Here is a 115,343-nt window from a genome sequence, read left to right as displayed (position 1 = left end):
TATTGCATTCATTTGAGTATTCGCCAAATTTTTCTCATTAAATATTTTTAAAATAAAAAAATTACTATTTGCTATTGGTTCTAGTAAAATCTTATTCCAGTTACTGATAATTTCTTCACCTTCATTTTCCAATAAATCATTGATTTCTTTTTGTACATCTTCTATACTTAATAGGGTCTTACAATTTCCAATAATTGAAGAAGTTGCTATATTTTGTATATTTTCTTCATCAATTTTAACCGGTAAAATCTTCTGTTCATAAGATTCTATATTTTTATCTGAATTCATATTAGAACGTATACCCATTCCTAACAAAACACCGCCCAATATCAGACAAATCATCAAAATCCACCAATATTTTTTTAAATATGTTATAGTTTTCTCTCTTGTTATAATCAATTCTTCTAACATGTTCACCTCTGATACCTATTTAATTATCTCAAAGTTTTTATTAGTTCAATTTCTTTTTGCGTAGTATTTTTTCCAAAATATTTTTGATTTTTTGCTATTTCTCGATTAGTCATAGCATAATTAAATATTTTTGAAAAATTTTGCCGGTCTTTATCATTTGAAATAAAATAAACATTTTTAAAGCCTTCAAATACTTCTTTGCATACGGGTATATCAGATGTTATCAGCGGAATGCCATATGTTGCCAATTCACAAGCCATAACCCCCTGTGCATCTGTTCTTGTCGGCATTAATGCACATTTTGACTGTTCAAGATATCTGAGTATTTCTTCATGTTTTAAATACCTGGGAATAACCTCCAGATTATGTGGCTTTTCATAATGTTCAAAATAATTTCCTTTCCCTATTAAGCACATTTTATATGCTGGATTTTCTTCTGCAATACGGCATATAACATCTACACAATATTTAGATCCATCCAAATTATTCCGGATGCTAATAATATCATATTTTTTCTCTTTTTCCGTATTATATGTAATACGTTCAAATTCCTTTCCTATACAATTGTAAATAATATGATATCTATCCACTAAATACTCTTTATTTACTTTTGTCCACTTTAGAAATTCATCATACATCCAATTACTTACAAATACAAATTGTATCTTCTGGTAATTTTCTTCAAAAAATCTTTTCCACATCTTTAATTTTATAATATCATATATATCTTTTGCTTTTTCTAAAACAAGATTTCTTTTTATATATTTATAAGGTTTCGGATAAACTTTTGCGCATCTAAGAACTTCATGTCCATGAAAAAAAAACATATAATTATCAAATTTTGAACCATACTTTTTTACAAATCTATAATGATGTTTCAAATTACATGCATGAATTATCAAAAGTTTCCCGTACTTTTCTTTTTCTATACATTTCTCATATGTTTTCTCCGTAATCACTTCAATTCCATCTATTATATAATCATGTTGTGCACTAAAATTTAGAACTGTTACATAAATCCCAGCTTCTTTATAAGCCATATTTCTAGCATGTACATAATACAAATTAATTCCACCTTGCAGATCCGGATATGACTCTACTGCTATCAAACTTTTCATTATTATGCTCCTAACTTTTCTACTATTATGTCCGCTATTTGCAAACTTGCTGTACCATCACCATATGGATTTGATGCTTGGCTCATACGATTATATTCATCTTTATTTTCTACTAACATTTTAAAGCTCTCATATATCTTTAATTCTTCTGTTCCTACTAATTTTAATGTACCTGCCTCAATTCCTTCAGGTCTTTCTGTAGTATCTCTCATTACAAGTACTGGTTTTCCCAGAGATGGAGCTTCTTCCTGTATTCCTCCACTATCAGTTAAAATTAAGTAACTTCTTGCTAAAAAATTATGAAAATCAATTACATCCAATGGTTCTATAATATGGATTTTCTCATTATTTCCGAGAATTTTATCAGCAGTTTCTCTCACTACTGGATTCATGTGAATTGGATAAATAACTCTAATATCTGAATATTCATTACAAACCCTTTTTATAGCTCTAAACATATTTTCCATAGGCTGTCCTAAATTCTCACGTCTATGTGCAGTAATCATAATAAGCCTTTTTCCCTCACACCAATCTAATTCCGGATGTCTATAATTTTGCATTACAGTTGTCTTTAATGCATCTATAGCTGTATTACCTGTTACAAAAATAGTCGATATATCCTTTCCTTCTTTTAGTAAATTTTGTTTCGCCATTTCTGTAGGCGCAAAATTTAAACGGCTAATAATACCCACAGCTTCCCTATTAAATTCTTCAGGATATGGCGAATCTATATTATACGTACGTAAACCTGCTTCAACATGTCCTACAGCTATATTTAAGTAAAAACATGCTAATGCTGTCACAAACGTAGTCGATGTATCTCCATGTACTAATACCAAATCTGGTCTTTCTTTCTCCAAAATATTTTTTATTCCATTCAAAATATTAATCGTGACATCAAATAGAGTTTGCCTCTCTTTCATTACAGATAAATCATATTCTGGAATAATCTGAAAAGTATCCATTACCTGATCAAGCATTTGTCTATGTTGACCTGTTACACATACTTTTATATCTAGATTTTTTCTCCTTTTAAGTTCTTTTATTAACGGGCACATTTTTATTGCTTCTGGTCGCGTCCCGAAAACCACCATTATCCTTTTCATATATGCTCCTCTATATGTTTTATCAATTTTTAATTCGTCAAAAAATATCTTTAATTGCTTTAACTTAATTGATTTTCCAAATATTTAAAACTCTCCGATCATATCAATTGTCGAAAAATCATTTAAAGGAAGCCTTACCACATTCCTTTCTTTTTGACTTTTATAAATTGCTAGTACTAATTCTAGTGCATTTCTTCCTGCATATGCATCTACATATGGTACTCTATTATTTTTTATTGCTTCAATCATATCTGCATATAAACTCGTATGGCCATTTCCATACACATTACTCGTCTGCTCTTCTAAACCTTTATTTTCCTGATCTTTAGCTGTCTCGTCAGAAAAATTCCATACATCAATATTATTGGTAGACTTTCCTCCTAATTTTACCGTTCCCTTCTCTCCAAATAAATATAATGTTTCTTCTAAGTTTTGAGGATAAACATTTGTTGTACCTTCCACTGTAGCAACTGCACCATTTTTAAATTTCACTACTGCCATTCCTATATCTTCAGCTTCAAGATAGTTGTGAAACTGCTGTTTTGTAACACCATAAACCGATTCTATATCATCCCCCATCATCCACCGTAAAAGATCAATTCCATGTATGCACTGATTCATTAATGCACCGCCATCCTGTTTCCAGGTTCCTCTCCATGGTGCTTGTGAATAATATTCTTTATTTCTATTCCAACGTACATGGATGGAACCATGGGATAATCTTCCAAATCTCCCCGTATCTAAAGCTTTTCTCATTTCCTGAACAGCAATATTGAAGCGATTCTGATGACATGCTGATACTTTTACACCTTTTTCTTCTGAAAGGCTAATAATTTTATCTGCATCAGATATGCTCATAGCCATAGGTTTCTCAATAATAACATTTACTCCTTGTTGTATACAATATAACGCAATTTCCGCATGAAGACCACTTTCTGTTGCTATCGCAACTAATTCTGGTTTCTTTTCCTCTATCATTTTTTTATAATTTGTATATCGCGCTATACTTTTATTATGCTTCAGCCCGTGCTTATCCAAAACTGCTTCTATATGTTCCGGTATTATATCACACGCAGCTACAAATTCAAGTTTATTATTAAGCGCCGCTTTTATGTGATTAGTTGATATTCTGCCACAGCCTATTAATCCATATCTCATACTACCATCTCCTATAAAATTTCTATGTTATCTCTATCATCTATATTTTTCATTACATTCTTTGTATCAAAAATCGCTTTTGCATTTCTTTGAATCATATCATAATTTACATTGCTATGAGCCGTTGTAATCATTATCAAATCATATGCCGCTACTATTTCTGGAGTCAGCTTTTCTATACCTCTATGCTTTTCTCCTAAATATTTATACTCTTTTATCCATGGATCGTAAAAGTCTACCTTTGCCTTTTCTCTTTTTAGAATTTCAATCACTTTAAGAGCTGGACTTTCTCTGTAATCATCAATATCCTGCTTATATGCTACCCCAAGCACAAGCACTTTTGCTCCGTTCATGGCCTTAGCATAAGAATTAAGCAGCTTGCTCGCTCTTTCTACACAATATTCTGGCATCTTGTCATTAATCATCATAGAACTTTCAATCATAGAAGTATGAAAACCATATTCCCTAGCTTTCCAACTTAAATAATAAGGATCAAGCGGAATACAATGACCTCCAAGGCCCGGTCCTGGATAAAACGCCTGGAATCCATATGGCTTTGTTTTCGCAGCGTCAATCACTTCCCACATACTAATTCCCATTTCTTTACATAACATCGTCAGTTCATTAATAAGCCCTATATTAATATTTCTATACGTATTTTCTAAAATTTTTTCCATTTCGGCAATTGCTGGTGAAGACACCTCATATACTTCTCCATCCAGTACTGCACGGTACATAGCTGCAATTACCTCTGTAGCATCTTTTCCTATTGCCCCAACTACTTTAGGTGTATTTTTTGTTTTATAAATTAAATTTCCTGGATCTACACGTTCTGGTGAAAATCCTAAATAAAAGTCTTCCCCACACTTTAGCCCCGAACCTTTTTCTAAAATTGGTTTAATTAATTCTTCTGTAGTACCTGGATAAGTAGTAGATTCCAATACTACCATCGTTTCCTTAGTTAAGTATTGTGAGATTTCCTCTGCTGATGCCTTCACATAGCTAATATCTGGTTGCTGATGTTTATCTAAAGGAGTCGGAACACAAATAGCAATAAACTCTACATCTTTAACAAAGCTAAAGTCAGTAGTTGCCTGTAACATACCGCTTTTAACTAATTCCTTTAAATCACTATCTACAACATCTCCTATATAATTGTGCCCCTTATTAACAAGATTTACTTTTTCCGTTTGTACATCAAACCCAATTGTTTTAAAACCTGCTTTTGCTTTCTCTACAGCAAGCGGTAATCCAACATATCCTAATCCTACTACTCCTACTGTTATTTTTCTCTCTTTGATTTTATTAAGTAATCTTTCTTTCATAATCTTTCCTTCCTTATCACACACTTTTTTACTATTACATTTTTATGATATTAGCTTTATAAGCCATACACAAACTCAAAAATATACAAGCACTATTTTATACCATCCCTCCTATAATTCTTTCTCAAAATTTTTTCTCTTTAATAACTATATATTTTGAAACTACTGCATTATAGTCCGCTGCCTTTCTTATTTCACATGAAAAAACATCAGAATTATACAGTCCACTCTCTACAAAATACCCTTTGATATTTAATTCTTCAGCGCATTCCATATCTAAAGGGCTATCTCCTATAATGATATCATCCTTATTAACAATATTTTTTAAATATTCTAACTTAGCATTATTGGAAGTCGGTTCTACTACAGTAATACTGTCAAAACAATTCTTTATATTTAAATACCCTATTTCCCATCTAAGATTCTCTGCATTTCTTCTTTGAGAAAGTAATTTTACATGATACCCTTCTTTTTTCAACTTTTCATATGCCAATTTAGGATTATCTATAATTCTGTCTTCTTTTAAATATTCCTTGTTTTCTAGTCTCTCTCTTTTAAACATCACATAATCTTCAATATCTATATCCCTTTGGCAAAGCTCTCTGATAATTTCATGTTCTTTCTTCCCCGTCCGTTTTCTATTCACAAATATCCCATAAGGCAGTCGAAGATTAAAATTATTAAGCATATACTCCTGTATAATTTTAAAATATCGTGGGAAAACATCTACAATAGTTCCATCAAAGTCAACGTAAACTGTCCTATTCTGCATGAACATAAACCTCTTCAAAATATCTTATCATAGTTAAACCTATATTCTTTTCATCTCTTCTCCATTTTGTTATTTTTTCCCCTAAAATTAATCGTACCAGTAGATAAGGTATATCAAACCCACTTGCTACAGTTACAGGTAATCCTCCAGATGCAAAACGTGTATTAAAATCAAAGATTTTAATATTTTTTTCATTATCTATTTTAAACTGAAAATTTACAGGTCCCTTTATACGCCCTGTAGATTCTAACTTTTCAATAATTTTTTTTACACCATCTATCTCCCTGTTTATACTAATAACAGCTCCTCCCCCATTCATTTTCTTTCGTTCTCGTATATTATATCCAATACATTCCCCCTCCCTATCAAATAAACAATCTACCGTATATTCTGTTCCTTCTAAATATTCTACTACAATTGTGTTTTCTACTTTTCTACTATAATATTCAAATTCATCTTGATTTTTTATTATAAATGTTTTTTTACTTCCGGTGTCTTCTTTTGCTTTCAAAACTACTGGATATACTTTTGGTGCCTCCACAATAATTGGAACCGCGATCCCTATTTTATTTAAATATTGATAACACGTCTCTTTATTATGTAATAATTTGTGGGTTTTATTGTCCATAATAAGCAACTTATCTTTATATCTACCTATCTTTTCTTCTTCTTCACAAAAAGTATTCATATCATATGAAGTTATCGGAATAATAACATCTACCTTTTCTAGCTCAATAATTTTATTTATCTTTTCAAAATATTTTACATCATTTACTGCTGGTACAGTATAGAAACTGTCTAGCCAGATTTTAGAAGCAACTAACTCTGACATATCAACCCCTATCAACCTTAAATTTCTATACTTTCTAAGACTTTTCGATAAAAATACCCCCGTAGAACCCCCAACAGATGTAAGAAGTACATTCACTTTTTTCATTTACTTCCTCCTAATTGCTAACAGCCGAATATAATACATGCTCTATTTTCTCTGTCAAGTATTTATAGTCAAATTTTTGAGCCACTGCTTTTGCATTATTACACATTTCAGCATATATATTTGTATCCAAATTACTAAACTCTATCATAACCTTTGCATATTCTTCGGCGCTTTGAAACTCTTTTGCAATTCCTATGTTAAATCTACTAATTAAATCGTATTGCATATATACATTAGATAATACCGGTTTACCACTAGCCATATATTCAAATAATTTATTCCAGCTACATCCATAATTTTTTATATTGGTTGATTTTACATTAACCAAATTGACATCTGATTTAGAAAGTATATAAGGTATATATTTTTTTTCAACCTTTCCTTTAAATACTATATTAAGTCCACAGCGCTTACTTTCCTGTTCTAATGCTTCTTTCTCTGTCCCGTCTCCAAATACTAAAATTTGTAAATTCGCAATTCCTTTTTCTTTAATTACTTTTGCAGCCTCTATTAAACTTTGCAAATTATTAGCCAGTCTGATCGACCCCATATAAACAAACTTAAATTTACTTTTATCATCCAAATCTAAGTCTAAATATTTAAATGTTTTCTTATTCCTTTCAAACTCCTCTATATCCACACCATTATTTATATAATTCACCTTTTTAAGATCTATTTCAGATAGTAATCCTCTTTCAGTAAAATAATTTTTCCATCCCTCCATGGTAAAAATCAATTTATCTGCTTTCTTATATATCCATTTTTCCAACTGATATAAAATCAAAATTATGGGATTATATTCCGATAATTTATTATACTCAACCACTGATTTAGGCCACAAATCCCTCACTTCCACCACTACCGGGATCTTATGTTTTCTTCCGAAAAGCAATGCAAAATACGCCACAAACAAATCCGGTGAAGATGTATAAATCACATCCGGCTTCTGTTTCTTATAAAACAGCTTCATTGTTTTCCATGTTTTAAATGGAAGATCCATCATATTAATGATTCTATCCAGCCCGTTTCCCTTATAGTCTCTGCTGCGCACGAAGGTATACTCCACCCCATCTTCCATTTCTTCTCTGTAAAGGGATTTATCTTTAATCATGTTAATATCTGTATTGTGGATTTTACTGGAAGTAAAAATCTTCACAGTATGTCCTTTTTTTTGAAGATATTTGGAAAAATAATAATGTCTTACTAACCCTCCCATACTCGGTGGTATTGCATAGTGATTAACAATCCATATGTTCATCGAGGTTTCTCCTTCATTACCTGTTACTTCATCACCGCCACTACTGTGGCGATCATTGTCTTTATATCCTGCCAGAAACTGAATTTTTCGATTGCTCTCAGATTATACGCCATTTTTTCCGGCAATATAGTTTCTATATATACCTGATCTGCATTATCTGCCGATTCCAGCAGACGTTCTTCATCTTTATATTCAATGCTCGCCAGAGAGGTCACCCCTGCCGGAAGAAGAAGCGTCGCTTTCATTTCATTTGTATAGTGGACAACATACTTTTCTACCTCTGGCCTGGTACCCACAAAGGTCATATCTCCCGTCAAAATATTCAGAAGCTGCGGCAATTCGTCCAGCCTGCATCCTCTCAGTGCCTTTCCGGCCTTTGTCACCCGCGCATCTCCTTTTGTCGTCACCTGAGTCCCCATCTTATCCGCATGATTTACCATTGTGCGGAACTTAAATATCCGAAAGGTTTTTCCATACTGTGTCACTCTCACCTGTCTGAAAAATACAGGTCCTTTTGAGTCTGCCTTTATCCAGACAGACAGAATAAGCAGTATAGGAGATAATATAATAAGGAGCAGACCTGCGGCTATTATATCAAATATCCGTTTTAGAAGCAAACTTCCTTTATGTTTCTGCAGTATGTTATAGTATTTTTTTACTTCCTCCACCTGCATATCCTCGGGAAGGTTCTCCCATTTTCTCATGTTTTTCTTATTCCTCGCTTAAACATTTTTTAAACACTTCAATTACATACTTCACTTCTTCATTCGTCAGCTTCGTATGAAGCGGCAGCGTTATTTCATTTTCAAACATTGCATATGCGTTTGGGTACTGTCTCATATCAAACCCAAGCTTCTTATATGCAGTCAAAAGAGGAAGCGGTTTATAGTGCACATTCGTTGCCACTCCGGCCTCTGCCATTTTCTTTATAATCTGGTTACACTCTTCCCTGTTTTTCCCATTTAGTCTTACCAGATACAAGTGTCCGCTGGATGCATAATTCTTTCCAAAATGTTTAAGAACTTTCACATCCAAACCTTTTAGTCCTTCATTATACCTCTCTATAATTTCTTTTCTTCTCTTTAGAAGCGCAGGATATCTTCTTAACTGTACAATTCCAAGAGATGCCATAATATCTGTCATATTGCATTTGAAATAGGGTGCCGCAATATCATATTCCCAAGCTCCCAGCTGGGTTTTTGCCAGCGCGTCCTTTGACTGACCATGCAGAGAAAGAAGCATATACTGCTTGTAAATCTCTTCGTTGTCCACACCCTCTATATCTCTCCATACAACTGCTCCGCCCTCCGCAGTTGTCAGGTTTTTTACAGCATGGAAAGAAAAGCTTGTAAAATCTGCAAACTCTCCGCTGTGTCTCCCGTTTTTCACCGCGCCAAACGCATGCGCACTGTCTGCGACTACCGCAACACGTCCTATCTTTTTCTGCAGCTTAGTCTCTCCATGAAATAGTGCTTTTTTACGTTCTACTATCTCAAAAATCCTTTCATAATCGCAGATAACGCCTCCCAGGTCAACCGGAATAATTGCTTTTGTCTTTTCCGTAATTGCTGCTTCCAGCTTCTCATAATCCATTTCGTAAGAATCCGGCTGTACATCCACCAAGACAATCTTTGCTCCCACGTGATGGATCACACTCGCAGATGCTGTGTACGTATAGGCGCTGGTAATCACCTCATCTCCTGGTCCAATTCCAAGTACCCGCAATGTCATTTCGCTGCATGCTGTCGCTGAATTTAAACACACTGCTCTGCTCGTATGGCAATACTGTGCAATCTGCTTTTCAAAAAGCTTTGTCTTAGGTCCTGTTGTTATCCAACCGTTCCTTAAAGTATCTGCTACTTCCGCAATTTCCTCTTCTGTAATATCCGGAGGGGAAAACGCAATATGCATATTTTTCATTTATCTGTCCTCCATCACTGGTTTTTCATGGCTTGCCTTTCCAAGACTTAGAAGCTCTTGATAGGATTCCTCATCCCGTTCTTTATCTTCTGGTTTAATGTGGTATGTCGGCACGATTCTGGATACAATCTCTTTTACATCTCTGCGTTCCTCTGACGCTGCTTCCTCTAGAAGCTTTAATTCGCTCAAAAAGTGTACTTCATTAAACTCCAGAGGCTTACCTACATAAATCAGATTATTCGCGGTTTTTTGAAGCCCCTCTTCTCTTGTCAAAATTTCCTCATATAGCTTTTCGCCCGGTCTTAAGCCCGTATAGACGATATCCATATCTACTCCTAAAGTATACCCAGAAAGACGAATCAGATTCTTTGCAAGGTCTGCAATCTTTACCGGTTCTCCCATGTCCAGGACAAAAATTTCTCCACCTTTGGCAAATGCGCCGGCCTGTAAAACCAAAGATACTGCCTCTGGTATTGTCATAAAATACCGTATAATATCTGGATGTGTAACCGTAATCGGCCCTCCGGCTGCCATCTGTTTTTTAAACAACGGAATAACGCTCCCGTTACTGCCCAGAACATTTCCAAATCGTACCGCTACAAATTCTGTACGAGAATACCTGCTAAAGGTCTGTATAATCATCTCGCAGAGCCGCTTAGATGCCCCCATAATATTCGTAGGATTCACCGCTTTATCTGTTGAAATCAGCACGAACTTTTTTACACCATACTTGTCCGCTGCTCTTGCTGTCTTGTAGGTTCCAAACACATTATTTTTGATCGCTTCATTCGGGCTGTCCTCCATCAGCGGCACATGTTTATGAGCTGCTGCATGGTAAACCACATCCGGACGATACAGCTCCATTACACTTTCAATCCGCTTTGTATTTCTAACAGAACCAATCAAAACCTCCAGCTTTAACGCCGGATACTTTTTCTTTAATTCCTGCTGTATATCGTAGGCATTGTTCTCATAAATATCAAATATAATCAACATTCTCGGATTATGAGCTGCTATCTGCCGGCACAGCTCACTGCCAATAGAGCCACCGCCTCCTGTTACCAGCACAACTTTATTTCGAACATAACCAGAAATACTGTCTATATCAATTTTAATTGTATCTCTTCCAAGCAGATCTTCAATGGAAACCTCCCGCAGCTTCGAGACGCTTACTTCCTCTGTAATTAACTGATATACTCCCGGCAGTACTTTTAATTTACACTCTGTCTCATTACAAATACGCAAAATATCTCTTGTGTCTTTCGCACTTGCCGATGGAATCGCCAATATAATTTCATCGACATTATATTTCCTGGCAAGCTCTTTTATCTTTGTCCTGTCTCCCATTATACGGACGCCGCGGATATATTTTCCTTTCTTAGAAGGATTATCGTCTATCACACAGACTACATTCCGATTTAGATGTCTGCTGGTTTTCATCTCAGTGATAATAATATTCCCAGCCTCTCCGGCTCCGATTACCATTGTGTTTACAGGGCGTTTTCCACTTCTTACTAATCCTCTTTTCAGGACATGTAAAATTCGATAAGAAAATCTTGTAGCCAGCGTTGTCATTGTCAGGAAAAAGAAATAAAAAATGTGAAAGCTTCTCGGTACTGCTAAATACAGAAAGCTCATTCCCATTGCCTGAAATGCTGTCGAAAGCATGCTTGCTCCGACAATCAGCCCTGCCTCATGCATACTTGCATAAGACCAAACTCTATTATAAAGATTTAAAACAAGGAAAATCACAAGAGTTGTTATCACATTGACAGCTACATAGGCCCTCACGCTCGCCATATATTCTGCCGGCACCCATCCATAATACACATTGTCCAGCTTGAACCGGATAATCAATGCAAAGTAAGAATCAAAGATAATTGTAAGAATATCTACAATGAAGAGCAAAATCATTCTTGTCCTTGAAGTCTTTAGACTAAATATATTTTTCATAATAATCCTCTCCGATAATAATGTTACAAATTATTACAACTTTTTTACATACTATAATATCATACCAAATTTCTAAAAATTATACAACGATTATATAGAGAAAAAATGTATAGATATTGTGTCTTTTCGAGAAAATATACAGCAAAAAGCACAAGAAAGACTCCTAAAGTCTTTCCTGTGCTTTTTTTAATTCAGTGCTTCTCCCTCTGTAAGCGTCCCGCCTTCTTCTTCCACCACATTGATCAAATCTATGATGTCATCTACTTGCTCATAATCCGGCTCTACAACGGAAAGAAGCGTATCGTAACCGCTGGAATAGCAGTATCCTTCACTATTATACCCTTGTGCAGCCACTGACTGAATTGTCCATTTTGGATTTTTATTTAATTGATGTTTAATCAATGCGTTAATCTGATTTTGAGACATATTCGTTTCTACGTCCTTGCTTACCTGATTCATAATACTATTTGCTTTCAAAAGCATCGTTGGAGATAAGCATTTCTTCAGCATTGCTGTAATAACAGCCTGCTGGTTCTTTCCTCTCTGGTTATCTCCATCCGGCAGGTTCTGCCGTTCTCTTGAAAATGCAAGTGCCTGCTCACCAGTAAAATGATTCATTCCCTGCTGTACATCCATGACATATTCTGAATCTGGGCTCGTAGTGAAGGCATACTCTGAATAAACATCGATTCCGCCCAACGTATCTACAATATCAATCAAGGAGGTAAAGTTCAGCCTTGCATAATAATTGATGTCCGTCTCATACAACGTTCCTAACGTTTCCATAGATGCATCTACACCATAAATCCCCGCGTGTGTCAGCTTATCCGGCAATCCTTCCGAAATTCCAGGAATCGGAACGTAATAGTCTCTCGGAGTTGTTACAAGCAATATCTGATATGTCGCAGGATTTACAACTGCAATAATATTTACGTCACTCCGGCTCGTCTCTGATACATCTCCATATACGTCAATTCCACTGATATATACTGTAAACGGTTCTTTCGTAATGCTGTCGTCTGAAGCCCCACCGAACTCTAACTGTATCCGAATTTCATGGCTATAGATTACCTTTACACTTTCTTCAAAATCCGGCACTGCTTCCTCCATTAGGCTTGTATATGCCTGGTTATATACAATAGCATCCACTTCTCCGTCACGCAATGCAACCGCCTGTTCCTGAATCGAATCATATTCCTCAGTCACTACATCGGTTCCTAATTCCTGCTGAATATCTGTCACTGCCGCCTGCATGTTATCCGCGCCTTTATTAAACTGTACGCCAAAAATATAATCAGCGGCATCCTCTAACACCTCTGCCGGATCATCTGCTCTGACTGCCACTACCATCTTATCTACCTTATAACCGCCGTTTGTGATTTTTCCAATCATATCATTTGCCTGCGCTACATAGTAAGAGCCCGTCAGCAGAACCAGCGTCATAAAGAGGCTGAATATTTTCCCCGGCACCCCTCGCTTCTTACGCGCCACCTGGGAATTTAAAGTAATACACCACAGCAGAAACAAAAATGCCGCTATTAATGTCAGGTATTTCATAGGAAGCATGCCTAGAAGGTAAAGCACTATCATCAATACAATGCTGGCAACTGTCTGGAGAACAATGCAAAATGTTCCAAACCTGTTCCGCTTTGAACGTCGTGCGTATTTATCTGTATTTCTTTTTCTTCGTGCAGTATTCCCTGCCTGCTTTTTTTGCTTTGCCATTTTAAATTCCTTTTCATCTATTCAATTTCTTACTATTCGGCAAATAATCTGGAAGGATATGCGCCTTTCTCAATCAATTCTCTGACTGCATTTACAACCGTTTCCTTGTCTTCCTTATACGTCACTCCAAACCACTGATCATAAGACTTTAGCACTTTCACTTCCAGCTTTTCTTCTGCTAACAAGCCTCCTACAATTGTAGGAAGCAGATACTCTGCCTTTAAATCTTCTTCCGCCACATTGTCTAAGAAGTCAGAAAACCCTGTTTTCAACACATCAAAAAAATCTACTGTTAATCCCCACATGTTCATAGACACCGGAAGGTTTGCATCCAGCTCAATAACTTCCTTGTCCGTCCGTATTACAGCTCTTTCACCGTCTTTTTCAATATTACTCGTTTCTGTTATATCTGTCAGATATCCGTCTTCTCTGACATGGCAGACGCCTCTTGTCACACCGCCATTGTCACTGAGCGTATTTTTCAGTACAAAGCTAACCATACAAGCCTGTATTTTATCAGCTTCTGCCGGAGTTGTCAAATATCGATACGCTTTCACAAATGCCTCTTTTCCATAATAATCATCTGCATTTATCACTAAAAACGGCGTATTTACCACTTCCCTGCAGCAAAGAATTGCTTGTCCGGTTCCCCATGGCTTTGTCCGGCCGGCGAAGCGTTCTTTATATCTATCTGGAATATCCGTCACTTCCTGATAAGCATAGTCCACTTCCGTTATCTTTTCGATCCTTTCTCCGATGATCGCTTTGAAATCTTTCTCTAAGTCTTTCCGGATAACAAACACAACCTTGTCAAAGCCTGCATTCAATGCATCATAGATAGAATAATCCATAATGATTTCTCCATTGGGCCCAATTGGTTCTAATTGTTTAATCCCACCGCCAAAACGGCTGCCAATTCCCGCCGCCATAATCACTAATGTAGCTCTGCCCATCTTTTTTCTCCTTTTATTCTCCGGACACGCTGTAATCCTTGTCCGTTTTTATTCACCTAAACCATCCTCTACAATGCGTACCATCTCTTCCAGAGCTTCCTCTTCATCTTTTCCCTCACATAAAATCTCGATCTCATCTCCACTCTTTATGCATGCCCCTAATACACTCAGCACGCTTTTCGCATTTGCAGTTACGTCCTCCGACTTATTTATTTTTCGGATGACAATTTTACATCCAAACTGCATTGCTGTTTTACAGAACAATCCCGCCGGTCTTAAGTGCAGACCGGTAGGATTCTTAATCTTTACTTTTCCACTAACCATCCCTGTATACGCCTTTCCTATTCTAACTTTCTTTTTCTTCTAATATAACTTTGATTGCAGGGGTCTCTTTTAAACTTATCCCCTCCGGAACATCTACTGTCACCGGCACTTCATATGTACCGGGGTCTGTGTATTTTTTTAGATCAATAGAAACCGCTTCGGTAATATCCAATGTCTCCAATAATTCTTCCTTTCCTGTAAACTGCAGGGAAATCTCCGCACCAATCTCATAGCTGATCTTCAGCTTGTCTGAAAGGTTGCTGACCTTGATTGATTCTGCCTGCACCTCAACTGTCTTGACTCCTTCCTGCTCTATCAGAATTGTAACAACTACATTATTTGCAGTCTCTTCCGCCAGGCTGACGCCTTCTGGAAGATATGGAAGAATATCAACCGTTCTTTCCTCTTTTTCCTGGAGCCCACTGATGTCTATCTCGGAGTCTGGTATTTCTATTGATTCAATTTCATCCAGTGTCTCTCTATCTCCGCATATTTGAATACTTTCGGGCTCTGCAGTCAGACCTGCATACAGGTACCCCTCCGCCGGACTGCCTGTAACGCCAAATACAAGCGGTACTGTTTTCGTTTCCAGCATTTCTACATATACCGTAATTCCCTGTTCTCCCAGGTTATTCGTCAGTTGTGTCTGGTCTATCGCATTTCCGTTGACATCATACAAGATAAGTTCTGCCTCTACTTCCGTATCCTTAGAAAGTCCAGATACGTCAATTTTAGCGACTGCCTTGCTGATCTGCTGTATCTGAGATTCAGAGCCTCCGATAGAGAGCTTCTCCGGATTTACTGTCATCTCTCCGACGATATAACCGTCCCGCGGTGTTCCCGTAGCGCTGACCGTAAGCGGAAATGTATTCTTTGTCTTTCCTTCTATTTTAATCTTCAGATTCCCTGGGTTTGCCTCTGCCGATTCATATCCCCCAGAAACTCCTTTTACACTCACAGAAATTGGGACAAGATATGTGTTTGTATCCATTGCGCTTAGATCCGCCGTAGCAACAATGTCCTCTTTTGCAATGTCAGCCAGCACAGAACGCTTTGCATAAACTGTCACAGACGTCTTCTGTTCATCTAAGACCTGATATACTTTCCCCTGGTTTGTCACAACCTCTGGATTCGTAATCATCACGTCCACATCAGAGAACGTTGCTTTTGATACAGGATCGTCAATATTTACTACGATCAGCCAGAGCAGGGCAGCGAAAACAAATGCCATAATCTTCAGTCCAAAATTACGTGTCAAACTATACTTCTTCATCTTTCCGCCGTCCTTTCTTCCACAGAGTAAATTTCTTAGATTCAGGACTTCTATTCTGAATCTGGTGCAGCCTTGCAGCCAGATATTCTCTTGTTATGCCTCTTGTCAGATAGCCTCCCATTGCAACAGAAACCTTTCCGGTTTCTTCTGATACGACAATCACCAGAGCATCGCATACCTCGCTCATTCCCAGCGCCGCCCTGTGCCGCGTTCCCAGGTCCTTGCTAATCTGCATATTATCTGAAAGCGGCAGATAACATGTTGCAGAGGTAATTCTATCACCGCGTACAATGACTGCGCCATCGTGAAGCGGTGTATTATGTTCAAAAATATTCAGCAAAACCTGAGAAGAAATTTTACAATCTAATTCTATTCCGGTCATTTCATACTCTGTAAGCCGCGTAGCCTGCTCTACAACTATCAGCGCTCCTGTGCATACGCTGCCCATATCAAAGCAGGCCGTAACAATTCCGTCAATCGTCTCATCTGAAAATCTCTGGTTCTCTTTATTTTTATCAAATGGATTGATATTACTCAGCAGATTTTTTTCTCCCAGCTTTTCCAATGCGCGGCGAAGCTCCGGCTGGAACACCACGACTGCGGCCACAGCAAGTACATTGATTGACTCCCTGGCCAGAAAAAGGATTGTATGCATCTGAAAAATAGCTGCAATCAAAATAAACAGGAAAAGTATAATAATTCCCCGAAGCAGCATCCACGCCTTTGTATTCTTAATCCAGAGCATAATTTCATATACAATCACAGCAACAATGAGGATTTCAATGATGTCTGTCACATGTATATCCGGAAAATACCAGCCGTCTATATAGTTTTTAAAAAATCCGCTAAGCCATAATCTCACTATGTCACCGCCTTATTTCTGTTTTTCTTTATCCAGGCCAAGTTCCTTGCTCAAACTTCTCGTAAGGAGAATTTCATCTGTAGACTTCTCTCTTTCCTCTCTGCTGTTTCCTGCTGTTTTTCTCTGGACAGGTTTCTTTCTAATCCCCTTTGGCATACCCTCTGCCTTATTCTGTATTTCTTCCAGATCGATAGCGACTGTTTCCTGCCCCTGATGCTCTGTTATATGCTTCACGCTTTTCTCCGGCACTGCCACTCCTACTTTCGGCACTGCTTTTACATAATAATAGTATTCATCATCTTCAAATTGTATATGCTCTGTTCTAGAATAATCCACAGAAAAGAAAAGAAATTCCAGCACGAATCCTATCAACACCGCCGCAACGCCGCTGCCAATCAAAATGATATAAGAAATATGCAGTCCAAGTGCAAGATTTCCGGCCATACCAATGATAACTGCAGTGACAGCCCCTGCTGCAGAAGCAATTTTCCATGCGTGATCTACTGCCCTGGTCCTTATCGCATGTACAACCAAAAAACTAATTGCAACTGCCAGCACCATCGTCCACATTTCTTTATTGCCAATCGCCTGTTTCGCAAAAGTCATAAGTCCGCTTATCATCCCCCCTGCATCTGCTCCCTGTAAGGCTGTAGAAGATAGTTTTACCAGATGCACCAGGTAATAGGCAATCACTCCGCATACTGCCGGCACAACAAAGACCGGACCTCCTAAAAGTCCAAATGCCACCGGAACAATGACAGGAAGTTTATAAATACAGGCCAGCAGAGCAATCAAGACTACCCACGCATTTTTCGGTGTAAAACGAAAATAAAAAATATACATCATCAAGAAAATCAACACCGTAAAAGCTGCAATCGGCACAGACAGGACATATAGATGTATGATAACCAGAATGGTCGCCGCAATCACTGTAATCAGAAGCGGCAGAAAAGCACAAACTGCTGCAAGCCCTAATGTACATAGGATGGAAGAAGCGCTCTTCATAAATCCGATATTCGCATTAATTGCTCCAAATAAAAGTATTCCGAATAAAAACTGCAGCGCTTTTATTATATACATAGAATATTTCGCATATATCTGCTGCATCTGTTCTCTTAAAACCAGTAATGTACTCATACCCTACTTTTTCTCCTTCATATACATCTTTCCCAGACGGGATAAATCCCTGTAATACTTCTTCACTCTCTGCTTTGCCTGATTATGTTTTTTCTTGTAAAATCCACTCGCACAGACGCCGTATATGACAATCAGAACAAGGTAAGCGCCGATCGCCACAGCCGCTATGACAAATAACTTTGCAAAATTCAAATCCTCCAGCAAGCTGTCTGAATAGCAAAAAACCACCAGCCCCGCTGCACAGATATACCCGATTGTAACCCATACAAGAGTAATCCATGTATGCAGGCTTGCATAATCTTTTTTATAATAACTGCTGATTTTCAGATCCTCTTCCGCCCGGTTCTTTTCATAGATCGCCGCCCTTGTCATCAGGCGTATCCTGCTTTTGTCCAACATATGTACCTTGCACACCTTTCTATGATTCACTCTATTTTCGCCCTTATTTATATTAACACATCATTTTTAGTATAGCATACACTCAAAGCCCTTGTCCAATGCTTATGGTCAAAAAGTAAACATTTTGGACTCCGGCCTTTTTCAGTATTTTTGCCGCCGTATGTATGGTGTTTCCTGTCGTATAAATATCATCAATAAGCAGGACATTGTTCTTTGGCTTCCATGCTTTTGCCACTCCGAATGCGCCTTGCATATTTTCGCCCCGTTCCTTGTCATCTAATTTTTTTTGCGGCTTTGTCCTTTTTACGCGGAATAATGCCTCTGTATTGACCGGAATTCCTGTCTGTTTTCCCAATTCTCTGCCCAATAACTCGGCCTGGTTAAAGCCTCTCTTTTTTTGCTTCGAGGGATGGAGAGGAATTGGAAGAATTTCTTCTATTTTCCATTTATAAACCTGTCTGCCATACCGCTTAGCCAGCTCTTCCGCAAAAACTTTCGCATACACCCTTTTGTTGTGATATTTAAACTGATAAATTGCATGGCTTACTGGTTCTCTGTGCAGCCACAGGCTTTTTCCCTGTGTGTAAGCTAAACTGTGCTTCCGGCAATCCCGGCAGAACTCTGTTTCCTCTTTTCCCACAGGCTTTCCGCATTTCATACAGCGCGGCTCTTCTATGTATCTTATCTTTTTTCTGCACCCCGGACAGATTCCTTCTTTTTCAATTTTCCCGCAGAACGGGCACACCGGCGGATATAATAAATCTAAAATTCTAAAATACGCTCCGACAGGCTTGTATATCTTCCCTGTTCGTTTTTGTTTTGTATCATCTCTTGAAATGTCGCATCACTCCCTACAATTGTCAGACATTTTTTCGCTCTTGTCACTGCTGTATATAAAAGATTACGGTTATATAAAAGCCGCGGGCCTGAAAGGAGAGGAAGGATCACCGCCGGATATTCACTCCCCTGAGATTTATGCACTGTAATTGCATAAGCAAGCTCTAATTCATCCAGCATGTCAAATGGATATTTGACCTTCCGCCCTTCATCATATTCGACTGTCAATGTCTCATCATAAAAATGAATTTCCTGTACAATCCCCATATCCCCATTAAACACACCCATTCCTTTATCGACCGTAAGTCCAAACTTTGTGCTGACCTCCCATTCCAACTGGTAGTTGTTTTTTATCTGCATGACTTTATCTCCCACACGAAAAATCCTGCCGTTTATTTCTTTTTCTTCCTTCTGCGGCGCTTCTGGATTTAAATATTTTTGAAGAATCGTATTCAGCCGTTCAACTCCAAGCAATCCCTTCCTTGTCGGTGTCATTACTTGAATTTCTGTCGGAAGCGCATCCACGTATTTAGGAAGTTTTTTTTGAATAAGGGTAAGTACTACACTGATAATCACATCTGCGTCCTGTCTTTTTAAAAAGAAAAAGTCTCTGCTCTTATTATTCAGTATGACTGGTTCGCCTGCATTGATTTTATGAGCGTTTACTACAATATCACTTTCACCTGCCTGGCGGAATATTTTTGTCAGGGTTACCACCGGAAAACGTCTTGAAGAAATAATATCCTTGAGCACACTTCCAGGCCCAACCGACGGGAGCTGATTTACATCACCGACAAGTATGAGGCGCGTTCCTGGGATCACCGCAGATAACAGGGCATGCATAAGCGGCAGATCCACCATAGACATTTCATCAATAATAATCACGTCTGCTTCCAATGGGTTCTCCCTATTTCTCATAAACCCGCCTATGTTTCCTTCTTCCTCCGGATTTCCGTTTACTTCCAACAGCCGATGGATTGTCTGCGCCTCATATCCTGTCGCCTCTGTCATTCTTTTTGCTGCACGTCCGGTGGGAGCTGCGAGCAGAATACTCATTCCTTCCTTTTCAAAAAATTGTATCATCGTATTGATCGTTGTTGTTTTTCCAGTGCCCGGACCTCCTGTAAGGACCAAAAGCCCATGCTTGATCGATTCAATTACCGCCTTGTGCTGTAACCTGTCTAAAGAAATTTGTTCCTCCTCTTCTACCTTTTGCAAACGCTTTTCCATCATGTCCTCTGGCATTTTGCAGTCTATATCTAAATCGTGAAGCATTTTTGCCGTATTTAGTTCCATATAATAGTAATGGGCGGGATAAACACAGATTTCTCCTTCAATTTCTTTCATCACGGTTTTGCGCTCTATGCACAGATCCATCACATATTTTTCGATATCTTTGATTTCTACCTCCAGAAGCTCTCCCGCCCTTTTTAGCAGTATTTCCTGCGGAAGATAGATATGCCCTTCCCCTACTGCCTGCTGTAACGTATAAAATAATCCGCTTCGAATCCGGTAGTCTGAATCTGTATGAATCCCAATTCTAGAAGCAATCTCATCCGCCGTTTTAAATCCAATTCCTTCTATATTATCTGCCAGCTGATATGGATTTTCTTCCATTACATGGTATATCTTTTCTCCATAATGCCGATAAATCTTTGCCGCCAGTGTAATCGATATACCATATTTCTGGAGATAAATCATTGCCTGCCGCATGTCCTTTTTTTCTTCTATCTGCTCTGCAATTTCTCTGGCTTTTCTTTCACTGATTCCCTTTACTTCCGCCAGTCGTTCCGGCTCCTGTTCGATGATTCGGAAGGTGTCCTCCTGAAATTTTGCCACAATCCGCGCTGCCAGAGCCGCGCCCACTCCTTTTATAGCTCCGGAGCCTAAGTATCTTTCAATGGATGCCTTGTCCTCTGGCTCTTTTACTTCATGTGAAACTACTTTAAACTGATTTCCGTAAACACTGTGGTTGACATATTCCCCATGTAGTTCCATCAGTTCCCCCTCATTGATAAAATTAAATTCTCCCACACAGGTTATTTCCCCATCTTCATTTTCCAGATTCAGTACGGTATATCCATTTTCTTCGTTGCGGAATACAATATGCTCCACATATCCAGTAACTACTTCCACTCTTTTCTCCTTCTTCCATCCCTATATAGCTAAAACGGAGATGTGTCTCTTTTACACACCCCCGTCCCTGCTCTTTCCTATCTAAAAATCTTTTCTGCCGCTCATAAATTCAACAAACTGACCGGTTCCAATGGCTACCACCTTCATCGGATCTTCTGCTGTCATTGTATTAATCCCTGTTTTTTCTTCTATTAATTCTTCCAAACCACGCAGCATCGCTCCCCCTCCAGTTAAAACAATGCCTCTGTCCAGAATATCCGCTGATAATTCCGGCGGCGTCTGCTCTAATACAGAAATGACTGCTTCTACAATCTGACCGGTTGCCTCACGCAGTGCCTCCTCCGTCTCAGAAGAAGTTACTGTCACCGTCTTTGGCAAGCCTGTCACCAGATTTCTTCCCCTGACTTCCAGTGTCTCCTCTTCCACCAGGGGATAGGTTGTTCCAATTTTGATCTTTATATCTTCGGCTGTTCGCTCGCCAATCAAAAGATTATGTTTCTTCCGCATATATCTGACAATCGCCTCGTCGAAATCATCTCCTGCAACCTTTATTGAAGTATTGACAACCGTACCGCCCAGAGAAATCACTGCAATGTCTGCCGTTCCTCCTCCGATGTCTACAATCATGTTCCCGCAAGGCTTTGCGATGTCTATCCCTGCCCCGATTGCAGCCGCAACCGGCTCTTCAATCAAATGTACTTCTCTTGCTCCTGCCGCAAAAGTAGCCTCTTCCACTGCTTTTTTCTCTACCTCTGTCACACCACTCGGTACACAAATACTGATCCGCGGCTTTTTAAAGGTTCGTTTTCCCAGGGATTTCTGTACAAAATATTTAATCATTTTTTCTGTTACAGTATAATCTGAAATTACTCCCTGGCGAAGCGGGCGAACTGCAACAATATTCCCCGGCGTCCTTCCAAGCATCAGGCGCGCTTCTTCTCCAATTGCTTTAATTACATTTGTATCTCTGTCAAATGCCACTACAGACGGCTCTTTTAACACTACTCCTTTCCCTTTTACATATACGAGCACACTGGCCGTACCTAAATCTATCCCGATATCCACTGACATACTGACTCTCCCTTCTAATTTCTCTATACTCTTCCACTCTTCTCCCCTGTATCTTACTGTCTGGCACAGCAGACTTTTATCCAATCCATATGTGCAGATAAGCTGTGTTTCCCCTGCTCACCTCTTCATCTGCACCAATAGTATAATAAACTTTTCCAGAAATGGAAACCCCTTTTTCATATTTTTAGTTTTTCTTAAGGATTGCGTCAATATACTTACCTGTATAAGATTTTTTGTTCTTCGCCACTTCCTCAGGCGTACCTGTCGCTACAATCGTTCCTCCTTTATCGCCGCCTTCTGGTCCGATATCAATAATATAATCCGCTGTTTTAATGACATCTAAATTATGCTCGATCACTACGACTGTATTTCCATCTCCTGACAGTCTGCGCAGAATTTCTGTCAGCTTATGCACATCTGCAAAATGTAAGCCTGTCGTTGGCTCATCCAGTATATATACTGTTTTTCCTGTACTTCTGCGACTTAATTCTGATGCCAGCTTAATCCGCTGTGCCTCACCTCCGGAAAGCTCTGTGGACGGCTGCCCCAGACGGATATAGGAGAGTCCGACATCATTTAGTGTCTCCATTTTTCTTCGGATACTCGGAACATGTTCAAAAAATTTTAAAGCCTCTTCCACTGTCATATTCAGGACGTCATAAATCGTTTTTCCCTTATATTTTACTTCCAGGGTTTCACGATTATATCGTTTTCCGCCGCATACTTCACATGGTACATATACATCCGGCAAAAAGTGCATCTCAATTTTTATAATTCCGTCGCCGCTGCATGCTTCACAACGTCCACCCTTGACATTGAAACTAAATCTTCCTTTTTTGTATCCCCTGGCTTTCGCATCCGGTGTCGCCGCAAACAGATCCCGGATCAAATCAAACACTCCTGTGTAAGTCGCCGGATTAGAACGGGGGGTTCTGCCTATTGGAGACTGATCGATATCGATCACCTTATCAACCTGTTCTAGTCCCTCAATCCGCTTATGTTTTCCAGGAATTGTCCGGGCACGGTTTAATTCTTTTGCCAGCTTTTTGTATAAAATCTCATTGATGAGGGAGCTCTTTCCAGAGCCTGAGACACCTGTAACACAAGTCATTACTCCTAATGGGATCTTCACATCAATATTTTTTAAATTGTTTTCTTGCGCTCCTACAATTTTCAGAAATCCTGAAGGCTTTTTTCTCTCTCCTGGCACTGGAATTTTAATTTTTCCACTTAAATATGCTCCAGTTATCGAGTTTTTATTGTTCATAATTTCCTGCGCCGTACCGACTGCAACAACCTCACCACCATGCTCTCCGGCTCCTGGTCCAATATCCACCACGCAGTCTGCCGCAAGCATTGTGTCCTCATCATGCTCTACTACGATCAAAGTATTCCCTAAGTCGCGAAGATGCTTTAAAGTAGCGAGCAGTTTATCATTGTCTCTCTGGTGCAATCCGATACTTGGTTCATCCAGAATATACGCCACTCCTACCAAACCTGACCCTATCTGTGTCGCCAGACGGATTCTCTGCGCCTCTCCTCCGGACAGTGAACCTGCTGCTCTGGAAAGAGTCAGGTATTCCAGCCCTACATCCAGCAAGAACTGTGTTCTGGCATCAATTTCTTTTAATATCTGACCTCCAATTAGTTTCTGCGTCTCTGTCAGTTCCAAAGAAGACAAAAATATTTTCAACTTTTCAATCGAAAGAGCCGTTACTTCTGCAATATTTTTATCCCCTACTGTAACTGCCAGTGCGCCCGGCTTTAACCTCTCTCCATTACATGCAGAACAGGGCGTAATATTCATAAATGTCTCATACTCCGCCTTCATAACATCCGAACCCGTCTCACGATACCTGCGTTCTACATTTTTTATCAATCCTTCAAATGCTACATCGTAGACTCCTTCCCCACGCTGTCCTTTATAGTATACCTTTACAGATTTCCCATTTGTCCCATGAATTAATACATCATGTATTTTTTTCGGATATTTCTCAAACGGTGTATCCAAATCAAATTTGTATTCTTTACATAAAGCATCCAGTATTGCTCTCGTAAAGCTGGATTTATCCGTACAGGACTGCCATCCCATAACTGCAATCGCACCCTCATTGATTGACAAAGAAGGATCCGGAATCATCAATTCTTCTGCAAATTCCATCTTATATCCTAATCCATAACACTCCGGACAAGCTCCAAATGGATTATTAAAAGAAAAACTTCTTGGCTCAATCTCCTCAATACTAATTCCACAGTCGGGACAGGAAAAGCTTTGGCTGAAATTCAGCGCTTCTCCTCCTATAACATCTACAACCAGCAGTCCTTCCGCCAGATGCAGTACATTTTCAACAGAGTCCGTCAATCGTTTCTCTATTCCTGACTTTACAATCAGCCGGTCTACAATAATCTCAATATTATGTTTGATATTTTTGTCCAAAGAGATTTCTTCTGACAGTTCATACAGATTCCCATCTACCCGCACGCGTACGTATCCGCTCTTTTTTGCTCTCTCAAATAATTTAGCATGGGTTCCTTTTCTGCCTCTGACAACCGGCGCCAAAAGCTGAATCCTTGTTCCCTCCGGCAATGCCATCACCTGATCTACCATCTGATCCACTGTCTGCTTTTTAATTTCTCTGCCACATTTCGGACAATGCGGTATTCCTATACGCGCATAAAGCAGACGGAAATAATCATAGATCTCCGTCACGGTTCCTACCGTAGAACGTGGATTATGATTCGTCGACTTCTGATCAATGGAAATCGCTGGAGACAAGCCTTCAATACTCTCCACATTCGGTTTCTCCATCTGCCCTAAAAACTGTCTGGCATAGGAGGAAAGCGATTCCATATAACGTCTCTGTCCCTCCGCATAAATTGTGTCAAATGCAAGGGATGATTTTCCCGAGCCGCTTAACCCCGTAAAAACAACTAATTCATTCCTTGGTATGTCCAAATCTATATTTTTTAAATTATTCTCATTTGCACCTCGTATTTTTATATATTTACGTGCATCCATCTTTATTCCCATAGTATGGTAATCCTTTCTAAAATGCTGTCCTCTTTTAAGCCGTCTCACTAATCTTCCAATTCATTCAAGTATTTTTTCAATTCAACGAGCTTATCACGCAGCTCTGCCGCCGTTTCGAAATTCAATTCGGCCGCTGCTTTCTTCATTTGCTTTGTAATATCCGCAATCAACTTTTCCAGTTCTTTTTTACTCATAGATTCCGGATCTTTTTCAATACGCATCTCTTCTGCCGCTACTTTTCTTGAAATACTAATTAAATCTCTTACGGATTTCTGGATTGTCTGCGGTGTAATTCCATGCTCCTCATTATATTTCATCTGAATCTCACGGCGCCGTCTTGTCTCTTCCATTGCAAGGCGCATCGAATCTGTAATTGTATCTGCATACATAATGACATGCCCTTCTGCGTTTCGAGCTGCCCGCCCAATTGTCTGAATCAGAGATGTCTCAGAACGAAGGAACCCCTCTTTGTCTGCATCTAATATTGCAACCAGAGTAATTTCCGGAATATCCAGCCCTTCTCTCAAAAGATTGATTCCCACCAGGACATCAAAAACATCCAGGCGCATATCCCGGATAATCTCCGTCCGTTCCAGCGTATCTACATCTGAATGAAGGTATTTTACCCGGATCCCTACCTCACGCATATAGTCCGTCAAATCTTCCGCCATACGCTTTGTCAGCGTCGTCACCAATACTTTATTCTTTTTAGAAACTTCGCGATTGATTTCTCCAATCAGATCGTCAATCTGCCCTTCTACCGGACGTACCACTACTTCTGGATCCAAAAGTCCTGTAGGCCGGATGACTTGTTCTGTCCGCAGAAGCTCATGTTCTTCCTCATAAGGTCCAGGTGTTGCAGAAACAAACAATACCTGATTGATTTTCGATTCAAATTCCCCAAAGTTTAGCGGCCGGTTGTCTTTTGCTGATGGAAGGCGAAAGCCATAATCTACCAGTGTCGTCTTCCTAGACTGATCTCCCGCATACATCCCTCCAATCTGTGGTATTGTTTTATGGGACTCGTCAATCATGATAATAAAGTCATCTGGAAAATAATCAATCAGAGTATATGGAGCCTGCCCTGGTTTTAATCCAGCAAGATGTCTGGAATAATTTTCTATCCCAGAACAAAATCCAGTCTCTTTCAACATTTCAATATCAAAATTTGTTCTCTCTGCAATCCGCTGCGCCTCCAAAAGCTTGTCCTGGCGTTTAAATTCTTTTACCCGTTCTTCAAGCTCCTCTTCTATATCCTTTACCGCACGCTGTATGTTCTCTTTGTCAACTACATAATGGGACGCTGGAAAAATTGCCACATGCTTGAGTTCATCTTTTATTTCTCCAGTAAGTATATCTATTTCTGTAATTCTGTCAATTTCATCCCCAAACCACTCAATGCGCACAGCCGTATCCATAGAATTTGCTGGAATCACTTCGAGTACGTCGCCACGCACGCGAAACGTTCCACGGTGAAAATCCATCTCATTGCGATCATACTGAATTTCCACCAGCTTTGCCATCACCTCATCTCTGTCGCGCACCATCCCCGGACGCAGGGAAATCACCATGTTCTGATAGTCCACCGGACTTCCCAAGCCATAAATACAGGAGACGCTGGCGACAATTACCACATCCCGTCTCTCCATCAATGCCATTGTGGCAGAGAGCCGCAACTTGTCTATCTCATCGTTGATAGAGGAATCTTTGGCAATGTATGTGTCAGAGGAAGGGACATAGGCTTCCGGCTGATAGTAGTCGTAGTAGGAGACGAAATATTCTACAGAATTATCTGGAAAAAAATCTTTAAACTCGCCGTACAACTGAGCTGCCAATGTTTTATTGTGCGCTATGATAAGAGTTGGTTTATTCAACTGCTGAATGACATTCGCCATGGTAAATGTCTTACCAGAGCCAGTGACGCCAAGCAGTGTCTGGCACTGGTTTCCTTCCTTAAACCCTTTCACCAGTGATTCAATCGCCCGGGGCTGATCTCCGGTAGGCTTATAAGAAGATACTAATTTAAACTTTCTTTCTTCGCTCATATCCGATTCTCCTGTATTATTCGTGTAATACCGTTATTGTACGCCTTTTATATGCGTTTACACGAATCCTGTCCAAATATTCTAACAACATAAATATTCTGATATTATGCATAGTTGGTAATTTTCATTCCAAACAAACGTTCTTTTTTCATTCTATCCCATCTTGTCATATGCGTCAATCCTATTAGAAAATTTTATTAAAATTCTCGTAACTATTCAGCCATGCACAAAGTTAAAAAATCTAAGTTTAAATTTCCTTATCCCATAGAATTAAGCAAAATTTCTTTCCCCTTACATATATCACTCACTGTTCAATCTAAAATCATATGATTCATCTCGCACTTTATCCTGCAGAAATTCTTTATTTATATACTGATTATGAAAAAATTTCAGTTCTGTCAGTTCAGAATATCTTTCATATACATCCTCAATCGTTGCATATCCCGTCAAGTCCTTTAATACCAAAAAGGAAACTTTATTCATCCGAAACATCATTTCTGCATATATATCCTAACATCTTTTATATTCGATCTAAGAATCCACAGACAGAAAAACTGAATGATCTCATTTAGAAATCATCCAGTTTATATAGCAAGCTACTTTATCGTCCCTTGCTCGCAGCCCTTAAGTGTTCCCTTCTTCTGTATACTGCGCTTTCTGTCAATTCCTTATAAAATCTATAATCAATCTTTCCTTCTCATTGTCCTTCTATCGGAAACATTCCTGCAAACATTCCGTATTTTGAGAAAAATTTTTGTATACAAAAGTTTAAAAATTATAAGGAATCCCCTACCATGGTTTTCATAAATTCTTGCCGTTCAAAAAGGATTTGTATTAATTTTTTCTCTTGCTCCCACCCTAATGGCTCAGAATGACAACAGATATTACGCAGTTTACGAAATTCTTCTAACCCCTCAGCATATATCATCCACCATTGTTCATCACAAACTTCCCCTGATAGCAAAACTCTGCGCCCCGCCAGATAAGAACGTATTTTTTCTTGCTCTAATATATAGGTAAATGTACCTGTTGTTACCCTCTCTTCTCGTAAATTACATAATTTTTCCTTATATATCTTTTCCTCCGGAAATAAATTTTTTAATTTATCCAGAAGCATCTCTTTTAACATAGATTCCATCGTCTTGCAAAATAAAATACCTACACAAGAAGCATCCATTTCTTCTACACAATATTGTTCTCTCATTACATCAAAAAATTCATGAAGTAAAATACTGCTGACAAGCCTTTGCCGAATCATTGAGGGAAGTTTCTCCATTTCTTCTTCAGTAAGTCCAAATACTTTCAGCTGTTCTGGTGTAACAGTATGATTTTTCCATATATTATCTATTTCCTGAAAAAAAGGCATCACAAGGCTGTCTTCCAATTTTCCGTCCATTGTCAGAGAATCCGCACCCGGTACTTCTTTCATCAATCGCTCTATTTGTTTTTTGCTTTGTACTGTTTCAGGAACATCCGCTGCCTTTTGCAAGGTTCGCAGAGCATGGCTGTCCAGAATTCCCTTTACTTTCCGGAATAAATCCGAATACTGCCACACCGTATAATCACCGATCACATACAAACGGTATTTGGCCCTGGTCACTGCCACGTTCACAATATTGGTATTTACCCACCTAACTGCGGATAATGCATTTTTATCACATCCAAGCAAAAAAATTACCTGATCCGCTTCTTTCCCCTGAAATGTATGTACAGTTCCAATACACGTCTCTACCCACTCTGCCATACGTTTATCCTCGCTATACTCTCTTTGGGAACGAAGCAGCTTTTTCATGCTATCCCGTACAGTAGTAAATGGAGTGATTACAAAAAGACTTGGCATTTCTTCTGTCAATTGAAAGGCTTTTTGGATAAGCTCCCATGCTTTTTTTCCTTGCGCCTCCACAAAATGGTTCTTACCTGAATTACTTTTTTCACTCCCGCTGACATTAATCCAGCCAGAACTTTCTCTGCAGAAAGAAGCCTCCTTTTCAGGATTTGGTGGAATAGTCTGCTGCTTCATTATATAATTATAAGATAAGGAGTTTGATATCTCAAACATAGGGCTGATACAACGTCGATGCACCACTAACGGACATCCCACCCAGAGATTCTTTTCCTGCTCAATATAGGTTGTACCCACCATATTCAATCGATCTGCAAATCCCTGAACAGAAAGATTTTTCGCTTGGTAATGTCCTGTATATTCATTTTGTATCACTTGTTTAATCAAATCCAATTCATCTGTTACAACTGGTTCCACCTGCTTAGGATCGCCAACTATAATTGCACGGCGGCATCGGAAAAGAGAACCTAACGCCATCTGTGGAGCAGCTTGTCCCGCCTCATCAATAATCAAACATCCGATTTCTCCCATTTTTCGAATCGGTGACAACATAGTTCCTGCTGACGCAAATGTAGTGGATAACACAGGCGTCAACAAAAACACAGTATTTAACAATGCACCAAATGCATTTTCTCTGTCACGCTTTGAAAAAGCTACCACTTTTTTATCATCATCACTTCTAGGTTCTTTCCATAGTAATAATAAATTTTTAAAATTCCACAAACAAGATTTAGAGCCTAATAAAAATGCTTTATGAAGTTGTAACGCCTCATAAAATAATTTTTCTCTTTCCCGATTGTAAACTTCTGTATACCATGGATTAGAAACCTGTGCTGCAGTAGATTTTTCATTATCATTACTATCATACTGCTTGAAAAACTCTTCGTTTAGGACTGTCATGGATGAAGCTCCCTCCTGTGCTGAAGCTTCCTTTAGCTGATTCAAATAAGTATCTGAAAACTTTAATATTTTCTTTCTGCAATTTTCGATCTGTTCGCCCAGTTGACTTATACTACGCAGACAAGTTTGCTGTTCTTCAAAAAGTTGTTTTCTCTCCTTTCCGAAACCTATCATTACACCTTTCTGTTCCTTATACCGCCGATTGTTCTCTTCTAATTTTTGCTGCATCTGTCTGACCTTTGTTTCCTCTGCACAAAGAACCTGTTCTGCTTTTTCTAATACTTGATACTGCTCCTGAATAGTACGGGATAACATCGTTGGGCGACGGAAAATTTCGAGAACAATATCCAGAAAGCGACGGCTATTCTCTAATCCCATAATTTTCTGACGTATATTCTGAATATGATTTCCGGCCTCTTGCCTTGCTTTATCCTGTTGTAATTTGTATTTTTGTTGATCTCTTAATTCCAACTGATAATTTTTCAATACCGATTCTGCTATTTCTATTTTCTGTTCTAACTCCTGTATACTCTTCTGTATTTTTGTTTTATTTTGGATTTCTTGAGCCTGTCTCTCCTCTGCCTTTTGTATTTCATTTATGTACTTTTCCTGATGCCTCATAAAATATTCTCTAGAACTACTGAGCTTTTGAAGCTTCTGTTCCATTCTCTTGACTTTTTGATACTGGTTTTTAAACCGCTGCACTGCATCGGCATACTCTTCTTTTCGCCGCAAAATAACCTCGTTGGAGCCAAAACTTCCTATATATGGTTTTAAAACAGAATTGATATATTGTTTCAAGTTACTGGTTTTTCCAAATGGTGCAGAAATAAGCCCCCAGCAGTTCCATTCCCCATCTCTTCGTTTTGCCAGATCATTTGCCAATTTTGTAAAATATATATCTGGATATTTCCGAATTTCACTCCTCCCTGTTTGTTGATTCCAAACAGAATAGGGTTCCTGTCCTGCTTTATCTATCTCAAATAAATCCTTTACTTCTAAGAGTCCTTCTCTGACGGATTCTTCCACGTTCTTTTTCGGGCTAATTCCTTTTAGCAAGGCTACCCCGTCCGGCAATTCCTTCGTGATATTCTCCACAGCAGCATTATTACAGGAAGCTACCAACATTCCGTAATTTTTCAATTTTTTATCTTGAAAATCATAATATCCCCAACAATAATCCGAGTATCCTCTCTTCCGTTTATCACCATCTTGAAAATGTTGCAAGACAAATGCATCATCAGGATCCTTATACTTTATAAGCAGACTTGCCCTTTCCACTATATTTCCTGCTATGATTTCTTTTAGTAAAGTAGTTTTCCCTGTACCAGGCGGTCCATTAACAGAAAAAACGGGTGGATTCTCTGAAGACGGTTTCCAACTCAAATTCACTGCCAGCTGCTGCATCAGACAAGGCATAAATTTAGACGGCCACTTTCCAAGAGGAGCCTTTTTAACATCTAAATAGTGATGAAAGAAATCTACCAGGTCCTTTCCGTTTTTCTTAATATTATTACGCACGTCAATACGCTTATCAAAATCTAACCAATGTAATCCAGGCATTTCTTCCGCATACAATCCGGTTATGTAATCCAATATCTCCCTTTCCATGGGAATATTGCCAAATGTTTCTCTATCAATTGCTTTTTCTACCATTTGAAGGTCTTTTGCAAAAAAACTATTCGCTAGATCACTGTAGTGAAAAACGTCCATATCCTGCAATTTATCTGCTTCTGACCGATATCTTCGATAAATAACTGCTCCCTCTCGATTCATCTTCTTTTCTTTTGGAATCAGTTTTACTAAATACTCTTTTTCTACTTCATCCATGATCGAATTTAAGAGTTCTCGGGTTAACGGCTTTCCAGCTCGCTTTCCGTCCTCTAATTCCACCAGCCTTTCGCCTAAAAGCCAAACATCTGACTCATATTCTGCAATCGACAAAAATTCAGCCATATTTGCTTTTGTCAACTCCCCAGTATGAGCCAAAAGCCTGCAGATTCCCCATAACAAGGGAGAGATTGTAAAACTGTCTGGAATGTACTTTCCTTGTTCATCACATTTTAACCCAATCAAACATATTTTCCCATGATTTTTCTCCGGTAATTCCAGATCTTCACAGAAAATCTGCTGCAAACAATCCGAAAAAATATGCCTTTCTAACTTCCCCAGACATATGTGAATCTCATCCGACAAAATCTTATGGGATGGATATATGTTCGCATCATTTTGCAATGCCATACAAGGTTCCTCAAAAATCATTATTTCGCCAGACTTCTCCTGGACAGATAGATTATCATACAATGTAATCTGCTTAACACACGTCTCTTCTTTTGCTGCTTTTAAACAAAGCGCTTTCCCCTCTCTGCTCTGCATAGGGAAATCAGGCTGTTCCAAAAATTCTATAAGATACCAGTATTTCACAATCATTGAAGCAAACTCTCGTTTATTCATTTCTCCCTCCTGCCTATCTATATCCGAAATCACCTCAAAATTAGATTTTTTCTACAAATAATTTATAATTCTTTGCTTTAAATCAAAAATATACGACTACCTGCATTCCGCCAGATTCTTACAAAATCATATATAATTTTATTAAATGTTATATTTTCGAGCATATAACTAAAGACATGCATATTTCTATACTATGCTTCCTTACGTATTTCTTTTAAATATCCCCCAATAGGCCTATAGCGACATCTAAATTATTATCACCAACTATATGTCTATCCATGACATTTGCTTATATTTACCAGTTTAGTATAGCACAACATTTCACATTTGCCCAGATATACCGAACAAACATTCTATTCGCATTTATTGAGACTCAACTTATTTATTCTATATTATCCACTTTCACAAAGTAAGTATTTTTATGTGTATTATATATCTCTTTTTGTAATTCATTCTTTATCGCAATTTCAAACAGTAAATGCAAAAAGACAGGTATTATCAAAGAATTTTCTTTCATAGTACCTGTCTTTATCTAAACTTGCATTTACTGCCTATGCTGATAGTCTGCCCTCTCTTTACAAGGACACACACGCCTCAATCCATGATATTTTCGTGATTTGCGGTGTTATCCTCAATCGGCGTACGTCCAGTACGCCTCAATCGTCTGCCTTGTAAAGAGAGGATAAAAGAGCTTTTAAAGACTTTCTAAGCTGGATTACTTAATTTAACCGCCATCCGGAGCTTTGCCGCTGCAGTTCCACCATACGGCAGTAAAGGCCGTTCTTTCTCATCAAATCTGCCGGAGAGCCTTCTTCCGCCACTTGGCCGTCCGCCAACACAACGATTTTATCGGCTACTTCCACCGTACGCATTCGGTGAGCAATAACAAGTACGGTCTTTCCTTCTAGCAGGCGGGAGAGTGCCCCTTGCACCTTCGTTTCATTTTCTACATCCAGGCTGGCCGTCGCTTCGTCAAGGAGAACAATCGGCGCATCCTTCAGTAAGGCTCGGGCGATAGAGATGCGCTGCCGTTCACCTCCGGAGAGCTTTGCTCCGTTCTCTCCAATAGGTGTGTCATATCCCTGCGGCAGACGTTTCACAAATTCATCGCAGTTTGCGGCTTTGGCCGCGGCCCGCACTTCTTCGTCCGTTGCGTTTCGTTTGCCAAGACGAATGTTCTCCATCACTGTATCATCGAATAAAACCACATCTTGAAATACCATTGAATAATCTCGCAGCAGTGCCTCTGGGTCTACGGTAGAAATATCCACACCTCCTACCCGAATCGTACCTTTGGAAATATCCCACAGCCTTGCGGCGAGGCGGGCACAGGTACTTTTGCCTGATCCGGATGGCCCTACCAGCGCCGTCACTTCCCCTTCTTTTGCAGTAAAGCTCACATCATGCAAAACTTCTTTCTCATCATAGGAAAAGTTCACATGCTCAAAGACAATATCATGTCCCTCTGGCTCAAATTTTTCCGCCCCCTCTGCTGTAGGTGTGTCATAAATCTCATTCATACGGTCAGCAGATACCTGGGAGACAAACATTTCTGCAATGAGCGCCAGACTCTGGTCGAAGGGAGCATAAACACGAGTAATGACAAGCAAAAACAAGAACAAAAGCATGAAATCAATACTGCCAGACAGAATCAAATTAGCACCTGCAAGAATGGTTGTTGCCACACCAAGACGCATAATAACGCTGGCAGCATTGACAAAAAGGCCGGTTCCCAATTCCCCCTGAATTGTAACTCGTTCATGTTCGTCGATTTTTTGATTCAGTCCGTTCAAAAACCGTTCCTCCTGATTCGTGGCACGAATCTCCCTGACATTTTCCAATGCTTCCTGAATACCGTCGGATACCCGGACAGCAGCCTTTTTCGTCCGTTCCGCACTGCGGGCAGCTATCTTACGGCTGCCGAACAACAGACCAAAAGCCACCGGTACACCCCATAGGCATGCAAGAGCCAGTCTCCAGTTGTAAACAAGCAGGCACACAGCAATAATTGCTGTAGAGATGTAAGCCCCATACAGATATCCCAGTACATGAGACCAGACATGCTCCATCCGGTTGACATCCCCCATGATTGTCTCGGTCAGGTCTGCCAGATCTCGTTTTCCAAAATATCCCAGTGGCAGCTTACGAAGCCGTTCTGCCAAACTAAGGCGTGTAGTTTTAACCTCATTATATACCAGTCCATAGGTAGCCCTATATTGCTGCAAATGCGTCACGAAGGACAGGAGGACAAAAAGAACCAGCAGTCCGATAATAATCGCTGTACCGGTTAGTTCCTTTCCTGCTGTCAGAGTTCCCACGAATCCGGACATCACCAGATACAGGATACTGACGCCGCCCATAACGATCAGATTGACAATAACTGTCCAGAACGTACCTTTTTTTGTATTCCGAACCCCCTGATCCGTCAGGGCATATTTTCGCTGAAATTTCTCTCCAAACATCTACTCTTCCTCCTTTTCACTGGTGATTTTCCATTGAACCGCCTTGTTATAGTCAGTCCACATCCGCGCATACACGCCTTTGGCGCCAATCAACTCCTCATGAGTACCCTCCTCAGCAACACGCCCTTCCTCCAGGACGATGATCTTATCTGCGCTGACAACAGTAGAAAGACGGTGAGCGATCATAATAACAGTGCGTCCCTTTGTCAGAGTGGCAAAAGCTTTTTGGATTAACACTTCATTCTCCGGATCGGCAAAGGCGGTCGCCTCATCCAAAACCACAATGGGAGCATCCTTCAAAATAGCTCTGGCCAATGCGATACGCTGCTGTTCACCGCCGGAAAGATATGTTCCTTCGGTTCCGATCTGTGTATCAGGTCCATCCGGCAGCTTATCAAGAATATCTCCGCACTGGGCAGCCATCAACGCCTCCATCACCTGTTCCCTTGTCGCTTCTGGACGCGCGGCTCGAACATTTTCCAGAATAGACGCTTTGAACAGGCGGTTATTCTGGAATACAAAGGCTACCTGCTCCATAAGAACATGTGGATCGATCTGCGTAACATTTACCTCTCCAACTTCCACAGCTCCTGCGGTCACATCCCAGAATCGCGGGATCAAACTGGCTGCTGTTGTCTTACCGCCTCCGGAGGGTCCTACCAATGCTACGGTCTGTCCCGGCCGGGCTGTAAACGAAACGTGAGAGAGCGCGGGATTTTTAGCTCCGTTATAGGTAAAGCTCACATCCTTAAATTCCACTTTATTGCTGTGTGGTATCTGTGGATTACCAGGCGTTTTCAGAGTGGGGGCTTCCATCACCTGATTGATCCGCCCCAAAGCTGTACCAGCCAGCATCATACCGGAGGAAGCGAACATAATTTTTGCAAGCGCTGTAGAAATGATGGCTGAAAACACTGCATAAAAAACAAAGTCAGTGGCAAATGCGACAAAATTACCGTCTGTCACTGCACCCGGCGCAAGGAACAGGGCTACCGGTACCAGAAACACAAAAGCGCCTTCGGTAAAGGTTAAGTTAATAGACTGAGGAACCCTGCACACATCCGCCTGATAATGTTCAGCTTTATTGCTGTAATCTTCGATAGCTTCTTGAAATGCTTTGAACGAGTAAACTGTCTGCTGAAAGATTTTCACTACGGGAATCCCTCGTACGTACTCCGTTCCAGCCTTGGTCATACGGTCTTGGGCTGCCTGATATTCCGCCATCAGCTTGGTGTTTTTTCCACCCATCATGGAAAACATCGCAATGACCGAAATCACCGCCGCCAAAAGGCAGGCGGCTCCCATCCGCCAGTCAAAAACAAACATCATCACCAGCATGGCCACAAACAACACAATGGTACCTACAATATCCGCCAGATTGTGGGCAAGCAAGGTTTCGGTGTCGGCTGCCGCCGCATCCAACCGCCCGCGGATCAAGCCTGAAGCATTAGAATCAAAGAAGCCCAGGGGAGCTTTCATTACATGTGCAACCCCCTGCTTACGGATGTTAGAAGCTGTACGGAAAGCTGCCAGATGTGTACACATCAAGCCTGCAAAATACAGGATAATGCCGCCTACTGCAAAAGCAAAGGCTATCCATCCATACTCGGAAACGTTCTGCGCCTGTGTCCATTCCGGTGCTACGGCGATCAGATCCCTGGCCACCAGCCAAATACAGATGTAGGGCGCCATACTAAGAAGCATGGATACTGCGGATAAAGCCAGCCCTAGAAAGGTCAGGCCTCTACGGCTGCCTGCATAACTTAGCAGAACAGACATATCGCTCTTTTTTTCTTGTTTCATTGAATAACCTCCTTTAATAAGAAACATGTTAGTTAGTTATGGCTAACTTATGAATAAAAAAAATAGGATTACTCTGTGGCACTCTGTTTATTCAAGGATGCAGAGTGCCCTTGTATATAGCTGCTGTCCCCTTTTTCGTCATGGCGACATTAGTTTTAGCCATCCAGCAGTATAGAACGCCTGAAGCTGCTCTACATCCCGCATAGCCTGTTCTCTAGGGATATCGTGGATCACGATCTCGAAGATGCCACCTAGCATACCACTGGCAATAATGTGGCACAAAGACCGATTCAGATTGGAAATGTCATGTCCCAGACAGCGAAGCGTTTCCACATATTTAAGGGTACTTTCTACTTCTATTTCAACCATATTATGAACAAAATTCTCATATCCAGTACCTTCTGCTCCACAGAGCAGCAGCTTTACAGGCTCCCGGTGCTTACAAATGTAGTCCACCATCCAATGAATATAAAAATTCGACTCTACCCCCATATGCTCCGGCTGTTTTTCCGCCGGAAGCTTTGAAAAAGAGCCATGAGCCTCCATATATTTACTCATCAGGATGTCGGCATGAGGTTCTACAATAGAAGAGAACAGTGTTTCTTTACTGGAAAAGTAACCATAAAAAGCCCCTGTGGTCACTCCGGCACGTTTTACAATCTGGCGCAGAGAAGCTCCAAGGAAGCCCTTTTCAGAAAACTCCTCCATAGCAGCTTGCAAAATCCTTTCCAATGTGTCTGGTATTTTTTCCTCCATATTGCCTCCACATAACAGCGTTATATAACAACGTTATAATACAACATACTATTTCCTCTGTCAAGCTAAATAATGTTTTTTAACAACACTTACGAATGTCGCTATGTTGTACTTTCTATCCCTGCTCTAACAGAAATACCTGTTTAGAATTCCTTTCTTTCCATAATTTTGACACTTACTCCAAAGGAGATGAACAAGATAATACAGAAAATTACAAACCATATGCCTAGAAATACAGCTATTCCCATAGAAGAAGTTTTATCCAAGACTGCTTCCACATCCATACCTATTTTTTTCAAGCCTTTGACAATCACCCAGCCTGCCAGAAACATTCCGCCCAGTACAATAATCATTGCTATCCGCCCCTTTTCTCCTCCGAATTTCAGTTGAACAGGCACAGTCACCGCTACAATTAACAGTACAAACCCTAAATAAATAATATAGCTCATTATCCAGTCTGTATTTAATTCTGCCGCCCCTGTTACTGCCACGTATACCGCTGCTAAAGCTGTTGTAATACACCAAATCCCTGCTCCTAAAAGAAGTGCGAATACATATTTTTCTGTAACGTAAAGTTTCCTGGAAACAGGCAGTGTAAACAGGAAAGAATATCCATTGTCAAATTCATCATAGCTGATCGTTGTCAGTACAAATAGAGTGGCAATAAAAGTAAGAAAGCTCACCATATAAGAGGGACTCTTCCACAGATAAGTAAACACAGCTCCCATAATCACTATGAGTATTATAAAGGTTTTCTGTAGTTTTGATATACAGAAGTCTTTTAACAGCAATCCTTTCATAATTCTTCTCCCTTCATCATCATCAATACAACCTCGTCAATGTTTGCATTTTCTATCACCATTTTAGGATAATTTTCCACATAATATTGTTTCTGATCGGTCAACAGGCGATATCCAAATGTTTCTTTTCTCCTGCGCAGAATATATTGTGTGTCTAAATTGCGAAACTGTTCTTCATCTACCTTTAAAACTCCATACTGATCGAGCAGAATATCCGTCTCTTCATGCATAACAATCTGCCCGTCCTGTATCAAATACAGATCATCACACAAGCCTTCCAAATCTCCTGAAATATGAGAACTTATCAAGATAGCCCTCTCGGTGTCCTCCTCCATGTATTCTCTTAAAATATCCAGCAGGTCTTCTCTTGCTGCAACGTCCAGCCCAGCCGTCGGTTCGTCTAGTACCAGCATCTTAGCCTTATGTGACAATGCCAGAAGGAGTTTTAGCTTTGCCTTCATTCCTGTAGAAAATGTTTTCACTCTTTTATTCACGGGAAGGTGAAACTGCTCACATTGTTTTAAAAATTTCGTTTTCTCAAACCCAGGATACAAAGCAGACATCACTCTGCTTATATCTTTTATAGACAAATATTCACTAAAGCCGGAATCCGCAAGTACCACCCCAATTTCTGCTTTGTCTCTATTCGTCAGCTTCGCACTGTCTTTTCCAAAAATCTCTACTTTTCCCCCGTCTGTATGTATCAGACCAAGCGCCGCTTTAAAGGCAGTAGATTTTCCTGCGCCATTAGGTCCCACAAGTCCTGTAACAAAGCCTGGTTTTACCTCCAGAGAACACTGCAGCCTAAACTTCTCATATCCTTTCTCTACTCTGTCCATTTTAAGCATAACTTATCCCTCCAATATCAATTCCGTCAGTTCGCGGATTTCTTCCGTCGTCACCCCATACCTTTTTGCTTTTCGGATGACTTCTTCTAATTCTGTCTCAATCTCTTTTCTGTATTCCTCCATCATTCTTTCTTTATTAGCCTTTGCAACGTAGGTGCCTTTTCCATGTACTGTCACAGTAAATCCTTCTTGTTCCAGAAAGTCATACGCCTTTTTCACAGTAAGTGCACTGATTCTTAATTCTTTTGATAAAGTCCGGACAGATGGCAGGTTATCATTTTCTTGTAGTTCTCCGCTTATGATAAGGGCTTTTATTTGTTCTACAATTTGTTCATAGATTGGTACCATCGATGAACTATTTATTATTATTTTCATATGTTCTCTCCTCCATCCACAAACAGTATATAACAGTTTATAACTGTTGTCAACTGTTATATACTGTTTGTTTTAGTTTAAAAATTACGTATGTTCTTGTTTTGCGCGCGTGTGTCTCCCGTTCGACAGGACTTTTCTTTTTAATGGAACAAACCAGGCTTTCGGTATGCAAGTGCGACTGCGGATTTCCGGATATGAAAAAAAGGCATATGTATTTGCGAAATACACGAAAGTGCCGTCCAATCATCTAACTTGACGATTGGACGGCACTCTCTTCTACCCTTTTTCTCACTATTGTTTATTCTGTCTCAGAAAACTGGTCTTTTCCAACTCCGCACAGAGGACATAGAAAATCGTCCGGCACATCCTCCCATTTTGTTCCCGGCTCAATTCCGTTATCCGGATCCCCTGCTGCTTCATCATAAATGTATCCACATACATCACAAATATATTTTTTCATTGTACTACACCTCCATTTTCTTTTTCTGTTCCTCATAATAGCATACTCATCTTCTTTTTTCAATGTATTCCCCTATAGTTTATCCATACTTGTCTAATTCTAATAAAATTTTTCTACAAATCATCCGTCAGTGCTGTGGATTTCGCATATGCGGTAGAACGTGCTTCAAAGAAATCTGTTTTTACCATATTCGCATTGGCATACTGGGATACCCACTTCATGGATTCTGGTTCTTTTTCATATCCCGGATATAACGCTTTATAACCAAGCGACGTCCACCGCAGATTACCAAGATATTGAATATATTCTGTAATCATCTTTTTGTTCAATCCGGGGATCGCATCTCCGATCACATAGTGTCCCCATGCAATCTCCTGGCGCACGCCCTCTTCAAGGAGAGCCTGCAGCCTTGCTTCCATTGCCGCATCAAATAACTCCGGACACTCTTTTTTTAATTCCAGTATAATATTTCTAAAAAGCCACAGATGTGTATTCTCATCCCGGTTAATATAACGGATTTCCTGAGCCGAACCAGGCATTTTACCATTTCTGGACAGATTATAAAAAAACATAAATCCAGAATAAAAATAAATCCCTTCCAGAATATAGTTCGCCATCATCACTTCTAAAAGTGTTCCTGCATCTTTCTTCTTTTGAAATGCGTTATAGCAGTCCCCAATAAATGTATTTCTCTTAAGCAGATGTTCATCTGTCTTCCACTGATATAAAATATCCATCCTCTCCTCCGGAGAACAGATTGTATCCAGCATATAGGAATAGGACTGTGAATGTACACACTCCTGAAAGGTCTGTATATTTAAACACAGGTTCACTTCATTAGCCGTAATATATTCTCCCACACAGGGAAGGTTTGCCGTCTGTATAGAGTCCAGAAAAACCAAAAAGGATAAGATTTTGTCATATGCTTTTTTCTCCGCCTTTTGTAGTTTCAAATAATCTTTCGCATCCTGTGCAAGATTAATTTCCTCCGGAATCCAAAAATTATTCATTGCCTGTCTGTACCAAGCGGATGCCCAGGAATATTTCAGATTATTATAATCGTTTAGATTCGTCGTGTTGCCGCCGATCATGCGTCTTTTCCGAATGTCTGTGTCACCTCTGGGATTAAACAGAGGCTTGCGCGCCAATAGCTTTTCTTTCATATTCTCCTCCTAATAACAAGACAATTCATTCATACATTTCTTTTTCTCCAGAGCTTGCCTGCGCAAGCAATATTCAGGAAGAACAGGATTCACATTCCTCAACCTCCAGGGACTTAGACCGCACATAATAGATTGTCTTGACTTTCCTTTCCCAGGCAAGAAGATACAGATCTAACACCTGCCGCATCGTATACTCATTTGTAATATAGAGATTTACAGACTGTGCCTGGTCTATATGCCTCTGCCTTATACCGCACGCCCGCACTGACCACCTCTGGTCGATCAAATGCGCGTTCTTATAATACCAATACGTTTCCATATTCAGCTCCGGCGCTGTCCGCGGTAGCATCGCCCCTTTTTTCTCCTCCAGAAAAAACTTCTTCATCACCGGATCTACTCCGGCTGTCGTCCCTGAAATAATAGAAGTCGAGCTTGTTGGAGCAACCGCCAGAAGATATGCATTCCTCATTCCCTGTTTCTTTACTTTTTCTCTTAACTTCTGCCATTTTTCAGAATCATATCCCCTCTTTTCAAAGTAAGCCCCTGTTTCCCAGTCTGATCCTTTGAAATACCGGTAGCTTCCTTTCTCTGCCGCATAATCACTGCTTGCTTCTATAGAGGCATAGTTCAGTTCCTCAAACAGACTGTCCACAAACGCAAGGTGTTCTTCTGATTCCCATTTTATCTGATTCTTTGCCAGCATATGATGGTATCCGCTTACCCCAAGCCCTATTGCCCTGTAATTTCTGTTTGTAATTTCCGCATAAGGGAGAGGGTAGAAATTCAGATCGATTACATTGTCCAGCGCTCTTACCGCTGTACGTACTACCTCCCTGGTATATTCTAAATTGTGGATAGGAAGGCGTCCCAGTGTCAGTGAGGCGAGATTGCAGACAACAAAATCTCCTGCCTTCGTTGTCTTCACTACAACCGTATCTCCCTCTTCTGTCTGTATTTTCGAATCCATATCAGAAATACCAGACATATTCTGTGCGATTTCTGTACACAAGTTCGAGCAGTATATCATTCCCCTGTGCGGATTCGGATTGGCGCGGTTTACTGTATCCCGGTTAAATGCAAACGGAGTCCCAGTCTCTGCTGCTGATTTAATAATCAGGCGCACGATATCCTTCAGCCGGATTGTTCTTTTTGTGATCCGCCTATCCTGCACACAATCCCAGTATTTTTCTTCCCATTCTTCCCCATAACAGTCTTCCAGGCAATAGCCTTTTACCAAAAAAATATCATGCGGACACATCAGATACCAGTCCTGTTCCAGATTCTCCTTTGCCAGCCTCCAGAAAAGATCAGGATAGCACACTGCCGGAAATACATCATGGGCTTTTAGTCTCTCATCTCCATTATTTGTCCGGATTTGTAAAAACTCCGGCAGATCCCTGTGCCATGCATCTAAATAGACGGCGGCTGCTCCGGATCGTACTCCAAGCTGATCTACTGCAACTGCTGTGTCATTTACAATACGTATCCACCGTATCACGCCGCCTGCCGCGCCCTCAAAGCCGCGGATAGAACTGCCTGCCGCACGCACCTTGCCAAAGTACAGTCCCATCCCGCCTCCATATTTGCTTACCTGTGCAAAATTATCTATCGAACGGAAGATTCCCTTTAAGCTGTCCGGCACCACATCAATAAAGCAGGAACTAAGCTGCTGGAAAGGCTTTCTCGCGTTTGACAGTGTGGGCGTAGCCATTGTCACCTCCATTTTGGAAAAAATATCATAAAAACGTTTCACCCAACTCATCCGCTTCTTCTTTTCCCTCATGGCAAGATGCAGCGCAATCCCTAAGAACATTTCCTGCGGGCTTTCCAGAGGTACATGCTGGTGTGTCGATACAACATACCTTTTTAAAAGCAGCTCTAGACCGGAAAATGTAAATAATTTATCTCTTTCTTGCACAATATAGGTCTGTGCTGTATGAAGCTCTTCGCTGCTGTATGCCTCCAGAATATAGCTGCCGTAAAGCCCCTGCCGGACGAGATAACAAACTTTTTCATAAAAATTGTGAATACCTCGTTTTGCTTCTTCCTCTTTCAAATTGCAGTAAAACTGAAACGCCAGCAGCCTTCCGGCAATTTTTTCCCACTCCGGCGCCTCCTGACTTGTCAGCTCTGTGGCCGCTTTTATAAGCATCTTCAGGCGTTCTTTTTCTTTCATTCCCGGCTTTAAAAATCCACTGCACCGTTCTTCTAATACATGTAAAGAATATATATCTCCTGGAAAATCTTGCTTGATTCCCTCCATCACTTCTGCAATTCCCTCTATATTTAATTCTCTTCCCCATTCATTTATACAATCTGCCATGGACGTCCTCCTGATTTTTTATTACAGCCTAAAAATAAGATATACAGCGATTATATACTAGAATTAGATTATTTTCAACATGGACATACAATATATTGTGTATTTTTTCTTTTTCCATACAAAATATGACTATTCCGAATAAAAATTCAGCCCTGGAACCATATTTTAAAAATATGGTTCCAAAGCTGATATACTATCCTTCCTCTCATTTTTTTTGTTCTGAATCTTTTCTCTCCTCACGGAGTCCTAGAATTCCTTCTACCAGAATTTTCACGTCATCAAAAATATAATCAAATGCACCTGCCTGGCACATATTGATAAGAATCATTCCAATCGGCACCGCCAGAATCATACCGATTACACTACTGATTCTGTATCCGATATACAGCAAAAATAAGGTGACAAGAGGGTTTAATCCCATACTGTCTCCCACTAGCTTTGGCTGTAGAAGCTGTCTCACAAGCTGGGTAACGACATAGAATATGACCAGTACCACCGTCGATTTATAATCTCCCATAAAGAATTTATACACTGCCCAGGGAATCATCGCTGTTCCCGTTCCAAAAAACGGAAGAAAATCCAGAAATGCAATTAAAAATGCTATGAGCACAAAATAGTTGACCCCCAGAATTGCAAATCCTATCAGCAGTATCACAAAAACTACCGCCATAATCTTAAACTGTGCTTTAAAATAGCCCCCTACAGCATAGCGCAGATTATCCATTACAAGTGACATTCTTTTTGTCACCGATTCAGGAGAAACCTTCTTAAACCATTGAATTACTTCTTCTCTCTGCACAGTAAAAAAATATGCCGACATCACCGCCACAATAAATGCAATCAAATAAGAAGGCACTTTTTTAGCAAAATTTCCTGCCGCTGTCACAGTCGGCTCACTGACCTTAGAGACTAAATTTCCCATATACTGGTCGAGATTCGCTGCCATAGCATTCCAGCCGTTTTGTATCCCTTCCGGCAGCTTTTCAAACACGCCGGACAAGGTACCTCCAATCTGTTTCAACCCACTTTCTAACTGTGCATACATCTCCGGAAAATTTTTGGCCAGATCTCCAATTTCACTTACCAGACGGCTGATACAAAAATACAGGACAAGCACAATTACTGCAAGCACCAATACAACTATAAGGGCGGAGCCTAATTTTTTTACGATCTTTAATCTTCTCTCCAGCCAATTTACAAGCGGCGCCGCGATTGCAGATATAATCCAGCCTATCACAAAAGGCATCAGAAACCCGATTGCTTTTATCCCGATAATTACAAATGCTGCTGTTGCCAGCAGGCTGAAAACCAAGCTTACTGCAACCTGCCAGTACGGGCGTCTACTTTCCATCCATCTCCACCTCTGCCTTACCTAAATATTCTGTCTCGATCAGCTCCCATATTTCTTCCCTTCCCTGTTTCGTCACAGAAGAAAATGGAATCACCTTTGTCCCTGGTATCAGCGAAAGCCCCTCTTTTACCATCCTTATATGTTTCATAACCTGACTCTTTTTCAGTTTGTCCAGCTTTGTAGCTATAATAATCGGAGCAAAGCCCTGCTCTACAATCCACTGGTACATCATTTTGTCGTTTGCGGACGGCTCGTGGCGGATATCAATCAAAAGAAATACCGCCATCAGCTGTTTCGCTTCATGCAGATACCGTTCTATCAGTTTTCCCCACTGCTTTTTCTCTTCCTCAGAAACTTTGGCATATCCATATCCCGGCAAATCCACCAGATATACTTCTTCATTGATATTATAAAAATTAATCGTCTGGGTTTTCCCCGGAGTAGCCGAAGTTCTGGCATAAGACTTCCGGTTCATCAAGGCATTAATAAGAGAAGATTTTCCTACGTTCGACTTTCCCGCGAAGGCTATTTCCGGTTTCTTGTTTTCTGGAAGCTTACTTGTAATTCCACAGACCGTCTCCAGATTTATATTTCTAATTACCATGACATCTCCCTATTCTTTTTTCTCTTTTCCTGCGTGCTCCGCTATAAGCGCCTTATCTAAGACCTCGTCCATATTTTCTACTGGTATAATTTGAAGCCCCCTTGTGATCTCCGCAGACAGCTCCTCTATATCTGCCTTGTTTTCCTTCGGAATGAGAACCGTCTTAATTCCCGCATTTTTTGCCGCCAGTAGTTTTTCTTTCAGTCCTCCGATCGCAAGCACCCTTCCTCTTAAGGTTACTTCTCCTGTCATTGCCAAATCCGCCCACACTTTTCTTCCGGTAATGGCAGAAATCATAGCTGTCGCCATCGTTATCCCTGCAGAAGGGCCATCTTTAGGAACCGCCCCTTCTGGGATATGTACATGAATATCATGCTTCTCAAAGAAATCCTCTGCAATTTCATACCTCCGGCTAACAGAACGGATATAGCTGATTCCTGTCTGCGCAGACTCCTTCATTACGTCCCCCAGCTGCCCTGTCAGCATAATCTCTCCGCTTCCTGGCATTACATTTACTTCGATCTGCAATGTATCCCCGCCTACGCTTGTCCACGCAAGGCCTCTTACAATGCCGATCTCCGGAGCCGGATTTGCCATCTGATAGATATATTTTTCTTTGCCTAAATATTTATGAATATTTTTTTCTGTCACTGCAATTTTTGTTTTCTTTGTTGTCAGAAGCTCCTTCGCTGTCTTCCTGCAAATATTTCCTATTTCTCTCTCCAGCTGTCTTACGCCTGCCTCCTTTGTATAATTTCTCGCTATTTTCCAGATCGCATGTTTGCTGATAGTAAGCTGCTCCGAGGAGAGCCCATGCTTCTTCATCTGTTTTGGAATCAGGTGTTCCACAGCAATATGGAGCTTTTCATTCTCCGTATAACTGCTGATTTCAATCACTTCCATACGATCCAGAAGCGGTCTTGGAATAGTCTGGAGCGTATTAGCAGTAGTGATAAACAATACTTCGGATAAATCCAGCGGAACCTCTAAATAGTGATCCCTGAATTTACTGTTCTGCTCACTGTCCAATACCTCCAAAAGCGCAGAAAAAGTATCGCCTTTATAGTCTGTACTGACCTTATCAATTTCATCCAGAAGCATCAAAGGATTCTTCACTCCCGCCGAACGGATTCCATTGGCAATCCGTCCCGGCATAGCGCCTACATATGTCTTTCTATGTCCACGTATCTCTGCCTCATCCCGTACGCCTCCCAGGGAAATCCTTACGTACGGTTTTTTAAGCGCTCTGGCCAGTGACTTCGCGATAGAAGTCTTTCCGGTTCCCGGAGGGCCCACAAGACAAAGAATCGGGCTTTCTCCCTTTTTCGTCAGCGTCCGGACTGCAAGGAATTCTAAGATTCTTTCTTTTACCTGTTCCAGACCGTAATGCTCCTCCTCTAATACTTTCTCTGCATACGCAATGTCATTTGAGTCTTTTACAGACTTATCCCAAGGCATCTCTAAAATTGTCTCAATGTACGTCCGTATAACTCCGCTTTCGGCAGGGGAATTCAAAGAGCTTTTAAACCTGCTGATTTCTTTGTTCAGTTTTTCTTTTATTTCTTTTGGCGCTTTTAACTTCTGCGCCGCCTGTTCAAATTCCTCTGCATCAGACAGCGTCGTATCATCTCCCAGCTCTTCTCTTATCAGTTTTAACTGTTCTCTTAAGATATATTCTCTTTGATGCTTATCTACACGTTCTTTTACTTTCTGCTGTATCTCTTCTTTTATATCCATGATCTGGACTTCATTTACCAGCTTAAATGCAAGCAGTTCATATCGTTTCCAGAACTCGGTCTCATTTAAAATATCCTGCTGATCCGTATAGTACAGAGGGATATTGGCAGCAATCTCATCAACCAGCTTTTTTAAGTCCTTGATTTCCAGAATCTGAGCTACGGCTTCTTTGGACATCTTCCCGTTTTTAGCCGCATAATCCACAAACATATCTTTCAGTCCCCGAATCAGCGCCTCTCCATTCAAATCCTCCGGCACCGTAATATCTGAATCATCCACTACATCCACCATGGCGCGCAGATAAGGCTCCTCATACTCCATACTGTTTAGAATCCCTCTGGATTCTCCTGCAACCAGCACTCGGACAATGCGCTTCGGCAGTTTGATAATCTGCTTGATCGTTCCTACAGTTCCAACCGGAAACACATCCTCCTGTTTTGGATTATCTGTTTCTATCTCTTTTTGTGCCGTCAGAAATATCTTCTGTTCCTCTACCATTGCCTCCTGAATTGCCGCGACAGATTTCTCTCTGCTTACATCAAAGTGAACCACCATTCCCGGCATAATGACCATACCGCGAAGCGCCACCATAGGAAGGCTTCTTGTTTCCTTCTTCATATGATTTCCTCCTCGATTTCTTTATGTATACCAAAAAGGCAGGCACATGGTTTTTCCCCTGCACCCGCCTGAAATATTAAGCACTCTCAGATGTCAGAAACGACCGGCGTTCTTCTCCGTCACACTCATATAGCGGCGCGCCTGTTCCCTTCACAACTTCCTTTGTTATACGGCAGCCTTTGATTGTATCATCAGACGGTACCTTGAACATTGTATCCATCATAATGCTCTCCATAATTGCCCGCAGTCCTCTGGCACCGGTTTTTCTGGCAAGGGTAGTTTCCGCTATCGCGACCAGTGCATCCTTGTCAAATTCCAATCTTACCCCGTCTAATTCCAATAACTTCTGATACTGCTTTACAATCGCACTCTTTGGCTCTGTCAATATCCGTATCAACGCTTCCTTATCCAACATATCCAAAGACACTGTAACCGGAAGTCTTCCGACCAATTCCGGAATCAATCCAAACTTTACTAAATCCTGCGGCAATGCCTGATGTAAAAGTACGTCAATATTATATTCATGTTTTGACGCAATCTCTGCATTGAATCCAATAGATTTCCGATCCAGCCTTGTTTCTATGATTTTATCGATACCTTCAAAAGCACCTCCACAGATAAACAAAATATTGGTCGTGTCAATCTGAATTAATTCCTGATGGGGATGTTTTCTCCCTCCCTGGGGCGGAACAGATGCAACTGTCCCTTCGATAATTTTTAAAAGTGCCTGCTGCACCCCTTCGCCGGATACATCACGCGTAATAGAGGGATTTTCTGATTTTCTCGTAATCTTGTCTATCTCGTCAATATAGATAATCCCATGCTCTGCCCTTTCAATATCTCCGTCTGCCGCCTGAATAACCTTCAACAGGATATTTTCTACATCTTCACCGACATATCCCGCCTCTGTAAGCGCCGTTGCATCTGCAATTGCAAACGGAACGTTTAAAATCTTCGCAAGTGTCTGTGCGAGCAGTGTTTTTCCACAGCCGGTCGGCCCCAGCATCAAGATATTACTCTTTTGAAGTTCAACTCCTAAATCCTGCTCTGCCATAATCCGTTTATAATGATTATAGACAGCCACTGAAAGCACCTTTTTCGCTTCGTCCTGTCCGATAACATAATCATCTAAAAATGCCTTTATCTCTTCTGGTGTCAGCAGATTAATGTCGTCAAATTCCCGCCGTTCTCCATAATCAAATTCTTCTTCTATGATTTCAGCACAAACATCGATACATTCATCACATATATACGCGCCGTTCGGCCCGGCTATCAGCTTGCGGACTTGTGCCTGTGTTTTATTACAGAAGGAACATCTCACGATGTCATCATTTGGTTTTCCTGCCATATACTCTCACCTCATACCGCCTCTAATGATTGGCGATTACTTCATCTATTAATCCATATTCCTTTGCTTCATCCGCAGACATAAAGTTGTCACGCTCTGTGTCTATCTTGATGACTTCCAGAGGCTGACCGGTATTTGCAGCCAGTATCTCGTTTAACTTCTGACGTGTCCGAAGAATATGTTCTGCGGCAATCTGTATCTCTGTCGCCTGCCCCTGTGCTCCGCCGGACGGCTGGTGAATCATAATCTCCGCATTAGGCAGCGCGAATCGTTTGCCTTTCTTTCCTCCGGAAAGCAAAAAAGCTCCCATGCTCGCAGCCATACCGATACATACTGTGGAGACATCACATTTGATATACTGCATTGTATCGTAAATAGCAAGCCCTGCGGTCACAGAACCACCTGGACTGTTGATATAAAGCTGGATATCCTTGTCTGGATCGTCCGCCTCAAGAAAAAGAAGCTGTGCCACAACTACGCTTGCTGACACGTCATTGACTTCCTCCCCAAGAAAAATGATCCGTTCCTTCAATAATCTGGAATAAATATCGTAAGAGCGTTCTCCACGACTTGTCTGTTCAATGACATAAGGTACTAAACTCATCTGTCTTCCTCCTGACTTCTGTATGAATCTAAATCCTGTACAAATTATCAACCCTATCAAAAAGTGGGAATCTTCTTAAAGCAGAATCGGGATGCCTGTAATCCCAGGCACCCCCTTTCTTTAAAGGTTGTCTTATCCTTCTACCGCTGCTTCTGCAATCAGAGTAACCGCCTCTTGAACCGCAATGTCCTCTTTCATTTGTTTCTTTTCGTTTTCACCCATAAATTCTTTGAGCTTATCCACTTCCATCTGATAAGAGTCAGCCATCTTCTTCAGTTCTTCCTCTAAGCGTTCGTCTGAAACCTCAATGTTCTCTGCAGCAACGACAGCCTCAAGCACCAGTCTTGTCTTAATCCGTTTCTCTGCCTGTGGTTTCATCTCTTCCATCATCTTTTCTTCTGTCATACCAGTAAACTGGAAGTACTGTTCTACAGTCAGACCCTGCTGCATAATACGTCTTGCAAAGTCATCCGCCATCTGTTTGGTCTGCAACTCAATCATTGCTTCCGGAATATCCATCTGCGCATTCTCAATCGCCGCATCTACAGCTTGATTTTCTTTCTTTTCTTTTCCTTCTCTTTCTTTGCGCTCTTTGATTTTCTTCTTCACTTCTGCCTTATAAGCATCCAGTGTTTCACATTCAGAGACATCAGAAGCAAATTCATCATCCAGCTCCGGCAGTTCCTTCACCTTAATCTCTTGCACCGTACACTTAAATACTGCTGCCTTTCCTGCCAGTTCTTTTGCCTGGTAATCCTCTGGGAATGTCACATTGACTTCCATCTCTTTTCCAATCTCAGCGCCAATCAACTGTTCCTCAAATCCTGGAATAAATGCGCCGGAACCAATTGTCAGAGGATACTTCTCACCTTTTCCTCCTTCAAAAGCTTCCCCGTCAACAAATCCTTCAAAATCAAGAAGTACCTGATCTTTATCCTGTACTGCACGATCTGTCACTTCCACTGTTCTGGCATTGCGCTCGCGCTCTTTTTCAATTTCTTCATCTACTTCCTTCTGCGTTACTCTTGTAGACACCTTGTCTACCTTCAGCCCCTTGTACTCTCCCAGAGTCACTTCCGGCTTCACTGCTACTTCCGCAGTAAAAATAAACGGCTCGCCCTTCTTAAGCTGGACAATGTCGATTTTAGGCTGAGATACAAGCTCCAGCTCACACTCATCATATGCTTTTCCATATGCCTCTGAAATCATATGATTTGCCGCCTCGTCATAGAACACTTCTGGCCCATACATTTTTTCGATCATCTGACGTGGTACTTTCCCTTTACGGAATCCCGGCATGCTGATTTTTTTACGCTCCTTTATATATGCCGCCTGAAGTGCTTTTTCTACTTCTTCTGCAGAAACTTCAATCGTTAGTTTCGCCATATTATGCTCTAATTTTTCTACCTGTAAACTCATTTTTTTATTTTCCTCCTTGATTTTATCCAGATATATTCGCAGTCATTGAAACAGTATAGCATAAACAACCGCAAATTTCCAGCGTTTTTTACTTATAAACAATGGCTTTTTTCACTTCCTGCGCCTTTTCCTCTCCATACAAAATCGCAACAAGGCGAAGGCCAAAAGCAATCGCGGTTCCCATTCCCCTTCCTGTAGTGATATTGCCGTCTGTCACTACCGGGTCTTCCACCACTAAAGCCCCTGTTAATTTTCCCTCAAAAGACGGATAGACACATGCCCTTCTTCCTTCCAGAAAACCAAGTTTACCCAGAATGGAAGGTGCCGCACAGATTGCGGCAATAGGAAGCTTTCTCTCATAAAAAGACAAAAGCAGTTTCTGAAGCGCCTCATGTTCCTGCAGGTGAATGGTTCCAGGCATCCCTCCGGGAAGTACCAGCATATATGTATTCTCAAACGCTGTCTCCTCAAATAACACATCTGCGAGAACTTCTATCTGATGTGCTCCGCGGACTGTACGGCTTCCAGTCACCGAAACAGTTTTCACCTCTGCTCCTGCCCGCCGCAGAATATCGACCACCGTAAGCCCCTCTATTTCTTCGAACCCATCCGCGAGAAATACACTGACCTCTTTCATAATCGTTCCTCCTTCATTTTTCTCCAGCTTTCTTACTCTATGCTATCGGAACAGAGGGGACGGTACGCCACCTGTCATACCGTCCCCTCTGCTCCGGCTCTATCTTATTTAGTGTATCAAATGCAGCCTTGAAATGCAACGGTTTCGCCTCTTTCCTTGCCAAAAAAGGCTGTATTATATTATGATAAGGTTGGCAGCCTGCCAGAAAGGAGAATCTCAATGGAAATTGAACGCAAATTTTTAATTGATCCAAATGCGCTTCCCTTCCCTCTTACAGACTATCCATCGCACCGGATCGAGCAAGGATACCTCTGCACAGATCCGGTCGTGCGCATACGAAAGGAAGAAGCCGAATATATTCTCACTTATAAATCGAAGGGGCTTATGATCCGCGAGGAATACAACCTCCCCTTGACGCCAGAAGCTTATCAGCAGCTAAAAGCTAAAATTGATGGAAAGCTGATTCAAAAAAAACGCTACTTTATTCCTGCTGAAAACAATCTTACGATTGAACTAGATGTTTTCGAAGGAAGCCTCTCTCCCTTATGTCTCGCTGAAGTAGAATTTCCAGATACCAAGACAGCCGACGCCTATGTCCCTCCCGCATGGTTTCAGGAGGAAGTAACCTATACTTCCAAATATCACAATAGTAATTTGAGCAAATAGCAACAATATGTGTCTATTCGCATTTTATTTTCATTTTGTCGCATAAATATCCATCCATAGGGAAACTTGTTATAATGATGTGGTACTATGAGATTCCTTATAAATGGAGGTAGCAGTGTGTCAAATATACAGCTTGTAAATAACTTATTGAGACTACGAAAAGCACATAATTATACCCAGCAGCAAATCAGTAAGATGCTGAATATTTCCAGACAGGCTTATTCTAATTACGAAACAAGCAAGCGGACACCGGATTTAGATTCTCTGATACGCCTCTCCCAGATATATCATGTTTCTCTGGATGAGCTGGTCAACCAGTCTTGCTATAAGGACGGCATCATCAACGAACGAAAGGGGCCCTACACTGCTGCTATGGAGATCGAATCTGCAGATACGCTCTATTTGACACAAGAAGAGGTCACTCTCATTGAGCACTATCGTGATGCGTCAGGAGATGACCGCAGACTTGTCAGGAAAGTACTCAATGTAACAGAACAGAACTAAATCAAAAATTTTCTATGCTGTCCGACGGAACCGGACAGCATTTTTACTGTAATATACCTATTACCTCGACTTTTCATCTGAAGGGAATACAATATGCAGCTGCTTTCTTACAGCATCCATTATTTCCATCTCTATACCAGAAACACACAGAGCGCTCTCATCCGGTGTTTTTGCTTCTATCAGATCACACCATCTTTCAATCTCATATATCATATTATTTTCTGACTTTGCAATACAGATTCTTTCCTCCTCTTTCTTTCTGTAAAGAATCCTTAATACTTTCGGATCGACAAGCCGATCGATAATCATAATTCCATCTTCTCCCTGTATTTCGCACTCTGGCATTCCATCTGTAACCTTAGAATAGGAAAGTTCCGCCAACATTCCCTGGTATCCAGCCAGGATCGTCCCTTCTGCATCCACACCATTTTCCAGAAATACTGCATCTGCACAAATTCTTTCCGGCCTTCCAAAGAGCAAAATAAGAGGATGCACACAGTAAACACCGATGTCCATCAGTGCTCCATTAGAAAGCTCCGGTTTGAACGCGTTTTCTATCTTCCCTGCTTTAAACTTATCGTACCTGGAGGAATACTGACAAAAACGAAAGGTCACCCTTCTAATTTTTCCTAATTTATCCAGGTTTTCCTTTACTGCTTTTATTCCAGGGTCATATGCCGGACGCATCGCCTCTAAAAGCACTGCGTGGTTTTCCCTGGCTGCTTTTTCCATCTTCATAAACTCTGCATGATTACTGCAAATCGGCTTCTCACATAAAACATGCTTTTTATGTTCCAGCATAAGAACAGCCTGTTCACAGTGCGCGTAATTTGGGCTTGCTATGTATACCGCGTCAATATCTTTTGCCTCTGCCAGTTCCGTTAAATTCGTATAAACCTTTTCTGCCCCATGTTTTTCTGCAAATTTTCTGCCCGTACTCTCAGAACGAGAGTACGCGGCAGCATATGTAAGACGTTTATCCTGTTTCGCCGCTTCTAAAAATAAATCTACAATAAAGTTCGTACCGATTGTTGCAAAGCGTATCATATCTTATCCTCCAACATTCCTTTATTTTTCTCTTCCAATACTTGAATTGCTTTTAAAAACATCCAGCATACCGGTGTTTTTATGCCGGTTTCCTCTCCCATACGTACCACAGTGCCTGCAAACATTTCGATTTCTGTTTTTCTGTTTCCTTCCAAATCTTGTAAAGTAGAAGGTTTATTGTAATACGGAATTCTTGTCAGCACTCCCTCCTGCCTGCTTAGTTGTTCGTCTGTCAGAACAATTCCTTTTTTCAGAGCAATTTTTTGAACCTCTTTCATAGCCGCCATACGTATTTCATTTGCCGGCCCACTCTTTGTAAATGCGCCAAACGGAATCCCCAGTAATGCACAGGTTAAGTTTTCTCCAATATTGCAGGCAAATTTATACCAGATACCATGCAGCATATCTTCTCGTATTTCAAACGGTATATCACTCTTTTCAAATAATTCATAAACAGCCTGTACCCGCGGTGTATATGGCTGTCTGTTTTCCTTTTCTCCAAAATATACTTTCCCTCCATGGGGATTAAAATCAGCCTTTCCATCTTTCATCACAATGGAAATCCGCATATACGAATACATGACATGTTCCCACCCATAAACTGCCGCAATCTTTTCTTCACTTTCCACTCCGTTCATCACACAGAGTATCTGTGTACCTGCTCCGACAAATTTCCGAATATCCTGTATTGCCTGGCTAAGACTTGTATCTTTGACTGCCATAATAATCAAATCTGCCTTTGTCCCCTCCTGTGGTTCGCAAATCCGAAAGCGGTATGTCTCACGATTGACAGTAATCCCCTGTTCTTCCAGCCTTTCTTTCCTTTTCCCCTCCGCGATCACACAAAACCTTTCTTTCCCCAGATACTGCTCAAGCCTCGGCGCAAAAAAAGAGCCCATCGCTCCCAGCCCAATGAGCGCCACACTTTTTATCTCCATTTTCTTTCCTCCTAGCTGGACTTTTTCCTTATTATACACGAAAATTTCTCTTTCGTATACCTTACCCGGCGAAGTTCACCAGTCCGGAGGGTATCCCTTATCGAGAAAAACACGCTATCCTGTAAAGAATATACTTTCATCTTGGATTTCCTAAAATTTATTTCAAAACCTATTTGCTTTATTCTGTTTTTTTGCTATAATAGCTAGGAAAACTTTACATGGAGACGTATCGAAGTGGTCATAACGAGCCGCACTCGAAATGCGGTTGTCCTTTTTGGGCACGTGGGTTCGAATCCCACCGTCTCCGCTATCGAAAAATCCAGTAGCCATGCGGGTTTCTGGATTTTTCTTTTCACCCAAATCTATTGACGCAAAATATAACATTAGCTATAATACAAAACAGAAATAATGTTATATTTTTGAGGTGACATATACAGATGCTTATTAAACAAATAAGAACCTATTTGAATGTGAGTCAGACCGAGTTTGCAGAGCAGCTGACTGTTACCTTTACAACTGTAAATCGTTGGAAAAACGGACGCGCTGTGCCGAACAAATTGGCGTAGTCCAAAATATATGACTTATATTTATAAGGAAAGATCTGTTTCTGTTTATGATATGACTTTGAAAAAGATTTCTGAGGCAGTAGAAACGGTTCGGTCGGAAACGAATCGTATTCTTCTCTATCACGGATCCAAAGTCGGTATTGAGGGTAAAATCGAATCCAAAAGCAGAAAACAGTGCGACTTCGGAAAGGGCTTCTATATGGGAACCGATCCCGGTCAGGCGCTCACTTTGATTTGTGACTATGAGAAATCTAAGTACTATATTGTTTCCATTGATACAGATACCCTCGCTCAAATCAAAATCCCCGCCGATATCGACTGGGCAATGCTTGTAGCATACCACCGAGGAAGATTGGAAAAAATAAGCGATACTGATTTCTATAACAAGTACCGTGATATGACAGCCGATAAGGATTTAATTATCGGAAATATTGCGAACGACCGTATGTTTTTTGTGATCGACAACTTCTTTGTCGGCAATGTTACCGATATGGCGCTGATCAACAGCCTTTATGCGCTTCAGCTTAGCAAACAGTATGTGGCGCTTTCTCAAAAGGGATGCGATGCAGTTCGTATTGAATCCGAAATCAGTCTTTCTTATCTTGAAAGATTATTTATAAAGAATACCGCCGAACAAAAGGAATCTCCCTTGCCAATGATATTTGCAGGAATTATCGTCGTAAGGGCCTGTTCTTTGATGAGATACTCGATAAGGCGAAGGACGGAGGGCAATAATGGACGAATTACAACTAAAGTTATGTGATATTCAAGGCAGGCTGTTTGAATTATCTGCCGAAAAAAATATAGCAGTGCCGCTTTTGTCAAGACATTTATGCACTCCGATACTGCAAAGGCGCTTGACTCCGAGTATAACCGACTGCAGTGGGCAGGCGAAGAATATCTTCTTGAGGAGGTTGCGTCTGCCGCAGTCGATTTATTGACTACGGCCAATGGAATATACGATAAGGATATTTTGTACTGGATCGGTTATATCTATCGTTATTGGCATTATTACAACGGCGAGGACAGTACAAAAATATATACGCAATCCCCTGTTGAAACAATGAAACGCAATTATATGATCTTTCACACAATGGATCCTGTGCTTGCTATTGAAGATTTAAAAGAGATTCATAATCAACAATGATGGAGGTACAGTATGTCACTTGAAAATAAATTAGGGCTGACCAGTTCTGCCGACCTTGTCCGTGAGGAAGAGCGAATCAGTAAGAAAAAAGCTGCGGAGCTTTTTGAAAACAGAATTCTTGATAAATTAGAAGCCGGGAAGTTTTCTGCTCTCAAGGCAATTCACAAATATCTATTTGACGAAATTTATGACTTTGCCGGAAAAATCAGAACGGTAAACATTGCAAAAGGCAATTTTCGTTTTGCGCCGGTAATGTATTTGGAAGCAGCAGTTGAAAATATTGATAAAATGCCGCAGTCAAACTTTGATGAGATCATAGAAAAGTATGTGGAAATGAATATCGCCCACCCTTTCCGTGAAGGAAACGGACGCAGCACTCGTATTTGGCTGGATTTGATTTTTAAAACTGAACTTCACAAGGTCGTTGACTGGAGTAAGGTAGATAAAGAAGATTATCTTCTCGCTATGGAGCGCAGTCCAATTAAGGATATTGAAATCAAACATCTGCTCAAAAATGCCTTGACCGATGACATCAATAGCCGCGAAGTCTATATGAAAGGCATAGATTACAGTTACTATTATGAGGGGTACACGACCTTTAAGACGGAGGAATTGTAAAAAGATTGGAGAATGACTATGGCAATTAGTAAAAAACTTGAAATGATCTATCACAATGGACAACCGGACGGCATTCGTTCCATTCGTCGGAATCTTTCCACTATGACAACCTATGTCATTCCAAGACCACTACTATCAGAAGCCAAAAATATCTCTGGTATCAACCGTCCGGGGATATACTATCTTATTAACGAAGATGACGGAAATAAAATTGTTCAGCTTTATATTGGGCAAACTCGGAATGGTATTGCTCGACTGGACGACCATAATCGTTCCAAAGATTTTTGGAATAAGGCAATAATGTTTCTTGCCGAAAGTAAAACCTTTACACTGGATATGATCAGCGGTCTTGAAAAATTTGCAATCATAAAAGCACAGGAATCCAAACGGTATAAGGTAGAAAATAATATTGTACCTAAATATGAGATTGACGAGTATGATCTTGCGGCAGTCGAGGAAATCTACGATGAAATTCAGTTTATTATGGCAACACAGGGCTATAAGATGAACGATGCTAAAAGTACTATAAACGAAGTGGATATTCTACATACTACCCGTAACGGAATTACAGCTTTCGGGATATATGACGGTGAAAAATTTGAAGTGCTGGAAGATTCACAAATAAACATAGAAAAACCTGCGCGTTTACAAAGATATAATCGTCAAAGGGCAGAACTTCTATCCCAACAATCTATCGTGGATGTTGACGGTAAATATATTTTGAAAGTAACATTAGATTTTAAAACGCCCAGCGGAGCCAGTGATTTTGTTCTCGGCGGTTCAACAAACGGATGGGTTGAGTGGAAAAATAAAGACGGTAAGACTTTGGATGAGTTGTATAGAAAATAGGAGGATTAGGCTTTATGAAATCTAACTTTGAATTTCTAAATAGATATTGGCCTGTGCTGGCACAATTAGGCGCTAATGCCGAAAACTATTTATATTCAGATCCTAATGCTTGTATCTATAAACTTGGAATGTTTGCAGAACGACTTGTTCAGGAGATATTGGTATTTGAGCATATGGATGAACCGCAAATAGACAATACCCACGCTAACCGTATTCGTTTGCTGAAGCGTGCCGGTCTCCTCCCTCACGAGATTGATAATACTCTCTATGTACTTCGCAAAACCCGAAACTCCGCAGTACATGCGGGAACAGATTCTGTAGACGAAGCGAAAACTCTTCTTTCTATAACATATAATTTAGCGGTTTGGTTTATGGAGATCTACGGTGACTGGGGATATATTGCCGAAGATTTTGTCATGCCCGAAGAAGTACATCAGGCAGATTTAAAATCAGTCATAGAAGATCAGGAAAAAAAGATTGCCGAACTGTCGAAAAAGCTCGCGCAGGTAACAACAGCGGTTTCGGGTACAACGCAGAAAGAGCGTGCAAAGCGAGCCGAAACGGTTTCTTCTATGATGCAGTGGAATGAGGCACAGACACGCTGTCTGATAGATGAACAGCTTCGCAAAGCAGGCTGGGAAGCAGATACCGCCAATCTGCGTTACAGTAAAGGCACTCGTCCTGTGAAAGGCAGAAATATTGCTATCAGCGAATGGCCTACCAACTCTGCTTTTTCCAAAAATGGATATGTGGATTATGCTTTCTTCATTGGAGAAAAACTTGTCGCTTTAATGGATGCGAAAAAGGTTTCGGAAGATGTTGCCTCCACCATTGATGTGCAGGTAAAAGACTATGCAACACACATCAAAAAAGAACATTCAAAGTATATTATGAATTCTTGGGATGACTATCAAGTGCCTTTCCTATTCGCCTCAAACGGCAGAGCTTTTTTGGAACAGCTTCGGACAAAATCCGGCATATGGTTTTTAGATGCACGAAAATCATCCAACCAGTCTTATCCGATCCGAAATTGGTTCAGCCCCAGCGATCTGGAAGAAAAATTGAGTCAGAACATTGATAAGGCAAATGAAAACTTGGCAACTTATAACGACTCTTTTATGGAAAACCCTAATGGTTTGAGTCTGCGTGATTATCAAATCAAAGCGATCAATAAAACAACCGAAGCAATTATCAGCGGAAAACGTACCGCTTTGCTTGCAATGGCAACCGGTACCGGAAAAACCCATACCGTACTTGGTCTGATTTACAAAATGCTTGAATCCAAACGATTTAAGAGAATCCTCTTCCTTGTTGACCGTGTATCCCTCGGGGAACAGGCAATGGATACCTTTAAGGATGTCAAGCTGAAAGCTTTCATGACTTTGGATAAAATTTATGAAATTAAAGATATTAATGACAACGAAATCAATCCAGAAACCAAAGTCAGTGTTTCTACTGTACAGGGACTGTTAAAGCGAACTGTTCTATCTGAAACACCTGATTTAATGCCGGGTGCTTTTGATTTGATTATCGTAGATGAGGCACACAGAGGATATATTCTCGACAGGGAAATGACAGAAGAAGAAATTCTCTACGATAATCAGGCTGATTATATGAGCAAATACAAGCAGGTTATTGAGTATTTTGATGCGGTGAAAGTAGCTTTAACCGCTACCCCTGCCCTGCACACCACTGAAATTTTCGGTGAGCCGATTTTTACATACAGCTATCGTGAAGCTGTTATCGACGGTTGGCTTGTCGATCACGACCCACCTTATATTATTAATACAGATTTTATTGAAAACAAAGCGAGATTTAAAAAGGGCGAAACACTTGCACAATATGACCCCAACACAAATGAGCTGATTAACGGCTCTGAATTACAGGACGAGATGGATTTTGACGTTTCGGAATTCAATAGAAAAATTATCCTCCCCGACCATACACGCAAGGTTTTAGAGGAAATATCTAATTACATAAATCCCGAAAGCAGAGAAAAGACATTGATTTTTGCTGTAAATGATAACCACGCCGATCGAATTGTCGATACTCTTCGTGATATTTATAAGCCATATGGTGTTTCCAATGATGCAATTATGAAAATTACCGGTAAAACCGCCGGCGGCAATAAAAAGAAAATTTTGCAGGTAATCAAACAGTTCAAAAACAATCAGTATCCCAACATTGCCGTTACCGTTGATTTACTGACAACCGGCATTGATGTTCCAGCTATCTGCAACCTTGTATTTATGCGAAAGATCAACAGCCGTATTCTATTTGAACAGATGCTCGGTCGTGCCACACGTCTGTGTCCCGAAATCGGCAAAACGCATTTCAATATTTTCGATGCCGTGCGTGTATATGAGGATTTAGATTCCACTTCCGGAATGAAATCTGTTTCTGTAAAGAAAACAATGCCGGAACTACTCGAAGATCTGTTCCGCAACGGTGAAGAAAATAAACAGCAGATCATAGATCGTATTCTTGCAAGACTTCAGCGCAAAAGCTATGATCTTACACCGGAGCAGAAATACGATATTTCTGAGAGATTAGGCGGTATTGACTTGAAAACCTATGCACACAAGCTGAAATCCTGCACACAAGATAAGTTTATCGAGATCTGCAAAAAAGATAGAGACTTTTTACTGTGGGTAGATTCGCTCAAGGGTAAGAAAAAAGGTTACTTCTATTCTGAAAAAGCAGACATCTTGAAGGAAACTACCCGTGGATATGGCAGTACAAAAAAGCCGGAAGATTATCTGGACGCTTTTACGAAATATATTAATGAAAACAAAGACAAGATTGAAGCAATCCGAATCGCCTGCACCAAACCCAGTGATATGACCAGAGCACAGCTCAGAGAATTGAAACTCGCTTTGGATAATGAAAATTTCACGGAAACCAGCCTGAACGAAGCCGCCAGCGCCGTTACCAATGCACATATTGTGGCAGATATTATTGCCCATGTTCGTAAGGCTGTTCTGAAAACGCCGCTGTTTAACCACGAGGAGCGTATTGAGGCTGCTTTTGCCAAGCTGACTGCTGCACATCGTTTCAACAAAATGCAGCTTGACCTTTTGGAAAAAATCAAAACCTATATGCTGCACGAAAGCATTTTGAATACGGAAACCTTTGAAGCCCCGGTATTTAAAATGGAAGGCGGTTTTGTCCGATTCAACAAGAAATTCGGCGGAACGCTCGTGGAAATCATTCGTGAAATCAACACTTATATTTATGAAGGAGCCGCATAATGAGTACCATCGATATTGTTCAAAAACTATGGAATCTCTGCAATGTTCTGCGTGACGACGGTATTACCTATCACCAGTATGTTACGGAGCTCACCTATATTCTTTTCCTGAAAATGCTGGATGAAACCGGCGAAGAAAACACCCTGAAAGCCGATGTGCTGAAGACATATCAGAATTCTTTGGAGCAGTACGCCCGCAAAAAAGGTAAAGCAGTTGAACAGCTGCCCGAAGAAGAAAAGGAATCCATAAAGCCGCTGCTTTACGACTACTCTTGGGAGCATCTTACCACCTTGGAAGGTATTAAACTGAAAAACTATTATATGGAACTGCTTTCCGAACTAGGCAGCATCGGTATTCCCAAAATCAGCGATATTTACGCAAAAGCTGTATCCAGCATTGAAGAACCGAAAAACTTACAGAAAATCATTTCGGAAATCAACAAACTGGACTGGTTCGAGGCAAAGCAGGAAGGCCTCGGCGACCTTTACGAAGGCTTGCTGCAAAAGAATGCCGACGAGAAGAAATCCGGCGCAGGACAGTATTTTACTCCCCGTGTGCTCATTGATGTGATGACCGTTCTGATTTCTCCGAAACTCGGCGAAAAATGCTTTGACCCTGCCTGCGGTACATTTGGCTTTATGATTTCCGCCTATCAGCACGCTGTTGATGGTGTGAACCTCTACTCTCTTTCCGATCAGGAAACAGCGGCTTTTCAGGAATCTTTCTACGGCGTTGAACTGGTACACGATGCACACCGCTTGGCTCTGATGAACGCCTACCTGCACAATGTTCCGGCGTATATTTTCTGCGAGGACTCCCTGTCACCAAGCGCCAAAAGGCTGAAAGGCTTTGACGTAATCTTGACCAACCCGCCCTTCGGAACCAAAAAAGGCGGCGAGCGTACCTCTCGTGATGATATTTCGTTTCAGACATCCAACAAACAGCTGAATTTCTTGCAGGTGATCTACCGCAGTTTAAAAGCGGACGGAAACGCCCGCTGTGCCGTCGTTTTGCCGGATAATGTGCTGTTTGCCGACGGTGACGGAACAAGTGTTCGCCGAGAACTGATGGATTTTTGCAATCTTCACACGATTCTGCGACTGCCCACCGGTATTTTCTATGCGCAGGGAGTCAAAACCAATGTGCTTTTCTTCACCCGTGGCAAAACCGAAAAAGCCAACACCAAAGAGGTTTGGTTCTATGATCTGCGCACCAATATGCCCTCTTTCGGCAAGACAACGCCGCTGAAAAAAGAGCATTTCACCGATTTTGTAAAAGCCTACACCTCTAAAGACCGCCGCGCTGTGGAGGACGAACGCTTCAGCGTATTTACAAGAGAACAAATCGCCGAAAAGGGCGACACCCTTGACCTTGGACTGGTTCGTGACGATTCCGTTTTTGATTATAACGACCTGCCCGCCCCGACGGACAGCGCCGAGAAAGCCGCCTCCAATCTGGAAGAAGCGGTCAACCTGTTGATGAGCGTGGTGAAAGAACTGCGAGCGCTGGAGGTGCAGGATTAATGGCAAAAGGAAAGAAAAAAGAAAACCTGACACCCGAAGAACGTTTGCAGGCGGCATTGGTGCCGGATTCGGAACAACCATACAAGGTGCCGGAGAATTGGTGTTGGGTAACATTAGATTCAATAAATCAATATCAATCATCAAGTATAGATCCATCAAAACATCCTAATGATTTTTTTGAACTTTATAGCGTGCCAAGCAGTGCAGATGATTATCCCGAAATTACAATGGGCAGTGAAATTGGCTCTACAAAGCAAAGAGTTGAAAAAGGCGATGTACTACTATGTAAAATCAATCCTCGTATTAACCGTGTATGGAAGGTTTCACAATATACAGAAAATGCTTTGCTGGCTTCTTCAGAATGGATAATTATTAGAAATCCCCAAATTTATTCTGATTATCTTATGTATTGCTTTAGAACACCTTATTTTAGAGAATACATGTTATCAAATGTCTCTGGTGTAGGTGGATCCTTAATGAGGGCACAACCTAAATATGTGAAAACCTATCCACTTCCTCTCCCTCCACTACCTGAACAACAGCGGATTGTTGACCGCATAGAAAGCCTGTTTGCCAAGCTGGACGAGGCAAAGCAAAAGGCGCAGTATGCGCTGGACAGCTTTGAAACCCGCAAAGCCGCTATCCTACACAAAGCCTTCACTGGCAAACTCACTGCCCTGTGGAGAAAAGAACATGGCGTGGGGATGGAGAGTTGGGAAGAAACTAGTCTTGGAAAATATATTGATTCACAATACGGATATACAGAAAGTGCATCTCAAGAGCAAATTGGACCCAAATTTCTGCGCATTACAGATATTCAAAACGGAATCGTAAATTGGAATGATGTCCCATTTTGCAAAATAAGTGATAGCGATTTTGATCGATATGCAGTTTCCAAAAATGATATTATGATTGCAAGGACAGGTGCGACTACTGGAAAAAGCTATTTAATTGTAGATGATGTTGAAGCAGTTTTTGCCTCGTATCTAATTCGCATAAAAATAAAGTCAGCAAAATTGTCACCTCAATATCTATACTGTTTTCTACAATCACAAATGTATTGGAGCCAAATTACAGAGTTTAGCGCAGGAATAGCCCAACCCGGTATAAATGCCAAAAAACTTAAAGAAATTATTTTACCCATTCCAGCCGTTCCCGAACAAACCGAAATTGTCCGTATCCTAGACGATCTCCTCGCTAAAGAACAGCAAGCCAAAGAATCCGCCGAAGCAGTGCTGAAGCAAATCGACCTTATCAAAAAATCCATCCTTGCCCGTGCTTTTCGTGGCGAACTTGGCACCAACGACCCTGCCGAGGAAAGTTCTATTGAGCTATTAAAACGAAGTTTTTTGGAAACAATAGAAATTGAAAAAGTTAAACCTAAACAAGTTACTAATCAAAAAGCAAAGGTAATTTTTATGCGTAAAACAATAATGGAAGCACTGTCAAAAGGCATGAGCTTAACTCCTGAAAATCTAAAAAGTGAAACGGGACTTCCGATTGATGATTTCTATGCACAATTGAAAGAACTCATCAATAATGGCAGTGTGGTAGAGAGCAGAGAGAACGGAGAGTCCTATTTGGAGGCCGCAAATGAGAATAGATAAACTGAAAATTAAAGATTTTAAGAATCTGAAAGATTTTCAAATAGATATAGATGAATCACAATTGACCTCTGTATTTATTGGCCGCAACGGTGCCGGCAAATCAAATCTTTTAGAGGCAATTGTCATCATCTTTCGAGATTTGGATCTCGGAGTAGTTACCAAAGATTTTTCTTATGAAATAATTTATAAATGTTCCAGCCATACTGTGGAAATAAAAAATGATGCGACAAAAAGTAAACGAGAGTTTCTTGTAGATGATAAAAAACTCACCAAAACAGCATTCTATAAACAACGTCGGGACTATTTACCGGAACATGTTTTTGCCTATTATTCTGGTCCAAGTAATCGGTTGGAAAAGCATTTTGCCAAACATCAAAGAAATTTTTACGATGCACTGTTAAATGGAGATAACGAGACGCTCCGCCCGCTGTTTTATGCTCGTTTGATTCACAGCAACTTTGTTTTACTGGCATTCTTCTCTTTTTTTGAAGAGAAAAACCAGAGGTTTTTGAAAGAATATTTTGACATAGAAGCTGTCGAATCGGTGCTTTTTGTACTAAAAAAAGCAGAGTGGGTAAAAGGAAAATCTCATCCTAAAGCAGAGTTTTGGGGAGCTCGTGGAGTCGTGCGGGATTTTCTCAACAGTCTGTATGAATATGCTTTGGCTCCTTTAAAAGAAACCGAATCTTTTGAGGAAGGGATAAAAACCGTAAAAAAGGAAGTCACATATCTCTACTTAAAAGATCAAGAAAAACTACAAGCTTTTGCAGAAAAATACGGGAACAATGTTGAATTTTTCAAAAATCTCGAGAGCACATATATTTCTGACCTAATGGAAGAAGTTCGTATTAAAGTCAGGAAAACAGATGGGACGATTATCACATTTAACGAGCTGAGCGAAGGAGAACAACAACTTTTGATGGTACTAGGTTTATTGAAATTTACTCGGTCAAAAGAGTCTTTGTTTTTATTGGATGAACCGGATACCCACTTGAACCCTGCCTGGAAATTCGACTATTTGACACTTATCAAAGATGTTGTCGGTCAAAACGAAAGTAGTCAGGTCATCATTTCAACACACGATCCAATCGTGATTGGCGGACTAAAGAAAGAAGCGGTAACGATCTTTGACCGTACAACTGATGGAGCTACTGTTAGAATACCGGAAGTAGACCCCAAAGGTATGGGGGTGGCCGGCCTGTTGATCAGTGATTTGTTTGGATTACCTACAACACTTGATGCTGAAACGCAAAGCAAATTAGATAGAAAACTACAATTACAATATAAAAAGAATCGTACAGCAGAAGAAAATGAAGAACTTTCTCAATTGGCTCAAGAATTAGAGCAGCTTGGATTTTCGAGAACTACGAGAGATCCTCTGTATGGACAATTTCTTGAACATCTTTATTCTCGGCCGGAGTTTCAAGATAAGCCTATTACAGATGATGATCGAAAGAAAATGACGAAACTGATGGATGATATTTTGGAAGAAATATTGGAGGAGGAAAACAAATGATTTTCATTGATCTATTTAACAATCCTCCTTCGCCGGAACTAATTGCTGAGGGAGAAAAACTTACAAAAGAACTGATGCAGCTTCCGCCGGAACAGCGTAATGATTTTATCGATCGGCATGCAGATTATTGGGGAAAACTAAAAGAACATTATATTAAACTATCACATGGGAAATGTTGGTACACAGAAACTCAAGATATAGCGTCAAACTACCATATGGACCACTTTCGCCCCAAAAAGCAACCAAAAGAATTAAAGAAAAACTGCGGAATTGAAACAGCTACCAGTACGGAGGCATACTGGTGGCTGGCATTTGACTGGAAAAACTATCGTTTAGCCGCACCGGTTCCAAATACAAGTAAGCATTCATATTTTCCTTTGAAAAAGGACACAAAAACGATTGCGCAGGGACAAAATATTGACACTGAATGGTGTGGCTTACTTGATCCGACGGATGAATATGATGTATCATTGATTGCATTTGAAACAGACGGAAAAGTTTATCCTGCTTGTGCTGATATGAATTGTTGGGATGCACAGCGCGTTACTTTATCAAAACGAGTATATAATTTGAATTATCCGTCTTTGGTGGATAAAAGAATTGAGCTCCAACAAATATGTAAGCAGAGAATTCAAAAAATTAAAAATGCGCAGAGAAACTATGCTGAAACACATTCCGCTGAATTTCGTGATATGTTAAAAGACTATGTTCGAGAACTAAAGGCTATGACAAAACCAAACGCAGAATTATCAGCCGTAGCTCGAAATTACATACGAAATGATCCTGAAGAATTTATTCGAAATATTGCAGGTTAATAAAACTCTTATATTATACCAAACTTTATGTTGAACACTTATATCATACGGAAATAGGAATTATCCACGCATTTACTACTTCAGTAACTTTGCTGCTATATTATTCATCTACCGTACCCACTCCATTGGGTTCTCAGCTTTTGCTATTCGGTAACATCTTCCCTTTCAGCATATTCTTTTACCAACCGAAGAAAAAGTGCCTGTGCTTCCCCCTCTACATCAACGAGCTGAGAATAAAGCTTGCCGGAGTGAGTAGATTGTAGCACAGGATTTTATGATGTTGCTTTAAATTGCGCAGATGGCGCTGCCCCCAAACGTCGATTAGGTGTTCCTCATTGGTGGGTAATCTAAGGTTGAACAGACAGTAGTCGCCCTAAATTGTGTATATGCCTCCCATTTATTCAAATATCGTTTTATTCTTAGTAAAACCTCCTTTGATACTGTCATTACACCAAAGGAGGTTTCTCTCAAACCACAGTCTGATAGGGGTGTCCTTTTAATTAACGCCTGCCATATATCGGCATCCCCAAAGATTTGTTCACGCAAGCTTACAGTTTCATCTATAAACACCGTCTATTTGAATAACTTTCTCTGTCAGTTCCAATCAGCATACAATCTGATAGAGTAGATCTTAGCTGGCTTCGGCAAGAAATTCGATACGAAAACGTACAATGGTACTGTGCTTAGGCTTTCTGGAAGATGATACTGTTTTACTCTTTTTTATTCCTACACAAAAAATCAATTTCCTCTCCAAGTTCAAACTGCTGTATCTTATTCTCTTTAATCAATTCTTCCATATCTACATACTGCACTCTCATATTTTTATGAGAAATCCAATAATACCGCAGGGACTCAGCGCACATAACTGCTGTATATACAGTATAATCATAGGGTGTGGTTTTCGTATCATACGGCGTCACTTCTACAGGATCGCCTACTTCTATCAATCCCAGAGGAAATGCCACATGCTGCAGAATATGAAATAAATTTGTAACCCCCTCTTCCTCCGTACTTCCTTTCACATAATATTCTTTCAAAAATGCCAGTCTCACAAATCTCGATACAGAAGACCAATCCCCCGGCATCCCCAGTGCTCCTGTTCCGGAAAAACACTGTTTAATCTCCTCTCCATTTATATAAAGTGTTTCTCTATCCTTTTCTTCTATCTGAGAATAATTCAGCAAATTTGTACGGTGCCATTCATATCCCGGACTATTGGTTAAAATCCCCATTGTATTGCGATATATCTTTATTCCATCTCTATCTGGCTCAATGATCACCGTCTTGCCAGATTTATCCGTAAAAATCCAGTGAACATTAGGCAAAGCTCCCAGAATTCTCTCTCCAATCAAAGCAACCTTTGTCTCTATATGCTGTATCACATCTTCTATGCTGGCACATTCTGCCAAAAAATACATTACGGCAAAGACTGGCTGAAGTGGAATTTTTCCTTTTTTATATTCCCTCTCAAAATGTGCAAACTCACGATAATATAATTGTCCTCCCATCAACCCCTTTTCGTTTATGCCCTCATATAATACAGGCGAATCTTTCAAAAGTAATGTTCCCACTCCTAAAACAGCATGCCGCGATTCTTGTACAGCATTCTCCTTAAGCTCTCCGTCCTTTTCCTCGCAAGTACAAAATCTCGTCTTTTCAGGCAGGTATGTGAGTCTGCTTCCCTGTGCAATTTTGTTAAAATCGTAATTACGTCCCCATAGGTGCTTGCCGTCTTCTGTTTTCCATGCGATAGCGCTGCACCCTGTTTCAAATTCTGTCCTTTCTGGTTTTTCTGGAATTTTCCTATTCTGTCCTTCTATCATACCCTCTGCGATCTCCTTTTCTGCAGCTTTTCTTTGCCCTTGTTCTTACAAACTCAGACTTTTTTGTTATCATATCCAAAAAGGACTTAAATCATGCAAAAAAAGAAAGCAGCTTCTCTGTCCCAATTTTTATTTCCTTTTCTTTCTCTTTTACTGTTGCTACAACAGGAATCTGTGTAAGTTCTTCTATCATCCTCCTGTTGTCCTGGTGCATAACACTACCGTTAAAACGATTCATTATAATTCCCTTAACTTCTATTTTTCTGTCTTTCAAATATGCTGTTGTCAGCGTCGTTACATTGATAGTTCCAAGTCCTGAATCTGCTACAAGAACGACCGGCAGTTTGAACTCTTTGATTAGATCTTCCAAAAGAATTTTCTTGTCTTTCTCCCATAGAATTGGACAGACAATCCCTCCGCTTCCTTCTACTGTCACATATTCACACTGGCTTTTCACACGCATATAATCCGCATATACTTTGTCAAGTCTTACTGGTTTCTTCTCTAGTCTCGATGCCAAATGAGGGGATACTGCCTGTTTATACATATAAGAGACAAGTGTTTCATCATTCTGAGTAATCCCCGAAAATTGTTTTACATATCCGGCATCGCTTTTCTTCACGCTGTCTGTTCCCGAAAGCGCCGCTTTATAATACCCTGCCAAATATCCCTCACGCCGTAGTTTTTTAACAATCAGACCTGTTATATATGTCTTTCCTACATCTGTACCTGTCGCCGTAATAAATACTCCTTTACCCATGTATCCGTTCCGCCTTATATCCTAGTCTATTTATCCGTTCCATATCTGAATCAACCGTGTAACCGGCTGTTGTGAGCATATCTCCCGAAATAACCGCATTTGCCCCGGAACGGAAACACCCCTCCCCTTTGTCCTCTAAAAGACCTCTCCCGCCCGCAAGACGTATTGCTGCCTTCGGCAGAATAAAACGGTACACTGCCACAATCCTTCTCATCTCTTCTGCCGTAAGCCTTTTATTTATCTCATATGGAGTTCCAGGAATCGGATTCAGCATATTAATAGGTACACTTAAAATTTCTAGTTCTTTCAGTATAAATGCCATGTCAATTCTGTCCTCTTCTGTCTCTCCAAGCCCCATAATCCCACCACTGCATACATCTAAACCAGCCTCTTTCGCCGCCTGGATCGCTTTTACCTTATCGTCAAATGTATGTGTTGTACAGACATTTGGGAAAAAACGTCTTGATGTTTCTAGATTATTATGTATACGAGATACTCCCGCTTCTTTCAGTCTGGAAAACTGTTCCCGGCTCAAAAGTCCAAAAGAGGCACATACTGAAATATCGGTATGCTTTTTTATTTCACAGATCGACTCGCACATACGGTCTACTTCTTTATCAGAAAGCTTTCTCCCGGATGTCACAATGGAGTATCGAAGTACTCCTTTTTCTGCATTTTCTACTGCCTGACGCACAATTTCTTTCGAATCCAGTAGTGGGTATTCCTCCGCCTTTGTATGATACCAACAAGACTGTGCACAGTATTTACAATCTTCTGAACATCTGCCACTCTTTCCGTTGACAATCGTACAAATATCAAATCTATTGGAGCAAAAATAGTCCCGCAATTCATCCGCCGCCTTGCACAAAGGAAGAAGCGGTGCCCTATAAAGTGCCAACGCTTCCTGTTTTTTGATATTTTCACCATGTTTTATATTTTCTTTTATTTTCTCAATTTCTATCTGTTCTTCTCTATATAGCACTGTCTTATACTCCTTTTTTAGCTAATGTACTACTCTTTTTCTATCTTTAATGCAAACCGTACACTATACTCTAGTATCCTCCTACTGCTCTTTTAAGGCGCATCCCAGTTCCTGCTGCAACAAGGCAGAGCACAAAATCTCCCGGCATGTCCAATGGAAAGCAAGATAAGATTACAACTCCAAGTGTGGCAGGAGTATCTGCATAAAAATTTAAAATCAGATATTTATATAAAATCCCTATCGTATAAGTAACCGTAAATCCTGCCAAGCATGCAAGAAAATACTGTTTGTATGTACAATCTGTTCTCTCACATATCCACCCTGTCACAAAAGCTGCTATAATGAATCCCAACAGATAGCCAAAACTTGGTCTGACAATATATCCGATTCCCCCTCCTGCAGCAAAAACAGGAAGTCCTATCAGCCCAAGAAATACATAACACCCTACGGATGCAGCACCTCTTTTTCCTCCCAAAACAATTCCTGACAGCAAAACAAAGAAAAACTGTAAAGTAAAATAATCCATATAAGGGACTGGAACCTGAATAAAGGCTCCGATTGCCGTCAATGCAGTAAACATGGCGCACAGCACCATATATTTTGTTGATATTCTCTGTATATGTCTCTCTTCCATATCTTTCTCCTCTCTTTTGTTTATTAAAACTATATCGAACGCCGCCTTAATTGTCAACTATTTTATTATTATAGTTTACAATTTAGGTAACAATTCAGCCATACAGTGTGCGGGAAGCATAAAACATGCCTGCATATTTTTGCGAGCGTACATCTGTATGAGCTTAAACGCCCATCAATGAGTAAAACGGTAGCGGCAGCCACGATAAGCACACAGTGCGGTTTTACGAATGGCGCGGGCTGAACTGTTACCAATATAGTCCCTGTTACTTAAAAAGGCACAATTTTTAAGTAACAGGGACTGTGTAATTCAACTCCTAAATTGACATTCTGGTTTTTCTATTTTAATACGAACACAGTACAATAATCTTCTGAGGTGTTGTCTGAGGTGGAATGCTAAATGTCGTAGTAGTATAATACACAAGCAAGTCTGCGTTTTCTGGGAAACAAGTATATCTCTGCCCGTTTACGGTCACAATATTTGTAAATGGTGTAAGATTGAGTTTCAAAGCATTGTCTTGTGCGGTCAGATTTTCGTCAAAATAATTTAGCATTACATTCTGCTCTCTCCTTAAGGATGTAATCAATTCTGCCTGGTACTGAGGAGGAAAAATTGTCGGTGCAGGCAGGCTGGTATCATAAAACGCCGCTACTTTCATTCCCTTCCTCAATCTTACATTGTCGATCACCTGTGTCTCTGGTGAAATGATAAAATTCACTGTCTCCATATTCGTATCTGTCATCACGGAAACCATTTGGGAGCAGCAATCATTTCCACTCGTAACGCTTTGGATTGTTCCAGTTACTTTCTGGTAATTCTCATATGCCATGGCGCAAAACCTCTTTTTTCTTTATGTTATGCATGGGTGCAAAAAAGCGTGCGGATCGGACTCTGTTTGCAAGAAAAAGAAAACGGTGAGAAAAAGTGCTGCAGCACTTTTTCTCACCGTTTTCTTTTTCTATTCTTCTGTATGAATTGCCTCCACTGGACAATTATCTCTAGCTTCTTTTACTGTCTCTTCTATTTCCTCACTGATAGCACCGACAGCTTGTGCTACCTGCTCCTCGTCCATCTCAAATACTTCTGGACAGACAGAAGTACATAGACCACATCCAATACAATTTTCATCTACATACGCCTTCATATGCTTACTCCTTTTCCATAATTCTATTACAGATAATTATGTGTCAAATCCTTCCAGATTATACGTCAGCGTGTAGACTTATCTTTACATTTTTATAGCTCTATCTCTTTTAGGTATGGATTTTGCGCCTCATAAAACTTTTCAGCCTCCACTGCCTCTGCGATAACAGGATCCAGCGGCATCTTTCCAAGTACTGGAATTTCCAGCTCTGACGCAATTTCATCAATATGGCTTTCTCCAAATACCTTCATTTCTTTTCCGCAGTCTGGACATTTTATATAACTGTAATTCTCCACAATTCCAAGTACCGGAATATTCATCTGTTTCGCCATATTATATGCCTTCTTTACAATCATCTGTACCAGATCCTGCGGAGACGTCACAATCACCACACCGTCCACAGGAAGAGACTGAAATACGGTCAATGGCACATCTCCTGTTCCCGGAGGCATATCTACAAACAGATAGTCCAAATCTCCCCACATTACATCTGACCAGAACTGCTTTACCACTCCTGCAATTACCGGCCCTCTCCAGATTACTGGGGCAGACTCATCCTCCATCAAAAGATTTACAGACATAATCCTTGTCTCGTCCTTTGCAATACATGGTAAAATTCCATCTTCAGTACCGCGCGCCATGCTGTGTACTCCGTACATTTTGGGAATAGACGGTCCCGTAATATCTGCATCTAGGATTCCTACCGTATATCCTTTTTCACGCATCATACGCGCCAGAGACGCTGTCACAAGGGATTTTCCAACTCCACCTTTCCCACTGATAACTCCAATCACCTTTTTTACCTGCGTATACATATTTGCCGGTACACGGAAATCTTCTTTTTTACTTTCACATGTAGACGCATGTTCACATCCCGCGCACGAAGACTCTGAACATCCTCCATTATTTTGTTCTTCTGCCATCATTTCATACCTTCTCTCTGATTTCTTTTCATTTCTTCTTATACCTTATCGGGCGAAGCCCGCCTTCCCGAAGGGAATGTATTGCGGTATACCCTTTGGGGTATACCTTATCGGGCGAAGCCCGCTCTCCCAAAGGGAGTGTATTGCGGTATGCCCTTTTAGGTATATGTTTTTTATACAGATACCTTAGCGTCGGTGTACAATGGGCAACACGTCTCAAATCGCGTAATTCCAGCGATTTTCAGCGTTATCCTCAATCGGCATACTCCAGTACACCTCAATCGTCTGCCTTGAAAAGCACCGAAATTTCTGCGGTTGAGGTCTGAGAGTCGTGAAGAGACAAATTTAAGTCTCTTTTAGGTACTTGAACGACGCGTACAAAGACGTACGCGGAGTGAAAGTAACGACAAAGCGGCTTAAATTTGCCCTTCAGCGACCGTATTGCCCCTTGTACACCGACGCTACGTTTGCCTGAACACGCATGATTCTTGTAAACGTAAGACAATATACAGTATAACATATTTTCTAAAGAATAACACGTTTTTTATTCATGTTGACCTGTGTTTATACCTCCTCGCGCGTAACAATTTTCAGCCATTTATAGCTTCTGTACCGCAGATATGTAATCGGAAATTTCACAATTTCATCACTCATCAAAATCATATACACAACCGGAACAGGAAAATGCAATACAAATGCTGCAATAAAGCCAATCAATATCGAGCATCCCCACATTGTTCCTACATCCAGCACAAGGCCAAAACGAGTATCTCCGCCCGAACGGAAAATACCTACTACCATTGTTGTGTTCCAAGCCTGTCCTACAACGAAATAAGACATCACAAAAAACATAAATTTCAGATATTCTTTTGCTGCCGCTGTCAGTGACAACACCGCTGCTGCAATCGGAGCTGCCGCCAGAATCAAGATTCCCCCCGCAAGTCCCATAAGAACACTAAGCTGAATGAATCTTCTCGCATAGGCTTTTGCATGTTCCATTTTCTTTTCTCCGATTGTCTTTCCCAGATAAATCGCCGCTGCACTGGCAAGCCCAAATGCCACAACCGTTGCAAGCTGCCTGGCCACCTGCGCTACCGAATTCGCCGCCACCGCCGCACTGCCCATATGACCTAAAATAGCGGTATTGGCGGCGGTTCCAAGCCCCCACATGATCTCATTTGCCACCACTGGAAGCGAATATTTCATAAAATCAGAAAACAAAGTTTTATCGGTATGCCAGATATAAGTAACCCTAAGCTTTATCTCTTTGTTAAAGATTTTGGCATACCCTGCCACAAGACATACTTCCAATACTCTCGCACACAGCGTTCCAAGCGCCGCACCTTTTATCCCCATTGCCGGACATCCCAACAAGCCAAAAATAAAGATAGAATTTAACACAACATTACACAAAAGCGAAAGCAAATAGACGACGGTTGCAACAACTACCCGTTCTACACTCCGCATAACATACAAATATCCCTGTGTAATCCCCATCAATACATAAGAGAAAGCAACAATACGCAGATACATAGCTCCCTGCTCTATGACAGTCGGATCATTTGTAAAAATCTGCATCAGTAAATCCGGTATCGAAAGCGCTGCTACGGTAAAAACCGCCGTCACAAGAATTGCCGCCTTCACTGTCATACCCAGAATTTTCTCTATCGCCTTTCTGTCTTTCTTTCCCCAATACTGGGCAGTCAATACAGTTGCTCCCGATGTAAGCCCGAATAAAAACAGTGTCATAATATACTGTATCTGCCCTGCCAGTGAAGCACCTGAAAGCACCTTTTCTCCTACTCTGCCCAGCATAATGACATCTGCCGCTGTCACTCCTACGTTGATCAAATTTTGCAACGCCATTGGAACAACCAGTGCAAAAACATTGCGGTAAAATACCTTCCAGTCTATCCCTAGATAATTTTCCCTCTCTTTTAAAAACATACTTTCCCTCTCATCTGTCTCTTTTCTACATCCGCTATTATATCAGTTTTTTAAAAGAGCTGTAAAGTACACCCAAAAGGGTATACCGTAAATTATTCCCTTCAGGAAGGCGGGCTTCGCCCGATAAGGTATACCCAAAAGGGCATACCGTAATGCATTCCCTTCGGGAAGGCGGGCTTCGCCCGATAAGGTATACCGCCTAATAGTCTAGTATTTTTCCCTCGAAACTGCAAAGGTCACGCACACAAGCGCCGCTGCAAATACTAGCTGTATTCCAATTCCCTGTAGAACTTCTGTTCTGACACTGCCGGCAATCGTGCCAAATTCTCCCAATATTCCATTCACCTTTTCATACCAATATACCGGAAGAAACTGTGCCGCTGTCTTAACCCCTTTATTTAAATACTCAAGAGGTACAAATGCCCCGCACAGAAAACACATTCCAAGCGTAAGCACATTTACCAGGCCACTTAAGGATGTGGAATTTTTGATGCACATACCGCACAGGTAGGCAAGCGCAAGTGCAACCGCCACCAGAGCAAGAGAATTCACAAGAAACCAGGCAAAGCCTTCACTTCTTATAAATGGCTGTCCGTACAACATGATTCCAGCGATTGTCACAATTCCCCACAGTACCAGTGACAGGATTCCTGCTGCCAGAAGACCTTCTGCACTCTGCCTGCGTTTTGGTATAGCGGATGCCTGCATTCTGCGAGGCAGCTCTCCTTTTCGAAATCCCAGCAAAATATAGCCCAGCATATAACAGATGACGCTCAATATAAGGTAGGGCATATACTGATAATAGAATACATGCTCCGGTGTTTTTCCGTCATTTCCACTCAGATCTGCCAGTGTAACATTCGCTTTATCGACCTCATTCATTTTCTCTGCTGTCTCTTCCTCTGTAAAACCTGCTGCCTTATATACTTTTGCATAATTTAAGAAGCTGTCTATCTGCTGGTCGATATAATATCCGGCTGAAGAGTCCGGTACCTTTACGACACGCAGGTTCTCATTTCCAGTAATGCATGTCTTTTCAAACTCTTGTGGTATCCACAGAATATACTCTACATTTCGGTAAAACAAATTTTCCTGCAATACTTCCTTATCATTCTCCAGAGAAAGAATTTCATTTGTCCTGCTCAAGTAGTCTTTCAAACTCTTTGCAAGCTTCCCCTTGTCCTCATCTACAATTCCAATGGGGATACTCTCCGTCCGGTATCCGGACTTGCTTTCTTCCTCTGCCGAACCCTTTACCTTTTGAAAGATACTGGTAACTGCAAAGAAAATGACAAGATACATTACGAACAGCCATAGATTCTTCTTCGCAATTTTCATATATGCCTTAAATACTGTCATAACGTTCCCTCCTCACTAATAAAAATGCTCCCAGCACCATTGCTATACATAAGACACCAAGTAAGACGAGATTCTTTGTATACCGTACCGGATCGTCATATACATTGATGCAGTAAAGTGCATCTGAAATCACCGCTGCCGGATTGATACGGTTGAGAAATGGTACACTGCGCTCCACAGCATCTTTCATTGTCCCGTTAAACAGCCCCGCAAGAAAGCTGCATATCATAGAAACCGCAAGCAGAATTCCAATCTTTACTCCCTCTCTCATCTTCCCGATACTGCTGACAAACAGCCCTAAAGCAACCCCTAACATACTTCCAAGCAAAGCCACCGGAAGCATCTGCAAAAAATCCCCGTTAAATTCCAGCTTTAACACGTATCTTAAATAAAGGAGCAGTACAAGTACATTGAAGAAATGCAAAGCAAAAGATATAACCATTTCTATCAGAATATGCTTCATTTTGTGTACAGGACTTACACATCTTCGCGCTGCCAGTACCGTAAGATTTGCCTGTAGGGACATCGCGGCGCCAAATCCGATAAAACAGCCGTACAGACATGCCATTCCAATCAGCGCATAGAAAAACTGTACCGTTCCATCCATAGTCTTTCCACCTAAAGATACCTGGGAAATCCGTGTGTCAAATTCAGACAGACTCTTTATTGCCGCTTCCATTTTCTCAGGATGCGCCTGGCTTATATTAAGAAGCACCTGTTTCCCATTCTCGTAATTTTCCAGTAATATCTGAAGAATGCTCTGTGAAATACCATTTCGCCCTACTGTCAGAGAAATCTCTTTCCCTGCATAAAAAATACCGTCTACTTTTCTTTCTTCCAGCGCTTTTTTTGCCTCTGTTTCTGACATTTCCTCTATATGAACCAGTCTGTTCTCTGCATCTGCCTCATCACTTACTTCACTCAAAAACGTAAAAAACGCTTCTTTCATCTGTTCTTCTTCTAAATTTTCCCCCTTTTGTTCCACTACAGCTACCGGAATCGTTTCAAAATCAGCATCTTCCATATTCCCAATCGCCAGATACATAAATGTAGCAAGAATCAAAGGAAAGAGAAACGGCCAGAATACAATATCGAATTTCCTAATCTTTGCCTTTCCTATATATTTCATTAAATCCAACATGTTTTCCCCTCCTTTAATCCCGAAGCTGTTTTCCTGTAATTTCCAGGAATACATCATTCAGTGTAGGAAGCTCTGAAAATACCCGTCCAAAGCTAATCTCCCTCTCTTGTAAAAATGTAAGGAGCCGAATCAGATTATGTTTCGCCTTCGTACAGCGCACTGTCAAAATCTGTTCCTTGTACTCCACGTCAAAGACATGTGGAATTTGTTTGATTTCCTGTATTTGTTCCGCCGTCACAAAAACCGCCTCAATCGTCAGTGTCTCGCCTGTCTTTATCATACTTTTCAGTTCCTCTTTCGTTCCTGCCGCAATGCTTCTGCCGTGATCCATAATTGCAATCTTTGTGCAGATCTGCTCTACTTCTTCCATATAGTGGGATGTATAGATGATCGTGGAACCCTGGCGATTCAGCTCTTTTATCCCCTCTAAAATCTTATTTCTGCTCTGCGGATCTACTGCCACTGTCGGTTCGTCCATGATAATAAGGCGGGGCTTGTGTGCAATCCCGCAAGCGATATTCAGTCTCCGAAGCAGACCGCCGGAAAGCTTTTTCGGATAAGTTTTACGGTATTCTTTCATGCCTGCAAACTCAATCGCCTCTTCTACAAGCTGCTTTCTCTTTCCTTTTTCTTTGACATACAAGCCACAAAAATAGTCCACATTGTCATAGACATTCAGCTCCTCAAACACAGCGACGTCCTGAAACACAATTCCTATCTGCTTTTTCACTTTATAATTATCCGGCGCCATTTCTTCTCCAAAGATTTTAATACTTCCTCTGTCATATTTTAAAAGCGACAGCATACAGTTTATCGCTGTGGATTTGCCGCTTCCGTTTGGCCCCAGCAGTCCAAATATCTCTCCTTCTTCTACTTCCAGATTAAAATAGTCCAGAGCAACTAAATTCCCGTACCGTTTTACAAGATTTTTTATTTCAATCATTTTGTCTTTGTCTCCTTCCTTTTGTTGTCTTTAAGTATACATAGAGAATCCTTTTCTTTGTAGTGTAATCTGTCATCCCTTCCATATGATAAATGTCACATATTCCTTTTTTTCTTTGCTCTTCGTTTTCTTTTATACTATAATAGAAACAGAATATAAAAAAAGGAGGGCATATTACATCGTACTATGAAGCATTTCATAAATCTTTGTTTACTGCTGCTGACAGGTATTTTATGCCTTTTCTTTACAAAGGCGGATCTTTCCTATGTATTTTCTTTTTTAATTGCTCTGGTTTTTTGCTGTCTGAGTCGTATCCTCAGGCAGGACCTTTTTCTTTCTATATTATGTGCCTGCGGTTTTCTGGCTGTTTTAGTCTGTCCCGATTTTTTCTGTTTTTATCCTGTTTATTTCTATGTGATTTTCCTAAAAAAGTGGTATATACTTACTGTCATGGGCGGCATTATCTTTTTCCTGTTCACAGTAGAACATCCTTTTGCTTATCCAGTCCCTTTGCTCGTTCTTTTCGGCATCCTTTTATCCTTCTGGCTGCAATATCAGGCTGCCTGCTATGACTCTTTAGAAAAGCGTTTTTTGCATACGCAGGATGACAGCAGAGAGCGAGACATTCTACTGACGGAAAAGAACCGTTCATTGATGGAAAAACAAAATTATGAAATCTATGCCGCGACTTTGCGTGAACGCAACCGGATTGCCAGAGAAATCCATGACAATGTAGGACATCTTCTATCCCGTTCTCTCCTTTTGCTGGGCGCTGTTAAAACTACCAATACCGACGCCCGTTTAAATACCGCTGTCGACTCTCTGGAGGACACGCTGAATTCTGCTATGGATTCCATTCGAAGCAGCGTCCATGATCTCCATGATGAAGCAGTCAATTTGGAAGATGCAATCCAAACTCTGATAAAAGATTTCACCTTCTGTCCTGTCCATTATATCTACGACTGCGGCAGAGAGGTGCCCAGAGAGATAAAATACAGCTTTATCAGCATTACGAAAGAAGCGCTGTCCAACATTATGCGGCACAGCAATGCCACAAGGGCTTCTGTATTAATCCGGGAGCACCCTGCCCTCTATCAGCTTTGCATTGAAGATAACGGCTCTGCATGTACGCTTGAAACTGATGGTATCGGAATTGCCAATATGGAAGAACGGGTACATTCCCTGCACGGTAATCTGCATATACTGACAGACAACGGATTTAAAATATTTATTACAGTTCCAAAGGAGATAACAATATGAAATTGATACTGATTGATGACGACTGCCTCGTTGTAAGTGCTTTACAGATGATTCTTGCTGCTGTACCTGAATTTGAAATAGCAGCGACTGCAAATGACGGACGGGAAGCTCTCCGCCTATACAGAGAACACCATCCAGACGTACTCCTGATGGATATACGCATGAAAGAGGTAAGCGGGCTGGACGCCGCGGCACAGATATTAGATGAATTCCCGGATGCAAAAATCTTGCTTCTGACCACCTTTTCTGATGATGAATATATTGTAAAGGCATTGAAATTAGGGGCGAAGGGATATCTTTTGAAACAAGATTATCAAAATATTGCTCCTGCTATACAGGCAGTCTGTTCAGGCCAGACCGTCTTTGGCGATCAGATTGTATCCCGTCTCCCTGATTTGATACAGAGACAGGCATCTTTCGATTATGCTTCCTGCGATATCAATGAACGTGAATTAGATATTATCCGGCTGATCGCTGAAGGCTTCAGCAATAAAGAGATTGCCTCCCAATTATATTTAAGCGAAGGCACCGTACGCAATTATTTAAGCACCATTCTGGATAAACTAAACTTACGCGACCGTACACAGGTTGCTGTGTTCTATTATCAAAACAGATAAAAAAGCCGCAGCGCCATTTCAATAATGGCCTGCGGCATTTTCATGCTTTTATTCCTCAAATGCTTCTTTTACTTTATCCATAAATCCTTTTTTCTTAGGTTTCTTCTCATTTTTCTCTGATACAGCCTCATTCTGGTGAAGTGTATTTCCTGTCAGTTCATCAAACCTGCGCAATGCTTCTTTTGCCTCCTGGCTTAACTTCTCCGGCGTCTGAATCACTAATGTTACATAATGATCGCCCCTCACCTGCGAATTTCTAAGAGACGGCACCCCTTTTCCTTTCAGGCGTACCTTCGTATCTGTCTTTGTACCAGGTTTCACTGTATAAAGCACGTCACCGTCTACCGTCGGAATCCTCACATCCCCACCTAAAGCTGCCTGTGCGAATGAAATCGGAACTGTGGAGAAAATATGCACATCCTGTCTCTGGAAGATCGGATGTCTGGAAACATTTACTTCCACCAGCAGATCCCCTCTTGGGCCACCGTTTGCGCCTGGCTCTCCTTTGTCGCGGATACGCACACTCTGCCCATTGTCAATTCCTGCCGGAATTGTTACTTTGATCTTTTTCCTGCTGGATGTATAACCTGTTCCCGAACAAGAAGGACATCTCTCCTTGATCACCTTTCCCGAACCGCCGCAGTTTGGACATGTCTGTACATTCTGCACCGTACCAAAGAATGACTGGGAAGTATATACCACCTGGCCTTTTCCTCCGCATTTTGGACATGTTTCCGGCGTTGTCCCTGGTTTTGCTCCGGTTCCATGACACGACTCACATGGATCTTTTAGTATCAAATCCAGCTCTTTCTCACATCCAAAAACAGCTTCCTCAAATGTGATTCGGATACTTTTCCTTATATTTGCTCCTCTCATCGGACCATTGCCCGCCCGGCCGCTTCTTCTGCCGCCGCCAAACAAATCTCCAAAAATATCTCCAAAAATGTCACTGAAATCCGCGCCATTAAAATCAAAACCGCCGAAGCCCCCTGCTCCCCCAGCGCCGCCTTCAAATGCCGCATGCCCGAACTGATCATACTGCCGACGTTTATCAGGGTCACTGAGCACTGCATACGCTTCTGATGCCTCTTTGAATTTCTTCTCCGCCTCGGCATCTCCCGGATTCATATCCGGATGGTACTTTTTTGCTAGAACGCGGTACGCCTTCTTGATCGCAGCATCATCCGCATCACGGCCTACTCCAAGCACCTCGTAATAATCTCTTTTTGACTCTGCCATAATCCTATACTCTACCTTTCACTCTTTCATTCATCTTGTATATACTCAAGAAAGATTCTGCAAAGCTGCACTCTGGCAGCTTGGCAGAATCTTTTAAGGTGCTCTTAGACTTCCTTATAGTCTCCATCTACAACATCATCACCCTGGAAACCATCTGGCGCCGGACCTGCTTCTGGTGTCGGACCACCTGCTGCTCCCGCACCTGCACCAGCTCCCGCCTGTTCATACATCTTTGTGAAAAGTTTCTGTGCACTTTCCATCAATTTCTCTTTCGCAGCTTTGATCTCAGCTACCTGTGCATCTGTTGCCTCCTCTGGAGTGGATTTTGCAAGGACGTCCTTTAATGCCTGGCAATCTGCCTCAACCGCCGCTTTATCATTTGCATCCAGCTTATCGCCTACTTCCTTAAGCGCTTTCTCTGTCTGGAATACCATAGCATCTGCTTCGTTTCTTGTATCTATTGCTTCTTTTCTCTTCTTGTCCTGTGCCTCGAATTCTGCAGCCTCTTTCACTGCCTTGTCGATATCCGCATCGGACATATTGGAACCTGCTGTAATTGTAATATGTTGCTCTTTTCCTGTTCCCAAATCTTTTGCAGACACATTTACAATACCGTTTGCGTCAATGTCAAATGTAACTTCAATCTGCGGGATTCCACGTGGAGCCGGTGGGATTCCATCCAAACGGAACTGTCCAAGAGACTTATTGTCCTTTGCAAACTGTCTCTCACCCTGTACTACATTGATGTCAACGGCCGTTTGATTGTCTGCCGCTGTAGAGAAAATCTGGCTCTTCTTTGTAGGAATCGTTGTATTTCTCTCAATCAGCCTTGTAGCCACTCCGCCCATTGTCTCGATAGACAGTGACAACGGCGTAACATCCAGAAGAAGAATATCCCCTGCACCTGCGTCTCCGGCAAGCTTACCGCCCTGTACAGAAGCTCCCAGTGCAACACACTCATCTGGATTTAAGGATTTACTTGGCTCTTTTCCTGTCAGGCGTTTTACTTCTTCCTGAACAGCAGGAATACGTGTAGATCCACCTACCAGCAATACCTGCCCTAATTCTGACGCTGTCAGACCTGCATCGGAGAGTGCTCTTTTAACCGGCTCTGCTGTCTTGTCTACCAGATCCCTTGTCAGTTCATCAAATTTTGCTCTTGTCAGGTTCATGTCAAAGTGCTTCGGCCCTTCTGCCGTTGCTGTAATAAATGGAAGATTGATATTTGTCGTTGTCGCAGAAGAGAGCTCTTTTTTCGCTTTCTCTGCTGCTTCTTTCAGTCTCTGGAGAGCCATTTTATCTGTAGATAAATCTACTCCCTCTTTTGCCTTAAAGTCAGCGAGCATATAGTCTGTAATCTTCTGGTCAAAATCATCACCGCCAAGCCGGTTATTTCCAGCTGTTGCGAGTACTTCAATAACACCGTCGCCAATCTCGATGATAGATACATCAAATGTACCACCACCTAAATCATATACCATAATCTTCTGTTCTTTTTCATTGTCCAGTCCATAAGCAAGTGCTGCCGCTGTAGGCTCGTTGATGATACGTTTTACGTCTAAGCCCGCGATCTTTCCGGCATCTTTTGTAGCCTGACGCTGTGCGTCATTGAAATACGCCGGAACAGTGATAACCGCTTCTGTTACCTTCTCTCCTAAATACCCTTCTGCATCTGCTTTTAACTTCTGCAAAATCATCGCAGAAATTTCCTGCGGAGAATATTTCTTTCCATCAATATCCTCTTTATGATCGGAACCCATCTCCCTTTTGATAGAAGAAATGGTTCTGCTCGCATTGGTTACTGCCTGGCGCTTCGCCGGCTCACCAACCAGACGTTCTCCATTCTTTGTAAATGCCACAACAGATGGGGTTGTTCTGGCGCCCTCCGTATTCGCAATAACAGTCGGCTGGCCACCTTCCATAACAGCCACACAACTGTTTGTCGTACCTAAGTCAATCCCTATTATTTTTCCCATAGTAAATGTCCTCCTTCATTGATTTGTAATCTTCTTTATTCTAATATTTACAGTTAATTTGCTACTTTTACCATACTGTGCCTTACCACGCTGTCTCTGTATGTGTAACCTTTCTGAAATTCTTCTGCAATAATGTTCTCTCCTAATTCTTCATCCTCCACATGCATCACCGCATTATGGAAATCCGGATTAAACTCTTTGCCAACCGCTTCGATCGGCTTCACTTCCATGGACTCTAAAGTCGTCATCAGCTGCTTATAAATCTTTTCCATTCCTTCTGCAAACGGACTTGCTTTTTCATCCTCCGCCACTGCCGCGAGTCCTCTCTCAAAATTGTCCACTACAGGAAGGATTTTTTCAATCACATCCTTTGCGCCAATCTCATACATCTGAGACTTTTCTTTCTCTGTACGCTTTCTGAAATTATCGAACTCTGCCATCTGACGTGTCAGACGATCGGTAAGCTCTTCAATCTTCTCATCCTTCTTGTCTTTCTTTGGCTTCTTTCCGAACAATTTTTTCTTTTCTGGCTTGTCGTTTTCACAAGCCTCCTCTTCTGGAACCGCCTCTTGGTTTTCTTCCGGCTGTTCTTCTTTTTGTGCTTCTTCTGCAGATGACTTGGGCTCTTTTTCTTTCACATCGTCATCTTGTTTGTTCTGTTCTTCATTCGCCTTTGCTTTTGCCTCTTCTACTGCTTCTTTTACCATATCTTCTTTGCTCATCTTTTCATCCACTAATTTTTCACCTTCCTATTCTTTCGGCTCTTTGCTGTAAATCGCATCCAACTCGCTTTGCAGAGTTTTCAGCGTATTCATAACATGCTCGTAATCCATACGCTTCGGACCGATGATACCGATGGTTCCTTTCATACCTTCCCCCAGTTCATATGTCGCTGTCACGACACTACAGTCCTTCATTGTCTTGACAGGCGCCTCATCTCCAATATAAACCTGAATACCATGATTTTCCTCACTGGCAAGCGTCTCCGTCACCAAATCGGCAAGCTGCTGTTTTTCTTCAAAAGCACTGATAATTTCCTGGGCACTCTGCTTATCACTTAATTCTGGATATTTAAAAATATTCGTAGCCCCGCTGGTATAGATCTCCATGTCGTCTTCCACATGAATAATCTCTGCCACCGCATCCAGCACATCACCAATGACCTGGCTGTGAATTCCTGCCTGCTCTTTTAAGCGGGCAATCAGTCCCAGTGTAATCTGGTCAATCGACATACCGTTAAGTGTTGTATTCAGCAGCATGTTCAGCTTCAGAAGGTTTTCATTACTTAAGCTTTCGCCAACTTCAATAATCTTATTCTTGATTACGTTTCCTCCCATTACAATTACAGCCACAATCTGTTCTTCATCCACCTGGGAAAGCTGGATAAATTTTAATGTATTGCGGTTGTTTACAGGAGCAGATACCAACGTCGCATAATTTGTATTCGCTGCAAGCACCTTCGCCGCCTGCTTCAATACCTGATCGACCTTGTCTGTCTTCTCCAGCATTGTATTTCTCAGCTCCGTAATCTCTTGCTCCTTTTCTTCCATCAGCATATCGACATACAGTCGATACCCTTTGTCAGAAGGAATCCTTCCTGCAGATGTATGGGGCTGGAAGATATACCCCAAATCTTCCAAATCCGCCATCTCATTTCGGATTGTCGCAGAGCTTAAATTCAGCTCTGTATATTTGGAAAGGGTTCGTGAGCCAACCGGTTCTCCCGTTTCAAGATAGTTCCGGATGATTGCTTTTAATATCGTCAGTTTTCTTTCATTCAATCCTTCGCCCGTTACCATCTGTCTCTCCTTTCCTAAAGTTTATTAGCACTCTTTAGTTTTGAGTGCTAACACCTTACGTATACTAAGATAGCACTAGGGTTTACGTTTGTCAACACTGTTTATATTTTTTTTAGGAAATATGTGACAGGTCAGCCTTTCTATGGATCCAGAAATTGCTCGAATACATAGTTACTGACATCTATTCCAAATTCTGTCAGAAAAAGAAAGTCTTTTTTTTCTTCCAGCAGTCCACGCTCTTTTAATTCCTTAATCTGTACTCCATATACATGTTCTAATTCTTTTTGAAATTTCCGTGCAAATTCAGAACGTGAAACTCCTTCCATTTTCCTGAGCCCCAAAAACATAAACTCTTCCATCTGCTCTTGTATATGCAAAGTTTCTCTTCCTACTCTCACGGAAGAATACGAAGCTTTTCTTTTTTCAAATGCATTTAGATATTCTGACAAGCTCGCTGTATTGGCAAACCGCTGTTCATTTATGAGAGAAGCGGCCCCTAATCCAAGCCCTAAATACTCTTTCCGTTCCCAGTATCCTAAATTGTGCCGACAGGCATATCCCTCTTTTGCGTAGTTTGAAATCTCATACCGCACATATCCATACTCTTTTAAAATTTCTTTTGTCTTTTTATAAATCCTGCGGTCTTCCTCCTCACCGGGAAGCGGGGGAATCTCTTTTTTGCCTCCCCTATGTCCGCCCTTTACATACCAGTCATAAAACAAAGTTCCTTCCTCTATCATCAGACTGTACGCTGAAATATGCTCCGGCTCCAGCTGCGCAGTTTTTCTAAGTGTCTGTTCCCAGTCGGCAGCAACCTGCCCTGGAATAGCTGAAATCAAATCCACATTGATGTTTGTAAAACCAGCTTCTCTTGCTTTTGTGTACGTCTCTAGAAAGTCCTCAAACGTATGTATCCGGCCTAAAAGTTTCAATTCTCGATTGTCAGCAGACTGCAATCCGATACTTAGGCGGTTGATACCTGCATTTTTCCATAATTCCAGCTTTTCACACGTTACTGTACCTGGATTTACTTCTATCGTAATCTCTGGTTCTTTTGCAAATTCAAAATTTTCATACAGCGCACGAAAAATCCGTACTGTTTCTGTCCCTGCTAAAATGGACGGAGTTCCTCCGCCCATAAATACTGTCGCTGCTGTATACTCTTGAAACGCTCTACGGCAGCTTTCTATCTCTCTTATCAATGCATTTACATATCTTTTGATTGTCTTATCCTCTGCAGCGTTGGACAGAAAATCACAATATGCACATTTTCTGACACAAAACGGAATATGCAAATACAGTTCTAATTCTTTTTTCATATCAGTCATCATCCAACTTTAAGACACTCATAAATGCTTTCTGCGGAATTTCCACATTTCCTACCTGGCGCATACGCTTCTTTCCTTCTTTTTGTTTCTCCAGAAGCTTTTTCTTACGCGAAATATCTCCTCCATAGCATTTTGCAAGGACATCTTTGCGCATCGCGCGTACAGTCTCACGTGCGATAATTTTACTTCCAATCGCCGCCTGAATCGGGATCTCGAAAAGCTGACGCGGAATCTCCTCCTTTAATTTTTCGCACATTTTTCTGCCCCTCTCATATGCACTTCCGCTAAATACAATAAACGACAGAGCATCTACTTCTTCTTTATTAATAAGAATATCTAACTTCACCAGTTCAGAGCGCTCATATCCCAGCATTTCATAATCAAAAGAAGCGTATCCCCTCGACCTGGACTTCAATGCGTCAAAGAAATCATAAATGATTTCATTTAACGGAAGGTGGTAGTGAAGTACCGCACGCTTTTCTTCGATATATTCCATACCCTGATATACGCCCCGCCGTTCCTGGCACAGATCCATAATCGCGCCGATAAATTCAGATGTAACCATAATCTCGGCTTTTACCATCGGTTCTTCCATATAATCAATCTCGGCGGGATCGGGCAAATTTGTCGGATTTGTCAAATCAATGACCTCTCCATTTGTCTTGTGCACTTTGTATATAACACTCGGTGCCGTCGTTACTAGATCCAGATTATACTCTCTCTCCAGACGTTCCTGAATAATCTCCAGATGCAGAAGTCCTAAAAATCCACAGCGGAACCCGAATCCCAGCGCTACAGAAGTTTCTGCTTCAAATTGCAGAGCCGCGTCATTTAGCTGTAGTTTTTCTAAGGCATCCCGCAGATCGGGATATTTTGCTCCGTCTGCCGGATATAACCCGCAGTAAACCATCGGGTTTACTTTTTTATAACCTGGAAGAGGCTCGGCACATGGCTCTTTCGCATTTGTCACCGTATCTCCTACTCTGGTATCTTTTACATTTTTAAGGCTCGCTGTAATATATCCAACCATCCCGGCGCTTAATTCCTCACATGGAATGAACTGTCCCGCGCCAAAATATCCTACTTCCACCACATCTGCCGTAGCCTTTGTTGCCATCATTTTTATCGGGGTGCCCTTTTTTACAGTGCCTTCTTTGATTCTGCAAAATACAATGACCCCTTTATAGGAATCATACACAGAATCAAAGATCAGAGCCTTAAGAGGCGCCTTCGCATCTCCTTTCGGTGCGGGAATTTTCGTAATGATCTGTTCCAGTACCTCCTCTACATTCATGCCCGTTTTCGCCGATATAAGAGGGGCCTCGTCTGCCTCAATTCCGATAACATCTTCTATCTCCTCTTTTACACGTTCCGGTTCTGCACTTGGTAAATCAACCTTATTAATCACCGGCATCACATCTAAATCGTGATCCAAAGCAAGATATACATTTGCCAGCGTCTGCGCCTCTACCCCCTGCGCTGCATCTACTACCAAAATCGCTCCATCACATGCCGCGAGACTTCGAGACACTTCATAATTAAAGTCTACATGCCCCGGAGTGTCTATCAAATTGAAGATATACTCTTCTCCATCCTTCGCCTTATAAACGGTTCTGACCGCCTGTGCCTTGATCGTAATGCCTCTCTCTCTTTCTAATTCCATATTGTCCAGCACTTGGGACTGCATCTCCCGACTTGTCAAAAGTCCCGTCATCTCAATGATCCGGTCTGCCAGTGTTGATTTTCCATGATCAATATGGGCGATAATACAAAAATTACGTATTTTATTCTGTTCTATCTCTGACACTTTTATGTTCCTCCTGTCCGCTTCCTTGATTTTATCTGCTTTTTCTCCCTAACTTGCGGCTGCATATTTCACCAAAAATAATTCTACCGCCAAATTATCCGTCAAGAGCCCTGTTTTTACTCTCTGTTCAATCTCCGCCGCATCTTCCAGAATCAGACGCAGCTCTCTGCTTTTAAAATAGTTTGCCTGCTCCATATATTTTCCTGCTGCAAATGGGTGTAGTCCTGCCTTTGCTGCAATTTCTTTCCTGCTGTATCCTTTGTGAAGCAAATCTTTTACATGAAATAAAATCCGGTATTGTCTTGTTAAAAGAAAGAAAATCCGCATAGGCGGTTCCTTTAAAGCGAGCAATTCATAATATAAGTCCAGCGCCTTTTTCTGTTTTTTTTCTGCAACTGCATTGACCATATCGAAAATATGGTTCGTAATCTGTGTAACACAGACTGCATCAATATCTTCCTTTGTAATACTTTCCTTCTCTAATGTATAACAAAACAGCTTTTCAAGTTCCCGCTGTATGTTCTCCATATCTGTCCCTATTTTATTTAAAAGATATACAATACAGTTTTCTGAAATCTGTTTGTTCTCTTTGCGCACAATCCCTGCAACCCACCGTTTCAAGGTTGCTTCGTCCTGCGCAGAAAGCTCCACAATGCGTCCTTTTGCTTTCACTGCTTTATATAACTTACTGCGCTTGTCCACTTCATTTTCCACAAATACAAAAAAGGTTGTCTGCGGCATCTCTTTTACATATTCTGCCAGCTCTGCTCCTGCACTCTTAAAAAAGCCGGTATTCTCAAATACCAGCAGACGGCGCTCTGAAAAGAAAGGCAATGTCTCTGCTAAATCAATCACCTCTTTTACATCCACGTTCTTACCTTCATAATACGCATAGTTCATCGTATCTCCTTCGGGGAGCATCGCTTTTGTAAATCGTTCCTTATACTGCCTTTTTAAATATCCTTCTTCTCCATAAAGCAGATAGACCTGTTTAAATTGTCCTGTTTTTAAATCTTCATTCAAACTCTTCATAACTTCTCTATTATATATGAATTTCTTCCTGTTTGACAAGAGTTTTATCCCTCTGCTCACAGAATAAGTGACCGTAAAATTTTCCCCTGCATAAAATGAACTAACCTATTATTTATTTTTTGGAGAGAGTGTAAATGAATTGCTATGGCTGTAATTTTTCAAAAAGAAATCAATCTTGCCCTTCTACAGGAAACGATAGTTTTATCCAATATCCACAAGGGCCAGAAGGGCCTCCCGGACCGCAAGGGCCTATGGGACCTCCCGGACCACGTGGCGAACGCGGTCCCCAAGGAATGAAAGGAGACATGGGCTGTCCCGGACCAGCCGGTCCAAGAGGTATGGCTGGAATCCAAGGGCCACGCGGTCCCCAGGGCGTACGCGGAGACGTCGGTCCAAAAGGAGACATCGGACCTGTGGGGCCACAAGGTGTTCAAGGAAATCCTGGACCTATGGGACCGAAAGGAGATACTGGCCCTGTCGGTCCGAAAGGAGATATTGGGCCGATGGGGCCTGTTGGACCAAAAGGAGAAAAGGGTGACAAAGGAGAGCGCGGAATGCAAGGCGAACAGGGACCTATGGGGGAACAAGGGCCTCAAGGGGAGACCGGACCACAGGGACCACAGGGCAATATGGGTTGTCCCGGACCGCAGGGGGAGCAAGGACCTATGGGTGCTACTGGAACACAAGGCGAAAAGGGTGACCCCGGTGCCACCGGGCCTACTGGTGCTACCGGCGAACAAGGACCTCAAGGGGAAAAGGGCGACACCGGACCTGCCGGTGCTACTGGCGCCACTGGTGCGCAAGGACCTCAAGGGGAAAAAGGCGACACTGGGCCTGCCGGACCTACTGGTGCTACTGGCGCTCAGGGCGCTCAAGGGGAGAAGGGCGACACCGGAGCCACTGGGCCTACTGGTGCTCAAGGATCTCAAGGAGAAAAAGGCGACACTGGGCCTGCCGGACCTACTGGTGCTACTGGCGCTCAAGGGGAGAAAGGCGACACCGGAGCCACCGGGCCTACTGGACCTGCTGGTGCTCAGGGACTTCAAGGAGAAAAAGGCGACACCGGGCCTACTGGCGAGCAAGGACCTAAAGGGGAAAAGGGTGACACTGGCGCCATCGGACTACAGGGAGAAAAAGGCGATATTGGCGCTACTGGTCCTGCCGGTGAACAAGGGCCGCAGGGAGAAAAAGGTGATATTGGGCCTACTGGACCCACCGGACCACTTCCAGCAGTTACTGTAGGAAATGTCACATCTGGTACCGAAGCAAATATAATATCAAATCCGAATGCTGCAGGAATTTCCTTAGATTTTACTCTGCCAATCGGACCTACCGGGCCCACCGGCCCTACCGGTGCAATCGGAACTACAGGACCCACAGGACCAGGGCCCGTTGTCACTGTAAGTGAAAATACACCTGTTTCTTATAAACTTTCCTTCACCAGCAACGGACAGACCACTACGACGCCAAACCTGTTTCCTACCTTTACAACTTATGCCTTAAATATGTCTGCTACCAACAGTAGTTTTAACCTTCCTATAGAAAATCTGATTCTTAATTATCTAAAAACCGGTGGGAACACCATTCAGCTATCCGTACGTGCAAAGGATACTGCGACGCCTGTCACGGCTGATATTATACGGACGACTATTTATGGCCTAGGCAGTCCAGAAGCACAATATTTTGATAATGTTCAAGTTACCGGCCAGATTGTTTTGGATGGAACCATCTATGCAGATTCACAGGAACAATACTGGCTCACAGTCCGGCAGCAGAATCCCGTTTCTTCCTTATGGTCTACCTGTATAGTACGTCTGTTTTCTTCTAAAAATGGCGCCAGAGTTTCCATCTGGCTGCGGTGGATTGAATACAATGTTTCCTACACCGTTCCTACAACTACCTAAAGTTAAATTTCAAATAGATAAAGATAGAAAGGGGCAGAGACAGTTTCCGCAGCTGTCTCTGCCCAAACAAAGTATATTGTACTATTCCTTTTTCAATATATATCCGTTTAACTGCATACTTTTCCCGTCGCTTTTTATAGTGATCGCTCCGTTGTCCTGTGTAGAATATACTTTACAGCCATACTTCTTCAATCTTCTTACTGTCTCTTCATGCGGATGTCCGTATCGATTGTCTATCCCTGCTGAAATCAAAGCAATTGTCGGCCTTATTTCTTCCAGAAATGCTTCCTGGCTGGAGCCTTTTGAACCGTGGTGTGCCACTTTAAGAACATCATATTTCCCTTGTAGTCCTTTTTTAAGAAGTTCTGCTTCACTGTGCGCCTCTATATCTCCAGTCAGCAAACATTGAAACTTCCCATAAGAAATATCTAATACCATAGAAGCTGCATTTCCTGTTTCTCCACTGTATCTGGTTTCCGGATACATACAGGTAATCGTCATTTCTTCCTCCTTCAGGCTGTCCCCCTCTCCCATTAAGACAATCCGCGTTTGATTTTGGACAGCAATATCTGCTGTTTCTTCTATCCTCTCATCCCAAGCACTTTTGGGAGGGAGAACTAGATTTTTTATCCGTATGCCTAACGCTTGATTTGCCAGCAGTTCCTCTATCCCATTCACATGATCCTCATCCCCATGGGAAAGAAAAACATAATCCAATGTGTCTGCCGCCCTGGACAATAAATATGGTTCTATTCTGTACTTTCCTACAGAGGAGACATCACTGCTGCCTCCATCTATCAGATAACATTTTCCTTCCGGCCCTCTTATAAAAATACCGTCTCCCTGTCCAACATCCAAGACCGTCATCTCTATTCCCGTACATATACGATAGCTGCATATACAGATAGAAAGAAAGCCAAAAGCTGCTCCGAGAACCCCCGCCGATGCTGCCAGCGCTCTTCGTCTTCTCTGTCTCTTACATGTATCTGTACTGCTGCTTTTCCCTTGTTCATTCTTACAATAAAACCAGATACAAATACCCAGTATCACACTATAATATAACACTATATACACTTTTTGCGGTCTTCCTGTCACGATACGGTTTCCTGGAAGTCTCTCTGCAAGCGAACATATACGGTCATAAAACCACAGAATTCCTTTGCATATAAACAGCACTTTTTCTCCTGCGCTTTCTGCAAACAAAAGCAGTACAGAGCCTGTCAGCCCGGCCGCCATAAAAAAAGGCATCAAAGGAATCACCAAAACATTCAAAAGCAAAGAATATGTGGGAATTTCAAAGTAAAAGTACATCAGAGGCGCAGTTAAAAACAGATTTACAGCCATACTGGCACAGATTCCCTGTTTCAATTTTACTCTGCATTTCTGTACTATTTTTTGTTTGTGCTCGTTTTCTTTTTCCTCTCTGCGCATCCAGCTTTCTTCTAGGATAGGAGTTAAAAGGACAAGCCCTGCAATCGCCCCGAAAGAGAGCTGAAAAGAGGCATCCATTACAGAAAGAGGAGAGGTTATTGCAAGAACAGCCGCTGTCAAAGAAAGGCTTGTCGCTATGTCATAATTTCTTCCGGTTATCTCTGCCCCCATCCGAATACCAAACATAAGCAAGGCTCTCCGGCTTGAAATTCCTGCTCCGGTCATCACCGTATAAAAAAGGAGCAACAGTACAGCGCTCCCGCCACATATAAAAAAAGGAAATCCAAAGCGCCTCTGTATTTTATACAGTCCCATCCCGATAAAGGACATGTGAAGCCCGGAGATCGCAAGAATATGACCGATTCCATTTTTCCGGAAACTCTCCTTCATTGTTTCGTCAAGCCCGTTCTTTTCCCCAAGTAAAATTGCACTGGTACTGTTTCCATAATACTCTCCCATTATTTGGATCAGCTTATGTTTCCAGCAGTTTTTTATTTCTGTCAGTTTTTCTTTCATCATTTTTGTCTCTGCACTGACAACTTCTATTTCCTCCGCCCATATAAGGGCATGAATTCCCTGGCTGCGGTAATAGAACTCTTGATCAAAATTCCCTGGATTTCTCGCAGATTCAAAAAACGAGACCGTTCCCTCTATAGCTACTTGATTTCCTATTTTCACCTGTTTTCTGGATAGATTTGGTTTGATATAAACCAGAAGTTTAGATTCTTTTAAGATTTGTTTTTGACAGACTATCTGTGCTTCTTTTATATAGAGCGCCTGCACATTCGTTTTTTCTTCTCTCTTATATACCGTTCCGCTTACAGTGATATGCTCTTTTGAAGCAATCGTTTTTTCTATCGCAGAAGGGTTCCAGTCTTTTGTAAGCCGGAACCCTCCGGATAACACTGTCAAAGTTCCCAAAAGGAAAAGAGACAGCATGCACAATGGTCTTTTTCGCATCTGATACTACTGTTGTGTCCACTCCATATCTGGTTTGAGAGGATGCTTTAAGTCCACCTGTTCCATATAGACTGCATTGGATTCTCCGTTCACTGTAATCTGAACCTCCGAAGCGGACGTCCCCTCAACAAGGGAATTTACAATCGAATAGATCGTGACTTCCGGCAGCACATCGTATGTACTGTTTAAGAATTCACTGTCAAAATTTACATAGCAGATTCCGTCTTTGATTGTCACTCCTAACAGATTCGCTGATGGATTGATCGTCGGATAAGCCCCGCTTTTTTTTGGTCCCTGCATCAGCTTTTCTACAATCAACTTTTCCCTCGAAATATTGCTGCTGTATTTCACATCCATTGTCTGTTCCACCAGCTTATCCCCTTTCTCATTGGCAAAATATAAGGTAAGGGACGCGCTTTGATAGGAACTCGGAGAAGAACCGGTATTCTGTACGAAGTCATCTGCATTCATCATTCCGATTTCCTGCCCCTCACTGTCCTTAAGTTCTTCTCCCTCTACGTGGAACCGCACCCCACTGATTCCATCAATCTGCAAAAGAGACTGTACAACAGCCGCCCTCACCAATTTTTCTTCCAATCCGTCTATTTTTAAATAATTTTCGTTAAAATCAACATACAGTATGCTTCCTTTCAGCTCACATGACTGCACCTCTACATCTTTCGGCAGCACCGTCGTATATGCAATTTCCTCTGCCGGCCTTTTTAATTCCTTGAGCACCGCTTGTGCAAGATCCAGCGGCTCCTTCCCTTCCATGCTGTATGCCACCTTGACAAGTCCAGTCCTGTCTTCATCCAGACAATAGATAAAGGAATCTCCCTCTTTTACATCCGTACGTTTATTACAGGCGAAAAGCAACACTGTAAAGCTTACACAGAATAGAATTAAAATCATTCTTTTTTTCTTCACCGTTTCCGCCTCCCTTAAGCTCCTGTATAAATCAGAGGAATCCTCACTGTAAATGTCGTCCCCTCTCCTTCACTGCTGTACACCTTCACAGACCCTCTGTGCATAATCACCGCATTGCGCACAATCGAAAGTCCAAGCCCTGTGCCGCCCATCTCTCTGGAATGGGACTTGTCTACCCGGTAGAAGCGTTCGAAAATATGTTCCTGATCCTCTTTTGGAATCCCAATTCCAGAATCTGCCACCTTTACATAAAAATATTTATGATCCGCGTTCAGGGATACATGAACCCAACCATTTTCATGGTTATATTTCAGTGCATTTTCTACCAGATTGGAAACTGCCAATGACAGCTTCATCTCATCAGCCTCTGCCACGACCGGACGAAAGCTTTCCAGTACCACCTCTACATTTTTCTTCTCTGCGATTGGCTTAAGGCGCTTTAGAATAAGTTCCAGCATCTCATTGATATTCACAGATGCAATATTCAAGGTTGTCCCTTTTTTATCCATCTTTACGAGGGATAAAAGATCGGTGATAATATCATTTTCCCGATCGATTTCCTTTGCAATATCTCCCATAAATTCCTGGTAAAGCTCTACAGGCACTTCTTTTTGTGCCAGCAGAGAATCTGCCAGCACTTTCATAGAAGTAAGCGGTGTTTTTAACTCATGGGAGACATTGGAGACAAATTCCTCTCTGGAATCGTCCAACTGTTTTAGTCTTCCCAGCATTTTATTGAATGCTTCACTTAACAGCCTTGTCTCGGTAAATGTGTTCTCGTGCAGTACATCCTCTCCGTATCCTTCAGATACATTCTCAATTGACTTTGTAATCTTATGCAGAGGACGTACCATTCTGTCCGCTATCAACACCCCAAATGCAGCGACGAAAATCATCACCCCTGCGATAATCACAAGACTGTTTGTTTTTAAGATTTTTAAGTTATTTGTAATGGTATCTGTAGACACGCTTGCCAGCATAACCCCGGTAATCTCTTTTCCTTTGGAATCCATAATCGGAGAGGTCACTTCAATATACTGATTCCTGCTGTCGTAGTCATTGGTGCTGTTTCCCTTCATACACTCCACGACATTTTTCGAAACAATGGTCTTACCCTCATCTAAATCGTATGTATCCTTGATCACCTTCAAATCACGATTGACGATCATGACCCGGCCATTATAAATATTGGTAAGCTGTGTTAAATTGGCATTGATAACTTCGGAAGAAGAATCCTTAAGATAGTTGTAGCTGTTCAGTTGATTGCTTAGAATTGTACATTGATTCTGAATCTGCGCGGTTCGCACAGATATCTCCCTTGCTTCATAGGCCCTGGTAATTCCCAGATACGCACCTGCGCATGGCAACAGTCCTGCGCAGAAAATCACTAAGATAATACGAAACCGCAGATTCTTTATAATTTTATCTTTCAGTTTAAAACGAACTTTACCCCTGGAAATAATAACCCACTCCCCACTTTGTATGTACATATTTCGGCTCGCTTGGCTTAATCTCTATTTTCTCTCTTAAACGCCGTATATGTACATCCACCGTTCTTGCGTCTCCGGGGTAATCATATCCCCATATCAGATTCAGCAGATTTTCCCTGCTGTACACTTTATTTGGATTCATTGCCAGAAGTTCCAATACATCAAATTCTTTTGCCGTCAGATTGATCTCTCTGTCCCCAATGAACACCCTTCTGCTTTCACAGTCAATACGCATAGCCCCTTTGACAATAACCGGACTGTTCGGCATCTCTTTTTTCTTAGATGTACGGCGCATGATCGCCTTAATCCGCGCCTTCACCTCCAGAATATTAAAGGGCTTTGTAATGTAATCGTCTGCCCCGTATTCCAGTCCCAGTATCTTATCCATATCTTCACTCTTCGCAGTCAGCATCACAACCGGCATATCCGAAAATTCGCGGATCTGCTGGCAGACCTGGAAGCCATCCAGCTTGGGAAGCATGACATCTAGAAGAACCAGATCGTATTCACAATTTTTTGCATACTGCAAAGCCTCCTCCCCATCATAGGCACAGTCTACCTCCATACCGTCCTGCTCAAGGCTGAAGCGAATCCCCTTCACAATTAATTTTTCGTCATCCACTACTAAGATTTTCTTACTCATACTCCTCGTCGCCCTATCTCCCTTAACTATACCGTAATCTCATCTTTTATTTTATTAAATACTCCCTCTTTGATTCCCTCAACCTTCATCACGTCCTCGATATTCTGGAAAGCCCCGTTTTCTTCTCTGTATCTTATGATACTCTGTGCCTTCGCATCACCAATTCCGCTTAAAGTTTTAAGTTCCTCCAATCCAGCCGTATTAATATTTATTTTTCCCTGCACACCATTATCCGAACCTCCTGGTTCTTCCACAACCCCGTCCGCAGAGGCTATATCTTCAAACGTTCCATCCGCCAGCTCTTCCTTTGTCGGCACATAGATTCGTTCTCCGTCCACAACTTTACGAGCCTGATTCAAAGCCTCCTGCGCCGCCTCTTCTGTCACGCCGCCGGCACATGCGATTGCTTCATATATACGCGCACTGCTGTCTAATTCATATACTCCTGGAGATATGACTGCTCCACACACATAGACAAATGCCGTATCTTCTTCCTGACCGGCACTTTTCTCTTCTTTCTCGTCCTGTTTGTCTACAGTATCTCCGTCCTTTTCTTCTGCTTTTTCCTCCGAAACTACTTCTGTCTCTAAAGCCGCTTCTTTCAGGGAATCTTGCTGGCTGCTTTTACAGCCGGATAATAAAACACCTGCGAGCACTCCCGTCAGAACCCGCAGAAGAATTGTATGTTTTCGATTGTCTCGCATAATCTTTCCTTTCAGTCTATATAAACTGTCGGAATACCCCTTTATGTCGGACAATCATATTGTAACGAATTCCTGATTAAATTACAATACATAAATTACATTTTTGTTACATCTTTGTTACGCTTAAATTCTCGCCAGCTTATTCCCACTGAAAAATTGTAATTCCTATGAGCGCAAGTACAAGCCCTCCTACTTTTCTTAAATCCAGCGGTTCTTTCTCCATGCCAAACAGCCCGAAAAGCTCAATTACATACGCCACAATAAGCTGTGCAATCACAATCAGAAGCGCTGCTTTTGCGGGGCCCAGCGCGCCCATACTCTGGATGACCGTCCAAGTAATTCCTGCTCCTATGACACCGCCCAAAAGCATATACTTTGGCTCTACTTTTGCAATTGCCAAAACACTGTCTCTCCCATTGAACAGCCACAAAAGAAAACAGACTGCAAAGGCGCTCAACTGCACCCACGCATTGCTTACCCACATACCTGTCGTTTTTGTCACCTGCGTATTAAATACCCCCTGTACACTCATCAACGCTCCTGAAAGAAGTGCGATCAAAAAACCAGCCATTAGGTGATACCTCCTTATACTTTCTAAGTTCTTCGGATAGTATTTCCCAATGTCTGGCATTTTATCCTCGTCAAAAGAACGGTCTTTCGTCCGAGAATTCTTATTGTAATTTTCTCAAGGCACGCCTTAATTTTTCTATCATTTCGTCAATATGCTTTTCTTCTGCGATTAATGGTGGAAGAAAACGAATCACATTTCCCTGCGCCTGAATCACAAGCAGGCCTTCTTCAATCGTCTTTAAATTTATCTCGGAAACTGGACGCGAAAAGACAAGTCCCTGCATAAATCCCTTCCCTCTGCGTCCTGTCACAAACTCAAATTCTCCTGCTACTTCCTCCAATCTTTTTTCCAGATAAGGCGCCGTCTTTTTTACATGTCCGACAATGTCCTCTCTCTCAAAAATCTCTATCACCTTTTTTACCGCTGCACAGGACAGTGGATTTCCGCCGTAGGTTGCTCCATGATCCCCCGGCTTTAGAGAAAAATCTGCCACCTCCTGCGTCATTGCAAACGCGCCTACGGGTATTCCGTTTCCAATCGCTTTTGCCATTGTCAGAATGTCCGGCTTCACACCGAAATCCTGCCATGCGAACATGCTGCCTGTCCGCCCCATTCCGCACTGTACCTCATCACAAATCATCAGAATCCCGTTCTCATCACAAATCTTCCGGATACCCTCCATAAACTCCTGTTTGGCCGGATGAATACCGCCTTCCCCCTGCAACGGCTCTAATATAATCGCACAGGTTTTTTCATTTACCAGCGCCTTCACACTGTCTAAATTGTTAAATTCTGCAAACCTTACTCCGGGCAGTACAGGTTCAAAGGGCTCCCTGTATGCTTCATGCCCTGTCACAGAAACAGCGCCAAAGCTTCTCCCATGAAAAGAATGTTCCATGGCAATAAACTCAAAACGACCTGTCTTTTTCGTATACGCGTACCGCCGCGCCGCTTTGAGCGCCCCTTCGTTCGCCTCGCTTCCACTGTTTGTAAAAAACACCCGATCCATACCGGAAATACGATTTAGCTCTTTCGCCGCTTCTCCACAGTTTACATGATAATATAAATTAGAAATATGGCAGATTTTATCTATCTGCGCTTTCAACGCTTCATTCAGTTCCTTATTATTGTATCCCAGGCCGCAGACTGCAAATCCTGCCGCAAAATCTAAATACTCTTTTCCCTCTGTATCATACAGATACATCCCGTCTCCGTATTCCAGCGCAATTGGAAAACGATTATATACATGAATCAAATTTTCTTCTGCCGCCTGTATCTTACTGTTCACCATGATAATACCTGCTTTCTTTTCCGTGTAATATGGCTGTTCCGATTCCCCTGTTTGTAAAAATCTCCAAAAGGAGGCAGTGTGGAATCCTTCCGTCCAGAATGTGGACTCTGGACACTCCATTTTCGATGGCGTCCACACAATTTCTAAGCTTTGGAAGCATACCTCCCTCGATATACCCTTCCTCCATCAGTTTTTCTGCTTCTTCCACCCACAGCTCTGAAATCAGCGTTGACGGGTCCTCTGGATCCTTGTATACTCCCTCAATGTCCGTCAGAAAAGCAAGCTTTTCCGCATTCATCGCACATGCAATCGCACATGCCGCATCATCCGCATTGATATTGTATGTCTGAAATGCATCGTCTAATCCTATCGGGCAGACAATCGGCAGAAAATCCTTTTCCAGCAGATCATACAAAATTTTTGCATTGACTTCTTTTATCTCTCCCACATATCCGATGTCTTTCCCCTGTGCATATTTCTTATCTACCTTCAGTAAAGCCCCGTCTTTTCCGCTGATTCCGATCGCGCGCACGCCAAGCTGTTCTACCATCTGTACCAGACTTTTGTTTACCTTGCCAAGCACCATCTCTGCCACTTCCATAGTGTCCGCATCTGTCACACGCAGACCGTTTATAAACTGTGGTTCCATTCCCACCTTTCCGACCCATTTACTTATCTCTTTTCCTCCGCCATGAACGATAATGGGCTTGAATCCTACCAGTTTTAAAAGTGTGACATCTTCGATCACCCTCTTCTTCAAGCTCTCGTCCACCATTGCGCTTCCGCCATATTTAACGACGATAATTTTGCGGTTAAAACGCTGAATATAAGGCAGCGCCTCAATAAGTACCTGCGCCTTCTCCAAATACTTCTGCATATTTTCATTTCTGTTTTCTTTTACATATTCTTCCATTCTTCTCACCTCAGCTCCTGTAATCTGCATTGATGTCAATATATCCGTGAGTTAAATCACAGCCCCATGCAGACGCCCATTTATCTCCTTCTTTTATATCCGCAGTCACAGTGATCTCCGGAGAGGATAAAATCTCTGTTGCTTTTTCTTCGCTATAATCCACTGCCACACCATTTTTAATAATCTCAATCTTTCCGGCTGCACTTTCAAATGCTAAGTCCACCTTCTCTGGATCAAACTCTGCCCCTGCATATCCCATTGCGCAAAGGATCCTTCCCCAGTTCGCATCGTGTCCTGCGATTGCCGCTTTTGTCAAATTGGAACACACAACCGCCTTTGCCAGTACTTTCGCCTGTTCCTTTGTCTTTGCCCCTGTTACTTTTGCTTCAAAAAGGGCAGTCGCACCTTCTCCATCCCCTGCGATCTTCTTCGCCAGATATTCATTTACATAGTGAAGTGCCTCTTTAAATTTTTCATACGCTTCTGTGTCCAGTTTGATTTTTTCATTCCCCGCCATTCCATTTGCAAGCAGAAGCACTGTGTCATTCGTGGACGTATCCCCGTCTACAGAAATCATATTATACGTATCTTCCACATCCGAACGCAGCGCCGCACACATTGCTTTTCTGGAAATTACGGCGTCTGTCGTAAGAAAGGAAAGCATGGTACACATATTGGGATGTATCATGCCGGAGCCTTTCGCCATTCCGCCGATTGTAACTGTCTTTCCTCCAATTTCAATGGTAACTGCGATCTCTTTTTCACAGGTGTCTGTTGTCATAATCGCTTTTGCCGCTTCTGTCCCGTTCTCGATCGCACTGCCTTTTTTCTTGGAGAGCAGTTCTATCCCTTTTTTGAGTTTTTCTATCGGAAGCTGCATCCCGATAACACCGGTAGAGCCTATCAGCACTCCGTCTTTATCGACTCCCAGGATATCCGCTGCCTCTTCTGCGGTCTCCCTGCAATATTCGTATCCTTCTGCTCCGGTACACGCATTGGCGATTCCGGAATTAATGACAACCGCCTGGGATTTTTGTTTTTCGTCCACGATTTTCTTATCCCACTTCACCGGCGCTGCTTTTACAAGATTGGTAGTAAACGTCCCTGCCGTTTTACAGGGCTTTTTACTATATATAAGCGCCATATCTGTCCTGTCCTGATATTTAATTCCCGCTGCTGCCGCTGCCGCCTCGAACCCCTTCGCCGCAGTCACGCCGCCTTTTATTACTTCCATTTTCCTTTTCCTTTCTTTTTCATCTACATTTTTCTATTCCTTAGCGTCGGTGTACAAGGGGCAACATGCTCCTTGTACACCGACGCTATTCTTGCTCATTAAACGCAGTAATATTTTTCTCATTCAATGTAAAATCGTAATAATTTAAGTCCCTCCGTTCAGTCCAGCCGATAGTATTCCAAAACGCATTCCCTATGTCATTTTTCGTAAATGCTATCAGAGACACCTTGTTGATTTTTTCATCCCTCAACGCGTGCATCGCCTGTACTACCATTGCCTTCCCAATGCCGCGGCGCCGGTATGCCTCATCTACACACACATGATAGAGACATCCTCTGCGTCCGTCATGCCCACACAGAATACTTCCTACAATCTTTCCATCCTCTACAGCAACAACGCTCGTCGTTGGATTTCGTTTTAAAAAGCGCTCTACCCCGATTTTCGAATCATCAATACTGCGAATCCCAAATCCTTTGATTTTTTTCCACAGCGCATATATGCCATCGTAATCCTCTATTTTCATTGCACGTATCATTTTTATTCTTTCCTTTCCGAAAGCAGTCCCTTTGCCCTGCATATTCCGCCACTTCCCCGGCTACGGGAACATTGGCACCAGGTCAAGCCCTTCCTTTTCTTCTATACCAAACAGCAGATTCATATTCTGCACTGCCTGCCCTGCTGCTCCCTTTACTAAATTATCTATCGCACCCATCATAATGATACGTCCGGTTCTTTTATCTATCTGAAAACCAATATCTACATAATTGCTTCCTTCCACCCATTTCGTCTCCGGACAGGCGCCTTCTTCCAGCACCCGGATAAACGTTTCTTTTCCATAGTAATGCTCGTACACAGATGCCACTTCCCCTGCGCTGACTCCTTTTTTCAGGCTCGCATATTCTGTCACAAGAATTCCTCTGTTCATCGGTACAAGATGCGGAGTAAAATTCAGCACTACTTTTCTGCCTGACGCATACCCCAACTGTTCTTCAATCTCCGGAGTATGTCTGTGCGTCGCTACTCCATATGCTTTCATATTTTCATTGACTTCACAGAACAGATTCGCTGTCTTTGCCCCTCTGCCTGCTCCGGATGTCCCTGATTTTGCATCGATAATCAATGTATCCATGTCAATCAAACCTTCTTTTGCCAGCGGATATGCCGTCAGAATCGAGCAAGTGGTATAGCATCCTGGATTTGCCACAAGGCGTGCCTTTTTCACCGCTTCTCTGTTGATCTCGCATAAGCCATAAACTGCCTCCTTAATAAATTGCGGCGATTTATGCTCGATTTTATACCATTCTTCATATGTACTTACATCCTTGATTCTAAAATCCGCACTCAAATCGACAATTTTTGTCTTGGACAAAATTTCTTCACTGACAAGTGAAGCACAGAAACCCTGCGGCGTCGCCGTAAAAATGACATCCGCCTTGTCTGCGAGCTCCTCCATGTTGTCATCCATACAGGACGCATCCACTATTTGAAACATATTTTTATATACACTGGCATAGGGTTTCTCTATATAGCTTCTGGAGCCGTACCATACAATCTCTGCCTCTTTGTGTCTGCTTAAAATCCGGACAAGCTCGGCGCCTGCATAGCCTGTCGCTCCAATAATTCCTACCTTTATCATTTATAAGCACCCTTTCTTTTTCATATTTTTTAATAATAAACCTCATTTAATAGGAAGTAAAGTATTTTTCATCAGAGAATTCCTTTCACATTTACGCATAATTATACATCTATTATGTATATTATGCAAGTATTTTCTTTTAAGAAACGGAGTTTCCCACACATATTGCCCGAAGGGCTTTTATATCATAGGTTAGTCCGAAGGACTTTCCTATGATATAAAAAACAGGAAAACCATTTGTGGCTTTCCTGTTCCGCGGCGCTGTCGTAAAAGCGGATATTATTCAGTTATTCGTTTCTGCCTTTATTTTGTAACAAAGTCATTACGCAAACTGACTGTAATACAAGTCCGCGTAAGCTCCCTTTGCCTTTAACAAATCTTCGTGCGTTCCCTGCTCGATAATATTTCCGTTTTGCATAAACAGGATTAAATCCGCGTCTATAATCGTCGAAAGTCTGTGCGCGATTACAAAGCTCGTTCTGTTCTTCATCAGCTCTTTCATAGCCTTACCGATTTCAATCTCTGTGCGGGTATCTACACTGGACGTCGCTTCGTCCAGAATGATAACTGCCGGATTGCAAAGAAACACTCTGGCTATAGTCAGAAGCTGCCGCTGACCGATAGAAATATTTTCCGCGTCGTTGCTTAAAACTGTATCATATCCATGCGGCATGGTACGGACAAAGAAATCTACTCTGGCGGCTTTTGCCGCCGCTATGATTTCCTCGCGGGCAGCGCCGGGCTTGCTGTAGGCGATATTTTCCGCAATCGTGCCGCCAAACAGCCATGTATCTTGCAGCACCATTCCAAAATTGCTTCTCAAATTGGAACGGGTCATATCCCTTATGTCGATTCCGTCTAAAATGATTTTTCCGCCGTTTAATTCATAAAACCGCATAAGCAAATTAATAAGCGTTGTCTTTCCGGCTCCTGTGCTGCCGACAATTGCCACCTTCTGCCCCGGTTTTACAGAGAAGTTGATATTGTGCATTAAGATATTATCCGGCGTATATCCAAACCGGACGTCCCGGAATTCCACCGTTCCTTTTGCCTGCTCCACAACAGAGGGGAAAGCGGGTTCCGACGAAAGCTCTTCCTCATCTAACAGCTTGTAAATTCGTTCCAGAGAAGCTAAAGCAGACTGCATACTGTTTACCATATAGGCGGCCTCTGTGAGTGGCTCCGAAGCCTGGTTTACATACTGGAAAAACGCCTGAAACACACCGACGGTCAATCTTCCCTCCAGCAGCATTTTTCCCGCGAGTACCGCAATCAGCACTTGACCGAAACGGTTAATCATGCGAATTGCCGGATTGATCGCGTTTATCATAAAGTCCGCTTTTTTGGTAGCCTCTGCCAGTTCTTCAGTTGCCTTATGCATATTTTCAGAGCTGATTTCTTCCTGATTAAATGCTTTTATAATAACCCGGCCGCTGTATGCCTCTTCTACCCGCGCGGTCACATTACTCACGCACTGCTGCCGTTTCATGGCGGATTGCAGCGTTTTTGCCGACACAAAATTAGTAGCTGCCAGCGCTATTCCTGTAAACGCCAGAAAAACAAGCGTCAATAGAATACTAAAACGGAACATCATCACCAGAGAGCCGATTACCATGCCGACGGCTGTAAATAGTTTCAACATTCCCGTTTGCAGGGCCTCCGCTGTTTTATCCAAGTCATTCACTGTCCGGCTAAGAATCGCCCCGGTTTTAGTGCGGTCAAAGAAGGCGAGTGGAAGCCGGTTTAGCTTTTCGCTGATTTCCGTCCTTAGCCGAAGACTAAGGTTTTCCGCAAAACTTGCCATAAGGAACGATTGAAGAGTATAAAACAGCGCCGTTGCCAGATAGAGCAACAATAAAAATACTATATCCCTGCCTCCCGCCGCCCATGTAACTTGAAATGTCGAGCCGTTTGTAATCGTCTCTTTGATGTTGTTCCAAAGCAAATCTACGATATACGCGCTATACAGCGGCGCAATAATAGAAAGAAACGTATACAGGATGACCGATACAAGCACGACCGCTAACCGCTTATGCTGATCGCCCGTAGAACGCCACAGCCTTCTTATCGTTTGCCACGCATGATCCGGCCTTTCAAAATCCATTTCTTCTGTAAGAACTTGTGCATTGTTGTTATTCTCACTCATGGCTTACGGCTCCTTTCATTTGAGATTTTGCAATATCCTGATAAACAGGGCAGGTCTGCATCAGAAAATCGTGATTGCCAATTCCGACAACCCGTCCTTCTTCCAACACAATAATCTGTTCTGCGTTCATAATCGTGCTGATCCGCTGGGCGATAATCAGTACCGCCGCGTCTTTGACTTCATTCGCAAGGGCTTTCCGTAACGCCGCGTCTGTCTTGAAGTCCAGAGCAGAAAAGCTATCGTCAAAAATATAGAGATCGGCTTTCTTTGTCAATGCCCGCGCAATCGAAAGACGCTGCTTCTGCCCGCCCGAAAAGTTTGTGCCGCCCTGTGATACGCGAGAGTAAAGTCCGTCGGAGAGATCGTAAACAAATTCGGACTGCGCAACCGACAAAGCATGCTTCATTTGCTGTTCGGTAGCCCGTTCATTTCCATGCCTCAGATTGTCGGCAATCGTGCCAGAAAACAGCCATGCTTTTTGCGGCACATAGGAGATATGCTCTCTTAATTCTTTCTGCGTCATGCCGCGAATATCCTTTCCATTCATAAGGACAGATCCGGAAGTCACATCATGAAACCGCAAAATTAATTTTGCAATCGTAGACTTTCCACTGCCTGTGCTGCCGATAATCGCAGTTGTTTCCCCTCTTCTGCAGGTAAAATCCAAAGCTTCTAAAGTATTCTCACCCGCGTCCGCAAAGCGAAAACCTGCATTTTTGAACCGTACAACTTCTTTCATTTGACCCGGAGTATTATCAACAGACGCAGTTCCATCCTGGATCTCCGGCGCAAGATGCAGCACATCTGAAATTCTCCGAACACAAATCATGGCGCGGGGAATTAAGATCAGCACCATCTGGGCCATAATGATATAAAAAAGAATCATCATGGCATATTGTGTCAGAGCAGTAATATCGCCAATTTCCATAAATCCCGCGCCAATCCGATTTCCGCCCGCCCAAAGGATGACAACAATGATAAGGTTAATCGCAAACAGGGCAACGCTCTCCAATCCGGCAAACAGCCGGTTTGCGCTGATTGCCGCCCCGGCATAATCCTCAAAAGATTTTCTCATTCGCTTTTCTTCATACTTTTCTTTATTAAAAGCGCGGATCACTCGTACACCCGTAACATTTTCCCGGAGAACAACATTCATTCGGTCAAGGAATTTTTGCAGCTTATCAAAAATCACCGAGGCTTTACGAGTGACAAAAATCGCCAGAAGCAAAATAAACAGCGTCGCGCCAACCAATAAAACTCCCATCATGGTATCAATCGAAAACGACATGACAATTCCCATGATACAAACCGCGGGAACAGGCAATACCATCTGTATAAACCATACGACGCCTTGTTGAACGACATTTACATCGTTCAGCGTGCGGGTAATCATAGAGCCGGTTCCGAACTGTTCAAAATCATAAGAAGAAAAGGTAAGCGATTTATCGTAAAGAGCGTTCCGCATATCCCGTCCAATTTTAGAAGAAAGGTCTGCGGCGAGATAACTCCCCAACAGCGCGCCCAGACTGGTAACGATTGTTACGATCAGCATAAGTATTCCGCCGCGGATTAAGTAGTCCATCTTGCCGCCACTCACCCCGACATTTATCATATCTGCTGTGATGGTCGGAATAAGCAGACCGCCCGCAACATCTAAAAACATAACAAGTAATGTAAAGAAGCATCTCCATTTATACGGTTTTATGAACCGCAGAATCGTTTTCATGCTGTGTTTCCTCCTGAATTCAGTAGTCTGCCATGGAAAATGTGCTCAAAGCTCATTTAATTTTGTCCTCAAGCTTTCCACATAAATATTTGCCAAGCGCAAGAGTTCTTTTTGTTCCGCGTCTTTCAAGGCGGTAAAGGCCGCATTTTCTTTTTGAACGACCGGCACAATATATTTTGCAATAAACTGTTTCCCTGCCTCAGTTAAAAAAATATGTTTATCCCTGCCTGCCCCCTGTTCAAGATAAATATACCCCTCCTGTACCAGCTTCCGAATAGAAGAATTAACTGTCTGTTTATTTGCAAAAAACTCATAACAAATGTCTTTTTGCAGACAGCCGTCGCCTAAATCATAAAGGGTATAAAAGATAGAAAAGGCACTGTCTGAAATTCCCATCTTTGAAGCTACTTTATGATATAGTTCGTCGCACTCTTTGTTAATTTTATTAAAGTCCATCAACAATTCATTTAGTTTTTCCTGCATACCCTTACCTCCTTAGTATGATTTCATACTTGCATGACTGCTATTATAGTATGAAATCATACTCGTGTCAAGTATGTTTTCATACTTAAAATGTGAAAATTTTTTTAACCGAAAAATCAGGTTTTGTATGTGCACAAAAAAAGAAAAAGCCCGCAAAACATAAGTTTTACGGTACTTTCTCTTACTTCTCAAGCCTGCTGTAGCAGGCATCCCATATATACTATGTGGGTTTAAATTTTAAAACAACCTCTAATTTCGTATCTGTCCGTCTCCGAATATAATATACTTTGTGGTTGTCAAAGCCTCTAATCCCATCGGGCCTCTTGCATGAAGCTTTTGTGTACTGATTCCAATCTCCGCGCCAAATCCAAACTCAAATCCATCTGTAAATCTGGTAGAGGCATTTACATATACTGCCGCCGCGTCAATTTCATCCTGAAATTTTAATGCATGGTTGTAATCCTGTGTTATGATTGACTCTGAATGTCCTGTGTTATACTGATTGATATGTGCAATCGCCGCATCAATAGAATCCACTATTTTGACAGAGATAACTGCATCCAGATATTCTTTTTCCCAGTCCTCTTCATCTGCCGGAACAATATAACTGCTGGTAAGGCAGGCCCTCTCATCTCCTCGTATTTCTACTCCATGCATTTTCAGGCGCTCTACAACATCCGGCAGTATGTTCATCGCATGTTCATGGATGACAAGAGACTCACATGCATTACACACCCCCATCCTCTGTGTCTTGGCATTTTCGATAATGTCCACTGCCATTTTTCTGTCTGCAGATTCATCCACATAAATATGGCAGTTGCCTGTCCCCGTCTCAATCACCGGAACCGTACTGTTTTCCACCACATTTGCAATCAGCCCTGCACCGCCTCTTGGAATAAGCACATCGATCAGCCCATGCATTTTCATCATATCCTGCACCACTTCCCTGCCCGTATCCTCCACTAAAAGAATGAGATCCTGGAGCAGCTTCTCTTTTCTAAGTCCTGTCTTAATCGCATGCACAATTGCCTGGTTTGAATAAATCGCGTCGCTTCCACCTCTTAGTATCACTGCGTTTCCAGTCTTAAAACACAATCCAAACGCATCTGCTGTTACATTCGGACGGGATTCATAGATAATTCCTACTACTCCGATAGGCACTCTCTTCTTCCCTATCCGCAGTCCATTCGGCCTGTTTTTCATAGAAAGAACTTCTCCCACCGGATTTTCCAGGGAAGCTACCTGTCTTAATCCTTCTGCCATATCCTCTATCCGCTTTTCGCTGAGTTTCAGCCTGTCCAAAAGAGACTGTCTTGTTCCCTTCTTAGCCGCCGCTTTTATATCTTTTTCGTTTTCTTCCAAAATAAATTCTTTTTGAATGAGCAGTTCTTCCGCCGCCGATATAAGCCCTGCATTTTTCTGTGCAGTATTAAGCTTTGCAGCTTCTATAGAAGCTGCTTTGGCACGCTTCGCAAGTGTTTCCATATATTTTTCCATCTTATTTACCTCCTTTTCGGCTGTCTTCCAGGCTTTTTTTGTCCTTTTCTTCTATCTGTTCTTTTGTCGTCTCTTTTTCTTTACTTTCCGCATATACAGCCGGTTTTTCTGCTCCTTTTCTCTGCCGTTTTGCCTGCCTGCGGTACTGTGCTTTTTCCGGCGCTATTTCCGTCTTCATCTCCCGACGGTGCTGCTTTGACAAGAATAAAGTCCCCACCTTCTTGCCTGCCATAATATCATTGATTGTATAGATATTATCTCCATTGGCAATCACCATATCTGCACCGATGCCCGTTGCGATTTTTGCGGCTTTGATTTTCGTCGCCATTCCCCCAGTCCCATATTCACTGGAGGCGCCCTTCGCCATTTGTTCCAGTTTGCCGTCAATGCCGGACACTGTATGTATAAATCTCGCGTTTGGATTCTTTTTCGGGTCATCTGTATATAGCCCTTCTATATCTGACATTAAAATCAACAGATCCGCATCAACCAGTTTTGCCACATAAGCCGCAAGTGTATCATTATCTCCAAAATTTCCATAGGCAAGTTCATCTACTGAAATTGCATCATTTTCGTTTACAATCGGCACCACCTTCATACGGAACAGCTCATCAAACGCTTGTCTGGCATTTCTTCTGCACTCCTTGTTTGTAATCGACTCTTTTGTGAGGAGCACCTGAGCTGTCAACTGGCTGTATTCATTAAAGAGCTTTTCATAGATCATCATCAATCTGCCCTGTCCGACCGCTGCGCATGCCTGCTTTGCCGCTTCTGTCTCCGGTTTATGCTCAAGTCCCAGTACATTTCTGCCGATTCCTACGGCTCCTGAGGAGACAACGATCACCTCTTTTCCCTTATTTCTTAAATTAATCAGTATTCTTACAAACTTTTCCAGCTTGTCTAAATTGATGTTCCCTGTCTCATCATATGTGATGGTCGTTGTCCCAACTTTAATTACAATCCTTTTTTTTCCACTTAGTATCTCTTTTCTGTCCATTATAATTTCCTTTCTCACCATACAAATCAATCCCGCAAAATTACGCAGTGTGCATCTCCCAGAGGGTTTTATTGTATAGGAAACTTCGTTTCCTATACAATAAAAAAGGATGGAAGCATAAAGCTATACTTCTATCCTTTGTATTCCCTGATTCCAAATGATTTGTACAACTGTATCTTCTTTCGTCGCCTGCGTATTTTGTTTTCTACTATGCCCACACCCCAAAGGGAATATATGTGCACGGCACAAAAACAACACTGTCAGCAAGCGGCAGAGTCCGAAAATTATCCATGATGACAAAACTGCTCTCTCTTTTATCCATCATTGAAACCTCAATCATTTGTACCTGTTGTTAGTCATTCACTTATGTTTCTATTTTACTCATAAAAGGGTATTTGTCAACTCTTTTTTATTTTACCAAACTCTTTTGAAGGCTCTTTTTGTCTTTCTTTACACTTGAATACGCTCTGCTACTTCATTTCCAATCGCAATCCTTGTATCTCTTGTTCCGATAATCAGACTGTCTGTACATCTCTGGATTACACGTATGGTACTTCCTGCCTCGATCTGATGGCTGCGCATAAATTCTAAAACCTCCGGTACTCCAAACATCCATTTAATCGTATAGCTTTCTCCTGCTTTTGCTTTCGATAATGCCTGCATAGGTATCCCTCCTTTTCTTTATTTTAGAAGTCCCATGCAGGGTTAGTCAATCGCAATTTGGGTTGCCTGCAACCAACGTTTTTTTAAGTTTAAACTGTCTGACTCTCCTCTGACGGGGACAACTTTTCAAAGATATTTTGTCCATATCTTTTTTTGTTATCCCTTGTAGTTCCTTTTGCCATTATGTGTCTTTTCTTTTTTGCACGCTCTTTTCCATACGATAATTGATAAGTACAATTCCTTTTCTTATTACCTGCTGCTCTTTTATGACATGATAGCCTCGCTTTTCAAAAAATTTTTTTGCAGTAATGGAAGCATGCGTTGTAAAATGGGCAGACATACAGTTTTCCTCCAGATAGTCACAAAGCTTTGACGCAATCTTCCTTCTCTGAAAGTCTTTGTGGACATATAATCTATCCAGATAACCGTCCACCGTCATATCTGCAAATCCAACGATATTGCCGTCTAATTCCGCTACAATCGTATCATGCTTTTTAAACGACTCATCCCATGCGTTCAGATCGAAATGACCGTCTGCCCATGCGTCTACTTGTTCCTGCGTGTAATCTTTCCGATTTACAATATGTACAGTATCGTAAAACAATGCAGCTACTTTTTCTATATCTTCTTCACAATATCTGCGAAGTACAAGCTTTTCTTTCTGCCACCGTTCTTTTTTCATCCCGACACAGCTCCTCCTTACAGCCTTTTCGCCGCATACATACCGGCTGCGATTCCGGCAAGGCACAGTCCTACGCTGCAAACAATATACAGCGCACTTAAAAAGTACTGCTTTTCCTGCAACAGCTGATATGCCTCTAATGAGAACGTAGAAAATGTTGTAAATCCACCGCAGACTCCTGTTTTTAAAAATAAAAGAAGAGGCTGCGGCATGCCTTTTCGTGCCGCGGCTCCTGCAATAAAACCAATAGCAAAAGCGCCGCATACATTTATTGCCAGTGTAAGAACCGGAAATGCTGTTCTGCATGGAAGCAGGCTGACAGCATATCGCAGTACAGCCCCCAAAGCGCCTCCCATACCTACAAATACAAATCCTGTCAATGCCATTTCCTTTTTCTCTTTCTATACAAATACAATATAATCTGATTTGCGAGGCTCTGCCGGCGCTGCCTCCTCATCTGCATAACCTAATATACAGTTTCCAATTCCTGCATATTTCTCTGCGTCAAGCCCCCATGCTTTCAGCAGTTCTTTTCCTTCCTCTGCTTCGAACATCTCTTTTGCCCTGTGAATCCAGCAGGAGCCTACGCCCAGCGCATACGCTGCATTTAACAGGTTCCCCATAACGAGGCTTCCGTCCTCTACATAGGTAGGGCGGCTTTTATCAGCCAGCACAATAAGAACTGTCGGCGCCCCGTAAAAGGTATCCTCTTCTTCGCTGCCTGGCTCGAACTTAGCGTTTAGCTTTGACAGTTTTGAAATCGTCTCTTTGTCCTGGACGACTACGATCTTCGGAGACTGTATTCCCATACCCGTAGGAGCATATGTGCCTGCCTCCAGTATCTTTTCCAGCTCTTCTTTTTTAATCTGCTCTGTTTTATATTTTCTGACGCTTCTTCTGTTCTTCAAATCATATAAAGTAGCTTCCATCTTTTCTTCCTCCTTTTCTATCTTGCCGCCTGATAGATCTTATAAATGTCTTCCCTGTCTAATTTTTTTACACAGCCGATCGTACGTTTTTCATAAAAACTACATTTATCCGCCAATTCCTGTATCTGTTCCTCCGTAAGAGTAACCCCCAGCTCCTGTATCGACACCGGCATATCGATGGAACGATAAAAATCCTCCATCGCCTCAATTCCCTTTTGCGCAGTCTTGGCAGCATCTTCCCCCTGCTCCACCTGCATGACATTCTGCGCGAACTGTGCAAAGCGCTCCGGACGTGCATCCATAACATACCGCGCCCAGCTTCCCCATACGGCTGCAAGCCCTGCGCCATGCGCTACATCAAACATTCCTCCCAGCTCATGCTCTAGCTGGTGGCTTGCCCAGTCGCCTCCGTCTGTTCCGCACCCCATGAGCCCATTGTGCGCGAGACTTCCGGCCCACATCACTTCTGCCCGCGCATTATAATTCTCTGGATCTTCTTTCAGAATTTTTGCATTTTTCATAACAGTGCGGATCAGATGTTCACTAAACCCGTCCGTCAGCTCCATATTTTCCACCTGGTTAAAATACCGTTCCATTGTATGCATCATAATATCCACACATCCGCACGCTGTCTGATAGGCTGGCAAAGTCATGGTAAGTTCCGGATTCATCACCGCAAACTTTGCACGACAGCAGTCATTATTACAGCCTCTTTTCTTCCATCCATCCTCATTTGTGATAACAGAGGAATTGCTCATCTCTGAGCCTGCCGCTGCAATAGTCAAAACTACACCGATCGGCAGACAATTCTTTGGTTCCCGTTTTTTCTCATAGAAATCCCATACGTCTCCTTCATTTGTGACTCCGTAGCCAATTGCCTTTGCAGAATCAATCACACTGCCCCCGCCTACGGCGAGGATGAAATCTACCTCTTCCCTCTTGCACAGAGCAATCCCTTCATATACAAGTGACAATCTGGGATTCGGCACAACGCCTCCCAATGAGATATAGGAAATTCCGGCTTCGTCCAAAGAAGCATAGATTCTGTCCAGAAGCCCGCTTTTTTTCACACTTCCACTGCCATAATGCACCAATACTTTCTTGCAGTTATATTCCTTTACAAGAGTACCAATCTGCTTTTCTGTTCCTTTCCCAAACACAACCTTTGTCGGCGTATAATACAAAAAATTTTCCATACCTATTCTTTCTCCTTTTCTTCATTTATTACATTTATCTGACATGCTTTCATAGCCTGAAGCGCTGTCTTATGGCTTTTTACCGTCACTCCAGCGCACAGGGACGCATCTACCTGTATCTTAGTCTCCGGCAAAAACGCCTTGATAAGAAGCGCGTTGGAAATCACACAGATATCTGTACAGACTCCCGCCAGCGTAATACAGTCTATTTTGCCGCCTCTTTCTTTTACTCCCTCCAGATACTGCCCAAGTTCTATGCTTCCAAAGGTTGGTTTGTCAAACATTGACCTCTCAAATACAGCTTTTTTATCTGCTGTACGTTTCTCTGCCTGCTCTTTCATTGCCTTTACAATCTCAGAGTGCAGCTCCCAGCCTTCTGTGCCTTTTACGCAATGTACCACCGGAAGCTTTTTCCCTTCCATCGTATCCAGATAGTCTTCCCTATGGGTATCTCTTGTCGCCAAGACCAGACCGTCAAAATTTTTAATCTGTTCTGTAAGCTTAGGCACCAGCTCGCATGCTTCTTTTGTTCCCAAAGCACCGTCGATAAAGTCATTTTGCATATCTACCACGATCAATACATTCATATAGCATCCCTTCCTTTTTTCAAATCATAATAAAAAATATACTGCTGCATTACTCCGGCAAATCCACTATACCGCGCAAACGGAAATCCTGTTTTATACTCCTGTTCCAGCACTTTATGTATATGAGTATCTACTGGAAATGCATCCATCTTATGAAGGGCAAACAGGCAAATACAGTCTGCCACCTTTGCCCCGATCCCGCACAGCTTCATCAGTTCCTTTTTCGCATCCGCGTATTTGAGCTCTTCAAGATTTTCCAGCAAGACTTTGCCTTGTGCTACAGCACATGCTGTCTCCTTTAAATAGCGGCTTCTGTATCCTAACTTCATTGTTCTGAATTCTTCCTCCGAAACTTCGGACAGCCGCCGCGCCGTTGGAAATGTATGGTATATTTTGCCCTCCGGACTTTTTTTCTCCTCCCCGTACCGGCTGCAAAGCGCCTGAATCAAGCGCTTGATCCGCGGAATATTATTCTGCTGTGAAAGAATAAAAGACACAATCATCTCCCATACATCCTGTTTGAGAATCCGAATACCTGAGCCAAACTCTGCCGCTTTTTTCAGATATATATCCTGTTTCTCTATAGAATCGATATAATCCTGGTATCTGACCTCTAAATCAAAATAGGTTTTCCAGAATACTTCATATTCTTTTTTTGTACAATAAAGGTCTGTCTTGTCAGAGTACTGCTTCATCTTCAAATACCTGCCGCCTGC

General features: G+C 41.7%; 101 protein-coding genes and 1 tRNA gene (2 of these 102 cut by a window edge). 16 read left to right on the top strand and 86 right to left on the bottom strand.

Annotated features, from left to right (window positions below; translation table 11 throughout):
- The 41 genes from H8S37_RS01060 to H8S37_RS00860 all read right to left on the bottom strand — a co-directional run.
- Nucleotides 1–411, bottom strand: the beginning of a protein-coding gene (locus H8S37_RS01060; RefSeq protein WP_186874211.1) for a hypothetical protein. It extends 549 nt beyond the left edge of the window; only the first 411 of its 960 coding nucleotides appear in the window; it begins with the start codon at nt 409–411; the stop codon falls past the left edge of the window.
- 23 nt (nt 412–434) lie between these two features.
- Entirely contained in the window at nt 435–1,529 is a 1,095-nt protein-coding gene (locus H8S37_RS01055) for a glycosyltransferase (RefSeq protein WP_186874210.1), read from the bottom strand.
- Between the two features lie 2 nt (nt 1,530–1,531).
- On the bottom strand, nt 1,532–2,635 hold the full coding sequence (gene wecB / locus H8S37_RS01050) for a non-hydrolyzing UDP-N-acetylglucosamine 2-epimerase (protein WP_186874209.1): 1,104 nt from the start codon (nt 2,633–2,635) through the stop codon (nt 1,532–1,534).
- An 84-nt stretch (nt 2,636–2,719) separates the two neighbouring features.
- Nucleotides 2,720–3,793: a Gfo/Idh/MocA family protein gene (locus tag H8S37_RS01045; protein ID WP_186874208.1), complete on the bottom strand. Its 1,074-nt coding sequence runs from the start codon at nt 3,791–3,793 to the stop codon at nt 2,720–2,722.
- Nucleotides 3,794–3,804: 11 nt separating this feature from the next.
- Nucleotides 3,805–5,118, bottom strand: coding sequence for a nucleotide sugar dehydrogenase (locus tag H8S37_RS01040; protein ID WP_186874207.1), 1,314 nt, complete (start codon nt 5,116–5,118; stop codon nt 3,805–3,807).
- Between the two features lie 124 nt (nt 5,119–5,242).
- Nucleotides 5,243–5,890, bottom strand: a complete 648-nt coding sequence (locus tag H8S37_RS01035) for an HAD family hydrolase (protein WP_186874206.1) — start codon at nt 5,888–5,890, stop codon at nt 5,243–5,245.
- The gene (locus tag H8S37_RS01030) at nt 5,880–6,827 is read right to left on the bottom strand and encodes an ATP-grasp domain-containing protein (RefSeq protein ID WP_186874205.1); all 948 of its coding nucleotides are present in this window, start codon (nt 6,825–6,827) and stop codon (nt 5,880–5,882) included. Before H8S37_RS01030 ends, H8S37_RS01035 begins: the two co-directional genes overlap by 11 nt.
- A gap of 10 nt (nt 6,828–6,837) precedes the next feature.
- On the bottom strand, nt 6,838–8,085 hold the full coding sequence (locus H8S37_RS01025; protein WP_186874204.1) for a glycosyltransferase family 4 protein: 1,248 nt from the start codon (nt 8,083–8,085) through the stop codon (nt 6,838–6,840).
- Between the two features lie 23 nt (nt 8,086–8,108).
- Nucleotides 8,109–8,789, bottom strand: a complete 681-nt coding sequence (locus tag H8S37_RS01020) for a sugar transferase (protein WP_186874203.1) — start codon at nt 8,787–8,789, stop codon at nt 8,109–8,111.
- A gap of 7 nt (nt 8,790–8,796) precedes the next feature.
- Entirely contained in the window at nt 8,797–9,996 is a 1,200-nt protein-coding gene (locus tag H8S37_RS01015; protein ID WP_186875721.1) for a DegT/DnrJ/EryC1/StrS family aminotransferase, read from the bottom strand.
- Nucleotides 9,997–10,005: 9 nt separating this feature from the next.
- The gene (locus H8S37_RS01010) at nt 10,006–11,958 is read right to left on the bottom strand and encodes a polysaccharide biosynthesis protein (protein ID WP_186874202.1); all 1,953 of its coding nucleotides are present in this window, start codon (nt 11,956–11,958) and stop codon (nt 10,006–10,008) included.
- A 186-nt stretch (nt 11,959–12,144) separates the two neighbouring features.
- Nucleotides 12,145–13,683 carry an LCP family protein gene (locus tag H8S37_RS01005; RefSeq protein WP_186874201.1) on the bottom strand — a complete coding sequence of 513 codons (1,539 nt, stop codon included), beginning with the start codon at nt 13,681–13,683 and terminating at the stop codon, nt 12,145–12,147.
- Between the two features lie 32 nt (nt 13,684–13,715).
- Complete coding sequence (locus tag H8S37_RS01000) at nt 13,716–14,636, bottom strand: sugar phosphate nucleotidyltransferase (protein ID WP_186874200.1); 921 nt, start codon at nt 14,634–14,636, stop codon at nt 13,716–13,718.
- 48 nt (nt 14,637–14,684) lie between these two features.
- A complete protein-coding gene (locus H8S37_RS00995) occupies nt 14,685–14,960 on the bottom strand; it encodes an HPr family phosphocarrier protein (protein ID WP_186874199.1) in 276 nt (91 codons plus the stop codon).
- Between the two features lie 22 nt (nt 14,961–14,982).
- Nucleotides 14,983–16,233 (bottom strand): CdaR family protein, encoded by a 1,251-nt coding sequence (locus H8S37_RS00990; RefSeq protein ID WP_186874198.1) that lies wholly within the window; start codon nt 16,231–16,233, stop codon nt 14,983–14,985.
- A complete protein-coding gene (cdaA, locus tag H8S37_RS00985) occupies nt 16,220–17,095 on the bottom strand; it encodes a diadenylate cyclase CdaA (protein ID WP_186874197.1) in 876 nt (291 codons plus the stop codon). The genes H8S37_RS00990 and cdaA overlap by 14 nt, the downstream gene beginning before the upstream one ends.
- 12 nt (nt 17,096–17,107) lie before the next feature.
- Entirely contained in the window at nt 17,108–18,232 is a 1,125-nt protein-coding gene (locus H8S37_RS00980) for a hypothetical protein (RefSeq protein WP_186874196.1), read from the bottom strand.
- Between the two features lie 3 nt (nt 18,233–18,235).
- Nucleotides 18,236–18,631 (bottom strand): hypothetical protein, encoded by a 396-nt coding sequence (locus H8S37_RS00975; protein ID WP_186875720.1) that lies wholly within the window; start codon nt 18,629–18,631, stop codon nt 18,236–18,238.
- 82 nt (nt 18,632–18,713) lie between these two features.
- On the bottom strand, nt 18,714–19,340 hold the full coding sequence (locus H8S37_RS00970) for a ComF family protein (RefSeq protein ID WP_334298549.1): 627 nt from the start codon (nt 19,338–19,340) through the stop codon (nt 18,714–18,716).
- 53 nt (nt 19,341–19,393) lie between these two features.
- Nucleotides 19,394–21,604: an SF1B family DNA helicase RecD2 gene (recD2, locus tag H8S37_RS00965; RefSeq protein ID WP_186874194.1), complete on the bottom strand. Its 2,211-nt coding sequence runs from the start codon at nt 21,602–21,604 to the stop codon at nt 19,394–19,396.
- A gap of 81 nt (nt 21,605–21,685) precedes the next feature.
- Complete coding sequence (gene mreB / locus H8S37_RS00960) at nt 21,686–22,675, bottom strand: rod shape-determining protein (protein ID WP_186874193.1); 990 nt, start codon at nt 22,673–22,675, stop codon at nt 21,686–21,688.
- Between the two features lie 184 nt (nt 22,676–22,859).
- The gene (uvrA, locus tag H8S37_RS00955) at nt 22,860–25,706 is read right to left on the bottom strand and encodes an excinuclease ABC subunit UvrA (RefSeq protein WP_186874192.1); all 2,847 of its coding nucleotides are present in this window, start codon (nt 25,704–25,706) and stop codon (nt 22,860–22,862) included.
- A gap of 47 nt (nt 25,707–25,753) precedes the next feature.
- A complete protein-coding gene (gene uvrB, locus H8S37_RS00950) occupies nt 25,754–27,751 on the bottom strand; it encodes an excinuclease ABC subunit UvrB (protein ID WP_186874191.1) in 1,998 nt (665 codons plus the stop codon).
- A gap of 300 nt (nt 27,752–28,051) precedes the next feature.
- Nucleotides 28,052–28,246, bottom strand: a complete 195-nt coding sequence (locus tag H8S37_RS00945; RefSeq protein ID WP_207723859.1) for a hypothetical protein — start codon at nt 28,244–28,246, stop codon at nt 28,052–28,054.
- Between the two features lie 280 nt (nt 28,247–28,526).
- Complete coding sequence (locus H8S37_RS00940) at nt 28,527–32,948, bottom strand: DEAD/DEAH box helicase (RefSeq protein ID WP_186874189.1); 4,422 nt, start codon at nt 32,946–32,948, stop codon at nt 28,527–28,529.
- A 719-nt stretch (nt 32,949–33,667) separates the two neighbouring features.
- Nucleotides 33,668–35,410 (bottom strand): ABC transporter ATP-binding protein, encoded by a 1,743-nt coding sequence (locus H8S37_RS00935; protein WP_186874188.1) that lies wholly within the window; start codon nt 35,408–35,410, stop codon nt 33,668–33,670.
- Nucleotides 35,411–37,213, bottom strand: a complete 1,803-nt coding sequence (locus H8S37_RS00930) for an ABC transporter ATP-binding protein (protein ID WP_186874187.1) — start codon at nt 37,211–37,213, stop codon at nt 35,411–35,413.
- 138 nt (nt 37,214–37,351) lie between these two features.
- The gene (locus H8S37_RS00925) at nt 37,352–37,969 is read right to left on the bottom strand and encodes a TetR/AcrR family transcriptional regulator (RefSeq protein WP_186874186.1); all 618 of its coding nucleotides are present in this window, start codon (nt 37,967–37,969) and stop codon (nt 37,352–37,354) included.
- Nucleotides 37,970–38,112: 143 nt separating this feature from the next.
- Nucleotides 38,113–38,769, bottom strand: coding sequence for an ABC-2 transporter permease (locus H8S37_RS00920; protein WP_186874185.1), 657 nt, complete (start codon nt 38,767–38,769; stop codon nt 38,113–38,115).
- Entirely contained in the window at nt 38,766–39,617 is an 852-nt protein-coding gene (locus H8S37_RS00915; protein WP_186874184.1) for an ATP-binding cassette domain-containing protein, read from the bottom strand. The genes H8S37_RS00920 and H8S37_RS00915 overlap by 4 nt, the downstream gene beginning before the upstream one ends.
- 3 nt (nt 39,618–39,620) lie before the next feature.
- Nucleotides 39,621–39,992: a GntR family transcriptional regulator gene (locus tag H8S37_RS00910; protein WP_186874183.1), complete on the bottom strand. Its 372-nt coding sequence runs from the start codon at nt 39,990–39,992 to the stop codon at nt 39,621–39,623.
- A gap of 298 nt (nt 39,993–40,290) precedes the next feature.
- Nucleotides 40,291–40,452, bottom strand: a complete 162-nt coding sequence (gene rd / locus H8S37_RS00905; protein ID WP_186874182.1) for a rubredoxin — start codon at nt 40,450–40,452, stop codon at nt 40,291–40,293.
- Nucleotides 40,453–40,565: 113 nt separating this feature from the next.
- Nucleotides 40,566–41,615 carry a ribonucleotide-diphosphate reductase subunit beta gene (locus tag H8S37_RS00900; RefSeq protein WP_186874181.1) on the bottom strand — a complete coding sequence of 350 codons (1,050 nt, stop codon included), beginning with the start codon at nt 41,613–41,615 and terminating at the stop codon, nt 40,566–40,568.
- A gap of 73 nt (nt 41,616–41,688) precedes the next feature.
- Complete coding sequence (locus tag H8S37_RS00895; RefSeq protein WP_186874180.1) at nt 41,689–43,938, bottom strand: ribonucleoside-diphosphate reductase subunit alpha; 2,250 nt, start codon at nt 43,936–43,938, stop codon at nt 41,689–41,691.
- Between the two features lie 205 nt (nt 43,939–44,143).
- A complete protein-coding gene (ytvI, locus tag H8S37_RS00890; protein WP_186874179.1) occupies nt 44,144–45,289 on the bottom strand; it encodes a sporulation integral membrane protein YtvI in 1,146 nt (381 codons plus the stop codon).
- The gene (gene yihA, locus H8S37_RS00885; RefSeq protein WP_186874178.1) at nt 45,279–45,893 is read right to left on the bottom strand and encodes a ribosome biogenesis GTP-binding protein YihA/YsxC; all 615 of its coding nucleotides are present in this window, start codon (nt 45,891–45,893) and stop codon (nt 45,279–45,281) included. Before yihA ends, ytvI begins: the two co-directional genes overlap by 11 nt.
- Nucleotides 45,894–45,902: 9 nt before the next feature.
- Nucleotides 45,903–48,248, bottom strand: coding sequence for an endopeptidase La (lon, locus tag H8S37_RS00880; protein ID WP_186874177.1), 2,346 nt, complete (start codon nt 48,246–48,248; stop codon nt 45,903–45,905).
- Between the two features lie 76 nt (nt 48,249–48,324).
- Nucleotides 48,325–49,596 carry an ATP-dependent Clp protease ATP-binding subunit ClpX gene (gene clpX, locus H8S37_RS00875; RefSeq protein WP_186874176.1) on the bottom strand — a complete coding sequence of 424 codons (1,272 nt, stop codon included), beginning with the start codon at nt 49,594–49,596 and terminating at the stop codon, nt 48,325–48,327.
- Nucleotides 49,597–49,618: 22 nt separating this feature from the next.
- The gene (gene clpP / locus H8S37_RS00870) at nt 49,619–50,200 is read right to left on the bottom strand and encodes an ATP-dependent Clp endopeptidase proteolytic subunit ClpP (protein ID WP_186874175.1); all 582 of its coding nucleotides are present in this window, start codon (nt 50,198–50,200) and stop codon (nt 49,619–49,621) included.
- Between the two features lie 132 nt (nt 50,201–50,332).
- Nucleotides 50,333–51,619, bottom strand: coding sequence for a trigger factor (gene tig / locus H8S37_RS00865; protein ID WP_186874174.1), 1,287 nt, complete (start codon nt 51,617–51,619; stop codon nt 50,333–50,335).
- A gap of 88 nt (nt 51,620–51,707) precedes the next feature.
- Nucleotides 51,708–52,256: a DJ-1 family glyoxalase III gene (locus H8S37_RS00860; RefSeq protein ID WP_186874173.1), complete on the bottom strand. Its 549-nt coding sequence runs from the start codon at nt 52,254–52,256 to the stop codon at nt 51,708–51,710.
- A gap of 219 nt (nt 52,257–52,475) precedes the next feature.
- On the opposite strand from H8S37_RS00860, the gene H8S37_RS00855 reads away from it, so the two are divergent.
- Together H8S37_RS00855 and H8S37_RS00850 are read left to right on the top strand one after the other, a co-directional pair.
- Entirely contained in the window at nt 52,476–52,922 is a 447-nt protein-coding gene (locus H8S37_RS00855) for a CYTH domain-containing protein (protein WP_186874172.1), read from the top strand.
- Nucleotides 52,923–53,039: 117 nt separating this feature from the next.
- Nucleotides 53,040–53,426 carry a helix-turn-helix transcriptional regulator gene (locus H8S37_RS00850; RefSeq protein ID WP_186874171.1) on the top strand — a complete coding sequence of 129 codons (387 nt, stop codon included), beginning with the start codon at nt 53,040–53,042 and terminating at the stop codon, nt 53,424–53,426.
- A gap of 60 nt (nt 53,427–53,486) precedes the next feature.
- Here H8S37_RS00850 and H8S37_RS00845 read toward each other — a convergent pair whose 3' ends face one another.
- Both H8S37_RS00845 and H8S37_RS00840 read right to left on the bottom strand, forming a co-directional pair.
- Nucleotides 53,487–54,473, bottom strand: a complete 987-nt coding sequence (locus tag H8S37_RS00845) for a Gfo/Idh/MocA family protein (protein WP_186874170.1) — start codon at nt 54,471–54,473, stop codon at nt 53,487–53,489.
- Nucleotides 54,470–55,411, bottom strand: a complete 942-nt coding sequence (locus H8S37_RS00840) for a ketopantoate reductase family protein (protein ID WP_186874169.1) — start codon at nt 55,409–55,411, stop codon at nt 54,470–54,472. The genes H8S37_RS00845 and H8S37_RS00840 overlap by 4 nt, the downstream gene beginning before the upstream one ends.
- Before the next feature lie 220 nt (nt 55,412–55,631).
- Here H8S37_RS00840 and H8S37_RS00835 point away from each other — a divergent pair.
- The 11 genes from H8S37_RS00835 (at nt 55,632) to H8S37_RS00785 (ending at nt 67,303) form a co-directional block, all read left to right on the top strand.
- Nucleotides 55,632–55,718, top strand: a tRNA-Ser gene (locus H8S37_RS00835).
- A 130-nt stretch (nt 55,719–55,848) separates the two neighbouring features.
- Nucleotides 55,849–55,977: a helix-turn-helix domain-containing protein gene (locus tag H8S37_RS00830; RefSeq protein WP_186874168.1), complete on the top strand. Its 129-nt coding sequence runs from the start codon at nt 55,849–55,851 to the stop codon at nt 55,975–55,977.
- A 10-nt stretch (nt 55,978–55,987) separates the two neighbouring features.
- Nucleotides 55,988–56,740 carry a DUF3990 domain-containing protein gene (locus H8S37_RS00825; RefSeq protein ID WP_207723857.1) on the top strand — a complete coding sequence of 251 codons (753 nt, stop codon included), beginning with the start codon at nt 55,988–55,990 and terminating at the stop codon, nt 56,738–56,740.
- 69 nt (nt 56,741–56,809) lie between these two features.
- On the top strand, nt 56,810–57,124 hold the full coding sequence (locus H8S37_RS00820) for a hypothetical protein (RefSeq protein WP_243207031.1): 315 nt from the start codon (nt 56,810–56,812) through the stop codon (nt 57,122–57,124).
- A 12-nt stretch (nt 57,125–57,136) separates the two neighbouring features.
- A complete protein-coding gene (fic, locus tag H8S37_RS00815; RefSeq protein ID WP_186874167.1) occupies nt 57,137–57,742 on the top strand; it encodes a protein adenylyltransferase Fic in 606 nt (201 codons plus the stop codon).
- A gap of 18 nt (nt 57,743–57,760) precedes the next feature.
- Nucleotides 57,761–58,591, top strand: coding sequence for a GIY-YIG nuclease family protein (locus H8S37_RS00810; RefSeq protein ID WP_243207029.1), 831 nt, complete (start codon nt 57,761–57,763; stop codon nt 58,589–58,591).
- 14 nt (nt 58,592–58,605) lie between these two features.
- Nucleotides 58,606–61,842: a type I restriction-modification system endonuclease gene (hsdR, locus tag H8S37_RS00805; RefSeq protein WP_186874165.1), complete on the top strand. Its 3,237-nt coding sequence runs from the start codon at nt 58,606–58,608 to the stop codon at nt 61,840–61,842.
- Nucleotides 61,842–63,365 carry a class I SAM-dependent DNA methyltransferase gene (locus tag H8S37_RS00800; protein WP_186874164.1) on the top strand — a complete coding sequence of 508 codons (1,524 nt, stop codon included), beginning with the start codon at nt 61,842–61,844 and terminating at the stop codon, nt 63,363–63,365. Before hsdR ends, H8S37_RS00800 begins: the two co-directional genes overlap by 1 nt.
- Complete coding sequence (locus tag H8S37_RS00795) at nt 63,365–64,972, top strand: restriction endonuclease subunit S (RefSeq protein WP_186874163.1); 1,608 nt, start codon at nt 63,365–63,367, stop codon at nt 64,970–64,972. Before H8S37_RS00800 ends, H8S37_RS00795 begins: the two co-directional genes overlap by 1 nt.
- Nucleotides 64,959–66,488 (top strand): AAA family ATPase, encoded by a 1,530-nt coding sequence (locus tag H8S37_RS00790; RefSeq protein ID WP_186874162.1) that lies wholly within the window; start codon nt 64,959–64,961, stop codon nt 66,486–66,488. The genes H8S37_RS00795 and H8S37_RS00790 overlap by 14 nt, the downstream gene beginning before the upstream one ends.
- Nucleotides 66,485–67,303, top strand: coding sequence for an HNH endonuclease family protein (locus H8S37_RS00785; protein ID WP_186874161.1), 819 nt, complete (start codon nt 66,485–66,487; stop codon nt 67,301–67,303). Before H8S37_RS00790 ends, H8S37_RS00785 begins: the two co-directional genes overlap by 4 nt.
- A 214-nt stretch (nt 67,304–67,517) precedes the next feature.
- Here the strand turns inward: H8S37_RS00785 and H8S37_RS17460 are convergent, their stop codons facing one another.
- From H8S37_RS17460 to H8S37_RS00730, 12 genes are all read right to left on the bottom strand, one after another.
- Entirely contained in the window at nt 67,518–67,625 is a 108-nt protein-coding gene (locus H8S37_RS17460; RefSeq protein ID WP_330604898.1) for a hypothetical protein, read from the bottom strand.
- 388 nt (nt 67,626–68,013) lie between these two features.
- Nucleotides 68,014–69,126, bottom strand: coding sequence for a linear amide C-N hydrolase (locus H8S37_RS00780; RefSeq protein WP_186874160.1), 1,113 nt, complete (start codon nt 69,124–69,126; stop codon nt 68,014–68,016).
- Nucleotides 69,127–69,217: 91 nt separating this feature from the next.
- A complete protein-coding gene (gene bioD / locus H8S37_RS00775) occupies nt 69,218–69,886 on the bottom strand; it encodes a dethiobiotin synthase (protein WP_186874159.1) in 669 nt (222 codons plus the stop codon).
- Entirely contained in the window at nt 69,879–70,868 is a 990-nt protein-coding gene (bioB, locus tag H8S37_RS00770; protein WP_330604792.1) for a biotin synthase BioB, read from the bottom strand. Before bioB ends, bioD begins: the two co-directional genes overlap by 8 nt.
- A 70-nt stretch (nt 70,869–70,938) precedes the next feature.
- The gene (locus tag H8S37_RS00765) at nt 70,939–71,502 is read right to left on the bottom strand and encodes a biotin transporter BioY (protein ID WP_186874158.1); all 564 of its coding nucleotides are present in this window, start codon (nt 71,500–71,502) and stop codon (nt 70,939–70,941) included.
- Nucleotides 71,503–71,845: 343 nt separating this feature from the next.
- On the bottom strand, nt 71,846–72,331 hold the full coding sequence (locus tag H8S37_RS00760) for a hypothetical protein (protein ID WP_186874157.1): 486 nt from the start codon (nt 72,329–72,331) through the stop codon (nt 71,846–71,848).
- 129 nt (nt 72,332–72,460) lie between these two features.
- Nucleotides 72,461–72,646, bottom strand: coding sequence for a ferredoxin (locus H8S37_RS00755; protein ID WP_186874156.1), 186 nt, complete (start codon nt 72,644–72,646; stop codon nt 72,461–72,463).
- A 92-nt stretch (nt 72,647–72,738) separates the two neighbouring features.
- A complete protein-coding gene (locus H8S37_RS00750; protein ID WP_186875718.1) occupies nt 72,739–73,569 on the bottom strand; it encodes a P-loop NTPase in 831 nt (276 codons plus the stop codon).
- Between the two features lie 564 nt (nt 73,570–74,133).
- Nucleotides 74,134–75,516 (bottom strand): MATE family efflux transporter, encoded by a 1,383-nt coding sequence (locus H8S37_RS00745; RefSeq protein ID WP_186874155.1) that lies wholly within the window; start codon nt 75,514–75,516, stop codon nt 74,134–74,136.
- 207 nt (nt 75,517–75,723) lie between these two features.
- Nucleotides 75,724–76,875, bottom strand: coding sequence for an ABC transporter permease (locus tag H8S37_RS00740; protein WP_186874154.1), 1,152 nt, complete (start codon nt 76,873–76,875; stop codon nt 75,724–75,726).
- Entirely contained in the window at nt 76,862–78,016 is a 1,155-nt protein-coding gene (locus H8S37_RS00735) for an ABC transporter permease (RefSeq protein WP_186874153.1), read from the bottom strand. The genes H8S37_RS00740 and H8S37_RS00735 overlap by 14 nt, the downstream gene beginning before the upstream one ends.
- A gap of 13 nt (nt 78,017–78,029) precedes the next feature.
- Nucleotides 78,030–78,959 carry an ABC transporter ATP-binding protein gene (locus tag H8S37_RS00730; RefSeq protein WP_186874152.1) on the bottom strand — a complete coding sequence of 310 codons (930 nt, stop codon included), beginning with the start codon at nt 78,957–78,959 and terminating at the stop codon, nt 78,030–78,032.
- A 450-nt stretch (nt 78,960–79,409) separates the two neighbouring features.
- On the opposite strand from H8S37_RS00730, the gene H8S37_RS00725 reads away from it, so the two are divergent.
- Both H8S37_RS00725 and H8S37_RS00720 read left to right on the top strand, forming a co-directional pair.
- On the top strand, nt 79,410–80,219 hold the full coding sequence (locus tag H8S37_RS00725; RefSeq protein WP_243207028.1) for a sensor histidine kinase: 810 nt from the start codon (nt 79,410–79,412) through the stop codon (nt 80,217–80,219).
- Nucleotides 80,216–80,836 (top strand): response regulator, encoded by a 621-nt coding sequence (locus tag H8S37_RS00720; RefSeq protein WP_186874150.1) that lies wholly within the window; start codon nt 80,216–80,218, stop codon nt 80,834–80,836. The genes H8S37_RS00725 and H8S37_RS00720 overlap by 4 nt, the downstream gene beginning before the upstream one ends.
- Before the next feature lie 48 nt (nt 80,837–80,884).
- Here the strand turns inward: H8S37_RS00720 and dnaJ are convergent, their stop codons facing one another.
- From dnaJ to holA, 7 genes are all read right to left on the bottom strand, one after another.
- A complete protein-coding gene (dnaJ, locus tag H8S37_RS00715; protein ID WP_186874149.1) occupies nt 80,885–82,075 on the bottom strand; it encodes a molecular chaperone DnaJ in 1,191 nt (396 codons plus the stop codon).
- 104 nt (nt 82,076–82,179) lie between these two features.
- On the bottom strand, nt 82,180–84,051 hold the full coding sequence (dnaK, locus tag H8S37_RS00710) for a molecular chaperone DnaK (protein WP_186874148.1): 1,872 nt from the start codon (nt 84,049–84,051) through the stop codon (nt 82,180–82,182).
- 53 nt (nt 84,052–84,104) lie between these two features.
- Nucleotides 84,105–84,773, bottom strand: coding sequence for a nucleotide exchange factor GrpE (grpE, locus tag H8S37_RS00705; protein WP_186875717.1), 669 nt, complete (start codon nt 84,771–84,773; stop codon nt 84,105–84,107).
- Between the two features lie 27 nt (nt 84,774–84,800).
- Nucleotides 84,801–85,850 carry a heat-inducible transcriptional repressor HrcA gene (gene hrcA, locus H8S37_RS00700; RefSeq protein ID WP_186874147.1) on the bottom strand — a complete coding sequence of 350 codons (1,050 nt, stop codon included), beginning with the start codon at nt 85,848–85,850 and terminating at the stop codon, nt 84,801–84,803.
- Between the two features lie 140 nt (nt 85,851–85,990).
- Entirely contained in the window at nt 85,991–87,169 is a 1,179-nt protein-coding gene (hemW, locus tag H8S37_RS00695; RefSeq protein ID WP_186874146.1) for a radical SAM family heme chaperone HemW, read from the bottom strand.
- 1 nt (nt 87,170) lies between these two features.
- A complete protein-coding gene (gene lepA / locus H8S37_RS00690) occupies nt 87,171–88,985 on the bottom strand; it encodes a translation elongation factor 4 (protein WP_186874145.1) in 1,815 nt (604 codons plus the stop codon).
- Between the two features lie 48 nt (nt 88,986–89,033).
- Complete coding sequence (gene holA, locus H8S37_RS00685; RefSeq protein ID WP_186874144.1) at nt 89,034–90,017, bottom strand: DNA polymerase III subunit delta; 984 nt, start codon at nt 90,015–90,017, stop codon at nt 89,034–89,036.
- A 134-nt stretch (nt 90,018–90,151) separates the two neighbouring features.
- Between holA and H8S37_RS00680 the strand changes: the two genes are divergently transcribed.
- Nucleotides 90,152–91,921 carry a collagen-like domain-containing protein gene (locus H8S37_RS00680; RefSeq protein ID WP_186874143.1) on the top strand — a complete coding sequence of 590 codons (1,770 nt, stop codon included), beginning with the start codon at nt 90,152–90,154 and terminating at the stop codon, nt 91,919–91,921.
- 81 nt (nt 91,922–92,002) lie between these two features.
- On the opposite strand, the gene H8S37_RS00675 is transcribed toward H8S37_RS00680, so the two are convergent.
- From H8S37_RS00675 to H8S37_RS00565, 24 genes are all read right to left on the bottom strand, one after another.
- Nucleotides 92,003–94,312 carry a DNA internalization-related competence protein ComEC/Rec2 gene (locus H8S37_RS00675; RefSeq protein ID WP_243207026.1) on the bottom strand — a complete coding sequence of 770 codons (2,310 nt, stop codon included), beginning with the start codon at nt 94,310–94,312 and terminating at the stop codon, nt 92,003–92,005.
- Between the two features lie 6 nt (nt 94,313–94,318).
- On the bottom strand, nt 94,319–95,239 hold the full coding sequence (locus tag H8S37_RS00670; RefSeq protein WP_330604789.1) for a GerMN domain-containing protein: 921 nt from the start codon (nt 95,237–95,239) through the stop codon (nt 94,319–94,321).
- A 14-nt stretch (nt 95,240–95,253) separates the two neighbouring features.
- Nucleotides 95,254–96,729, bottom strand: a complete 1,476-nt coding sequence (locus H8S37_RS00665) for a sensor histidine kinase (RefSeq protein ID WP_186874142.1) — start codon at nt 96,727–96,729, stop codon at nt 95,254–95,256.
- Nucleotides 96,686–97,372, bottom strand: a complete 687-nt coding sequence (locus H8S37_RS00660; protein ID WP_186874141.1) for a response regulator transcription factor — start codon at nt 97,370–97,372, stop codon at nt 96,686–96,688. Before H8S37_RS00660 ends, H8S37_RS00665 begins: the two co-directional genes overlap by 44 nt.
- A gap of 26 nt (nt 97,373–97,398) precedes the next feature.
- The gene (locus tag H8S37_RS00655) at nt 97,399–98,076 is read right to left on the bottom strand and encodes a helix-hairpin-helix domain-containing protein (RefSeq protein WP_186874140.1); all 678 of its coding nucleotides are present in this window, start codon (nt 98,074–98,076) and stop codon (nt 97,399–97,401) included.
- Nucleotides 98,077–98,215: 139 nt separating this feature from the next.
- Nucleotides 98,216–98,647, bottom strand: a complete 432-nt coding sequence (locus H8S37_RS00650; RefSeq protein ID WP_186874139.1) for a DMT family transporter — start codon at nt 98,645–98,647, stop codon at nt 98,216–98,218.
- Between the two features lie 100 nt (nt 98,648–98,747).
- A complete protein-coding gene (locus tag H8S37_RS00645) occupies nt 98,748–99,938 on the bottom strand; it encodes an aspartate aminotransferase family protein (RefSeq protein WP_186874138.1) in 1,191 nt (396 codons plus the stop codon).
- Nucleotides 99,925–100,851 (bottom strand): acetylglutamate kinase, encoded by a 927-nt coding sequence (gene argB, locus H8S37_RS00640; RefSeq protein WP_186874137.1) that lies wholly within the window; start codon nt 100,849–100,851, stop codon nt 99,925–99,927. The genes H8S37_RS00645 and argB overlap by 14 nt, the downstream gene beginning before the upstream one ends.
- A gap of 10 nt (nt 100,852–100,861) precedes the next feature.
- On the bottom strand, nt 100,862–102,085 hold the full coding sequence (gene argJ, locus H8S37_RS00635; protein ID WP_186874136.1) for a bifunctional glutamate N-acetyltransferase/amino-acid acetyltransferase ArgJ: 1,224 nt from the start codon (nt 102,083–102,085) through the stop codon (nt 100,862–100,864).
- Nucleotides 102,086–102,170: 85 nt separating this feature from the next.
- Entirely contained in the window at nt 102,171–102,620 is a 450-nt protein-coding gene (locus H8S37_RS00630) for a GNAT family N-acetyltransferase (RefSeq protein ID WP_186874135.1), read from the bottom strand.
- A gap of 60 nt (nt 102,621–102,680) precedes the next feature.
- Complete coding sequence (argC, locus tag H8S37_RS00625; RefSeq protein ID WP_186874134.1) at nt 102,681–103,721, bottom strand: N-acetyl-gamma-glutamyl-phosphate reductase; 1,041 nt, start codon at nt 103,719–103,721, stop codon at nt 102,681–102,683.
- Between the two features lie 322 nt (nt 103,722–104,043).
- Entirely contained in the window at nt 104,044–105,867 is a 1,824-nt protein-coding gene (locus H8S37_RS00620; protein ID WP_186874133.1) for an ABC transporter ATP-binding protein, read from the bottom strand.
- Entirely contained in the window at nt 105,860–107,593 is a 1,734-nt protein-coding gene (locus H8S37_RS00615; protein ID WP_186874132.1) for an ABC transporter ATP-binding protein, read from the bottom strand. Before H8S37_RS00615 ends, H8S37_RS00620 begins: the two co-directional genes overlap by 8 nt.
- 45 nt (nt 107,594–107,638) lie before the next feature.
- The gene (locus tag H8S37_RS00610) at nt 107,639–108,076 is read right to left on the bottom strand and encodes a MarR family winged helix-turn-helix transcriptional regulator (RefSeq protein WP_186874131.1); all 438 of its coding nucleotides are present in this window, start codon (nt 108,074–108,076) and stop codon (nt 107,639–107,641) included.
- Nucleotides 108,077–108,325: 249 nt separating this feature from the next.
- Nucleotides 108,326–109,573: a glutamate-5-semialdehyde dehydrogenase gene (locus H8S37_RS00605; RefSeq protein WP_186874130.1), complete on the bottom strand. Its 1,248-nt coding sequence runs from the start codon at nt 109,571–109,573 to the stop codon at nt 108,326–108,328.
- 1 nt (nt 109,574) lies between these two features.
- Complete coding sequence (gene proB / locus H8S37_RS00600; RefSeq protein ID WP_186874129.1) at nt 109,575–110,570, bottom strand: glutamate 5-kinase; 996 nt, start codon at nt 110,568–110,570, stop codon at nt 109,575–109,577.
- 208 nt (nt 110,571–110,778) lie between these two features.
- Nucleotides 110,779–110,910: a hypothetical protein gene (locus tag H8S37_RS17380; RefSeq protein WP_279287332.1), complete on the bottom strand. Its 132-nt coding sequence runs from the start codon at nt 110,908–110,910 to the stop codon at nt 110,779–110,781.
- Between the two features lie 110 nt (nt 110,911–111,020).
- Nucleotides 111,021–111,233: a FeoA family protein gene (locus H8S37_RS00595; RefSeq protein WP_186874128.1), complete on the bottom strand. Its 213-nt coding sequence runs from the start codon at nt 111,231–111,233 to the stop codon at nt 111,021–111,023.
- A gap of 181 nt (nt 111,234–111,414) precedes the next feature.
- Complete coding sequence (locus H8S37_RS00590; protein WP_186874127.1) at nt 111,415–111,915, bottom strand: GNAT family N-acetyltransferase; 501 nt, start codon at nt 111,913–111,915, stop codon at nt 111,415–111,417.
- 17 nt (nt 111,916–111,932) lie between these two features.
- The gene (crcB, locus tag H8S37_RS00585; RefSeq protein WP_186874126.1) at nt 111,933–112,301 is read right to left on the bottom strand and encodes a fluoride efflux transporter CrcB; all 369 of its coding nucleotides are present in this window, start codon (nt 112,299–112,301) and stop codon (nt 111,933–111,935) included.
- Nucleotides 112,302–112,316: 15 nt separating this feature from the next.
- The gene (locus tag H8S37_RS00580) at nt 112,317–112,844 is read right to left on the bottom strand and encodes a nitroreductase (protein WP_186874125.1); all 528 of its coding nucleotides are present in this window, start codon (nt 112,842–112,844) and stop codon (nt 112,317–112,319) included.
- 17 nt (nt 112,845–112,861) lie between these two features.
- Nucleotides 112,862–114,040: an iron-containing alcohol dehydrogenase gene (locus H8S37_RS00575; RefSeq protein ID WP_186874124.1), complete on the bottom strand. Its 1,179-nt coding sequence runs from the start codon at nt 114,038–114,040 to the stop codon at nt 112,862–112,864.
- A 2-nt stretch (nt 114,041–114,042) separates the two neighbouring features.
- Nucleotides 114,043–114,627: a cysteine hydrolase family protein gene (locus tag H8S37_RS00570; RefSeq protein ID WP_186874123.1), complete on the bottom strand. Its 585-nt coding sequence runs from the start codon at nt 114,625–114,627 to the stop codon at nt 114,043–114,045.
- Nucleotides 114,624–115,343: the 3' portion of a DNA-3-methyladenine glycosylase family protein gene (locus H8S37_RS00565; protein ID WP_186874122.1), read on the bottom strand. 108 nt of this gene lie beyond the right edge of the window; the window shows 720 of its 828 coding nt (coding positions 109–828); its start codon lies beyond the right edge, outside the window — the gene reads right to left on this strand; its stop codon occupies nt 114,624–114,626. The genes H8S37_RS00570 and H8S37_RS00565 overlap by 4 nt, the downstream gene beginning before the upstream one ends.

Origin of the sequence: Mediterraneibacter hominis (genome assembly GCF_014287475.1) — a bacterium.
GTDB classification, from domain to species: domain Bacteria; phylum Bacillota; class Clostridia; order Lachnospirales; family Lachnospiraceae; genus Mediterraneibacter; species Mediterraneibacter hominis.
The sequence above is the reverse complement of the archived record's forward strand: the minus strand, read 5'-3'. Positions and strand labels throughout refer to the sequence as shown.

What these genes read in the sequence shown, in the direction of transcription:
- H8S37_RS01000 (WP_186874200.1), bottom strand. Translation starts at nt 14,636, where the DNA reads ATGGGCAGAGCTACATTAGTGATTATGGCGGCGGGAATTGGCAGCCGT.
- tig (WP_186874174.1), bottom strand. Translation starts at nt 51,619, where the DNA reads ATGAGTTTACAGGTAGAAAAATTAGAGCATAATATGGCGAAACTAACG.
- H8S37_RS00610 (WP_186874131.1), bottom strand. Translation starts at nt 108,076, where the DNA reads ATGCAGGAAAAACTAAATGAATTGTTGATGGACTTTAATAAAATTAAC.
- H8S37_RS00740 (WP_186874154.1), bottom strand. Translation starts at nt 76,875, where the DNA reads ATGACAGTATTTAAGGCATATATGAAAATTGCGAAGAAGAATCTATGG.
- H8S37_RS01035 (WP_186874206.1), bottom strand. Translation starts at nt 5,890, where the DNA reads ATGCAGAATAGGACAGTTTACGTTGACTTTGATGGAACTATTGTAGAT.
- holA (WP_186874144.1), bottom strand. Translation starts at nt 90,017, where the DNA reads ATGAAGAGTTTGAATGAAGATTTAAAAACAGGACAATTTAAACAGGTC.
- H8S37_RS00760 (WP_186874157.1), bottom strand. Translation starts at nt 72,331, where the DNA reads ATGGCATATGAGAATTACCAGAAAGTAACTGGAACAATCCAAAGCGTT.
- H8S37_RS00595 (WP_186874128.1), bottom strand. Translation starts at nt 111,233, where the DNA reads ATGCAGGCATTATCGAAAGCAAAAGCAGGAGAAAGCTATACGATTAAA.
- H8S37_RS00755 (WP_186874156.1), bottom strand. Translation starts at nt 72,646, where the DNA reads ATGAAGGCGTATGTAGATGAAAATTGTATTGGATGTGGTCTATGTACT.
- clpP (WP_186874175.1), bottom strand. Translation starts at nt 50,200, where the DNA reads ATGAGTTTAGTACCTTATGTCATTGAACAGACAAGTCGTGGAGAACGC.
- H8S37_RS01055 (WP_186874210.1), bottom strand. Translation starts at nt 1,529, where the DNA reads ATGAAAAGTTTGATAGCAGTAGAGTCATATCCGGATCTGCAAGGTGGA.
- H8S37_RS00750 (WP_186875718.1), bottom strand. Translation starts at nt 73,569, where the DNA reads ATGGCAGAAGAACAAAATAATGGAGGATGTTCAGAGTCTTCGTGCGCG.
- H8S37_RS00665 (WP_186874142.1), bottom strand. Translation starts at nt 96,729, where the DNA reads ATGTACATACAAAGTGGGGAGTGGGTTATTATTTCCAGGGGTAAAGTT.
- H8S37_RS01025 (WP_186874204.1), bottom strand. Translation starts at nt 8,085, where the DNA reads ATGAACATATGGATTGTTAATCACTATGCAATACCACCGAGTATGGGA.
- dnaK (WP_186874148.1), bottom strand. Translation starts at nt 84,051, where the DNA reads ATGGGAAAAATAATAGGGATTGACTTAGGTACGACAAACAGTTGTGTG.
- crcB (WP_186874126.1), bottom strand. Translation starts at nt 112,301, where the DNA reads ATGGCATTGACAGGATTTGTATTTGTAGGTATGGGAGGCGCTTTGGGG.
- H8S37_RS17380 (WP_279287332.1), bottom strand. Translation starts at nt 110,910, where the DNA reads ATGATTGAGGTTTCAATGATGGATAAAAGAGAGAGCAGTTTTGTCATC.
- H8S37_RS00980 (WP_186874196.1), bottom strand. Translation starts at nt 18,232, where the DNA reads ATGAGTACATTACTGGTTTTAAGAGAACAGATGCAGCAGATATATGCG.
- H8S37_RS00855 (WP_186874172.1), top strand. Translation starts at nt 52,476, where the DNA reads ATGGAAATTGAACGCAAATTTTTAATTGATCCAAATGCGCTTCCCTTC.
- H8S37_RS00810 (WP_243207029.1), top strand. Translation starts at nt 57,761, where the DNA reads ATGGCAATTAGTAAAAAACTTGAAATGATCTATCACAATGGACAACCG.
- H8S37_RS00930 (WP_186874187.1), bottom strand. Translation starts at nt 37,213, where the DNA reads ATGAAACAAGAAAAAAAGAGCGATATGTCTGTTCTGCTAAGTTATGCA.
- H8S37_RS00975 (WP_186875720.1), bottom strand. Translation starts at nt 18,631, where the DNA reads ATGTTGGACAAAAGCAGGATACGCCTGATGACAAGGGCGGCGATCTAT.
- H8S37_RS00900 (WP_186874181.1), bottom strand. Translation starts at nt 41,615, where the DNA reads ATGAAAGAAAAGCTATTGGCGCGCAAGCCTCTGTTTAATCCCAGAGGT.
- H8S37_RS00645 (WP_186874138.1), bottom strand. Translation starts at nt 99,938, where the DNA reads ATGGTGAACAGTAAGATACAGGCGGCAGAAGAAAATTTGATTCATGTA.
- H8S37_RS00920 (WP_186874185.1), bottom strand. Translation starts at nt 38,769, where the DNA reads ATGAAAGGATTGCTGTTAAAAGACTTCTGTATATCAAAACTACAGAAA.
- argB (WP_186874137.1), bottom strand. Translation starts at nt 100,851, where the DNA reads ATGGAAGAATATGTAAAAGAAAACAGAAATGAAAATATGCAGAAGTAT.
- H8S37_RS00735 (WP_186874153.1), bottom strand. Translation starts at nt 78,016, where the DNA reads ATGTTGGATTTAATGAAATATATAGGAAAGGCAAAGATTAGGAAATTC.
- bioD (WP_186874159.1), bottom strand. Translation starts at nt 69,886, where the DNA reads ATGGGTAAAGGAGTATTTATTACGGCGACAGGTACAGATGTAGGAAAG.
- H8S37_RS00655 (WP_186874140.1), bottom strand. Translation starts at nt 98,076, where the DNA reads ATGCGAGACAATCGAAAACATACAATTCTTCTGCGGGTTCTGACGGGA.
- H8S37_RS00860 (WP_186874173.1), bottom strand. Translation starts at nt 52,256, where the DNA reads ATGAAAGAGGTCAGTGTATTTCTCGCGGATGGGTTCGAAGAAATAGAG.
- H8S37_RS00725 (WP_243207028.1), top strand. Translation starts at nt 79,410, where the DNA reads ATGGGCGGCATTATCTTTTTCCTGTTCACAGTAGAACATCCTTTTGCT.
- H8S37_RS01010 (WP_186874202.1), bottom strand. Translation starts at nt 11,958, where the DNA reads ATGAAAAATATATTTAGTCTAAAGACTTCAAGGACAAGAATGATTTTG.
- H8S37_RS00915 (WP_186874184.1), bottom strand. Translation starts at nt 39,617, where the DNA reads ATGCTTAAAATGGACAGAGTAGAGAAAGGATATGAGAAGTTTAGGCTG.
- H8S37_RS00840 (WP_186874169.1), bottom strand. Translation starts at nt 55,411, where the DNA reads ATGGAGATAAAAAGTGTGGCGCTCATTGGGCTGGGAGCGATGGGCTCT.
- yihA (WP_186874178.1), bottom strand. Translation starts at nt 45,893, where the DNA reads ATGGTAATTAGAAATATAAATCTGGAGACGGTCTGTGGAATTACAAGT.
- H8S37_RS00650 (WP_186874139.1), bottom strand. Translation starts at nt 98,647, where the DNA reads ATGGCTGGTTTTTTGATCGCACTTCTTTCAGGAGCGTTGATGAGTGTA.
- ytvI (WP_186874179.1), bottom strand. Translation starts at nt 45,289, where the DNA reads ATGGAAAGTAGACGCCCGTACTGGCAGGTTGCAGTAAGCTTGGTTTTC.
- H8S37_RS00945 (WP_207723859.1), bottom strand. Translation starts at nt 28,246, where the DNA reads ATGATGTTTCGGATGAATAAAGTTTCCTTTTTGGTATTAAAGGACTTG.
- H8S37_RS01005 (WP_186874201.1), bottom strand. Translation starts at nt 13,683, where the DNA reads ATGGCAAAGCAAAAAAAGCAGGCAGGGAATACTGCACGAAGAAAAAGA.
- H8S37_RS00910 (WP_186874183.1), bottom strand. Translation starts at nt 39,992, where the DNA reads ATGAAAATAATAATAAATAGTTCATCGATGGTACCAATCTATGAACAA.
- H8S37_RS00615 (WP_186874132.1), bottom strand. Translation starts at nt 107,593, where the DNA reads ATGAAAACGATTCTGCGGTTCATAAAACCGTATAAATGGAGATGCTTC.
- H8S37_RS00925 (WP_186874186.1), bottom strand. Translation starts at nt 37,969, where the DNA reads ATGGAGGAAAAAATACCAGACACATTGGAAAGGATTTTGCAAGCTGCT.
- H8S37_RS00825 (WP_207723857.1), top strand. Translation starts at nt 55,988, where the DNA reads ATGACTTATATTTATAAGGAAAGATCTGTTTCTGTTTATGATATGACT.
- H8S37_RS00845 (WP_186874170.1), bottom strand. Translation starts at nt 54,473, where the DNA reads ATGATACGCTTTGCAACAATCGGTACGAACTTTATTGTAGATTTATTT.
- hemW (WP_186874146.1), bottom strand. Translation starts at nt 87,169, where the DNA reads ATGAAAAAAGAATTAGAACTGTATTTGCATATTCCGTTTTGTGTCAGA.
- H8S37_RS00570 (WP_186874123.1), bottom strand. Translation starts at nt 114,627, where the DNA reads ATGAATGTATTGATCGTGGTAGATATGCAAAATGACTTTATCGACGGT.
- H8S37_RS00780 (WP_186874160.1), bottom strand. Translation starts at nt 69,126, where the DNA reads ATGATAGAAGGACAGAATAGGAAAATTCCAGAAAAACCAGAAAGGACA.
- H8S37_RS00895 (WP_186874180.1), bottom strand. Translation starts at nt 43,938, where the DNA reads ATGGCAGATTGTATAAATGAATGGGGAAGAGAATTAAATATAGAGGGA.
- argC (WP_186874134.1), bottom strand. Translation starts at nt 103,721, where the DNA reads ATGATAAAGGTAGGAATTATTGGAGCGACAGGCTATGCAGGCGCCGAG.
- H8S37_RS00660 (WP_186874141.1), bottom strand. Translation starts at nt 97,372, where the DNA reads ATGAGTAAGAAAATCTTAGTAGTGGATGACGAAAAATTAATTGTGAAG.
- hrcA (WP_186874147.1), bottom strand. Translation starts at nt 85,850, where the DNA reads ATGGTAACGGGCGAAGGATTGAATGAAAGAAAACTGACGATATTAAAA.
- H8S37_RS00630 (WP_186874135.1), bottom strand. Translation starts at nt 102,620, where the DNA reads ATGATACGTGCAATGAAAATAGAGGATTACGATGGCATATATGCGCTG.
- H8S37_RS00745 (WP_186874155.1), bottom strand. Translation starts at nt 75,516, where the DNA reads ATGTTTTTAAAAGAGAGGGAAAATTATCTAGGGATAGACTGGAAGGTA.
- H8S37_RS00990 (WP_186874198.1), bottom strand. Translation starts at nt 16,233, where the DNA reads ATGAAGAAGTATAGTTTGACACGTAATTTTGGACTGAAGATTATGGCA.
- wecB (WP_186874209.1), bottom strand. Translation starts at nt 2,635, where the DNA reads ATGAAAAGGATAATGGTGGTTTTCGGGACGCGACCAGAAGCAATAAAA.
- H8S37_RS00720 (WP_186874150.1), top strand. Translation starts at nt 80,216, where the DNA reads ATGAAATTGATACTGATTGATGACGACTGCCTCGTTGTAAGTGCTTTA.
- H8S37_RS00830 (WP_186874168.1), top strand. Translation starts at nt 55,849, where the DNA reads ATGCTTATTAAACAAATAAGAACCTATTTGAATGTGAGTCAGACCGAG.
- H8S37_RS00800 (WP_186874164.1), top strand. Translation starts at nt 61,842, where the DNA reads ATGAGTACCATCGATATTGTTCAAAAACTATGGAATCTCTGCAATGTT.
- H8S37_RS00785 (WP_186874161.1), top strand. Translation starts at nt 66,485, where the DNA reads ATGATTTTCATTGATCTATTTAACAATCCTCCTTCGCCGGAACTAATT.
- H8S37_RS00730 (WP_186874152.1), bottom strand. Translation starts at nt 78,959, where the DNA reads ATGATTGAAATAAAAAATCTTGTAAAACGGTACGGGAATTTAGTTGCT.
- H8S37_RS01040 (WP_186874207.1), bottom strand. Translation starts at nt 5,118, where the DNA reads ATGAAAGAAAGATTACTTAATAAAATCAAAGAGAGAAAAATAACAGTA.
- H8S37_RS00605 (WP_186874130.1), bottom strand. Translation starts at nt 109,573, where the DNA reads ATGGAAAAATATATGGAAACACTTGCGAAGCGTGCCAAAGCAGCTTCT.
- fic (WP_186874167.1), top strand. Translation starts at nt 57,137, where the DNA reads ATGTCACTTGAAAATAAATTAGGGCTGACCAGTTCTGCCGACCTTGTC.
- H8S37_RS01030 (WP_186874205.1), bottom strand. Translation starts at nt 6,827, where the DNA reads ATGAAAAAAGTGAATGTACTTCTTACATCTGTTGGGGGTTCTACGGGG.
- uvrA (WP_186874192.1), bottom strand. Translation starts at nt 25,706, where the DNA reads ATGGGAATAAAGATGGATGCACGTAAATATATAAAAATACGAGGTGCA.
- H8S37_RS00575 (WP_186874124.1), bottom strand. Translation starts at nt 114,040, where the DNA reads ATGGAAAATTTTTTGTATTATACGCCGACAAAGGTTGTGTTTGGGAAA.
- clpX (WP_186874176.1), bottom strand. Translation starts at nt 49,596, where the DNA reads ATGGCAGGAAAACCAAATGATGACATCGTGAGATGTTCCTTCTGTAAT.
- H8S37_RS00995 (WP_186874199.1), bottom strand. Translation starts at nt 14,960, where the DNA reads ATGGTTAGTGGAAAAGTAAAGATTAAGAATCCTACCGGTCTGCACTTA.
- H8S37_RS00935 (WP_186874188.1), bottom strand. Translation starts at nt 35,410, where the DNA reads ATGTTTGGAGAGAAATTTCAGCGAAAATATGCCCTGACGGATCAGGGG.
- H8S37_RS00795 (WP_186874163.1), top strand. Translation starts at nt 63,365, where the DNA reads ATGGCAAAAGGAAAGAAAAAAGAAAACCTGACACCCGAAGAACGTTTG.
- rd (WP_186874182.1), bottom strand. Translation starts at nt 40,452, where the DNA reads ATGAAAAAATATATTTGTGATGTATGTGGATACATTTATGATGAAGCA.
- H8S37_RS00790 (WP_186874162.1), top strand. Translation starts at nt 64,959, where the DNA reads ATGAGAATAGATAAACTGAAAATTAAAGATTTTAAGAATCTGAAAGAT.
- H8S37_RS01045 (WP_186874208.1), bottom strand. Translation starts at nt 3,793, where the DNA reads ATGAGATATGGATTAATAGGCTGTGGCAGAATATCAACTAATCACATA.
- H8S37_RS00680 (WP_186874143.1), top strand. Translation starts at nt 90,152, where the DNA reads ATGAATTGCTATGGCTGTAATTTTTCAAAAAGAAATCAATCTTGCCCT.
- H8S37_RS00580 (WP_186874125.1), bottom strand. Translation starts at nt 112,844, where the DNA reads ATGGAAGCTACTTTATATGATTTGAAGAACAGAAGAAGCGTCAGAAAA.
- H8S37_RS01020 (WP_186874203.1), bottom strand. Translation starts at nt 8,789, where the DNA reads ATGAGAAAATGGGAGAACCTTCCCGAGGATATGCAGGTGGAGGAAGTA.
- H8S37_RS00820 (WP_243207031.1), top strand. Translation starts at nt 56,810, where the DNA reads ATGCACTCCGATACTGCAAAGGCGCTTGACTCCGAGTATAACCGACTG.
- H8S37_RS00940 (WP_186874189.1), bottom strand. Translation starts at nt 32,948, where the DNA reads ATGAATAAACGAGAGTTTGCTTCAATGATTGTGAAATACTGGTATCTT.
- grpE (WP_186875717.1), bottom strand. Translation starts at nt 84,773, where the DNA reads ATGAGCAAAGAAGATATGGTAAAAGAAGCAGTAGAAGAGGCAAAAGCA.
- mreB (WP_186874193.1), bottom strand. Translation starts at nt 22,675, where the DNA reads ATGTCAGTGGATATCGGGATAGATTTAGGTACGGCCAGTGTGCTCGTA.
- uvrB (WP_186874191.1), bottom strand. Translation starts at nt 27,751, where the DNA reads ATGAGCGAAGAAAGAAAGTTTAAATTAGTATCTTCTTATAAGCCTACC.
- H8S37_RS00620 (WP_186874133.1), bottom strand. Translation starts at nt 105,867, where the DNA reads ATGAGTGAGAATAACAACAATGCACAAGTTCTTACAGAAGAAATGGAT.
- H8S37_RS00590 (WP_186874127.1), bottom strand. Translation starts at nt 111,915, where the DNA reads ATGAAAAAAGAACGGTGGCAGAAAGAAAAGCTTGTACTTCGCAGATAT.
- H8S37_RS01015 (WP_186875721.1), bottom strand. Translation starts at nt 9,996, where the DNA reads ATGCATATTGCGTTTTCCCCTCCGGATATTACAGAAGAGGAAATTGCG.
- H8S37_RS00765 (WP_186874158.1), bottom strand. Translation starts at nt 71,502, where the DNA reads ATGGAAGAGAGACATATACAGAGAATATCAACAAAATATATGGTGCTG.
- proB (WP_186874129.1), bottom strand. Translation starts at nt 110,570, where the DNA reads ATGGACAGAAAAGAGATACTAAGTGGAAAAAAAAGGATTGTAATTAAA.
- argJ (WP_186874136.1), bottom strand. Translation starts at nt 102,085, where the DNA reads ATGGAAGTAATAAAAGGCGGCGTGACTGCGGCGAAGGGGTTCGAGGCG.
- H8S37_RS00675 (WP_243207026.1), bottom strand. Translation starts at nt 94,312, where the DNA reads ATGCGAAAAAGACCATTGTGCATGCTGTCTCTTTTCCTTTTGGGAACT.
- dnaJ (WP_186874149.1), bottom strand. Translation starts at nt 82,075, where the DNA reads ATGGCAGAGTCAAAAAGAGATTATTACGAGGTGCTTGGAGTAGGCCGT.
- hsdR (WP_186874165.1), top strand. Translation starts at nt 58,606, where the DNA reads ATGAAATCTAACTTTGAATTTCTAAATAGATATTGGCCTGTGCTGGCA.
- lon (WP_186874177.1), bottom strand. Translation starts at nt 48,248, where the DNA reads ATGAAGAAGGAAACAAGAAGCCTTCCTATGGTGGCGCTTCGCGGTATG.